Annotated in this window: 107 protein-coding genes, 2 tRNA genes, 3 pseudogenes and 1 riboswitch (2 of these 113 running past the window's edge); of the genes and pseudogenes, 56 read left to right on the top strand and 56 right to left on the bottom strand. The window is 62.0% G+C overall.

From position 1 onward, the window contains the following. Positions 1-716, bottom strand: partial view of a DMT family transporter gene (locus QOV41_RS15905; RefSeq protein WP_284577778.1) — the 5' portion only. 172 nt of this gene lie to the left of the window's left edge; the window shows 716 of its 888 coding nt (coding positions 1-716); the start codon lies at positions 714-716; its stop codon lies beyond the left edge, outside the window. A 152-nt stretch (positions 717-868) separates the two neighbouring features. Here QOV41_RS15905 and QOV41_RS15910 point away from each other — a divergent pair, with 152 nt between their 5' ends. After that, the gene (locus tag QOV41_RS15910) at positions 869-1,297 is read left to right on the top strand and encodes a DUF7282 domain-containing protein (protein WP_284577779.1); all 429 of its coding nucleotides are present in this window, start codon (positions 869-871) and stop codon (positions 1,295-1,297) included. A 53-nt stretch (positions 1,298-1,350) separates the two neighbouring features. Here the strand turns inward: QOV41_RS15910 and QOV41_RS15915 are convergent, their stop codons facing one another. Continuing rightward, positions 1,351-4,548 (bottom strand): alpha-mannosidase, encoded by a 3,198-nt coding sequence (locus QOV41_RS15915; RefSeq protein WP_284577780.1) that lies wholly within the window; start codon positions 4,546-4,548, stop codon positions 1,351-1,353. 130 nt (positions 4,549-4,678) lie between these two features. Next, complete coding sequence (locus QOV41_RS15920) at positions 4,679-4,912, bottom strand: hypothetical protein (protein ID WP_284577781.1); 234 nt, start codon at positions 4,910-4,912, stop codon at positions 4,679-4,681. A gap of 258 nt (positions 4,913-5,170) precedes the next feature. Here QOV41_RS15920 and QOV41_RS15925 point away from each other — a divergent pair, with 258 nt between their 5' ends. Beyond that, on the top strand, positions 5,171-5,476 hold the full coding sequence (locus QOV41_RS15925) for a hypothetical protein (RefSeq protein ID WP_284577782.1): 306 nt from the start codon (positions 5,171-5,173) through the stop codon (positions 5,474-5,476). 317 nt (positions 5,477-5,793) lie between these two features. Here the strand turns inward: QOV41_RS15925 and QOV41_RS15930 are convergent, their stop codons facing one another. Beyond that, positions 5,794-6,498: a class I SAM-dependent methyltransferase gene (locus tag QOV41_RS15930; protein WP_284577783.1), complete on the bottom strand. Its 705-nt coding sequence runs from the start codon at positions 6,496-6,498 to the stop codon at positions 5,794-5,796. Positions 6,499-6,540: 42 nt separating this feature from the next. Beyond that, positions 6,541-7,404, bottom strand: a complete 864-nt coding sequence (locus QOV41_RS15935; RefSeq protein WP_284577784.1) for a phosphatase PAP2 family protein — start codon at positions 7,402-7,404, stop codon at positions 6,541-6,543. 239 nt (positions 7,405-7,643) lie between these two features. On the opposite strand from QOV41_RS15935, the gene QOV41_RS15940 reads away from it, so the two are divergent. Then, entirely contained in the window at positions 7,644-9,638 is a 1,995-nt protein-coding gene (locus tag QOV41_RS15940) for a BCCT family transporter (RefSeq protein ID WP_284577785.1), read from the top strand. 3 nt (positions 9,639-9,641) lie between these two features. Here the strand turns inward: QOV41_RS15940 and QOV41_RS15945 are convergent, their stop codons facing one another. The 4 genes from QOV41_RS15945 to QOV41_RS15960 all read right to left on the bottom strand — a co-directional run bounded on the left by QOV41_RS15945 (position 9,642) and on the right by QOV41_RS15960 (position 12,690). Then, entirely contained in the window at positions 9,642-10,388 is a 747-nt protein-coding gene (locus QOV41_RS15945; RefSeq protein WP_284577786.1) for an SDR family oxidoreductase, read from the bottom strand. Further along, positions 10,385-11,374, bottom strand: a complete 990-nt coding sequence (gene denD, locus QOV41_RS15950) for a D-erythronate dehydrogenase (protein WP_284577787.1) — start codon at positions 11,372-11,374, stop codon at positions 10,385-10,387. Before denD ends, QOV41_RS15945 begins: the two co-directional genes overlap by 4 nt. Positions 11,375-11,478: 104 nt before the next feature. Further along, complete coding sequence (gene rpsU / locus QOV41_RS15955) at positions 11,479-11,745, bottom strand: 30S ribosomal protein S21 (RefSeq protein WP_284577788.1); 267 nt, start codon at positions 11,743-11,745, stop codon at positions 11,479-11,481. 315 nt (positions 11,746-12,060) lie between these two features. Then, positions 12,061-12,690 (bottom strand): HAD-IA family hydrolase, encoded by a 630-nt coding sequence (locus QOV41_RS15960; RefSeq protein WP_284577789.1) that lies wholly within the window; start codon positions 12,688-12,690, stop codon positions 12,061-12,063. Positions 12,691-13,093: 403 nt separating this feature from the next. Here QOV41_RS15960 and QOV41_RS15965 point away from each other — a divergent pair, with 403 nt between their 5' ends. The 6 genes from QOV41_RS15965 to QOV41_RS15990 all read left to right on the top strand — a co-directional run bounded on the left by QOV41_RS15965 (position 13,094) and on the right by QOV41_RS15990 (position 21,604). Next, a complete protein-coding gene (locus QOV41_RS15965; RefSeq protein ID WP_284577790.1) occupies positions 13,094-15,355 on the top strand; it encodes a putative bifunctional diguanylate cyclase/phosphodiesterase in 2,262 nt (753 codons plus the stop codon). Between the two features lie 94 nt (positions 15,356-15,449). Then, on the top strand, positions 15,450-16,241 hold the full coding sequence (locus QOV41_RS15970; protein WP_284577791.1) for an N-acyl amino acid synthase FeeM domain-containing protein: 792 nt from the start codon (positions 15,450-15,452) through the stop codon (positions 16,239-16,241). A 200-nt stretch (positions 16,242-16,441) separates the two neighbouring features. Continuing rightward, complete coding sequence (locus tag QOV41_RS15975) at positions 16,442-16,723, top strand: hypothetical protein (RefSeq protein ID WP_284577792.1); 282 nt, start codon at positions 16,442-16,444, stop codon at positions 16,721-16,723. Positions 16,724-16,821: 98 nt separating this feature from the next. Then, on the top strand, positions 16,822-17,115 hold the full coding sequence (locus QOV41_RS15980; protein ID WP_284577793.1) for a hypothetical protein: 294 nt from the start codon (positions 16,822-16,824) through the stop codon (positions 17,113-17,115). A 185-nt stretch (positions 17,116-17,300) separates the two neighbouring features. Next, complete coding sequence (locus tag QOV41_RS15985) at positions 17,301-18,479, top strand: efflux RND transporter periplasmic adaptor subunit (protein ID WP_284577794.1); 1,179 nt, start codon at positions 17,301-17,303, stop codon at positions 18,477-18,479. Between the two features lie 11 nt (positions 18,480-18,490). Beyond that, positions 18,491-21,604, top strand: a complete 3,114-nt coding sequence (locus QOV41_RS15990; protein WP_284577795.1) for an efflux RND transporter permease subunit — start codon at positions 18,491-18,493, stop codon at positions 21,602-21,604. 115 nt (positions 21,605-21,719) lie between these two features. Here QOV41_RS15990 and QOV41_RS15995 read toward each other — a convergent pair whose 3' ends face one another. Beyond that, positions 21,720-23,774 carry a methyl-accepting chemotaxis protein gene (locus QOV41_RS15995; RefSeq protein ID WP_284577796.1) on the bottom strand — a complete coding sequence of 685 codons (2,055 nt, stop codon included), beginning with the start codon at positions 23,772-23,774 and terminating at the stop codon, positions 21,720-21,722. Positions 23,775-24,075: 301 nt separating this feature from the next. Here QOV41_RS15995 and QOV41_RS16000 point away from each other — a divergent pair, with 301 nt between their 5' ends. Next, complete coding sequence (locus QOV41_RS16000) at positions 24,076-24,906, top strand: universal stress protein (protein ID WP_284577797.1); 831 nt, start codon at positions 24,076-24,078, stop codon at positions 24,904-24,906. 50 nt (positions 24,907-24,956) lie between these two features. Here the strand turns inward: QOV41_RS16000 and QOV41_RS16005 are convergent, their stop codons facing one another. The 6 genes from QOV41_RS16005 to QOV41_RS16030 form a co-directional block, all read right to left on the bottom strand. Beyond that, positions 24,957-25,154: a hypothetical protein gene (locus QOV41_RS16005; protein WP_284577798.1), complete on the bottom strand. Its 198-nt coding sequence runs from the start codon at positions 25,152-25,154 to the stop codon at positions 24,957-24,959. 76 nt (positions 25,155-25,230) lie between these two features. Further along, entirely contained in the window at positions 25,231-26,208 is a 978-nt protein-coding gene (locus tag QOV41_RS16010) for a Gfo/Idh/MocA family protein (protein WP_284577799.1), read from the bottom strand. A gap of 13 nt (positions 26,209-26,221) precedes the next feature. Continuing rightward, entirely contained in the window at positions 26,222-28,303 is a 2,082-nt protein-coding gene (locus QOV41_RS16015; RefSeq protein ID WP_284577800.1) for a dipeptide ABC transporter ATP-binding protein, read from the bottom strand. Positions 28,304-28,308: 5 nt separating this feature from the next. Beyond that, positions 28,309-29,463, bottom strand: a complete 1,155-nt coding sequence (locus tag QOV41_RS16020; RefSeq protein WP_284577801.1) for an ABC transporter permease — start codon at positions 29,461-29,463, stop codon at positions 28,309-28,311. Between the two features lie 120 nt (positions 29,464-29,583). After that, entirely contained in the window at positions 29,584-30,576 is a 993-nt protein-coding gene (locus tag QOV41_RS16025) for an ABC transporter permease (protein ID WP_284577802.1), read from the bottom strand. A 156-nt stretch (positions 30,577-30,732) separates the two neighbouring features. Then, positions 30,733-32,730, bottom strand: a complete 1,998-nt coding sequence (locus QOV41_RS16030; protein ID WP_284577803.1) for an ABC transporter substrate-binding protein — start codon at positions 32,728-32,730, stop codon at positions 30,733-30,735. Between the two features lie 236 nt (positions 32,731-32,966). Between QOV41_RS16030 and QOV41_RS16035 the strand changes: the two genes are divergently transcribed. Both QOV41_RS16035 and QOV41_RS16040 read left to right on the top strand, forming a co-directional pair. Next, positions 32,967-33,995, top strand: coding sequence for a LacI family DNA-binding transcriptional regulator (locus tag QOV41_RS16035; protein WP_284577804.1), 1,029 nt, complete (start codon positions 32,967-32,969; stop codon positions 33,993-33,995). 138 nt (positions 33,996-34,133) lie between these two features. After that, positions 34,134-35,369 (top strand): HAD family hydrolase, encoded by a 1,236-nt coding sequence (locus tag QOV41_RS16040; RefSeq protein ID WP_284577805.1) that lies wholly within the window; start codon positions 34,134-34,136, stop codon positions 35,367-35,369. 41 nt (positions 35,370-35,410) lie between these two features. Here QOV41_RS16040 and QOV41_RS19875 read toward each other — a convergent pair whose 3' ends face one another. Beyond that, positions 35,411-35,593 carry a hypothetical protein gene (locus QOV41_RS19875; protein ID WP_415926776.1) on the bottom strand — a complete coding sequence of 61 codons (183 nt, stop codon included), beginning with the start codon at positions 35,591-35,593 and terminating at the stop codon, positions 35,411-35,413. 82 nt (positions 35,594-35,675) lie between these two features. Here QOV41_RS19875 and QOV41_RS16045 point away from each other — a divergent pair, with 82 nt between their 5' ends. The 6 genes from QOV41_RS16045 to QOV41_RS16070 all read left to right on the top strand — a co-directional run bounded on the left by QOV41_RS16045 (position 35,676) and on the right by QOV41_RS16070 (position 39,955). Next, positions 35,676-36,032 (top strand): ArsR/SmtB family transcription factor, encoded by a 357-nt coding sequence (locus tag QOV41_RS16045; RefSeq protein WP_284577806.1) that lies wholly within the window; start codon positions 35,676-35,678, stop codon positions 36,030-36,032. Then, positions 36,025-36,552: an arsenate reductase ArsC gene (locus QOV41_RS16050; protein ID WP_284577807.1), complete on the top strand. Its 528-nt coding sequence runs from the start codon at positions 36,025-36,027 to the stop codon at positions 36,550-36,552. The genes QOV41_RS16045 and QOV41_RS16050 overlap by 8 nt, the downstream gene beginning before the upstream one ends. Beyond that, positions 36,552-37,610, top strand: a complete 1,059-nt coding sequence (gene arsB, locus QOV41_RS16055) for an ACR3 family arsenite efflux transporter (protein WP_284581353.1) — start codon at positions 36,552-36,554, stop codon at positions 37,608-37,610. Before QOV41_RS16050 ends, arsB begins: the two co-directional genes overlap by 1 nt. Next, positions 37,607-38,029 (top strand): arsenate reductase (glutaredoxin), encoded by a 423-nt coding sequence (arsC, locus tag QOV41_RS16060; protein WP_284577808.1) that lies wholly within the window; start codon positions 37,607-37,609, stop codon positions 38,027-38,029. Before arsB ends, arsC begins: the two co-directional genes overlap by 4 nt. Further along, positions 38,022-38,720 (top strand): arsenical resistance protein ArsH, encoded by a 699-nt coding sequence (arsH, locus tag QOV41_RS16065; protein ID WP_415926725.1) that lies wholly within the window; start codon positions 38,022-38,024, stop codon positions 38,718-38,720. The genes arsC and arsH overlap by 8 nt, the downstream gene beginning before the upstream one ends. A gap of 335 nt (positions 38,721-39,055) precedes the next feature. Further along, entirely contained in the window at positions 39,056-39,955 is a 900-nt protein-coding gene (locus tag QOV41_RS16070; RefSeq protein ID WP_284577809.1) for an NAD-dependent epimerase/dehydratase family protein, read from the top strand. A 55-nt stretch (positions 39,956-40,010) separates the two neighbouring features. On the opposite strand, the gene QOV41_RS16075 is transcribed toward QOV41_RS16070, so the two are convergent. The 4 genes from QOV41_RS16075 to QOV41_RS16090 all read right to left on the bottom strand — a co-directional run bounded on the left by QOV41_RS16075 (position 40,011) and on the right by QOV41_RS16090 (position 43,988). Continuing rightward, complete coding sequence (locus QOV41_RS16075; RefSeq protein WP_284577810.1) at positions 40,011-40,883, bottom strand: sugar phosphate isomerase/epimerase family protein; 873 nt, start codon at positions 40,881-40,883, stop codon at positions 40,011-40,013. Further along, complete coding sequence (locus tag QOV41_RS16080) at positions 40,880-41,968, bottom strand: zinc-dependent alcohol dehydrogenase (RefSeq protein ID WP_415926726.1); 1,089 nt, start codon at positions 41,966-41,968, stop codon at positions 40,880-40,882. Before QOV41_RS16080 ends, QOV41_RS16075 begins: the two co-directional genes overlap by 4 nt. A gap of 154 nt (positions 41,969-42,122) precedes the next feature. After that, a complete protein-coding gene (locus QOV41_RS16085; protein ID WP_284577812.1) occupies positions 42,123-43,253 on the bottom strand; it encodes an iron-containing alcohol dehydrogenase in 1,131 nt (376 codons plus the stop codon). 180 nt (positions 43,254-43,433) lie between these two features. Further along, positions 43,434-43,988 (bottom strand): hypothetical protein, encoded by a 555-nt coding sequence (locus tag QOV41_RS16090; protein WP_284577813.1) that lies wholly within the window; start codon positions 43,986-43,988, stop codon positions 43,434-43,436. A 29-nt stretch (positions 43,989-44,017) separates the two neighbouring features. On the opposite strand from QOV41_RS16090, the gene QOV41_RS16095 reads away from it, so the two are divergent. Further along, positions 44,018-44,140 (top strand): hypothetical protein, encoded by a 123-nt coding sequence (locus QOV41_RS16095; RefSeq protein ID WP_284577814.1) that lies wholly within the window; start codon positions 44,018-44,020, stop codon positions 44,138-44,140. Between the two features lie 311 nt (positions 44,141-44,451). On the opposite strand, the pseudogene istB reads toward QOV41_RS16095, so the two are convergent. From istB to QOV41_RS16110, 4 genes and pseudogenes are all read right to left on the bottom strand, one after another. Continuing rightward, a pseudogene (gene istB / locus QOV41_RS16100) lies at positions 44,452-45,179 on the bottom strand (IS21-like element helper ATPase IstB). Further along, positions 45,179-45,652: pseudogene (locus tag QOV41_RS16105) on the bottom strand (IS21 family transposase); the annotation flags it as partial. The pseudogenes QOV41_RS16105 and istB, both read right to left, overlap by 1 nt. 397 nt (positions 45,653-46,049) lie before the next feature. Continuing rightward, positions 46,050-46,625: pseudogene (locus QOV41_RS19805) on the bottom strand (DNA cytosine methyltransferase); the annotation flags it as partial. A gap of 163 nt (positions 46,626-46,788) precedes the next feature. Beyond that, positions 46,789-46,863: transfer RNA gene (locus tag QOV41_RS16110), tRNA-Gln, on the bottom strand. Positions 46,864-47,029: 166 nt separating this feature from the next. On the opposite strand from QOV41_RS16110, the gene QOV41_RS16115 reads away from it, so the two are divergent. After that, positions 47,030-47,106 (top strand) — tRNA-Pro (locus QOV41_RS16115). Between the two features lie 215 nt (positions 47,107-47,321). Beyond that, positions 47,322-47,543, top strand: coding sequence for a hypothetical protein (locus tag QOV41_RS16120; RefSeq protein WP_284577815.1), 222 nt, complete (start codon positions 47,322-47,324; stop codon positions 47,541-47,543). Between the two features lie 13 nt (positions 47,544-47,556). Here the strand turns inward: QOV41_RS16120 and QOV41_RS16125 are convergent, their stop codons facing one another. The 3 genes from QOV41_RS16125 to QOV41_RS16135 all read right to left on the bottom strand — a co-directional run bounded on the left by QOV41_RS16125 (position 47,557) and on the right by QOV41_RS16135 (position 50,647). Continuing rightward, positions 47,557-49,254, bottom strand: coding sequence for an alpha/beta hydrolase (locus QOV41_RS16125; protein ID WP_284577816.1), 1,698 nt, complete (start codon positions 49,252-49,254; stop codon positions 47,557-47,559). Positions 49,255-49,313: 59 nt separating this feature from the next. Then, positions 49,314-49,964: an exopolysaccharide biosynthesis protein gene (locus QOV41_RS16130; protein WP_284577817.1), complete on the bottom strand. Its 651-nt coding sequence runs from the start codon at positions 49,962-49,964 to the stop codon at positions 49,314-49,316. Positions 49,965-50,035: 71 nt separating this feature from the next. Beyond that, on the bottom strand, positions 50,036-50,647 hold the full coding sequence (locus tag QOV41_RS16135) for a biotin transporter BioY (RefSeq protein ID WP_284577818.1): 612 nt from the start codon (positions 50,645-50,647) through the stop codon (positions 50,036-50,038). Positions 50,648-50,742: 95 nt separating this feature from the next. Here QOV41_RS16135 and QOV41_RS16140 point away from each other — a divergent pair, with 95 nt between their 5' ends. Next, positions 50,743-51,651, top strand: coding sequence for an MBL fold metallo-hydrolase (locus QOV41_RS16140; RefSeq protein WP_284577819.1), 909 nt, complete (start codon positions 50,743-50,745; stop codon positions 51,649-51,651). Here QOV41_RS16140 and QOV41_RS16145 read toward each other — a convergent pair. After that, entirely contained in the window at positions 51,648-52,439 is a 792-nt protein-coding gene (locus QOV41_RS16145; RefSeq protein ID WP_284577820.1) for a DUF1499 domain-containing protein, read from the bottom strand. The two genes, QOV41_RS16140 and QOV41_RS16145, sit on opposite strands and share 4 nt — an antisense overlap. 113 nt (positions 52,440-52,552) lie before the next feature. Further along, complete coding sequence (pdxH, locus tag QOV41_RS16150) at positions 52,553-53,176, bottom strand: pyridoxamine 5'-phosphate oxidase (RefSeq protein WP_284577821.1); 624 nt, start codon at positions 53,174-53,176, stop codon at positions 52,553-52,555. 123 nt (positions 53,177-53,299) lie between these two features. Here pdxH and QOV41_RS16155 point away from each other — a divergent pair, with 123 nt between their 5' ends. After that, entirely contained in the window at positions 53,300-54,253 is a 954-nt protein-coding gene (locus QOV41_RS16155) for a DnaJ C-terminal domain-containing protein (protein WP_284577822.1), read from the top strand. 18 nt (positions 54,254-54,271) lie between these two features. Here the strand turns inward: QOV41_RS16155 and QOV41_RS16160 are convergent, their stop codons facing one another. Next, entirely contained in the window at positions 54,272-55,222 is a 951-nt protein-coding gene (locus tag QOV41_RS16160; protein ID WP_284577823.1) for an L-threonylcarbamoyladenylate synthase, read from the bottom strand. A gap of 78 nt (positions 55,223-55,300) precedes the next feature. Between QOV41_RS16160 and QOV41_RS16165 the strand changes: the two genes are divergently transcribed. Genes QOV41_RS16165 through QOV41_RS16180 form a run of 4 tightly spaced genes read left to right on the top strand, consistent with a single transcriptional unit; the run spans position 55,301 to position 57,840 of the window. Beyond that, positions 55,301-56,248 carry a histone deacetylase family protein gene (locus QOV41_RS16165; RefSeq protein WP_284577824.1) on the top strand — a complete coding sequence of 316 codons (948 nt, stop codon included), beginning with the start codon at positions 55,301-55,303 and terminating at the stop codon, positions 56,246-56,248. Between the two features lie 10 nt (positions 56,249-56,258). Continuing rightward, a complete protein-coding gene (locus QOV41_RS16170; RefSeq protein ID WP_284577825.1) occupies positions 56,259-56,501 on the top strand; it encodes an exodeoxyribonuclease VII small subunit in 243 nt (80 codons plus the stop codon). 5 nt (positions 56,502-56,506) lie between these two features. Next, the gene (locus tag QOV41_RS16175; RefSeq protein WP_284577826.1) at positions 56,507-57,103 is read left to right on the top strand and encodes an SCO family protein; all 597 of its coding nucleotides are present in this window, start codon (positions 56,507-56,509) and stop codon (positions 57,101-57,103) included. Then, positions 57,100-57,840 carry a TlyA family RNA methyltransferase gene (locus tag QOV41_RS16180; protein ID WP_284577827.1) on the top strand — a complete coding sequence of 247 codons (741 nt, stop codon included), beginning with the start codon at positions 57,100-57,102 and terminating at the stop codon, positions 57,838-57,840. Before QOV41_RS16175 ends, QOV41_RS16180 begins: the two co-directional genes overlap by 4 nt. A 133-nt stretch (positions 57,841-57,973) precedes the next feature. On the opposite strand, the gene aroC is transcribed toward QOV41_RS16180, so the two are convergent. Genes aroC through fabI form a run of 3 tightly spaced genes read right to left on the bottom strand, consistent with a single transcriptional unit; the run spans position 57,974 to position 60,608 of the window. Then, positions 57,974-59,089: a chorismate synthase gene (aroC, locus tag QOV41_RS16185; protein WP_284577828.1), complete on the bottom strand. Its 1,116-nt coding sequence runs from the start codon at positions 59,087-59,089 to the stop codon at positions 57,974-57,976. 52 nt (positions 59,090-59,141) lie between these two features. Next, positions 59,142-59,774 carry a histidine phosphatase family protein gene (locus tag QOV41_RS16190; protein ID WP_284577829.1) on the bottom strand — a complete coding sequence of 211 codons (633 nt, stop codon included), beginning with the start codon at positions 59,772-59,774 and terminating at the stop codon, positions 59,142-59,144. Positions 59,775-59,798: 24 nt separating this feature from the next. Further along, entirely contained in the window at positions 59,799-60,608 is an 810-nt protein-coding gene (gene fabI / locus QOV41_RS16195) for an enoyl-ACP reductase FabI (RefSeq protein WP_284577830.1), read from the bottom strand. Positions 60,609-60,712: 104 nt separating this feature from the next. Between fabI and QOV41_RS16200 the strand changes: the two genes are divergently transcribed. Together QOV41_RS16200 and QOV41_RS16205 are read left to right on the top strand one after the other, a co-directional pair. Beyond that, positions 60,713-62,128 (top strand): FAD-binding oxidoreductase, encoded by a 1,416-nt coding sequence (locus tag QOV41_RS16200; protein WP_284577831.1) that lies wholly within the window; start codon positions 60,713-60,715, stop codon positions 62,126-62,128. Further along, positions 62,125-62,748 carry a hemerythrin domain-containing protein gene (locus tag QOV41_RS16205; RefSeq protein WP_284577832.1) on the top strand — a complete coding sequence of 208 codons (624 nt, stop codon included), beginning with the start codon at positions 62,125-62,127 and terminating at the stop codon, positions 62,746-62,748. The genes QOV41_RS16200 and QOV41_RS16205 overlap by 4 nt, the downstream gene beginning before the upstream one ends. A 58-nt stretch (positions 62,749-62,806) precedes the next feature. Here the strand turns inward: QOV41_RS16205 and QOV41_RS16210 are convergent, their stop codons facing one another. Beyond that, a complete protein-coding gene (locus tag QOV41_RS16210; protein ID WP_284577833.1) occupies positions 62,807-63,544 on the bottom strand; it encodes an SOS response-associated peptidase in 738 nt (245 codons plus the stop codon). A gap of 66 nt (positions 63,545-63,610) precedes the next feature. On the opposite strand from QOV41_RS16210, the gene QOV41_RS16215 reads away from it, so the two are divergent. The 3 genes from QOV41_RS16215 to QOV41_RS16225 all read left to right on the top strand — a co-directional run bounded on the left by QOV41_RS16215 (position 63,611) and on the right by QOV41_RS16225 (position 64,782). Next, positions 63,611-64,009 carry an NUDIX hydrolase gene (locus QOV41_RS16215; RefSeq protein ID WP_284577834.1) on the top strand — a complete coding sequence of 133 codons (399 nt, stop codon included), beginning with the start codon at positions 63,611-63,613 and terminating at the stop codon, positions 64,007-64,009. Between the two features lie 35 nt (positions 64,010-64,044). Next, on the top strand, positions 64,045-64,413 hold the full coding sequence (locus tag QOV41_RS16220; protein WP_284577835.1) for a TIGR02301 family protein: 369 nt from the start codon (positions 64,045-64,047) through the stop codon (positions 64,411-64,413). A 90-nt stretch (positions 64,414-64,503) separates the two neighbouring features. Then, a complete protein-coding gene (locus QOV41_RS16225; protein ID WP_284577836.1) occupies positions 64,504-64,782 on the top strand; it encodes a hypothetical protein in 279 nt (92 codons plus the stop codon). A gap of 60 nt (positions 64,783-64,842) precedes the next feature. Here the strand turns inward: QOV41_RS16225 and QOV41_RS16230 are convergent, their stop codons facing one another. Beyond that, positions 64,843-66,195 carry a dihydroorotase gene (locus tag QOV41_RS16230; protein WP_284577837.1) on the bottom strand — a complete coding sequence of 451 codons (1,353 nt, stop codon included), beginning with the start codon at positions 66,193-66,195 and terminating at the stop codon, positions 64,843-64,845. A gap of 93 nt (positions 66,196-66,288) precedes the next feature. Between QOV41_RS16230 and ygfZ the strand changes: the two genes are divergently transcribed. From ygfZ to QOV41_RS16245, 3 genes are all read left to right on the top strand, one after another. Next, entirely contained in the window at positions 66,289-67,119 is an 831-nt protein-coding gene (ygfZ, locus tag QOV41_RS16235) for a CAF17-like 4Fe-4S cluster assembly/insertion protein YgfZ (RefSeq protein WP_284577838.1), read from the top strand. Positions 67,120-67,159: 40 nt separating this feature from the next. Continuing rightward, positions 67,160-67,762 carry an HD family hydrolase gene (locus tag QOV41_RS16240; RefSeq protein ID WP_284577839.1) on the top strand — a complete coding sequence of 201 codons (603 nt, stop codon included), beginning with the start codon at positions 67,160-67,162 and terminating at the stop codon, positions 67,760-67,762. A 109-nt stretch (positions 67,763-67,871) separates the two neighbouring features. Continuing rightward, the gene (locus QOV41_RS16245; RefSeq protein ID WP_284577840.1) at positions 67,872-68,381 is read left to right on the top strand and encodes a hypothetical protein; all 510 of its coding nucleotides are present in this window, start codon (positions 67,872-67,874) and stop codon (positions 68,379-68,381) included. On the opposite strand, the gene QOV41_RS16250 is transcribed toward QOV41_RS16245, so the two are convergent. The 3 genes from QOV41_RS16250 to QOV41_RS16260 form a co-directional block, all read right to left on the bottom strand. Continuing rightward, complete coding sequence (locus QOV41_RS16250; protein WP_284577841.1) at positions 68,382-69,434, bottom strand: cell wall hydrolase; 1,053 nt, start codon at positions 69,432-69,434, stop codon at positions 68,382-68,384. Between the two features lie 182 nt (positions 69,435-69,616). Further along, positions 69,617-70,174: a hypothetical protein gene (locus tag QOV41_RS16255; RefSeq protein WP_284577842.1), complete on the bottom strand. Its 558-nt coding sequence runs from the start codon at positions 70,172-70,174 to the stop codon at positions 69,617-69,619. A 71-nt stretch (positions 70,175-70,245) separates the two neighbouring features. Then, positions 70,246-72,531, bottom strand: coding sequence for a putative PEP-binding protein (locus QOV41_RS16260; RefSeq protein ID WP_284577843.1), 2,286 nt, complete (start codon positions 72,529-72,531; stop codon positions 70,246-70,248). A gap of 100 nt (positions 72,532-72,631) precedes the next feature. Between QOV41_RS16260 and ispH the strand changes: the two genes are divergently transcribed. Genes ispH through rnhA form a run of 3 tightly spaced genes read left to right on the top strand, consistent with a single transcriptional unit; the run spans position 72,632 to position 74,588 of the window. Further along, positions 72,632-73,603, top strand: a complete 972-nt coding sequence (gene ispH / locus QOV41_RS16265; protein WP_284577844.1) for a 4-hydroxy-3-methylbut-2-enyl diphosphate reductase — start codon at positions 72,632-72,634, stop codon at positions 73,601-73,603. Then, a complete protein-coding gene (locus tag QOV41_RS16270; RefSeq protein ID WP_284577845.1) occupies positions 73,600-74,124 on the top strand; it encodes a GNAT family N-acetyltransferase in 525 nt (174 codons plus the stop codon). The genes ispH and QOV41_RS16270 overlap by 4 nt, the downstream gene beginning before the upstream one ends. Continuing rightward, positions 74,121-74,588 (top strand): ribonuclease HI, encoded by a 468-nt coding sequence (gene rnhA, locus QOV41_RS16275; RefSeq protein ID WP_284577846.1) that lies wholly within the window; start codon positions 74,121-74,123, stop codon positions 74,586-74,588. The genes QOV41_RS16270 and rnhA overlap by 4 nt, the downstream gene beginning before the upstream one ends. On the opposite strand, the gene QOV41_RS16280 is transcribed toward rnhA, so the two are convergent. From QOV41_RS16280 to QOV41_RS16320, 9 genes are all read right to left on the bottom strand, one after another. Beyond that, entirely contained in the window at positions 74,585-75,886 is a 1,302-nt protein-coding gene (locus QOV41_RS16280) for a DNA recombination protein RmuC (RefSeq protein WP_284577847.1), read from the bottom strand. The genes rnhA and QOV41_RS16280 overlap by 4 nt on opposite strands. Before the next feature lie 204 nt (positions 75,887-76,090). Beyond that, positions 76,091-77,083, bottom strand: a complete 993-nt coding sequence (locus tag QOV41_RS16285) for a DUF808 domain-containing protein (RefSeq protein ID WP_284577848.1) — start codon at positions 77,081-77,083, stop codon at positions 76,091-76,093. A 72-nt stretch (positions 77,084-77,155) separates the two neighbouring features. Further along, a complete protein-coding gene (gene glyS / locus QOV41_RS16290) occupies positions 77,156-79,180 on the bottom strand; it encodes a glycine--tRNA ligase subunit beta (protein WP_284577849.1) in 2,025 nt (674 codons plus the stop codon). Between the two features lie 68 nt (positions 79,181-79,248). Next, positions 79,249-81,162 carry a DUF2207 domain-containing protein gene (locus tag QOV41_RS16295; protein ID WP_284577850.1) on the bottom strand — a complete coding sequence of 638 codons (1,914 nt, stop codon included), beginning with the start codon at positions 81,160-81,162 and terminating at the stop codon, positions 79,249-79,251. Between the two features lie 5 nt (positions 81,163-81,167). Next, a complete protein-coding gene (locus tag QOV41_RS16300; protein WP_284577851.1) occupies positions 81,168-81,728 on the bottom strand; it encodes a LemA family protein in 561 nt (186 codons plus the stop codon). Between the two features lie 80 nt (positions 81,729-81,808). Then, a complete protein-coding gene (locus QOV41_RS16305; RefSeq protein ID WP_415926727.1) occupies positions 81,809-82,732 on the bottom strand; it encodes a glycine--tRNA ligase subunit alpha in 924 nt (307 codons plus the stop codon). A 52-nt stretch (positions 82,733-82,784) separates the two neighbouring features. Beyond that, a complete protein-coding gene (locus QOV41_RS16310; RefSeq protein WP_284577852.1) occupies positions 82,785-83,018 on the bottom strand; it encodes a hypothetical protein in 234 nt (77 codons plus the stop codon). Continuing rightward, positions 83,015-83,839 (bottom strand): S49 family peptidase, encoded by an 825-nt coding sequence (locus tag QOV41_RS16315; protein ID WP_284577853.1) that lies wholly within the window; start codon positions 83,837-83,839, stop codon positions 83,015-83,017. The genes QOV41_RS16310 and QOV41_RS16315 overlap by 4 nt, the downstream gene beginning before the upstream one ends. A gap of 50 nt (positions 83,840-83,889) precedes the next feature. Further along, positions 83,890-84,672, bottom strand: coding sequence for a tRNA1(Val) (adenine(37)-N6)-methyltransferase (locus QOV41_RS16320; protein WP_284577854.1), 783 nt, complete (start codon positions 84,670-84,672; stop codon positions 83,890-83,892). Positions 84,673-84,764: 92 nt separating this feature from the next. On the opposite strand from QOV41_RS16320, the gene QOV41_RS16325 reads away from it, so the two are divergent. Further along, positions 84,765-85,778, top strand: a complete 1,014-nt coding sequence (locus tag QOV41_RS16325; protein WP_284577855.1) for a polyprenyl synthetase family protein — start codon at positions 84,765-84,767, stop codon at positions 85,776-85,778. Here QOV41_RS16325 and QOV41_RS16330 read toward each other — a convergent pair. The 3 genes from QOV41_RS16330 to QOV41_RS16340 all read right to left on the bottom strand — a co-directional run bounded on the left by QOV41_RS16330 (position 85,775) and on the right by QOV41_RS16340 (position 90,174). After that, positions 85,775-86,659, bottom strand: a complete 885-nt coding sequence (locus tag QOV41_RS16330; protein WP_284577856.1) for a 4-(cytidine 5'-diphospho)-2-C-methyl-D-erythritol kinase — start codon at positions 86,657-86,659, stop codon at positions 85,775-85,777. The two genes, QOV41_RS16325 and QOV41_RS16330, sit on opposite strands and share 4 nt — an antisense overlap. A gap of 8 nt (positions 86,660-86,667) precedes the next feature. Then, positions 86,668-88,422 (bottom strand): tetratricopeptide repeat protein, encoded by a 1,755-nt coding sequence (locus tag QOV41_RS16335; RefSeq protein ID WP_284577857.1) that lies wholly within the window; start codon positions 88,420-88,422, stop codon positions 86,668-86,670. A 105-nt stretch (positions 88,423-88,527) separates the two neighbouring features. Continuing rightward, a complete protein-coding gene (locus QOV41_RS16340; RefSeq protein WP_284577858.1) occupies positions 88,528-90,174 on the bottom strand; it encodes an electron transfer flavoprotein-ubiquinone oxidoreductase in 1,647 nt (548 codons plus the stop codon). A gap of 67 nt (positions 90,175-90,241) precedes the next feature. Between QOV41_RS16340 and QOV41_RS16345 the strand changes: the two genes are divergently transcribed. The 3 genes from QOV41_RS16345 to moaB all read left to right on the top strand — a co-directional run bounded on the left by QOV41_RS16345 (position 90,242) and on the right by moaB (position 92,993). Beyond that, a complete protein-coding gene (locus QOV41_RS16345; RefSeq protein ID WP_284577859.1) occupies positions 90,242-91,042 on the top strand; it encodes a uracil-DNA glycosylase in 801 nt (266 codons plus the stop codon). Positions 91,043-91,153: 111 nt separating this feature from the next. Next, on the top strand, positions 91,154-92,479 hold the full coding sequence (locus tag QOV41_RS16350) for an MFS transporter (protein WP_284577860.1): 1,326 nt from the start codon (positions 91,154-91,156) through the stop codon (positions 92,477-92,479). Further along, positions 92,466-92,993 (top strand): molybdenum cofactor biosynthesis protein B, encoded by a 528-nt coding sequence (gene moaB, locus QOV41_RS16355; RefSeq protein ID WP_284581358.1) that lies wholly within the window; start codon positions 92,466-92,468, stop codon positions 92,991-92,993. The genes QOV41_RS16350 and moaB overlap by 14 nt, the downstream gene beginning before the upstream one ends. Before the next feature lie 59 nt (positions 92,994-93,052). Here moaB and QOV41_RS16360 read toward each other — a convergent pair whose 3' ends face one another. Then, positions 93,053-94,543, bottom strand: a complete 1,491-nt coding sequence (locus QOV41_RS16360) for an MDR family MFS transporter (protein ID WP_284577861.1) — start codon at positions 94,541-94,543, stop codon at positions 93,053-93,055. A gap of 383 nt (positions 94,544-94,926) precedes the next feature. On the opposite strand from QOV41_RS16360, the gene QOV41_RS16365 reads away from it, so the two are divergent. Then, positions 94,927-96,075 (top strand): PA0069 family radical SAM protein, encoded by a 1,149-nt coding sequence (locus tag QOV41_RS16365; RefSeq protein WP_284577862.1) that lies wholly within the window; start codon positions 94,927-94,929, stop codon positions 96,073-96,075. Positions 96,076-96,077: 2 nt separating this feature from the next. Here QOV41_RS16365 and QOV41_RS16370 read toward each other — a convergent pair whose 3' ends face one another. Beyond that, positions 96,078-96,752 carry an HAD-IA family hydrolase gene (locus QOV41_RS16370; RefSeq protein WP_284577863.1) on the bottom strand — a complete coding sequence of 225 codons (675 nt, stop codon included), beginning with the start codon at positions 96,750-96,752 and terminating at the stop codon, positions 96,078-96,080. Positions 96,753-96,768: 16 nt separating this feature from the next. Beyond that, positions 96,769-97,356, bottom strand: a complete 588-nt coding sequence (locus tag QOV41_RS16375) for a hypothetical protein (protein ID WP_284577864.1) — start codon at positions 97,354-97,356, stop codon at positions 96,769-96,771. A gap of 176 nt (positions 97,357-97,532) precedes the next feature. Here QOV41_RS16375 and QOV41_RS16380 point away from each other — a divergent pair, with 176 nt between their 5' ends. After that, positions 97,533-98,228 carry a ribonuclease HII gene (locus QOV41_RS16380; RefSeq protein WP_284577865.1) on the top strand — a complete coding sequence of 232 codons (696 nt, stop codon included), beginning with the start codon at positions 97,533-97,535 and terminating at the stop codon, positions 98,226-98,228. A gap of 101 nt (positions 98,229-98,329) precedes the next feature. Further along, positions 98,330-99,463: a site-specific DNA-methyltransferase gene (locus QOV41_RS16385; protein WP_284577866.1), complete on the top strand. Its 1,134-nt coding sequence runs from the start codon at positions 98,330-98,332 to the stop codon at positions 99,461-99,463. Between the two features lie 72 nt (positions 99,464-99,535). On the opposite strand, the gene QOV41_RS16390 is transcribed toward QOV41_RS16385, so the two are convergent. Together QOV41_RS16390 and QOV41_RS16395 are read right to left on the bottom strand one after the other, a co-directional pair. Continuing rightward, positions 99,536-101,386, bottom strand: coding sequence for an ABC transporter ATP-binding protein (locus QOV41_RS16390; protein ID WP_284577867.1), 1,851 nt, complete (start codon positions 101,384-101,386; stop codon positions 99,536-99,538). 125 nt (positions 101,387-101,511) lie between these two features. Continuing rightward, positions 101,512-102,561, bottom strand: a complete 1,050-nt coding sequence (locus QOV41_RS16395; RefSeq protein WP_284577868.1) for an A/G-specific adenine glycosylase — start codon at positions 102,559-102,561, stop codon at positions 101,512-101,514. Between the two features lie 60 nt (positions 102,562-102,621). On the opposite strand from QOV41_RS16395, the gene QOV41_RS16400 reads away from it, so the two are divergent. The 11 genes from QOV41_RS16400 to gcvH form a co-directional block, all read left to right on the top strand. Then, complete coding sequence (locus QOV41_RS16400) at positions 102,622-103,131, top strand: DUF721 domain-containing protein (protein WP_284577869.1); 510 nt, start codon at positions 102,622-102,624, stop codon at positions 103,129-103,131. A gap of 87 nt (positions 103,132-103,218) precedes the next feature. Then, positions 103,219-104,043: a thioredoxin domain-containing protein gene (locus QOV41_RS16405; RefSeq protein WP_284577870.1), complete on the top strand. Its 825-nt coding sequence runs from the start codon at positions 103,219-103,221 to the stop codon at positions 104,041-104,043. Between the two features lie 36 nt (positions 104,044-104,079). Beyond that, positions 104,080-107,535: a chromosome segregation protein SMC gene (smc, locus tag QOV41_RS16410; protein WP_284577871.1), complete on the top strand. Its 3,456-nt coding sequence runs from the start codon at positions 104,080-104,082 to the stop codon at positions 107,533-107,535. Positions 107,536-107,669: 134 nt separating this feature from the next. Beyond that, positions 107,670-107,873 (top strand): hypothetical protein, encoded by a 204-nt coding sequence (locus tag QOV41_RS16415; RefSeq protein ID WP_284577872.1) that lies wholly within the window; start codon positions 107,670-107,672, stop codon positions 107,871-107,873. 657 nt (positions 107,874-108,530) lie between these two features. Then, entirely contained in the window at positions 108,531-108,929 is a 399-nt protein-coding gene (locus QOV41_RS16420) for an AtpZ/AtpI family protein (protein WP_284577873.1), read from the top strand. Positions 108,930-108,950: 21 nt separating this feature from the next. Then, on the top strand, positions 108,951-109,727 hold the full coding sequence (locus QOV41_RS16425) for a F0F1 ATP synthase subunit A (protein WP_284577874.1): 777 nt from the start codon (positions 108,951-108,953) through the stop codon (positions 109,725-109,727). 65 nt (positions 109,728-109,792) lie between these two features. Then, on the top strand, positions 109,793-110,020 hold the full coding sequence (locus QOV41_RS16430; protein WP_284577875.1) for a F0F1 ATP synthase subunit C: 228 nt from the start codon (positions 109,793-109,795) through the stop codon (positions 110,018-110,020). 96 nt (positions 110,021-110,116) lie between these two features. Beyond that, positions 110,117-110,746: a F0F1 ATP synthase subunit B family protein gene (locus tag QOV41_RS16435; RefSeq protein WP_284577876.1), complete on the top strand. Its 630-nt coding sequence runs from the start codon at positions 110,117-110,119 to the stop codon at positions 110,744-110,746. A 3-nt stretch (positions 110,747-110,749) separates the two neighbouring features. Next, a complete protein-coding gene (locus QOV41_RS16440; protein WP_284577877.1) occupies positions 110,750-111,238 on the top strand; it encodes a F0F1 ATP synthase subunit B family protein in 489 nt (162 codons plus the stop codon). Between the two features lie 92 nt (positions 111,239-111,330). Then, positions 111,331-111,419: riboswitch (glycine riboswitch) on the top strand. Positions 111,420-111,570: 151 nt separating this feature from the next. Next, complete coding sequence (gene gcvT, locus QOV41_RS16445; protein ID WP_284577878.1) at positions 111,571-112,734, top strand: glycine cleavage system aminomethyltransferase GcvT; 1,164 nt, start codon at positions 111,571-111,573, stop codon at positions 112,732-112,734. An 11-nt stretch (positions 112,735-112,745) separates the two neighbouring features. Next, on the top strand, positions 112,746-112,863 hold the 5' end (the start) of the coding sequence (gene gcvH / locus QOV41_RS16450; protein WP_284577879.1) for a glycine cleavage system protein GcvH. It continues 248 nt past the right edge of the window; only the first 118 of its 366 coding nucleotides appear in the window; it begins with the start codon at positions 112,746-112,748; its stop codon lies off the right edge, out of view.

A 112,863-nucleotide genomic window follows, 5' to 3' on the forward strand; every position in this document is an offset into this window, starting at 1 on the left:
GCGGGCACTCGCCTCAATCCAGAAATGAGTAGCAGAAATCCCCCTGCGCCGAGGAATCCCACCAGCACCAACTGCCACCAGACGCCTGGGTCAGGCAAGCTGAACCCTGGCAATGCCAAGGGGATAAAGATGATGGCAGCAATCACCGATTGCGCAAAGGTCATCGCCGCCGCGCCGTCGCTGGCTGAGTGATGTTTGAGCAGGACAATCGCCGCTGCATAGCTGATCGGCGCCAGAATGGCTGCACCCCAAGCGAGCAGGTCAGAGCTTCCGGTGACCCGCACCGGATCTCCGGCGAAAACGATTATCAGCGACCCGGCCACACCCAAGGTCACAGCCAGTAGCAGCATGGGCGAGAACGGCTCCTTGAGCAGGAAAATGCCGAAAAGGGAGATGTAGAGCGGTGCGCTCATCGCCAAAGCGGTGGCAACCGCCAGCGGCAGGTGGACGACACCGTAGAAGAAGAACACTGCGGTCAGCGCAACCAGAGCCCCGCGCAACAAATGGCGCGGCATGTTCTTGCGGGACGGCCACGCCCGCCCCGTCAGGAGGATAAATGGCACCAACCAGAGCGCGGCACTGAGATTTCGGACAAAGCCAACCTGAAAGGTGTTCAAGCTAGCGCCCAAGGCTTTGGCCGTCGCATCCATGGCGCAGAGCATGGCCACACCGCCAGCGCCAAGCAGAATGCCTGTTACCCCGTTCTCGAGCTTCATTTCACTTGGGACCGCATGAGATTATGGATGGCAAACCGCAACAGCAGAGCGCTGTATCGGGGCATCCGACTAGAGGGCCGCCGCAGCGGCGAAACTTTTTCGGCGTAGACGCCGTACCTGCACTGGTCCCTACCATACAATGGAGAGAACCGATGATGAAACGTGCTGGACTTGCTGTGGGCCTTGTTGCCATCACCTTGGCTGGAACAACGCCTTCCTTTGCCGACCACCTGAACATCGACGTGGATGGTGCCATGATTGAAGATGGTGCCTTCGTGTTTCCCGCGGTGAAGATCGACCAGGACGGCTATGTCGTTATCCATGCGGTGGAAGACGGCCAGCCAGTGCTGCCCACATCCATCGGTCACACCGCAGTGCCCGCCGGCGACAGCGAGAATGTGGTGGTCGAGGTCGAGGGTGGCGCCATGGAAGGCACTGAATACGTTGCCATGATTCACTACGAGACAAACGACAATGACACCTATGATTTCGGTGAGGGGAACACCGATGTCGATACGCCCGGAATGCGCCCGGACAACACGGCCTATGCACTGCCCTTCTCGGTAGCAGGCGGCATGTAAGAAGTCCTGAGGGAGGGCAAATGTGCCCTCCTTCGTCTTTCAAAAAGGTCTTGTCAGAGCTCAATCAGCAAAGTTGCTATTTCGAACGGATGCAAGGACAGTTCGATACTGTTGTTGCGTAGCTCGAATAATCTGCCCTCGCCTTCCTCCATCAAATTGACCGCGCGCACGGACTTCACGGGCACCCCGAAGTATAGCGTTGCGTTGGCGCGGATATTGGCGTTTTCAAAGATGCGCAGAACCACGGCATCGGACCTCTCCGCTTTCTTGACGGTTTCGATGGTGACGTTGGCCTGGTCGACCTGAACAAAACTGAAGTTTGCTTCCTGAGATGAAGTCCCGGGCGATGGTTCAGTTGAGCCGATCACCGCAATAGGGTTGTTGAAGCGCTCGGCGGCGCGATGCACCTCCGCCAGATCGGCCAATCCTTCATGGACGAACAGGGCGTAGCGCAGGCGATGCTCGCCCAAATCCGCGTCGGCACTGGGGAAATTCGAACCGCGGACGAGGGTCAGGCGGATCGTTTGGTCGTGGGCATCATAGGCGTATTTGCAATCGTTGAGGAGCGCGACGCCGAAATCGGCTTCGCTCATGTCGACCCAGCGATGCATCGAGGCCTCGAAGCGAGCCCGGTCCCAGGTGGTATTGCGGTGGGTCGGGCGGGTGACGTGACCAAACTGAATCTCGGAGCGAACTTCGGTTGCGTTGAGATCGAAGGGGAACAGGGTCTTGATGACAATCGAGCGCTCCTGCCAGTCGATGAAGGTGTCGAACTCGATCTGGCGCTGACCTGCAGCAAGTGAAATTACCTGCACGAGCGAGGAATTCTGGTACTTTCGGGCGATGCGAATGGCGGCGCGATGGGGGCCGGTTTCGACCACTGAAATCTCGGCCTGCTCGTCGGCGAGGGGCCAGAACTGCTCCTCGAAATAGCGATCGATGTCCCAGGCATCCCACTCCATTGGTTTGTCTTCGTAGGCGATGAGGCGGTTGGCCTTCTCGCCCGCTGCAAGCGTCTCGCGCTGGCTGGTCTTGTCGAAGATCGAGGTGATTTCGACTGCGGAATCAAAGGTGATCCGAAGCAGTTCATTCTCGAGATGGGTCTCGGAGACCGAGAGTGAAGCGGCAGGAAGGGCAGCTGCGCCGGCGACGACTTGCCCGGCTGTCCAACCCAGCGGCACAACCGAGACCGGGGCCATTTGTTCGCTGCTGCCGTCGGCGCGCGTGATTGTCTGGAGCGGCAGAACCGTGCCTCCGCAGGCGAGCGAAACGCCTTCCTGAACTGATTCAGCGCGAAAATGGACGAAGTCTGAACGGCTTTGCGAGGTGAAATTGAGCAGCCGCAACTGGTCTTTGCCCGGCTGGGCGAAGGCTTGTGCGGCGGCATGCCAGGGTCCGTTGGCGGAACTCAATGTCGAGAAGATGCGGCCATAGTCTACGTCGCTGTCGACATAGACCTCGGGGATCGAGGTGCCGGGCAAGATATCATGGAACTGGTTGATAAGGACAAGTTCCCAGAACTCGGCCAGCGTCTCACTCGGATAGGAGGCGCCTGCTTGCGTCATCGCCATGATGCCCAGGAACTCAAGCTCCCGCAGCAGGCGCTCGGAACGGCGATTATTCGCCTTGTTCTTGGCGACCGAGGTGAGCGTGCCGCGGTGATATTGCAGATAGAGCTCACCATTCCAGGTCGGGAACTTGCCGGGCACCGCATCCATCTTCTTGCCCAAGCGGTCGAGGAAGGGAACAATGCCTTCAAGCTTCACTTTGGGCGCGCCGGGTATGCCGCGTTCGAGGCGCGTGCCGCGCTCGATCATGGCTCGGGTGGGGCCGCCACCACCATCGCCATAACCATAGGACATGACGACCTCGTTGTGCGCGGCCTTCGGCTCGTAGCGCTTCCAGGCGCCCATGGTTTCGCTGACCGAGAGATCACCATTGTAGGTGGTGTAGATCGCTTCGTTTTCAAAGCGCTGGGCGGTAATGAGCTGAGCCTTGGTGACCGTGCCGTCGATGCCGCGCCAGAAGAAGGTGTCATAGGGGTGCCGGTCGGTATCGTTCCAGCTCAGCTTGCTGGTGACGAAGTATTGGAGCCCGGACTTTTCCATGATCTGCGGCAGGTTGGCCGAATAGCCGAATGTATCGGGGAGCCAGACCGTCTTGGGATCAACCCCGAAATGATCCAGATGGAAACGCCGCCCGCGCATGATCTGGCGGACCAGGCTCTCACCCGAGACGATGTTTACGTCGGGTTCAACCCACATCGCCCCCTCGATCTCGAACTGGCCCGATTTCACCCGAGCGAGCATGCGCTCCCAGAGCTCGGGATAGTCCTGCTTGAGAAAATCGAACAGGACCGATTGATTGTACATGAAGATAAACTGGGGGTACTCCTCCATGAGGTTGAGCACGGTGGCAAAGGAGCGGGCGGTCTTGTCGCGCGTATGCAGCACCCGCCACAGCCAGCCCACGTCCAGATGGGTCGAGCCGACTGCCGTGATCTGCGGCTGTACTTCGGTATCGACGAGCTCATAGATTTCACGGGCGATCTGCTCAGCCCCGCCCAGGCTCGCTTCAAAGGCTTCGGTGTAGGCGCCACGCCGGTCCAGGGCACGGAGCGCCCGGTCCACGATATTGAGAATGGCGTGCCGGCGCGGATCGGATTGGTGGAGCCGGATTGCGACTTCGAGGGGCGTTTGCAGGTCGTAGTAGAGTTTCTCAGCGCGCTCGTTGCGCACGAACGCCTCGACGCCGAAGCCAACCAGCGGCCGGTCGAAGAAGGTGAAGGCGTTGACCAGCAGAGTGTGCCGGTTGCCCGGCTTGGCATCGCGCTCAATCACCAATTCGGTGTGATTGCCATCGAGCGCCTGGACGATGTGCCCGTCCAGATATGCCAGGCACTGAGGATCAGTGGAGCCGGGGCGATCCTGCCACTGGCTGGTAAAGCGGAGGAGGAAAGTCTTGCCCCGTGCCCCCTCTGGAATTTCGACTTCGGCAGCAAACCAGGTGTGCCCCTGCTTCTTGGCCCAGACTGAGTGGGAGCCGAACGCTTCCCACTGGTGCCAGACGGCGGCGAGCGCATCGGCTGCCGACATGTCAGCGCGCTGTACGTGCCATTGCCAGGGAAACTTGTCGATTGGTGTCAGGATCTTCTGCTGCAGGTCGGCGCAGAGCCGGAGGAGCTTGCCCTCCATCTTGAGATCATCGTCCAGAAGGCCGAGCTTGGATGAGAGGGGGTTGGAATAGGTCATCTGCGACTCCGGCGCCTACTGGTTAGTTCGGGTCGCATCCGTGGGTACGACACCGCGGCAGAAGAGCACGGGTTGTGCAACGTTGCAATGACAGCCAACTCAGCAACGGAGGCTGTTGAGACAGTTCCTTCTACCAGTTGGTTTCCAAGGCGGCGGTTATCTCCTCGTCCGTCCAGTGCTCCGGGGCCCACACGCCAGTGCGGCGGCCTTCCTGTTCCACATAAGAGTGCCGCAGGCGCATGCCCCCGGCCGCTTCTTGAGGGGAAGAGCCATGGTGGTACTCTGGGGCTGAGTGGCTGAAATCGCGGCCGCGCTGTTCCCCTTCGTGCAACCAGATGCCGGAATAAGTGTCGTTCTCGCTCATGGTGGGCCTCGCTCCTTGTCTCTGCTCAACGCTCAACCAGAAGCCAGGCTCCATGATATGGGCAACAAGGCACCTAGAGTGACGAAACCTGCTTTGACCAAGTAAATTGCAGTTGATGAAAATTGCACTTGTTCGTTAACTCTGTTTGTTAGGGTAAATGAATGGTTGTGGTTGGATTCATTACAGCTTTCAGACTTCATGCACAGCGTCGATCAACTCATGCCGGTTGGGGCGCCGGAAGCAACCATGGAGACGTGAATGGCTGTACGCGCTAAGACCACCCTCAAGGTGGTGGACAATACTCATGAAGAAGCCGAAGCGGCGTTTGCCGAAGCGGCCAAGCAGACTGCACCAATGGTCGAGCGGTTTTCGGCTCATCGCGAACGCATCGGCCTTGCAGTAAAGGAACTCGAGGGTGAACGATTTGAGCTCGTCTCGCGTCGCGACCTGCTGCGCCGTCAGGCCGAAGCGATCGAAGCAGGCTTTGCATCGCATCTTGCCGACATCGAAGCGACCCTCAAGCTCTACGAGGCGGGGCTGAACTCGACCGAGATGGTTGATTAAAAACCGGCTCTGCTTTTTTCCCGGCAGCCTGGACCTGTGTCCAGGTGCCGGGCATGCAGCATCTAAGACAATCTGCGTAGGGCAAAGACCCTCGTGATTTCGCCGAATTGATCTCGGCATTCCCTTGCCCGCATTGTTGTTGCTGACCCGGTGGACACACGGTTCCTCCGATGGAGGAGGCAATGCAGGACAAAGCGCATTTGCATCACAGCTTGGTTCGTCACGCTGGCGCAAGGGTGCCGCGCGGTGTTGTGCTGATCGCACTCACACTTGCCGCTTGGGGCATTGTGTTGCTGGTGGGCTGGGGAGCGTTCGCCCTACTCGCTCCGAGGACCTGACTGACCCACATAAGCGATCCAGCCCCTGAAGCCGAGGGCGGCATAAAACAGGCTAACCTCCGAAAAGCCCGCCTCCTGCATCATGGCTTCCTCCTCCTCCGGTGCCAGAATTGTCAGTCTGGTGGCGAGTGCATGGCGCGCCTGTTCCACTTTCGAAGGGTCGGTTTGCGCATAGGCCACGTGCCGCGCGATCCAGGTCGATCTTGTTTGCTCCGGCATGCTGATATGGGCGAGCACCAATGGCGCCCCCGAATTGAGCCGCCGCCGCAGGTGCAGCAATGTCGGGAGACGCTGCGCACGGGCAATGAAGTGGAAGGTGAAGAGGCACACTGCGGCGTCGAACGGCCCTTCGGGCGCTGTTTCCACATAACCCTGATGAAGCCGAATGCGATCCAAATGCCGGCCGGCGGTATGCTTGGCCGCGTCGAGCATGTCACCCGAAGGATCCACCCCATCGAAGGTCCAGCCGGGGTGGTCGCCGGCGAGGGTGTTAAGCTCAAGACCGCCGCCGGCGCCAAGCACCAGGACCTCCCCGCGCGTTGGCACCGTTTCGGCCAACAGCATCGACATCATCCGCTGGAGGCCATCAAAGCCCGGGACCAGGCGTGGCGGTCCCGCGGCATAGGTCTGTGCGTGCGCTTGGTTGAAGGGAGTATCGGCGCGGGACATTGAATGCTCGGTCATGCAACTATCATTGTTACATGAATGTCGACTGTCAAGCTGCCGCTAACGCGGGTCTGTCGTCCCCACTACGCTCGCCATATCGGCGGTTCTGGCGGATCGGCCAGAGGACCGCGCCAGCCTGGTGGTGAAAGCGAGCGGATTGAACCGGCTGCGCCTTGGGGTGAGGCGGCCGAAAGCGTCGTAGGTGAACATCAGCCCGCGCCGGGCAAAGACGTGCGCCATCCAGAAAGTAAACGCAGCACCGACGGCCCAGCCCATCAAGGTGTCGCTCATCCAGTGCATGCCGACAAACTGGCGTGACGCACAGATGAGTACACCTGCTGCCAGAAATAGGGCCCGCAAGCGCGGGAATACCAGCGCCAGTGATACCGCCATTGCACCGGCTGTTGCCGAGTGACCGGAGGGGAAGGCCGAAAAATCGGAATGCATGGCAAAAGGCTGGAAGTGCAGATTGCCGTGAGTATCAAGTAAGGAAGGCCGGGCTCGACCAATGGCGTATTTCAACGTCAGGGCGGCAAGCCCGCCTCCCGCAACGGACAGGAAGACAAAGGCTGCCCCGGCGTTGAGGGCGCTGACGCCAATCGCGACCCGTCGGCGCCAGAGCGCAACCGGCGCAAACAGACCGAACAGGAGCAGTGCCCCACTGCCTACGAGCACCTGCACCCCTTCCCCCAGATCAGTGACAACATGGGCGAAGGGTTGCAGTTCCTCGGGAAACTGCTGCATCCAGCGCCCGACGGGGTAGTCGCTCCCCATCATGAGCGGCCAAGAAAGGACTAGAAAAAGCAGCAGAATGATCGCGGGGCTCTCGAGCGGCGCTGGCCGAAGCTGCAGATGGTAGCGCGGAGCCGAACGCAGGCGAGACCACCCCGCACCGAAACGCTGACGAACACCCCCACCCAGCATTGAATCGCACCACCTTTGCTTTCTTGGATCCCAGTACCACGGCCAAAGTGGCCCTATCGAGTGTTATTGGCGTAAAGAGGGCTGGGCTCAGAACATTGGGCGGGTAGACGCCGAGATGGCAAGCGCGTGCGTTTCGCTTCAGACGATCTCATGGAACGCTTTGGGGCTGTCGGCCTTGGAGTCGGATGGGGTGGCGTCGGCTAACTAGACGCCAAGTGGCAGGACGAGAAGGAGGCAGCGTGTTTCAGCGCTTCATCATCAACCCACCAGTTTTCTACGGCGCCATTCTGGTGATCGGGCTCTTTCTCGTTGTGGGGGTGCTATTCCCCAGCAGCGCTGCCGAATTTTTTGGCACGCTGCAGAGCAGTATCCTCAACAGTTTCGGCTGGCTCTACCTGCTGGCCGTGGGCATTTTCGTCGTTTCCGTGCTGCTGCTGTCGTTTGGCCGCTATGGCCGTCTTCGGCTCGGCCCGGACGAGTCGACGCCCGACTTCAAGTTCATCTCGTGGATTGCCATGCTGTTCGCGGCCGGCATGGGCATCGGGCTCATGTTCTATGCGGTGGGCGAGCCGATGACCCATTACATGGCGCCACCCACGGCCGACCCGCGCTCAGTTCAGGCGGTGCGCGAAGCCATGTCCGTGACGTTCTTTCACTGGGGCATCCACGCCTGGGCCATCTATGCGGTGGTGGGCCTGTCGCTGGCCTATTTCGGCTATCGTTATAACCTTCCGCTGACCATTAGATCGGGTCTCTATCCGCTGCTCAAGGAGCGGATCAACGGGCCGATCGGGCATGCAGTGGACATCTTCGCCATTGTCGGCACGATGTTCGGCATCGCGACCTCCCTGGGCCTCGGCGTTTCGCAGATAAATGCCGGACTGAGTTACCTCCTGGGCTTTCCGATCGGGCTGGAAGTGCAACTGCCGCTAATCGTCGGGATTACGGCGCTGGCAACCGTGTCGGTGGTGACGGGGCTCGACAAGGGCGTGCGCATTCTTTCGGAGGCAAACCTCGTTGTTGCAGTCTTGCTGATGGTATTCGTGCTGGTGATGGGGCCAACGGCCCAGCTCTTCCGCGACTTCGTCCAGAATATCGGGCTGTATCTCGACACCCTGGTGCTGCGCACCTTCAACATCTACGCCTATGAGCCGACGCCCTGGGTCGATGCATGGACGCTGTTTTACTGGGCCTGGTGGATTTCCTGGTCGCCCTTTGTGGGGATGTTCATCGCGCGCATCTCGCGCGGCCGCACGGTTCGTGAATTCGTCGCGGCCGTGCTTTTCATCCCGGCCGGCTTCACCTTCTTTTGGATGACGGTGTTCGGCAACACGGCCATCTTCATCGACAAGGGGGTCGCGGCTGGCGCATTGGGGGATGCCATCGCCGCCGACATCTCGGTGGGTCTCTTCCAGTTTTTCGAATATCTACCCCTCTCGGGCCTCACTTCGACTTTCGCGGTGCTGCTGGTGGCGATCTTCTTCGTCACCTCCTCGGACTCGGGATCGCTGGTGGTGGACTCCATCGCCGCAGGGGGCGAAACGCAGACCACCACCGGGCAGCGGGTGTTCTGGTGCGTGATGGAGGGCGTGGTGGCCGCAAGCCTCTTGCTCGCGGGCGGCCTTGGAGCGCTCCAGTCGGCGACCATTGCCAGCGCCCTGCCCTTCACTTTTGTGATGCTTGGGCTGGTCTGGTCGTTATTCGTGGGCATGCGGACCGATCTCGCGCAACAACAGGCGCATAGCGCGACCCCACAAGCTCCTGCGGCCCAGCCTGCAGCCGGGCTCACCTGGCAGCGACGTTTGGCGCTGATCCTGCATGCGCCGAGCAAGGCGGAAGTGGAGCGCTTTATCGCCCGCGAGGTGCGCCCGGCCCTGGACCAAGTCGCCAAGGAACTGAGTTCGCGCGGTCGCACCAGTCATGTGGTGGAAGAGGACGGTGCGGCGATTGCGCTGCGCTCGCCGGCCGAGGGTGTGCGCGACTTCGTTTATGGTGTCAGCATCAGCGCGCAACCCACCGCCTCGTTCTCGCCCATGGCGGTGAGCGGACCAGAATATCGCTACGAGGCCCGCACCTATTTCTCGAGCGGAGATCGCGGCTATGACATCATGGGCATGCACACCGATCAATTGATCGCCGACGTGCTCGGGCAGTTCGAACGCTATCTGCTGCTGGTCAATTCACCCGAGTTCAGGCTGGTGCAAGGTGCGCCGGAACACGAGCGCGACAGCTAGTGACTATCCGCGTCCAACAAAAGGCATCTGCGTGGCCATGACGGTCATGGTGAACGTGTTGGCTTCAAGCGGCAGGCTGGCCATGTAGCTCACCGCTCTGGCGATGTGGTCGACCTCGATGGTAGGCTCGACGGCCATCGACCCATCGGCCTGGAGCACGCCCTTGGCCATACCGGCAGTCATCTCGGTACCGGCATTGCCGATGTCGATCTGACCCACGGCAATGTTGAAGGGGCGTCCGTCCAGCGCGGCCGCCTTGGTGAGACCGGTGATTGCGTGCTTGGTCGCGGCATAGGGCGAAGACTGCGGCCGCGGCGTCGTGGCTGAAATCGAGCCATTGTTGATGATCCGGCCGCCCATGGGCTGCTGCGCCTTGAACTGGCGGAACGCAAACTGGGTGCAGAAGAAAGCACCCGATAGATTGGCACCGACGACCTGATCCCACTGCTCTGCCGTGATGTCCTCTAGCGGCACCGAGGGCGCGCCCACCCCGGCATTGTTGACCAGCAGGTCCAGCCGTCCCCAACGCTCGATCACGGCAGCGAAAGCGTTCTCGACTGCGGAGCGCTTGCCAATGTCGACGGGCACCGCGAGCGTCCGTTCGCCATCTGGATCGATGGACCGGGCTGCGTCGTGCAATACCGTCTCCCGACGCCCGAACAGTGCGACGGAAAAGCCGTCAACGAGAAGCGTACGCGTGACAGCCTTGCCGATACCGGAGCCGCCGCCCGTGACAATTGCAACTTTCATTGGGGCAAGTCTCCGCCTAGCTCGTCTTCAATGTGGATTTGGATGATCTCGTCGAACGATGTCTCCGCGGCAAAGCCGAGCGCCTCGGCCCGTGAGGCATCGAAGTTCTTGGGCCAGCCTTCGACCATGTCGATGATCATCGGGTCCGGCTCGCGCCGGATCAGTGCCACGGCGCGCTCACCCGCCACGCGGCGCAGTGCTTCGATCTGCTCGCCAACGGTTGCCGATAGCCCCGGCATGTTGAGATTGCGACGATTGCCGAGCACGGCCGTATCCATCTCGGCGGCGTGCAGCAGGAAACTGACTGCAGCCCGCGGGCTCGCATGCCAATGCCGCGCGCTTTCCTCGACTGGAAGCACCGCTTCCTTGCCGACCAGCGGCTCGCGTAAAATGGAGGAGAAAAAGCCCGAAGCCGCCTTGTTGGGCCGCCCGGGCCGAATGCAGATGGTGGGCAGGCGAATACCCACGCCATCAAGAAAGCCGCGGCGCGAATAGTCCGCCAGCAGCAGTTCGCAAATGGCTTTCTGTGTTCCGTAGCTCGTCCGTGGCGTTTCGAAAAACTCGTCACTGATTTTGTCGGGAAAGGGAGCACCAAACACCGCGATGGAGGAGGTGAACACCAGGCGCGGGCAGTAGGCTCCCCCGCTGCTGGCCTGCCGGATAGCCTCGTACAGGTAGCGCGTGCCATCGAGGTTGATGGCGTAGCCCTTCTCGAAGTCGAGTTCGGCCTCACCTGAGACAATGGCTGCCAAGTGGAAAACGACGTCGGGCCGGGTCACGATCAGCTCTTGGGCCGCTTCGGGCCGGGAGATGTCGGCAGCAAGAGCAGCGACGGGGATCGAACTCCCCTCGAGCACGTCCGGTGCCACGATGTCCACCAGCGTCATGCTGGTGATGGCTTCACCGCGCATGGTGCCACGCTGCAGCAGAGCTGCGGTGAGCTTGCGGCCGACCATTCCGGCGGCACCGATTATCAGGATGTTCATGTGTCCCCTCCTCGCCCCGGGCTTATCCTCCAATAAGCCCTTCTTGTCGTCCAGCGTTTCGGCGTTTCGGCGGCCCGCCAGTTCGGCGAGCCGACCGAATCAGCTTAGCCGCCGCGGACCAAGGATGGCGCGCGAACGGGCGCGCTGCGCTTGGATTTGGGCGCCTCGATCAGGCCCTCGCGAATGGCCTGCTTGCGGGCTGCCTTTCTGTTCCGACGCACGGCTTCGGCATGCTCGCGCACGCGCCGCTCTGATGGCTTCTCATGATACTTCCGGAGCCGCATTTCCCGGAACACGCCTTCCCGCTGAAGGCGCTTTTTCAATACCCGTAGGGCTTGTTCGACGTTGTTGTCGCGAACCGATACCTGCAAAAATTGTCCTGACTTGGTTTGGGTGTCGCCGTTAACGGCGTGATGGGGGGCTGGTAAGCCGCCGCCGGCGTTCTATCAGTAAATGCTACCAGCGCCTAATTGGTGCCATGAGCGGCACCAATCTCCCCCAAGAGCCTTGCAACCCGGCGGTCACCGAAGCGTTGGCTGTGGACAACCGAGGAGGCAAATCATGGGTCGAATTCTCAAGACGGTGGTGCTGGGCTGGCTGATGAAGCGGCTGTTTCGCCGGGGTCGGCGATAACCGACTGAGAGCAGGTGCCTAGTTTAGCGCCCACTCGATACTGTTGGCAGGAACTATATTACGACAAACTCGGCCAGTTCGCCTACTGTTCGCGCAAGGAAGTTTGGCGAAGCTCCAAGCAGGGCCTGCTCTGTCGCAAAGCCCCAGGTGACCGCGGCTGAAGCAAAACCTGCAGTCTGCGCTGCTTCGACGTCACGGATCTCATCACCGATGGCGAGGATTTCCCCCGGTGGAAGTTGCAGGTGTCGGCGTAAGCTTTTGAACTTGGCAGCTTTGCCGAACAGCGAGACACCGGCGCCGTAGTAGTCGATCAGATCGGCGGAAGCGCCGAGAACGTGGCGGATTGTTTCCTCTCCATTTGAACTCACGATGGACAACTGCATCCCCGCTGCTTTCCAGCGCGCGAGCAGTTCCGGCATGCCTTCAAACAACCCGATTTGGTTCGCATCCTCGGCACTGCGGCGCCGGACGTCTCGAGCGATGATCGGCAGCTGCCAGGTCTTCACCCCAAGGTAGCGAATGATCTCACGGTTGGAACGGCCCCGCAGCATCTCGATCTCATCGCCTTCTACCTTGCGAAAGCCATGCACATCGGCGACCTCGTTGATGATGCCCAAGAACCACGGTCCACTGTCGGCAAGCGTTCCGTCGAAATCGAAGATAGCAGCGCCATATTTAGTCATAGGAGCCTCTCGATGCGTGCCGCGCTAGCGCGACCGCGTCCTGGTGCAAGGTCAGCTTCGGCATCGCGTAGTAGCAGATCCATCCGGCAGAAACGTTCCTTCGCCCTTAACCTGGTGTTCACCCTACCTGGACATTTAGCGGTTCGATCAGCGCCGGAGAGGCCCCGGTTTAAGGACAAAGACGTTAGCTGGAAAGGCAACCGAGGAGAGTCCGTGCTTACCTCCCCAAGCTCAACTATGACGAGCATCTATCCCAACGATTGGCTGGCACTTTGTGTGCCGCGCCAATCATTGGCACGCGGAGTATCTATTCCAGGCACGGGCTCTGGAGGGAGCAAGCATGAGGGGTAGCTCAGTTATTCAACCAGCCCACCGCACACTCCCACCGGCAGACTACGTGTCGATGATCCGTTCGCTCTATGCTGACGGATGGTCCATGTTGTTTGGCGCCTTCGGCTCTGCCCTTGCCGCCGCGGTGGCGGGCGTCGAGTCTCAGTCGATGATCCTGGGCGTAATAGCGGTCCTGTTCGTTGTCATCGGTACGATCCGCGCCATCGACATGCGCTACTTCGATACCGTCGAACTAGCGGACACCGATGTCCAAACGGCGACACATTGGGAGCTGCGGGCGACGATCGGTGCTGCGGCCATCGCCCTGCTCTATGGCGTATGGTGTTTGGTGAGCTTCTGGGTGGTTGATGACCCATTCGCCGAGCTTACTGCGGCATCGGTTTCCGTTTCGGTTTTGGTCGGCGTTGCGCAGCGCAATTTCGCGATTGATCGCCTGATGACAATTCAGGTGCTGTTTATAGCGGTGCCGCTGAGCATCGGGCTGTTGCTGGTTGGCGACGTCTACTACGCTCTGCTGAGCCTGCTCCTATTGCCGTTTTTCCTAAGTTTGCGGCGGATTTCGGGAAATGCTCGCAGCGTCTTCCTGCGAGCGATCCATGGTCGGATTGCAGCATCGGCTCTCGCGACCCAGCTCGACACCGCTTTGGCTACGCTCGAGCATGGCCTGCTCATGCTGGACAAGGCTGGCCGTATCGAAGTCGCCAATGCACGCGCAATCTTTGCCTTCCGGCTAGCGGAAGCAAAGGCCTGGGTGGGGCACCCGGTCGAGGAACTGCTGGATGCAGCGCTGGAGAATGGGCAGGTTCCGCAGAGTGCCCACGATCATCTTCTGGGCCTTATCCAGATGCGTGGCAGCGGCAAGGTGGTGCTGCCACTGCAAGATGGAAAGCACTACGAGATTTCAGTGTCCTCTCGCCGTGACAAGACGGTCCTCCTGCTCGAGGATGTGTCAGAGCGCGTGCTGGCCCAGGAGCGCATGACTTATTTGGCCCGGCACGATGCGCTGACAGGCTTGCCCAACCGCGCCTACTTTGCTGAGCAGGTACAGCGGGCTCTCCGAGCCCGGCAGGTGTCTGGTGCGCCTGATTGCGCGGCTCTGTGGATCTTTGATCTGGACGACTTCAAGCACATCAACGACACCATGGGTCATCTGGTGGGCGACAAGGTGCTTGCTGAGGTTGGGCAGCGGCTGCGGCAGGCCTTGGGCCCCGATGCGCTCGTCGCGCGTCTCGGCGGGGATGAGTTCGTTGCCTTTCAGTGCGATGGCGCGTCGCGAGAATTCCTCGAGGGCCTGGCCGATGAAGTGCTGCGGGTGATGCGGGAAGACCTCTTCATCCCAGACCTGCAGCTTGCCGTCGCCGTCAGCGTTGGTGCAGTCGTCTCCGATGATACGGCCGATGAACTTGACGCGTTGATGATCAAGGCGGATCTTGCAATTTATGCTGCCAAAGCGGTGGGCAAGGGACAAACGGTCCAGTTCCACGACCGCATGGACCAGGAGTACCATCAACGGCAGCAGTTGAAGGCCGATCTGCGAGACGCCATCAAGGCTGGGCAACTCACACTGGCCTACCAGACCATCTTTGATCCTCGAGAGAACAGGATCTTGGGTTGCGAGGCGCTCGCCCGGTGGGTTCATCCGCAGCTCGGACCAGTGTCCCCAGCGGTATTCATCCCGATTGCCGAGGAAGCTGGCCTCATCACCGACTTGACGCGCCAAGTACTGTGCATGGCGACGCGTGAGTGCCAGTCTTGGCCGGACAGCTTTACCGTCGCCGTCAACATCTCGGCACGCGACTTTCGCGCTGGGGATGTCGAAAGCATGGTGGTGTGCGCGCTGGAGCATTCCGGTTTGAAGCCCGACCGGCTCGAGATCGAAGTCACCGAGACTGCCCTTATTGAGGAGCGCGAAGCGGCCAAGGCTGCGCTCGCCGCCCTGCGCGCCCGAGGTGTGGGCGTAGCCCTGGACGATTTCGGCACCGGATACTCCTCCCTCAGCTACCTGCGGGAGTTGCCCCTCACCAAGCTCAAGATCGACCGGAGCTTCCTGGCCAATGTCGAAACCGATTCGCAGGCGCTACGGCTGCTGGCAAACGTCGTGCAGTTGGGCAAGGATCTCGACCTCACCGTAACCATGGAAGGGGTGGAGACGGACGCTGAACTGCAACTGCTCATGGCCGAAACGAGTGTCGACCAGGTTCAAGGCTTTGTTTATGGACCGCCCCTGAGCGCTGAAGGAATGACCAAGCTGTTGCAGGCCCGCTGCCCCACCATGTCCAGGACACAAGGCACAGAAAACCGTCGCATCAGGTGAACCGCCGCCGTTAACCTCGTCGCCAAGCGCAGTTTGACTAAAGTTAACGAGCCGTTAACATCCCGCCATTCTTCAATTTCTGGTGGGGCGGACCATGTTAGTTGACTCGGATAGCGCAGCTGCAGCGGATGCAGGGCCACCCTCTCGCTTTGCTGGAGCGTTGCTGGATGTCCTCGATCGCGTGAGCTACGCCCAGGTGGAGCCGGGGGTAGTGGAAGACCCGATCTACAAGTTGCGCTATCGCGCCTATACGCGTGAAGGCTTCATGGATCACAACCCAGAAGAGATCTGCGTCGACGATCTTGACGCTGAACCCAACGGGATGAGTTTCGGCGTCTTCATCGATAATGAGCTGGTGAGCTCGATCCGATTGCATCACCTGACGGAAAAGACTCGGCGCTCCCCTAGCATGAAGGTATGCCCCGACATCCTGGAGCCAATGCTCGACCAAGGCATGAGCTTCATCGATCCCAGCCGTTTCACCGCAGACCACGAAGCTTCCCTGGCCTACCCGGCACTCCCATTCCTAACCCTGCGCATGGCCGCGATGGCTTCGGTCCACTTCAATGCGAGCCAATGCTTGGCCTTGGTTCGGCCCGAGCACGGGGCGTTCTACAAGCGCGTATTCGGGTCCGAACCCCTGTGTAGTGCCCGTACCTATCCGGGCCTGCATTTCCCGGTATGCCTGTTTGGCGCGAGCGTGGACATGATCCGCTCCCGCGTGGCGCAGCGCTTCCCCTTCTTTCTCTCGACGGCAGAAGAGCGGAACGCACTGTTCAGCAAGCCGCTGGTCACCGGAGCGCAGCGGCGCATTGCAGCCAGTGCTAGACGGGCGCTCGACGCTGCCCGAGTTGCCCGGGATAAACAGATTGAGGCAGCCGTCTAGCTCTCCCGGCTTTTGATGACCGTGAGACCTGCCGCATCTACATGCGGCAGGTCTCTGTCTGTTTGGGCGTCTCCCGCGCCGGAGGTGCGGCTGACCTCCCCGACCGCAGTTCTGCGCTGCCGCTGATTCACCTAGCTTGTTCAAGGAACAAGCGGGCGGCTTAGCCGTTTACCGGTGTACGCTGCAATTGGGAGTGCCGCGTGGAGCCGCTCGTTGAAGAACTAACGACCGAATTATCGGCGCGCTATGTGCAATATGTGGAGACTCTCCTGATCGATCTGAACACGGAGGAGAACGCCGCCGAGTTCAAGGTCGGCTTCTCGCTACGCTCCGACCACGAACTACGTCAGGTCACCATAAAGGCCACCTCGGACCTCGACGACGAGGAACTTGGGCAGGAAGCCATGGTGCGGGCGGTGTTCGAGGAAATCGAGACATTCATCGATCAAGCGGTCGCAACCGAAAAGCACAAGACCAACTAAGCACAACTACCATCAGGGTTCGGAAAGCACGCAAAACGCGGACATTGTCAGCTTTGCGTCAGCCGCTCCGGCATAATGTTCCGCAGAAGGAGAAATCAATGGACAAGGAACGATTCAGGGAGTGTCTGCAGACGCTACACTGGCCAAGTGCAACGCTCGCAGAAGTGCTGAACACGCCTCTCTCCACCTGCATGGACTGGCTGCTGGGCCGCGCGGAGGTTCCGCCACAGGTCGCGCTCTGGCTCGAAACGCTGACCCGCGCCCACATGGAAGCCCCGCTCCCGTCGGTCGAAGCTGCCCCTGCTGAAGACGACACGAGCGAAAGCGAGCAGGTCTCCATCGACGAGGAAAATGACTCCAGCGAAGAAGTAGTGCCAGCCGACGCCCACTAGGCGGCAGGCGAACCATCGTCTGAAACCGCATCCCCAGCCCACTCTAGACGGCAGCAGCCCACCCCTACCAAGTTACGTGATTGTAATGTCTGACGCGCGCGACCGCTGATATGGTGGCGGCATTGCGCCGGCCTGCATTCGTGCACCCGGCACCCGGGCATTATTGAACGTCTTTGGTGGATAGATTGCTGCGTCAGCTGACTGCGTGTCTTGTCGTTCTTGTGGCAGCCGGCTTGGCCTGGGTCTGGTTTGTGCCAGGCTCCACCAGCACACTTGCCAATATGGGGATCACCCTGCCCTTCGCGGTCGCCTCGGCCGATGGCGGAGCCGCACAAGGCACCGCCTCGAGCCGCGGCGGACGTCCAGGCGGGCGCGGCCCCGGCATGCGGCAAGCCAATGTGGTGACCTCCGCGGTTACCCTCGCAACCATCAATGACCGGCTCAGCGCCATCGGCGAAGCCAGCGCCGAGCGGTCGGCGACTGTGGTCTCACCGGCTGGCGGTACGCTGGCGGAAGTGATGGTGCGGCCCGGCCAGATTGTCTTTCCCGGGGATACCATCGCCCGGTTGGACGCCGATGCCGAGCAGATCGCCTTTGACCGGGCGCAGCTCGCCGCAGCGGACGCCGATGCAGCGCTGGAACGAACCCGCGGACTGGCTCAGTCCAATGTGGTGGCCAACACGGCACTGACCGCCGCGCAACTGGCCGCCGATACTGCGCAGCTGGAGCTGCGGAGCGCGGAAATGGCACTGGCCCGTCGGACAATTTTGAGCCCAATCGAGGGGCGTGTCGGCCTTATCCAGGTGACGCCAGGCAATTACGTGCCAGCCCAGACCACCGTCACCACGGTCGATGACACCACCTCCATTCTCGTCGATTTCTGGGTTCCCGAGCGCTATGTCGGAGCGGTCACCCAGGGCATGCCGATCGCTGTTTCACCCACAGCTTTGCCGGGTCAGGTATTTCGCGGCGAGGTGAGCGCCATCGACAACCGGGTAGATCCCAGCAGCCGCACCCTGCGCGTGCAGGGCGAAATCCCAAACGACGCGGGGGAGTTGCGCGCTGGCATGTCGCTCGCTGTTAGTTTGGATTTTCCTGGCGACCAGTACCCGGCGGTGAACCCGCTGGCGATCCTCTGGTCGGCTGAGGGCTCCTATGTTTGGAAGTACAACGCCGGCAAGGCGGAGCGTGTGATGGCCGAGATCGTACAACGCAATAGCGATGGGGTTCTTGTACGGGCCGATCTCGAAACGGGCGATGCCGTCATCACCGAGGGGCTGCTGCAACTAAGCGAGGGGGCAGAGGTCAACCTCTTGGATGGTCCGGACGGGAGCGGCGAGCCAGCCGCGCAAGTGGCAAGCTAGGGGGCAACGGCATGTCGATTGCGCGAAAGAACGAGCGTGGCGGCGACATAGCGGGCCTCTTCGTCCGCCGCCCCATTTTTGCTCTGGTGGTCAACGCCCTCATCGTGGTGGCAGGGCTGGCGGCGCTACTCGGCGCCGAAGTGCGGGAGCTACCGCGCGTGGAGCAGCCGGTGCTCTCCATTTCCACCAGCTTTCCAGGCGCGGCCGCGCAGACTGTCGATCGCGAGGTGACAGCCCTGATCGAGGGCGCCGTTGCGCGCGTTCAGGGCGTAACCGGCATCTCCTCGAGTTCCTCCACCGGCAGCAGCCGCGTCACGCTGGAGTTTTCCGACAGCACCAATCTCGACGTCGCCACCTCCGATGTCCGCGACGCCTTGAGCCGGAGCGTGCGAGGCCTCCCCCAGGGCGCCGAAGAGCCCACCATCTTCAAGGCCGATAGCGATGCACAAGCGGTCATTCAGCTGGCGGTTACGGCCAGCGACCTAACGCTGGGTGAACTCAGCGAATTGGTCGAGGACGTCATCACCGAGAGGCTGGCGGCGGTCAACGGGGTGGCTGAGGTGCAAGTTTACGGCACCAGCAGCACCTCGTTCGAAGTGGACGTCGATCCCGCCAAGCTCGCCAGTCTCGGTTTGACCGTCGCCGATGTCCGCACTGCGCTCTCGACCATAGCCCTTGATGCGCCGGCCGGGTCCATCAACGGCCCCAACCAGAATATTTCGGTACGGGCGATCTCTGAAGTCACACAGCCCGAGGATTTCGAACGCCTGGTCCTGCGCGACAATGTCGTTTTGAGCGACGTGGCCACCGTCGTCTTCGACGCCGCCTCCGGCACCTCCGCCCTGCGCTCGGACGGGCAGCCCGGCATCGGCCTGGGCATCGTGCGGCAGGCCCAATCCAACACCATCGAGATTTCCAACGGCATCCACGACGCCGTTGCGGCCCTGAACGAAAGCCTCCCGCCCTCGGTCACAATCAAGGTGTCGAGCGACGACGCGGTGTTCATCGAAGGGGCGCTGCACGAGGTGCAGATCGCGCTTCTCGCCTCATTGATCATCGTAGTGCTGGTGGTGTTCCTGTTCCTGCTCGACTGGCGCGCCACCCTGGTGCCAGCCATTGCCATGCCCGTCGCCCTGCTGGGCGCTGTTGCCGGCATCTATCTTGCGGGCTTCTCACTCAACATCATCACCCTGCTGGCGCTTGTGTTGGCCACGGGGTTGGTGGTGGATGATGCCATCGTGGTGCTCGAGAACATCGTGCGCCGCAAGCATATGGGCGCCGGGCCCCGCGCTGCGGCCATGCTAGGCACCCAGGAAGTGTTCTTTGCCGTCATCGCCACGACGCTGACGCTCGCGGCGGTCTTTGTGCCGCTATCTTTTCTAGAGGGGCAAACCGGCCGGCTGTTTCGGGAGTTCGGGTTCACGCTTGCCATTGCGGTGCTGCTCTCATCGGTGGTCGCCCTTTCGATGGGGCCAATGATTGCCTCCCGATTGCTGCGGGAGGGGGGCGGAGACAGCCGCGGCGGCCCCATTGGAGCGGTCGGCCGTGCCTTTGCCGGCTTTTACCGCTGGACCTTGCGGCTGGCGCTCAATAGCCCCCTCGTCGTGATCCTGATCTCCGTGCTCTTTGCCGCCTCGGCCTACTACGTCTACGGCAACCTACGGCAGGAGATTACGCCGGCAGAAGACCGCTCGCAGCTGATGCTGCGCGTTTCGGCACCCAACACGGCTAGCCTCGACTATGTGCGCACGCAGATGACGCGGGTGGAGGGGCTGCTGCAGCCCTTCGTCGAGAGCGGTGAGGTGGAGTCCATTTTTGTGATCTCGGGCTGGGGGGCAGGCGGCATGCTGACCCTGAGCCTGGCCCCGTGGGGCGAGCGTGAACGCACGCAGCAGGAAATTGCAGCCGACATCAACCAGCTGCTGACACAGGTTCCCGCCGTTCGCGCCTTTGTCGCCCAGGGCAATAGTCTGGGCATTCGCGGCGGCGGCTCGGGCCTGCAGTTCGCCGTAGTCGGTTCCAACTATGATGTCCTGGCCGAAACCGCCCAAACGATTGCCGATCGCCTGGAAGAGGATGGCCGCTTCGGGCGCACCTCGGTCAGCTATGACACGACCCAACCGCAGCTAACCCTGACCGTCGACCGTGGCCGCGCTGACGCGCTGGGGATCGACATCAACGGCCTTGCCACGACCATGCAGGCGATGATCGACGGCGCTGATGTCGGTAATGTCTTCATCAATGACACCAGCTACACCGTCCGCATGGTCTCGACGGCGAACCCGGTCAAAGATCCGCGTGATCTCGAAGCGCTGTTTGTGCGGACCGGCGATGGGCGCTACGTCCCCATGTCCACCATCGCAACCATCACCGAATCCGCCGTACCGCCCTCCCTCCGGCGCGAAGAGCAGCGGCGGGCTGTCCCGGTTTCGGCGAGCCTGGAGAGCGGCCTTGCACTGGGGGATGCCTATACCGAGTTGCTGGAAATCGCGCGCCCGATCCTGCCCGAGGGCACGTCCATCATCCCCATGGCCGAAGCCAAGACCCTGGGCGACGCCACCAATGGTCTCTTCATCACCTTCGGCTTTGCCCTGGTGATTATCCTGCTGGTGCTTGCCGCTCAATTCGAGAGCATCTGGAGCGCCATCATCGTCATGACCACGGTCCCGTTCGGCGTGGCTGCGGCGCTCTATGCGTTGTTGCTGACGGGCGCCAGTCTCAACATCTACAGCCAGATCGGGTTGGTGCTGGTAGTCGGCATCATGGCCAAGAACGGCATTCTGATCGTTGAATTCGCCAACCAGTTGCGGGATCGCGGGCTCTCGGTGCGTGAGGCGGTTGAGCAAGCCTCCAATATCCGCCTCCGCCCCGTGATGATGACCATGATCGCCACCATCCTGGGCGGCTTGCCGCTGGTGCTTGCGCAAGGGGCTGGGGCCGAGGCGCGATCGGCACTGGGCTCTGTCATGGTGGGTGGACTGAGCTTTGCCGCTACCTCCACCCTCTATCTCACGCCGGTTGCCTACCTCCTCCTCGCCCGTTTCAGCAAGCCTAAGGCCGAAGAGGAAGCGCGGCTCGAACGGGAGTTGGAGGCGGCTGACGGAGCCGCAGCGCCGGCGGAGTAGCTATGGCAATGGTCATCAAGTCAGCAGCCCGTCTGAGATAGCTGACCCGACATCCACCGTGTCATCTGCCTACCGATGGAAGAGTTCGGGCCACCATCTGGCAGCCCCGAAATTGTTAGAACTGTGTCCAGTCGTCGATCTTGGCCGCAGCATTGCCGTGCGAGGAGAAGGACGTTGCCGCCGTCCTCACCTTTCTCTGCAGTGCCTGGACCGGATTGCCGCGATCACCTCTGGTCGCAGCTGAGGACGATCCCAAGCGCTGTTGTCCTGCCGCGCCGATCCTGAAGATGTCCACGATGCGGTCGAGTTCGACTGCCTGCGCCTCCGTCTTCTCGATAGCCGCGTTGGTTTGCTCAACCAGTGCGGCGTTGTGCTGGGTCATCTCGTCCATTTGCCGAACAGCCAAGCTGACTTCATCGATCGAGTTCGATTGCTCCTGGCTGTCAGTTGCAATCTGGCTCATCAGGCCGGTCATGGTGCGGACTGACGAGACGATGCCTTCAAGGCCTTTGGCCGCCTCGGCCACGAGCTTGGTTCCGGATCGCACTTCGGTGCCCGACTGCTCGATCAGCGCCTTGACATCAGTGGATGCCTGAGCTGCGCTCTGAGCCAGACGACGAACTTCGATCGCGACGACAGCGAATCCCTTCCCAGCCTCTCCCGCTCGCGCGGCTTCCACTGAAGCATTCAGAGCGAGGAGATTGGTCTGGAACGCGATGTCATCGATCATGCCGATGATATTGGAGATCTTTGCGGAAGAACTCGCAATGCGCTCCATCGCCTGGGTGGCATGCTGCATCACTGCGCCACCATCCTCAGCAGCTCTTGCCACCTGACCCGCAGTACTGCTCGCTTCCTGCGCCCGCGTCGCATTTTGTGACACGGTGACTGCAAGTTGCTGGGCTGCGGCGGACGTCTCCTCCACCGTTGCCGCCTGTTTGGTCGTGCGTTCGCTGAGATCGTCGGCACCTGACAGGATCTCGCCAGTCGCAACCTTGAGAGACCCCGACGTGTCCCGCAACTGCCCAACAATTTCGGTCAGCTTCTCGGCCACGGCATTGGTGTCCTGCTTGAGCTGAAGGAAAGCACCTTTGTAGTCGCCAGTGACTCTTAGCGTTAGATCAGCTTGCGCCATTGCTCCAAGGACGTGTCCGGTCTCGGTCAGACCCTTGTTCACCGTTTGAACGAGGCTATTCACCGAGCGAGCCAGTTCGTTGAGCTCGGCATCGGGAAATTGCGCCGAGACTTCCTTGCTGAAGTCGCCGGCAGTAGCCGCGTCCACAACATCTCCGAATGCCAGTTGCAATTCCTGCATCATAGCTGCCCGCTCAGCGGCGCGCCGTGCCATGGCAGCTTTTTCCTCCTCGGTAAGGTCCCTGACCCTGATGCCGTTCTGGCGGAAGACCTCGACAGCACGGGCCATCGCTCCAATCTCATCTTTGCGATCGGCAGAGGGCACTTGCTGCTCGAGATCTCCCTGCGCAATGAGCGTCATGGTGTCAGTCATGCGGGAGATTGGCTGTGACACGCTCCGGTGGAGGAACCAGACGATGAGCAAGCCGGCCAGAACCGCCGCACTAACAGCAATGCCGACTTGCATCATTGCGGATTGGTGCTCGGCGGCGCTGTTCTCCATCCTCTGGCTCGCCCGCTCTACGGAATAATCCATCAGGCCGTTGGCCGCTTCGCGCGCTTCCCGGAATATGTCTGCACCGGCGTCACGCGCCGACGCTTCGGCCGCTGCGTAGTCGCCTGCGGCGATCGGAGCATAAACGTCGCGATCGATCAGACCAATATATGCAAGGGCGTCTCGCTCTAGTATGGCAAGCAGTTCGGCCTCTGTTTGCGACAGACGAGTGGCCCCGATCTCTGCCAGACGCGCCAACAGGCGGTCGTATTGTTGGCTGATCTCCTCGCGTAGGCGGGTGTGGCTCTCTGGGCGCTCCGCCAGTACATACTCCAACGAGTCGCCGCGAATGCGGTAAAGCGATGACTTGGCATCATCGATCGCCTCCAGAAGCACCAGCTCCTGCTCGTACATGTCCACGAGCCTGCGGTTGCTTTCATTAAGTGCGCCGATGCCAACGACGCCGACAATCAGCAGAGCACACAGCAAGGCGCCCACGCCAAGGAGCACCTTGGCCGAAATCTTGAGGTTGAAGATAAACATGGTGGTTCCGGGACAGAATACTCCGCACCAGAATTGATGCCATGATGGTAGTTAATGAACATGCAAGTGCGAGGGCTGATCCCGGCGGCTCCGGCTTCTATTCTGAAGTTTCACTGCGCTGGCAGGCGCATGGTTGAGCAAGTCGGGGAGCGCAAGAGTAAGCCGAGCCTGAGCGGGCAATGCAGGTCGGAGCTGCGGAGCCGGCGGAGTAGGATCAGCTTTAGGCGCGGTTTTTGATTGGGATCAAGGCGAGCACGTTCAAGCTCAGCTAGGTCTTCCCTATCAATGGAGGATCCTTGCTGTGCTCACCGATGTGCTTGTCCCTGTCATCACCTACCCTGAAGACGCTGCCACGGCGTCCCTGACGAAGCTGACGAACCTCCTGGGCTCTTTCGCTGACCATGTGACCTATTGTGCACTCGAGATCGATGTTCCCGCCCTCAATGATCACTGGGGTTCCGGCTTGCTCGGGCTGGGCCAAATGGCGGTCGAGATAGAAGAGCGGAGCCGAAATCGCGCCGCCGATCTGCTGGCGGCTCTCCAGGCGGAGTCTAGAAAGCTCAGGAGTGAAACGGTGTCCTTGCGCGCCGCGCCTGGAACCTTCGGCCTAGGCGTTGCGCGGCAGGCACGCCATCATGATCTGACGGCTATCTCAATGCGGGAAGGCAGCGCCGACCAGCAAGCGATTGCCGAGGACATCCTCTTCGGCTCGGGGCGTCCACTGCTCCTGGCTCCAGAGGCACTAGAATACGATGCCGCACTGAATCGGCTCGCTATCGCTTGGGATGGCGGACAAACTGCGGCTCGTGCCGTCTACGACGCCATGCCTCTCATCGTGAAGGCCAACGAAGTCGTCGTTCTGACAGCCAATGCCGACAAGCCCATCCAGCAGGTGTCAGTCGCGGCCTTGATGCGATACCTAGAGCGCCATGGCGCGAGTGCTCGGCTTGTGGAAGCCAATTCGAGCGGCAGTGGCATCGGCGCTGATCTTCAAAGCGCTGCCAAGGCAGAACAGGCGAGCCTCTTGGTCATGGGAGCTTATGGCCATAGCCGACTTCGGGAGTTCGTCCTCGGCGGCGCTACGGCAGGCGTCTTACGAGGGCCCACCCTGCCCGTGTTCATGTCCCGCTAAAGGGCGGGCGGCATGAGGGTTGGTCCGACGGTGCAGCACTGCGGTCGGACCTATTGGGCGGGCTCGATACTCTCGACACCGCGCTCCATAAGCGCCAGCTCAGTGTTGCTGGTCGAGTAGCCGGTGGCGCGGCGCTGAACCACCACAAAGCCCTCATGGGCCAGTTGGGTGGCGAGGGCAGTCAAGCTGCGATGGTCCTCAACCGTCAGGATCTGCCCAGATCGAAGTGTGACTTTGAACGTGTTCATTTCTCGCCTCTATGGTCGATGCGGGCATATCATGCTCTGCAAAGAGCGCAAGGGGAGGACAAAAGGGGGCGGCGCACTAGACCGCGACGGCATTCCCGTTTTCCGCCGCCGAAAGCTTGATCGCATCCCACAGTTTGGCGAAGCGCAGGCCATCGGCGACCGTGGAGGGGTTGGGGTGCCTGCCCTCGCGCACGGCCATGAACGTCTGGATGGGTGTATCGCGGGTTTCGCCCTCTTCACGGGCTCCGGCGATCTCCCGCCATTTGCCCCAGGCGTCGATCCTTACGATGACCTTGGAGTAAAAGAAGGTGATGGCAGAGGCGCAACCTTGCGGTCCATCGCCGGCGGCATTGAAGGTGACGAGCGCCCCATTGCTGAGCTGCGCTGCAACGACGGTCACCAGGTCCACCATTCGCCCGCGATTGTTGGCAAAGGCTGCGACCCGCACAAAATCACTGTCAGCCAACATACAGACCGTGTTCATCATGTGCGCGCCCGTGTCGAACATGAATCCGCCACCCGAAATGGCGGGATCCTGCTTCCATTGCCCGGCATAGCTGTGCGCCCAGCCCTCCCAGATCGCGGCATTGACGCTGACGAGGTCCCCGAATTCGCCACGGCGGGCTCGCTCGCGGGTATCGTGGACGAGCGGCGAGAGCCCCCCTTGGAACGCAACCACAATCGTCCGATCCGTGCGGCGCTCCGCATCCTGGAGAGCCAGCGCCTCCGCTTGCGTGGTGACCATGGGCTTTTCCAGCAGCAGATCATACCCAGCCTCCACCACCGCCACGGCATTGGCACCGTGCAACACGTGCGGCGTCGAGACGTAGACAGCGTCCATCTGCCCTCGCATGGCAGCCAGCATGGCGTCGGCATCACCAAAGGGGCGTGGTGGCGATGCGCCGGCGTTTTCGCAGACTTTGCCGAAGCGATCGAGCGCTGCCGGATTGACCTCCGCCGCCGCCACTATCTTCACCTCCGGCATGGCCGCCCAGCCCTGCGCGTAGTCGGCAGCTTTCAAGCCGGCGCCGATGACGCCAAGACGTAACAACATAGTGGGCTCCTGTTCACGCGGGGACGAGCGCCGCTTCGGGCGCAACCGGCCGCAATCGCAGTTCTTCGGACCGAATGCAGGCGTCCAGATGCTCCGGCGGGCCCTCTAGCTCCGGGCGCACCGCCCGGCAAGCGCTGATTGCATAGGGACAGCGATCGGCGAAGGCGCATCCCTTGATCGGCTCTGCGGCATCGGGCACGTGCCCGCCCAGGCGGATGCGCGCCCCCTCGGCGCGAGGACGGCGACCGGGAATGGCTGCCAGCAGGGCTTCGGTGTAAGGGTGGCGCGGATCGCGGAAGATGGCCTCGGTCGGTGCCAGTTCCACGATGCGCCCGGCATACATCACCGCGACGCGGTCGCTGATATTGGCAATCACCCCCAGATCGTGGCTGACGAAGAGGTAGGTGAGGCCCATTTCTGCCTGCAATTGCTTCATCATGTTGATGATCTGCGTTTGGACCGAAACATCGAGGGCGGACACCGCTTCGTCCGCAATCACCAAACGTGGGTCCGAAGCCAGCGCCCGGGCAATGGCGATGCGCTGTCGTTGACCGCCGGAAAAGGCATGCGGGTAGCGCTCGGCATAGTCAGGACTGAGGCCGACACGGGCCAATAGCGCCTGCACCTTGGCTTCGATCTCGGCCTCGCGCAACCGGCCACTGACCTGCAAGACCTCGCCGATGATGTTGCGCACCCGCATCCGGGGATTAAGGGAGCCCGTGGGGTCCTGGAAAACCATGCGAATATCGGTGCGCATCTGGCTGGCCACTGCGCCTCGGGCGCCAAGTACGTCCACTGGCGGCCGCGCACCGTCGGCGAAAGCAATGCTGCCAGCGTCGGCCTGGTGCAGGCCGACGATGGTCTGGCCGAGGGTGGACTTGCCGCATCCGCTTTCGCCCACAAGCCCTAGGGTCTCACCGGGGTAGATATCGAGCGAGACACCGTCCACGGCCCGCACTGCCCCCACCCGGCGCTGGAAAAAACCGGCCCGAACGGGAAACTGCTTGTGAAGGTCGCGGATACTGAGCAGCGGCGGCCCTTCGCGGCCTCGTCGCGGCTCAGTAGCCAGCGCCACAGCGACCGGCGGGTCGGTCCGCTCGAACTTGAGCGCTTGAGGACCATAGGCGTGGCAGGCGACCGTGTGCTGGTGGCCCAAATCGGTTTCCCGCAGGTCCACCAGTGGGCAAAGATCAGCCCGAGCCCAGTCGCAGCGCGGATGAAAGGAACAACCGGAGGGCCGCAAGGCTGGCGGTGGCACCATGCCGCGGATGGCGCGTAACGGTGCCTTGAAGTCGCCCTCGAGCCGCGGCATCGAAGCCAAAAGCCCGCGGGTATAGGGGTGCTTGGGGTGCTCCAGCACCTCGCCTACCGGGCCCCGCTCGACAATCCTGCCCAGATACATCACTGCCACTTCGTCGGCGATCTCGGCCACCACCCCAAGGGCATGAGTGATAAACAGGATTGCCATACCCGTTTCGCGCTGCAGCTGCGCCAAGAGGTCGAGGATGTTGGCCTGAGTGGTTACGTCCAGCGCGGTGGTCGGCTCATCTGCGATCAACAGCCGCGGCTTGTTGATCAACGCCATGGCGATCATTGCCCGCTGCCGCTGTCCACCCGAAAGCTGGAACGTGTAGCTGTCGTAGCGCCGTTCAGGGTCGGGCATGCCGACCTGGTGGAGCATGCGAATGGCCTCTTCGCGCGCTTGCTTCGCGCCAATCTTGCGGTGGAGCGTCAGCGCTTCGCTGATCTGGTTGCCGATCGTACAGAGCGGCGACAAGAAGCTCATCGGCTCCTGGTGGATCATGGCTATATCGGCGCCGCGCACCTGCCGCATGACCGAGCTGGTTGGCTTGAGGCTCGCGATGTCGAGGGCGGCGCCATCGGGCTGGCGCAGGGTGATCGATCCACCCGATACACGTCCAGGATGATCGATAACCTGCAGGATCGATTTGGCGGTCACCGACTTGCCGCAACCCGACTCGCCGACGAGGCACAGTGTCTTGCCGCCGGATACGTCGAGGTCGAGCCCGTTCACCACCTCGACCGAAGGGGCGAAGGAGATGCGCAGATCGCGGATTGCAACCAGACTGTCCATGGGCCTTAATCCGAATAGGGGTCGGCCGCGTCGCGCAGGCCGTCGCCGAGAAAGTTGAGCGCGAGGACGGCGATCACCACCGCGACCCCAGGCATCAGGAGCCAGGGAGCAGAGGCAATGGTTCGCACGTTCTGGGCCTCCTGCAGCAGCACGCCCCAGGAGACTATCGGGGTGCGCAGGCCGATACCGAGATAGCTTAGCGCCGTTTCCGCCAGGATCATGCCAGGAATGGCCAAGGACACGGTGGCGATGATGTGGCTCAAGAAGCTGGGCAGCATGTGCCTGAAGATGATCCGCACCGGTCCGCAGCCATCCAGACGCGCCGCCTTGACGAAGTCTTCATTACGCATGGCGAGGAAGCGCCCGCGGACGACGCGCGCCAGACTGGTCCAACCCAGCACCGACAGTATGATGGTGATCAGGAAATAGACTTGCAGCGGTGGCACGGTTGTGGGGATGGCTGCCGCAAGGCCGATCCACAGCGGAATGGAGGGAACCGACTGGATGAACTCGATAAGGCGCTGGATGAGGTTGTCCACCACCCCGCCAAAGAGCCCTGAAATGCCGCCGATCAGAACACCGAATACGAGGCTCAGCGCAACCCCGATCAGACCGATTGTCATTGAGATGCGGGTCCCGTAGATGGTTCGGCTAAGAATGTCGCGCCCTAGCCGGTCGGCGCCGGCTAGAAAGACCGGTTGCCCTTCAACAACCGGTCCGAACAGGTGCCAGTCGGTGGAAAAGAGCCCCCAAAGGCGATAGCTCTCGCCTTGCACAAAGAGGCCGATCTCGATTGGCTGGGTGGGGTCTTCGACAAAGGTACGGCGCCCCGAGTTATAGTCGATTTCGGATTTGTAGGCGTTGACGTGAGGCGCAAAACGCCAGCCCTCGCCGTCGTCGCGTCCCCAATGGATCGGCTGTGGCGGCGCGTAGCTATAGGCCGGGTTGTAGGCCTCCAGTGTTACCGGCGCCAGGAATTCGGGGATCAGCGCCACAAGGTAGGCAAGAATAACGACGATGCCGCCGGCGACGCCCAGCCGATGGCGGAGAAATTTCTGCCACACCAGCCCCCAGTGCCCATCATAGCCACGGCCGCGGCGACGCTGGTGCTCCGCTGAACTGGAAGCGAGCTGGGTTGCCGTTGCCTCGACGGTGCTCATCGAGAAGTCTCCGGTAGGCTCGGGCAATCACCCGTTCTTGTTCCCGTCGTGCCGAGCCCAGGGCGAAGCGCCCGAAAGGACAGAGTTGCGGTGTGCAATGCTGAGGACCGCATCATTTCACTAGCCCTGCTGATGCCGAATGCGGGGATCGAGCCAGGCGAGCAGCAGGTCACTGAGCAGCGTGCCGACCACCACAAGCACGCTCAGCATCAGAATGAAGCTTGCCGCCATATACATGTCCTGGTTCCGCAAGGCATTGAGCAGCAGCGGACCGGTGGTTTGCAGACCCATGACGATAGCCACGATGGTGCCGCCCGAGACGATGTCGACGAAGATGTCGTTCTGCCCTGAAACAAAGGGATTGAGTGCGTGACGCACGGGATACTTCATCAGCAGCGCGAACTCGCCCTTGCCCTTCGCCCGCGCCGCCATGACGTAGGGCTTGTGCAACTCGTCCATCAAGTTGGCGCGGATCACCCGAATGACGCTGGCAGTTCCGGCGGTGCCGAGCACGATCATGGGCAGCCAGAGGTGGTTCAGCAAGTCGAGCACGCGCGGCCAACTCCACGGCGCCTCCACGAATTCGGGCGAGAACAGGCCACCCACATTGATGCCGAACCAGGCGAAAGCGATGTACATGGCCGCTAGCGCGAGGAGAAAATTGGGAATGGCCAGGCCGAGAAAGCCGAGAAAAGTGGCCACGTAGTCGCCGGCCGAGTAGCGGCGTACGGCCGAGTAGATGCCGATAGGGATGGCGATGACCCAGATGAAAAGAAGGCTCGCAACTGAGAGGACGACCGTCAGCCCCAGGCGCGGCCAAATGACATCTTTCACCGGCAGGTTGAACGAGAAGGAGTAGCCGAAGTCGCCGCGCAGCACGACGCCGGTGATCCAGTTCCAGTATTGCACCATGATAGGCTGATCGAGACCATAGGCGCGCCGCATGGCTTCCTGTTCGGCCAAGGGCATGATGTCGCCTTGCGCGGCGGCGAGTTCGGCCGTGCGGGTGACGAAATCACCTGGCGGCACTGCGATGACGAGAAAGGAGATCAGCGACACCGCGATCAGGGCGGGGATCACGTAAAGGATCCGGCGGAGCATGAACGATCCCATCTGGTCTCCTTTATCGCAGAAGCCCCGCCCTGCTCTGAAGTTTGCTCGGGCCGGCAGGACTTGGCACTGGTGAAGAAAAAGGGCCGGCTCGGGAGGGAATAGACCGAGCCGGCCAGTTGGATGGCTCCTCGGGAGGGGCCATTCTGCGCAGGGAGCCTATTGTTTGAAGAAGAAGGTGGCGAAGTTGGCAGGAGCGGGGCCCGGATAGAGCCAGCCTTCGATCAGCTCGGAGGGCACGTTGCGCAGGTCGTTCTTGACCGAGCGGTAGTAGCCCGCCGGGTTGGCGATGCCGATGGTCAGGAACTCCTCGGCCAGCAAGTCGGTGAACTCAGCCATCAGCTCTGCCTGCTTCTCGCCGACTGTTGTCGGGATGGTCTGGCGCAGTTCATATAGACGCTGCACATTGGCTGGCGGCTCGACCGGGGTCACGCCTTCAGCAAGTTCTGCCTCAGGATTGATGCGGCGCGCGTCCCATGCTGCCCACCCCGACCAATTTCCGAGCGACCAGTAGCCATAGTCGTTCAGGAAGCGGCTGAGATTGAGCAGCGGGAGCTGCCCACAGCCATTCTCACCCACCCACACCGCAGCGTCGGCGTCTGGCTTTGCCCGGGCGTTCCCGAACAGCTCGTCGGAGTGATAGTTCACGGTGACATTGAGTCCGGCCTGCTCCCAGGTCCGCTCGATCAGCTGAAAGGCATCGACGGTGTCGGGCTTGAAGTCGGCGTTGATTTCGACGGTGAATGCGAACGGCTGGCCGTCCGGCCCGACGCGCACGCCGTTGGCGCCCTTGGGGATGATCTTATCGAGGTGTTCTTCGGCCTTGGCCAGATCGAACTCGGTGAATTCCTTGGCCAAGGTCTCATTGTAGAAGGGCGAATTCGGCAGCGGTGCCGGCTGGAAGGGCTCACCCTGACCGAGATAGATGGTGTCGATGATTTCCTGCCGGTTGATCGCATGCGATACGCCGGCGCGGAAGTCCTTCGAGCCGAAGACCTCGGCCTTAACGGGATCAGGATGGTTGACCGAGAAGCCGAGCACGGCCGTATTGTAGTCGCAGCTGGTCGCTGGAACGAGACGATAATCCCCTGCTTCCTGGTTGTCGAAGAACACGGCACGGTTCTGCGGCGTGGAGATGTTGCGCGGCGACATGGTGATCTGGCCCTGGATAGCCTGGAGCAGCGTGACTTCGGGATCGGTCGCAACGGCCCAGACGCGTTCACCGATATAAGGGAGTTGCTGGCAAGCGGGATCAACGGCGAAGTAGTAGGGGTTGCGGACGAACGTCACCCGCTCCCTGCCCAGAATGCTGTCCGTGCCGATCCAGGCGTGGATGGAGGGGCGCTTGGGATCGTTGAACTGAGCTTCGTCGCCATAGGAGCCGACGCTACCCTTCCACCAGGCGGCGTAGTCGGTGGCCGCGGCGGCTTCCATCATCTCGGCGACCCCTTCGGGGTTGGCGTCGATGTCGAACTGTTCCATGTAGTGCGCCGGGAACTGCACGACGCGCTGTCCATAGGGACCAGCCATGTTCTGCAGGAACAGCCCGTTGGGCTCTTCGTAGGTGAAGGTGACGGCATAGTCATCGACCTTGGTGACGGTCGGCTTCTTGCCATTGTTCATAACTTCGGCGCGCGGGCCGCCAGTCATGATTTTAGGATTGTTCTCGACCCTTTCCCACCAATAGACAATGTCGTCGGCGGTGAATGGCTCGCCATCGGACCACTTCATGCCTTCGCGCAGGTGGAAGGTGTAGGTGGTGGCATCCTCGCTGATGTCCCAGCTCTTGGCGATGCCCGGCACGACTTCGGAGCCATCGACACTCCAGCGTACCAGCGGCTCGTAGCCGAAGTGACGGAAGTCGGCGACGTTGCGGCAGCCCCAGCTGTCAATGAACTGACCACCATAGGTGCCGATCTCCTCGGCCGGCTGGATCACCAGCGGCTCAGTTGGCAGGCGCTCGGCCACGGGCGGCAGGCTGCCGGCGTCAACCATCTCTTTGAGTTGAGGAGCCTCCACGTAGCCGCTGGCGCAGGCATTGGCAGCGGCGTCTTGCGCCCCTGCGGGCAGGATCAGGGTACCCGGCATTGCCGTGGCGCCAAGCAGCACTGACGTCGTCGCCAGCAGCCGGGTGATACCGAAACGATTGATCTGCATAAGCTCTACCTCCCACGAAATGAACTTTCGCATCCTCCGAGGTGCCGGCTGGTGGGTTTGAGCCGGAAGCCTCATCCATCCGAGGATGCCTTCCGCCCTCCTCAATAGTACTCACGCTTATCGGTTTGGTGACGCCGTTCTTGTAAACGTTTTCAAAGATGGTTAGGATTTGGACGTGGCGGCGCGCTGTCATAACTGACGTATCCGCCTTTGTGGGCACAGCAAATGTTAGCAATGTGACAACAATAAAGGACGTTGCGCGGCACGCGGGCGTATCGATTGCGACTGTTTCTCGCGTGGTGAATGGCTACGCACATGTCCGGCCCAATGTGCGCGATGCAGTCAACAAAGCCATCGAGGAATTGGGCTATCGCCGCAACGAACTCGCCAGTTCGTTTCGAACACAGCAGAGCAATATCGTTGGCGTCCTGCTCCGGCAGCAGCGCACCCCGTTCAGCAGCGCTCTGGCCTATGCCATCGAAACCACCATGTTCGACCAGGGTTATCGGGTGCTCCTTTGCTCCACCAATGGCGAGGCGCAGCGTGAGGAGGCGTACCTCGAGACCATGCTGGACATGCGCGCACAAGGAGTCATCATCCGTCCCTCAGGTAGCAGTGCCCGCACACTCAAGCTGGTGGACAGCCTGCGTACCCGCGGCATTGCGGTCGCTTTTGTCGATATGAAGCCCAGGCTGGCCGCCGTCAGTTCGGTGGTTTGCGACAACTTTTCCGGCGGGTATCAAGGCATGCGCCACCTTCTTGGGCTGGGCCACCGCAAGATCGGCATCGTCGCCGGGAAAGTCGCGCAAAAGGGTGGCAGTTCCGACGTCGGTAGCGAACGGGTGCGCGGCATCCGTCAGGCTGCGCAAGACCTCGCGGTCGATGTGGACATCGTCTGGTCCCCTCCCTTCGAAGTTGCCAGTTTTGAAGTCGGCCGCGAAATGGGAGAGAGCATGATCGCGGCCAATCCCGGGATCACTGCGGTTTTCGCCACTACCGACATGCTGGCCATCGGCGTCATGCACGCAGCGCACGCCCTCGGCCTCACCCTGCCGCGCGATCTCTCGATTCTGGGCTATGACGGGGTCCTCGAGTCGGCCGTCACCTTTCCTACGCTCTCCACGATTGCCCAGCCAATCCACGAAATGGGCCAGATCGCCGCCAGCACGCTCATTGACCACATGAGCGGCGCCAGCACCTCGCCGCGCCAGGTGGTGCTGGAAAACACGCTGGTGCACCGCGCCTCCACCATCCCCCTCGCCTAACCTTCTGGCCCGTCCGCGCAACTAGGAGCTCCGCCGGCATGAATCGCCGCCGGAAGACCCAACAATTTCTCCCCTGGACTGCTTGCAGAGGCGGTTTGAAAACGATTACAAGATCCCTGAATGTGGAGGGGGATAGATATGCTGCCAGATCAAAACGCGCTCGCTTTGGCGCGCCGCCTAGCGCCGATGCTGCGCTTTGCGGACAATGAGCCGTTCCTGCCCACGCGCGTCGGCGTTACTCTCCTGCAGCAGCCGGGCCGCTCCCCTTCGGCGCCGCTTCATATCGACTTTGCACCCGGAGCTACCCGGGTGATCGAATATGCAATCTGGTGGGACTGGGACATCCAGCACCTCTACGAACTCGAGCATATCTGGCTCCACATCGATGCCGACGAGGCCGTGGTCCGGGTGGAGGCGAGCGCCCATGGCGGCAAGTTCCCGATGATCGACGCGAATGGTGACCTACCAATATTTGGCGGCCGGATAAGTCTCGTCTCCGCTCCTGGGAAACATGCCTTCACTGCCACCGTCGCCGACCAGGTGCCCCATTCGGAAGGCTTCCGGCTCGCCTGTCAGGAGCTTGCCGGCCGCAGCGGCATCCTGGTTAGCGACATGTTCACGGAGGCGCTGGAGGGACTGACGGCCGAGGATCATCGAGCCGTCAAACGCCATCTGCAGTTGCGCGCTTTTCTGCCCGCTTCGGACTTCAACCAGCACCTGGACCTTGCCGCACTGGATTTTTGCCCCTGGTCCGATCTGGCCGATTGGATTCCCGGACGGGTCCGCGCAGTCGTCGCGGACGTTCGAGAGAAGCAGCCGCTTCTTAAAGCGGTATTGCTCGACAGCGGCGACACTCTGGTCAACGAAGCAAGCGAGATATTTGACGCTGAAGGCTATGTGGTCGAGGCCGGGTTAATCCCGGGCGCGCTTGAAATGGTCCAGTCGCTGGCTCGCGAAGGTTATCGCATAGTTTTGGTCGCAGACGGGCGCGTCCGCAGCTTCGCTACTGTGCTGGGTAGCCATGGCATTGCCCCTCACTTCCACGCCCAGGTAATTTCGGAAACTGAGGGATGCGAGAAGCCTGACCGCCGCATGTTCCAAAAGGCGATGGCCTCGCTTGGCCTCAGCGACGGGGATGCGCAATCCACTGTGATGGTCGGCAATCACCTTGAACGCGATATCGGCGGCGCCAACCAACTCGGGATCATCAGCATATGGCAAAGCTGGTCCACCAAGCGCAGTCATATTCCGGCCAACAGTCACGAAGTTCCGCGCTACACCATACGCACCCCTGGCGAGTTGCCGGCGCTGCTCCAGGAAATCGAGCAGCAGATGGGGCGGTTCAGCCAGAACCCCTCTATAGCCTCGGGCTGACCTCTTGCAGTCGCCATAGCGTTGCGAGGTTCGAGACGGGTTTATGTGGCTTGCCGGTGGTCTGAGGCGAAACACCTCCGCACGAGCCTTCCTGCGCCTGTTGTAACCCGCCCGCCGGGATTGTCGACTTCCTCAACACAATAGACCAGCAAACCGCGCTTAAGCGCCACTCGGCCGGCATTGCTGATAACGCCCGGGCGCGCGTAGAGGCGCTGCGGCGGCATGGGCAAGGGATGAACTGACCGGAAATCGAGCAGAACAGCTGGTCGCTTGCCAAACACACTATATATCTATATTCCCAGATATATGGACAAAAACGAAGCCATTGACGTATTCAGCGCGCTCTCTCAGGCAACTCGGCTCGACACATTTCGGCTGCTCATGCAGCACGAGCCGGAAGGTTTGGCCGCGGGGGAGATCGCACGTCAGTTGGGCGTGCCACAAAACACCATGTCATCGCACCTGGCGATTCTCACTCGTGCCAGGCTGATCGAGCCTGAACGCCAAAGCCGAACGATCATCTATCGAGTGGTCGTCGATCGCATTCGACAGATCACGAGCTTTCTTGTTCAGGATTGCTGCGGTGGCCGCTCAGATTTATGCGACCCCCTCGTGGCCGAATTTACCCCCTGCTGCACCTCCAAGGACCCGAGCCATGCCTGACCGCGTCTACAATGTCCTGTTCCTTTGCACCGGCAACTCTGCCCGTTCCATCTTGGGCGAAGCCCTGATGAACCAAGTTGGTCACGAACGTTTCCGCGCATTCTCGGCAGGCTCCACGCCCAAAGGGGCGGTCCACCCGCTCACGTTGCAGACGCTGAGCAAGGCAGGCATACCGATTGACGGGCTTCGATCCAAAGCTTGGGACGAGTTCGCTGCGCCCGATGCGCCCAAAATGGACTTTGTGTTCACCGTTTGCGATAATGCGGCAGGCGAGGCTTGCCCTGTGTGGCCCGGTCAACCCATGACCGCGCATTGGGGCATTGAGGACCCCGCTGCGGTAGATGGCTCCGATTTCAAGAAGCAGGCCGCCTTCGAGGACGCATTGCGCTACCTTCGAAACCGGATCACAGCCTTTATGAGCCTGCCTTTGACCAGCATCGACCGCATGGCGCTGACTTCCAAGCTCCAGGACATCGGCGCCATGGATGGCGCTACCGGTCCGAACAAGGGCGCCGAATGATGTCAGTTTTTGAACGATATCTATCCGTCTGGGTGGGCTTGGCAATTGTTGCAGGCATTGCCTTGGGTCAGTTGCTGCCAGGCGTTTTCTCGGGGCTCGCCGCGCTAGAAATCGCACAGGTGAACTTGCCTGTGGCGTTGCTGATCTGGGCCATGGTTTACCCAATGATGATCGCGGTGGATTTCGGCAGCCTCCATCGCATCGCAGAACAGCCCAAGGGCCTAATTGTTACCCTGGTGGTCAACTGGCTTATCAAGCCCTTCACCATGGCACTGCTCGGGGTGGTGTTCTTCAAAGGGCTCTTTGCCGCCTGGATCCCTCCGGCAGACGCCGAAGGCTATATCGCCGGGCTGATCTTGCTGGGCGCAGCCCCATGTACGGCAATGGTGTTCGTCTGGTCTCAGCTGACTCGCGGCGACGCCAACTACACACTGGTGCAGGTTAGTGTAAACGACGTGGTGATGGTGTTTGCCTATGCACCTATCGTGGCCCTGTTGCTGGGCGTCACCGACATTCCGGTGCCGTGGACGACTCTGATCCTTTCGGTGCTGCTTTACGTCGTGGTTCCACTCGCCGCCGGTATTGTGACCCGCCGCCTGCTGCTCGAAGCAGACGGTGGCACCGCGCGGCTCGACGCGTTCACCACTAAGCTCAAGCCCGCTTCCATGGCAGGCCTCCTAGCCACGGTGGTGCTGCTGTTCGGGTTTCAAGGGAACGTCATTCTGGCGCAACCACTAGTGATCTTGCTGATCGCGGTGCCCCTGCTGATCCAGTCCTATGGCATCTTCGCCATTACTTATGCCGCCGCCTGGACGTTGCACATCCCGCACCGCATAGCGGCGCCGTGCGCCATGATCGGCACTTCCAACTTCTTCGAGCTGGCGGTGGCTGTGGCTATCAGCCTTTATGGTCTGTCCTCGCCGGCGGCCTTGGCGACAGTGGTTGGGGTGCTGGTCGAAGTACCGGTGATGCTCTCGCTTGTGGCGCTCGCCAACAGAACCCGCGAGGCCTTCGACGCCAACGCAAACGAGCAGCCCCAGGAGCGGCCAGCCCAATGACGACAATCATCTACCACAATCCTGAATGCGGCACTTCGCGCAACACGCTCGACATGATCCGGCAGAGCGGGGTGGAACCCGAAGTGGTGCTTTACCTTGAGAGGCCGCCCCATCGTGACAAGATCAGGGAGTTGGTCGCTGCGGCTGGTCTCACCTTGCGCCAAGCGATCAGGGAAAAAGGCACGCCTTTTGCCGAGCTGGGCCTCGAAGATCCCTCACTGGACGACGAGGCGCTGCTGAACGCCATTGAGGCGCACCCTATCCTGCTGAATCGGCCTTTCGTGGTGACGTCCAAAGGCACTCGGCTGTGCCGCCCTTCGGAGGTGGTGCTCGACATCCTGGAGAACCCCGACATCGGTCCTTTCACCAAGGAGGATGGCGAGGTGATCATCGACGCTGAAGGGAAGCGGGTTGCCTGATCTGCCCAACATTGTTCCGGCCGCTCTACAAGTTCCAGACCCATCCCGCCTCTTTGTCCCTCCTCCCCAGCACAGGCCGCGCATTCTCATGCTCTATGGCTCCCTGCGCGAGCGCTCCTATAGCCGGTTCCTGACTTTCGAAGGGCAGCGGCTGCTCGAAGCATTCGGGGCAGAGGTCCGCGTGTTCCATGCCAACGGCCTGCCACTGCCGAACGATGTTCCGGATGATCATCCCAAGGTGCAGGAGCTTCGGGAGGCGATGCTCTGGTCGGAGGGGCAGGTCTGGACTAGCCCGGAACGCCATGGCGCCATGTCGGCGGTGCTGAAATCTCAGATCGACTGGATACCCTTGCCTGGCGGTGCTATCCGGCCCACGCAAGGCCGCACATTGGCTCTGATGCAAGTGTCGGGCGGTTCGCAGTCATTTAACGCCCTCAACCAGATGCGCATACTCGGCCGCTGGATGCGGATGGTGACCATCCCAAACCAGAGCTCCGTCGCCAAGGCCTGGCAAGAGTTCGATGAGGCTGGACGGATGAAGCCTTCCAGCTTCTACGACCGGGTGGTCGACGTCATGGAGGAACTGGTCAAGTTCACGCTGGTGAACCGCGGCATAGCTCCGTACCTCACCTCCCGCTACAGCGAGCGAAAGCAAGCGGCGGCGAAGTTGGAGGCAGGAGCCTCCAGCTAGTACCCAAACATCCAAACGCCGCCCGACTGACCGAGTCTAACCCCGTTGCGATGGGACTGTAATGCGCCGCTGAGGCAGCACTACAACCAGATCTGACGTCGACGTGACACGCCGTCCCGCGAGCAGGAGCCTCGGACTGTTCTCTGTGCTCGTTATGCTGGTGGAGGCGTTGCTCAAGCGGCCTAGTCAGCACTATGACCATCCGGTAGGGAGGCGCTATTCGCAAGCCATTCCTTGCAGACACTGTTGGTACAGCCAACACTCGCAGTGCCTCCCCCTCAGCGTCACATGCGTTCATCGGAGTAGACCGACCAAAGGAAGGTATCTTTAGCATCATGAGCAAGCGCATCGTCTTCACCGGCGGCAGCGGCAAGGCTGGCCGGTACGTAGTTCCGTATCTGCTCGATAAGGGGCACCAGGTGCTCAATCTGGACCTCATGCCGCTCGAACATCCCGGGGTGACCACCCTGAACGTAGATCTCCGCGACAGCGGTCAGGTGTTCAACGCCCTTTCCATGCACTTCGACTTTGAGGGGTTGGAAAGCGGAACTGGTCCTGCCCCGGTGGACGCCGTGGTGCACTTTGCGGCCGTGCCCCGAATCCTGCTGCAGCCGGACAACGTCACCTTTCAGGCCAATGTCGTCTCCACCTACAATGTCATCGAAGCGGCGGTGAAGCTCGGCATACGCAAGATCATCATCGCTTCCAGTGAGACGACCTACGGCGTCTGCTTTGCCGAAGGTGACAAGGACTACCATAGCTTCCCGCTGGACGAGGACTATGACGTCGATCCCATGGACAGCTATGGGCTTTCCAAGGTCGTCAACGAGAAGACCGCCCGAGCCTTCGCAATGCGGTCAGGTGCGGACATCTATGCGCTACGCATCGGCAACGTCGTCGAGCCGCACGAATATGATCGTTTCCCGGACTTCATCGCGCACCCGCCATCACGAAAACGCAACGCGTGGAGCTATATCGATGCGCGGGACCTCGGGCAGATGGTGGACCTTTGCGTTGCGCGCGACGGTTTGGGTTTTCAGGTCTTCAATGCGGTGAACGACGAGATCACAGCCGACCAACCCACTGCGGAGTTTCTCGCCAAATGGGCACCCGGTACCCCGATTACGCGTCCGATCTCGGGGCAGGAAGCTCCCATCTCGAACCGCAAGATCAGGGAAGTGCTGGGTTTCCGGGAAGAGCACAAATGGCGCCGCTATGTAGATCTGGGGCACTGAGGCACATGGCGCCACAGGGGAAGAGTATCACGCCCCTCCCCTGCCCGGCTTTGCCTCAAGCAATCCCCTCCGCCTGCGCCACCGACTTGATGTGGGCAAGCCCGCGCCGATAGGCAGGCACGTCGAAGTGCTCCAGCATCAGCGGCACCTCGCGCCCGAGCCGTGCGATCTCGGTGACATAGGCGACATAGTCGAGATTGCCTTCGCCCGGCGGCACCTCATCGAAATGGAACGAGATCGTTCCTGGCCCGCCCTGCATGACGATATCTTTGGCATGGCACGAAACCACCCACGGCCCCAAGAGCTCGAAGGCCTCGCGGATCATGCGCCCGGATTTGAAATAGAGCCGCGGCGTGATCACCATGTTTACCGCATCGATATGGGTACCGAATTGCGGCCGATCGATCGCCCTGAGGAGCTTGAGGTAGTTCTCGGGCGTGTCGGTCACGAGCCACGGAACCATTTCGAGCGAGAACTTGGCTCGTTTTGGCTTCACCGCATCAATCACGTAGCGGGCAGTTTCAACAGCCCGCTCAAAGCCGGCTTCCGTCTGGTTGTCCGGATGGGGACCATAGTCGTAGTTGTCGCTGAGCTGCCAGGGATCTCCTGCATGGCCGACTGTGCCGTGGAACGCAACACAGGCCCGTGCACCCATCTCATCAGCTAGAGCGAGCTGATGAACGGCATAGTCCAGGTTGGCCTTTCGCACCGTCTCATCATGAGCGATCAGGTTGCGCCAGGCGCCACCCTCGGCGATGACCACGTCCGCATCGGCCATCGCCCTGACGATGGCAGCGATCTCGGCACGGCTCTCGATGCTGATACTGGGCATGTAAGCGGCATTGTAGCCGAACTCTACATGCGCTCTCGCATAAGCCTCTGGGTCACCGGTGTAGTCGATGCCATATCCACCGAGCCTGAACGTCATAGGGCAGGCTCCACTTCGGCCGTGTGCTTCGCGGGCATCTGGTCGGGCACCCCTGCTGGATAAAGGAGCACCTTGCCGCATCTGCCTGTCTCCTGAAGAGCAAAGGCGTCCGCAACATCAGCAAGGGCAAATCGGTGGGTGGTCAGTTGGTCTAGCAGCGGGCGAGCATCCCGCACCCGCTCCATCATGCGGTCACCAAACTGCTCGTGGTTCCAGTGCCAGCTGCCGTAGATCTCAACGCCCTTGCCGGTGATGCGCTTGACCGGGAGTTCGCCCGACCAGGTAACGAATGCCAACCGTCCTCGCGCCCGCAGCAGTTCGAGGACCACCGGCGGGGCTGCCGGATTGTTGCTGGTTTCGATCGCGGCATCGGCGCCATAGCCGCCCGTGAGTGCCCTCACCTGCTCGATGAGGTCGGGTGCCCGCTGATCGAGAACATGTTCGGCACCAAGAGCGCGGGCGAGTTCGGTGCGATAAGGATGGAGCTCCAGAGCAACCACCCGAGCGCCGATGATGCGGGCATTGATGATGGCTCCAAGCCCAACTGCACCGCATCCCGATACGAGGACCGTGTCGGACGGGGTCACCTGCATGCGCTCCATCGCCGTGAAACTCGGCCCCAGAGCGCACACCGCCATGGCAGCGTGATCGGTCTCGACGTCGTCAGGCACTGGATGGAGCAGATAGTCGGGCTTGAGCAGGTATTCTGCATAGCAACCGATCCCGCTGGAGGATCCAGTCTCAGCCAAAAGGTCCCGTTGCTCCGTGCAGTGGATGTGCTCGCCCGCAAGACATGCTGGGCAAGTGCCACAGCCGGCATGCGGCATCACCACAACCCGATCACCGTTCTTGAGGCGCTTGGACTGGGCAGCATCGACCACCGCTCCGACAGCCTCATGCCCAAGTTCGCAGGAGTGCTTACCCTCTCGCCAGGACTGCCACTCCGTGCACATCGGCGCAACCAAGACCCTAACCTTGACGATGTCTCCTGCTGCCCGTGGTTCTGAATGGTCAGAAACTATGGCGTCACGCCCACCCTTGATCTCTACGCTGCGAATGGCTTCCTCCTCACCACAACATCTCACTCTCCCGGTGAGTCACTAAAAGGTAGCGCGCTGAGGTACGTAACACAATCAGGGGCGCGAATTCGGTAGATGCTAATATTGCGGGCATTAGGGTTTAGCGAATATGCGCGACGGGAGACTTGAGCTGCGCCGCCGGCTACGATGAGTTGCTCTCCTACAGACTGTCCTCAAGAATTTGGCGGAAGTCATGTGCGCTGACGGGCCGCGGATTGGAAGCGGTCGAGTGGTCTTGGACAGCATGTTGGGCGATCTGGTCGAAGCAGTCGGCGGTTACCCCCATCTGACCGAGCGTCGCCGGTAGGCCTAGCCGTTGCGAGAACTTGGCCATCTCCGCGGATATGTCCGCAAGCTCTGACAGACCCATTGCTGCACGGATGCGCGCATACTTCTCTTCGCTGCCCACCGCATTGTAGCGCAGCACCGCTGGCAGCAGCACGGCGTTGAGTGTCCCATGGTGAAGCTTGACCGACTTCAGTCCCCCGAGCGGATGAGACAGCGAGTGTACGGCACCAAGTCCCTTCTGGAAGGTAAGGCCGCCTTGCAGGGCAGCCATCATCATCTCACGCCGCGCCGTAGCATCAGAGCCGTTGCTTGTGGCGATCTCAAGCCACCTCATGGCCCGGGCGAGACCATCGAGTGCAATGGCATCGGCCACCGGGTTGAACCGCGGGCTGAGGAAGGTCTCGATACAATGGGTGATGGCATCCATGCCGGTGGCCGCCGTCAGATACGGTGGAAGGCCAAGCGTCAGCTCTGGATCACAGATTGCAGCGCTCGGGATCATGTGAGGGGAAATGAACCCCAGCTTGCGTCCGTCCTCAAGGGTCAGCAGGGCCGCGCGTCCGACCTCGCTGCCGGTGCCTGCGGTGGTCGGCACCGCAACGACTGGTGGCTTATTCGCACCAATCCGGTCCACCCCGCCCAGAATGGCAGCATAGCGTTCCAGCGGTCCGGAGTGCGTTGTTAGCAGCGAAACCGCCTTGCCCAGATCAATAGCCGAGCCGCCGCCAACCGCCACGATGCTGTCGCAGCCGGCCGTCCTGAACAGTTCAACCGCTTGATGGGCGGCGGCTTCAGTCGGGTTCTCCGGCGTATCGTCAAACACGGCCGTATCTGGCTGAAGGCCGGATTTGGCCAGCACGGTTGCGAGCAGACCCGCAGCAACAATCCCCTTGTCCGTGACCACCAGGGGTCGCGACACACCCAGAAGCCTCAGTTCATCCGAAAGTAAGGAGACGGCTCCCGCTTCGAACTGAATACGCGTGAGGTATTGGATCAAGGCCATAGGGTTTCTCCTGTTGTCGCTGAAGGTTTAGACCCTCGGCAAACGCTGCGGAACCCGGCTCAGCAGCGATCCGCGACAAACGTCGTAGCAGGTGGTTGTGCGCCATGTGTCGGGTCAAACAAGGGCAGCAGCCACGCGGTGGATAGGCCCCGCATGCAGAATGGATGCGGGGCAGTACGATTATAGCGACTTTATCGGGTTAAGGCCGTTCTTAGAGGGCACCAGGGAGATGGCGTTGCTTAGCGGACGACCAAATTCGGGGATGCTGATCTCGAAGACGTCGCCAACCTGGGTCTTGATGCCGTCACCGAACGAGGCAACCGAAGTGCCCATGAATTGCACATGCACATCGCCGGGGCGCAGGAACTGATCGTATTTGAAGTGGTGATATTCAAGGTTTGCGAGGGAGTGGCACATATTGTCCTCGCCTGTGGGGAATGACTTTTCCCAGAGGGTTTCGCCGTCACGCAGAATACGCACGTTGCCGACCAGGTTTGAAGGCAAGTCGCCGATGAACAGCTCTGGGCCATAGGCGCAGAAGCGCAGCTTGGCGTGAGCGAGATAGAGGTAATTCTTCTTTTCGGTAACGTGGTCGGTAGTCTCGTTGCCAACCGCAAAGCCGACGCGCCAGGGCGTACCGTCCGGGGCAATGACGTACAGGCCAACAACTTCGGGCTCTTCGCCAGAGCCTTCGGCAAAGTCGGGCATGGGCAGCTGCCATTCGCGTGCTGCCATTAACCCTGCGAACCCGCTCCGAGCCCTACATGCTGGTGACGCGCCTGGACCGCACGGAGTCGCCGGTCATGCGCATGATCATCGAGGAACTTGTCGGCGTCGGCGCCACTCCCCAGCTGCAGTTGGGCATGTCTGAACCGATACTGGCATGATGCCATAGGCGGGAATCGGCGCAGGCTTTGACTGAGTTTGAAGATCACCTTGCACCTTATCCATAAGGCGCTAGCTACCTAGTGGTATGGCAAGATATTCGCTATGACTTACCCCGGCGCGTAAGGCTGCCGTGTCCCGGTGCCCAGCTGCCTTAGCCGTGTACTGGGTCTGGAGCCGACAACTGTCAATCGGCCCGGAACATTGACCCCTTGTCGGCGTCCAATGTTGACCCCTGATAGCGGTGATGAGCTGATCCGGCGCGGCGAAGCTGGTCAGGTTTGCGGCGCCGTGCCGGATCGGCGGGTGGGAGTCAGACGCGGTTCTTGAAGCGCCAGCTCTCGTTACCAGTCTCGACGATGTCGCAGTGGTGGGTGAGCCGATCGAGCAGCGCGGTGGTCATCTTGGCGTCGCCGAAGACCGATGGCCATTCTCCAAAGGCTAGGCTGGTAGTGACGATCAACGAGGTCTGCTAGTAGAGGCGACTGACCAGGTGGAACAGCAACTGGCCTCCGGATTGCGCGAAGGGCAGATAGCCCAGTTCATCGAGTACGACGAAGTCGAGCCGGCTCATATAATCAGCCATTCGCCCCTGCTTGCCATTGCGGGTCTCGCCTCGAGCTTGTTGACCAGATCGACGACGTTGAAGAACCGTCCGCGAGCTCCATTGCGGATGCAGGCCCGGGCAATGGCGATGGCCAGATGGGTCTTGCCGGTTCCGGTGCCGCCGATCAGCACGACGTTGCGCTCGTGCGCCAGGAAGTTGCCATCGGCCAGATCGTGCACCAGCGTCTCATTGATGCCGGTCTCGGCGAAGCTGAAGTCGTCGATGTCCTTGGCCAACGGCAGCTTCGCGATGGTCATCTGGTACTTGATTGAACGGGCCTGCTTCTCAGTGATCTCGGAGGTAAGCAGGTCGGCGACGACGCGTTGGGGGTCGTGCTGGCGCTTGATCGCCGTGGCGATGATCTCGTCATAGGCGCTCTTCATACCATAGAGCTTGAGCGCACTCATGGTGGTCAGGATCTCGGAGCGTTCCATTATATAGCCCTCCTCAGGCTGTCATAGCGGGCACAATCGACCAGCGGCTCCTGGCGCAGGCGCAGGTTCTGCGGCGTGGTCATGATGGTCAGCGGCGCCGTGGGCTCGCGCTGCCGGGACAGGATGTTGATGATGACGTCGGCCGAGCAGACGCCCTCGCGCATCGCTTGGCTGCAGGCCGCCTCCACGGCGGGCAGTCCATCATGCAGCACAGCGCCCAGGATGCTCACCATCTGCCGGTCGCCGTCCTTGACGCCCGCAAGCTTGCGCCTGACGCGGGCGATGCCGGCGGGCAATACCCAGTCCTTGAAGGGAGCGCCATTGCGCAGTGCACCGGGCTTGCGGGCCAGCACCGGCACGTAATGCCAAGGGTCGTACACGGTCTGGTCCCGGCCGAAGTTGCGTAGATGCTCGCTGACCATCCTGCCGTCCTGGCGCAGCTCGATCCGAATGGCGGCGGTAGAAACTTCTATTCTGGCGGATGAAGTCAATTTTCCACTTTGGAAAAGTCTCGCCATGACTCCGCGCATAGGCCGGAAGGGCACCCCTGACTTCCTCCTCGGACAGTCCAGAGAGGGAGCAACCGAGGGCGCCAGAGAAACCATGTAGGTTCCTCCACCCGATAGAGTACGGCGTCGCGGTGTCGTACGGGTAAGTCGCCCCGAACCCCATTGCCCAGATAGGAAATGAGGGCAGCTGTTCATCCACGGGAAGCCTGTCTAGCAGCAACTGCCAAACTTCGAGATACTGGAGCGCCATCGCAGACAGCGGACGAGCGTCTGCGGGCGCTTCGTCTAGTACATCCCTGATAGATATCTCGTCCGCTGTGTGTGTGGGAACAGGCCAGGAGAAGCCGTCAAGACCTAAGCGATCTTCAACGATGATCGCCCGCTCTCTGGATTGTGGCACACCGAACATGTGCGGCGAAAGCTTGTTGAAGTCGATTGTGTATCCGCAAGCACGCAGCCTTTCGCACACGGCCTTCCACGTCTCTCCTCCTGCGTGGCGGAGCAAATTTGGCACGTTCTCAATCATTAGAATTCGAGGCTTCCGCCTCTCGATTATCTTTACGAGGTAATCGAACAGATCCCCCCACTGGGGACAGTCGAAGCCCAATTGCTACCCAGCTTTAGAGAAGGGCTGACACGGAAACCCCGCACATAGGATGTCGTGCTCAGGGACGATCTCCCAGGACTCGCGGATGTCACCGGCAGGCCGTAATCCAAAGTTCTGCTGATAGAGATCTGCGAGTTCTGAGTTAATCTCGGAAGCAAAAACACACTCATGCCCGAGCTTGCTCAGTGCCTGATGGAACCCACCCAGCCCCGCAAATAGATCTACAAATCGCATACAGTGACGCTCAACAGTATTATCTAAAGGAGCCGATGAGGAATCACGTCGACTCAAGCACTTGAGCCATTTACGCACAACGGATGAGTCTGTCATCACTGTGAGACTTCCGTGCCAATCAGCAAAGCTGACCGTGTTGAGCCCAGGTATGTATGAATCTCGAACTTCGGAGGAGGGAAGCGAACGTGTACCACCAGCGTGTACTACCGGATGAGCCGCTCACTCCGTAAGCCTCTGTAATATAAGAGGTCTGTGAAACTGGCTGGGGCGCCAGGATTCGAACCTGGGAATGGCGGTACCAAAAACCGCTGCCTTACCACTTGGCGACGCCCCAACTTGGCGCGGTTCCTACACGCTTTGTAGGCGCTTCGCAACACGCCCTGAATGCCATCAAAACGCAGTGCGAAAAGCTTGAACGGCAGCACGGTCGCGGCTATAACCCGGCCCATCGCGACTGGCTGGCCTTGTGCCCGCCACCATTCCCGTGTCGCACCCGGTGACGGAGTATAGCGCAGCCTGGTAGCGCACCTGCTTCGGGAGCAGGGGGTCGAGTGTTCGAATCACTCTACTCCGACCAATCAAGCCCGGTCTCTTCGGAGGCCGGGCTTTTGTTTTCCCTTGCGGGATGTCCCTAGCGATTGCTCCGGATGGCCGATGCACTCGCTCTGGTCTAACCTGCTCTTGCAGTAGACTTGCAGAATTTAACTGTCTATAAAACTTGAATAAAATGCCATTGGAACAATCAACCGCTTGAACGGCTTACCCAGAAGCTGAACCGTGGGAGAAACGATCATGTTCGACCCCGCCCAATCCGACCCGCTGCTATTGTGGACGATCGACAAGCTCGAGCAATCCAAGGTGGTGCTCCGCGCCGAGTGCGATGAAGAGGCGCAGGTCCTCGGCAAGATTGAGGAGGCCATCGCTGCTGGCCACCAGTTGCTGCGATCACGCTCGCAGCCGCACCCCAGTGTCGCCAACGTCATTCCACTTCATCCGGTCCGCCGCGCCGGCTAGCCGCGACGCTTCTCTATGGGATCGAGCGGAACCAACCGCCGCTCAGGCTGGTGAGATCGCCGTGGCGCGTAAGGCGCGTCCGCAGCATGTCGAGTTCGCTCTCGGTCCAGCCCGCCGGCGCGGTCACCGCAACCCAGCTATCGAGGTAATCCTGCGGCGCGTAGACATGGCCGAAGCCCACGGGCGAGGTTTGCGCCAGCACCATGTCGAGCAGCACCTGCATGAAGGTAACGACGGGGTACCACGACAGAAGCGGTGAAACGTCCCGGGCTCTGGGACCCTCGAGCCAGGCAGGCGGGCGATAGAGAATGCTCGGCTCGAAGAACACGACCGGGTCGCTGGCATATTGCAGATAGACGAGCCGCACCGGTCCCCAGCCCTGGTCGTAGTCTTCCAGCCCGCGATGCTGGTTGACGAAGCGAATGGCCGAACGGTCCTCGAACTGGGGGAGCCATTCGGGCGTGCCGGGCTCGCGGCTGCTGGTCGCCCAGCGCCAAACGTCGCTTTCAAAGGGCGGGCCGACCCAGAGCGCCCCCTGAAAGGGATCGGAGAGGATGGCGTAAGGGGAGACCGAGGCCTGCGAGGCGTAGGCGCCCAAGCTCAAGCCATGGAGGTAAAGCCTGGGGCGGCCGTCGCGGGGCAATTCGGTCCAGTGGCGATAGACCGTGCTGAACAGGGCTCGGGCGGTGTCGGTGCCGACCTCGGGTTCCGAGACCAGGGAGAGCCAGCTGGTGAGATAGGAATATTGCACCGCTACGCTGGCGACGTCTCCACCATGCAGCATTTCGAGCGTGTCGATGGCGGGCGGGTCAACCCAGCCGGTACCCACCGGCATGATCAGCACCAAAATCGATCGGTCGAACGCGCCGATCCGCTGCATTTCGGCCAATGCGAGCTGGGCACGCTCGTCAACGGTGTCGGCCGAACGCAACCCGACATAAACCCGCAACGGCATTACGGCAGGCTTGCCGGTGATCGCAGCGATCTCCTCGGCGCTGGGTCCCGACTCCACATAAGCCCGCGCTTCCTGGCCGATCGTGTCCCAGTCGATCAGGGAGGCGGCACTGCCCGATTGCAGCGGATGGAGCGGCGGGTCCTCGTACTGACCTGCCAGGGCATCCACCTCCGCGTAGAAGCGGTCGGCGGCGCTCAGCACGGAGCGGGCAAGCACGCCATTGATGAGGATGTTGGTGAGCACCCCCACAATGATGAGGCTTCCCACCAGAGCCACGCGCGGCGGGATGGCTTGTGCCAAGAACCGGGACACCGCCCGCACGCCAGCGGTGATGATCGTTCCCAAGATGATCAGGATAGCCGCCGGCCCAAGCGCAATTATGGTGACCCACACCGGCTGGTTGGACTCCACGGGGGGCAGCCCCATGATCTCGCGGACGGCGTTCTGCCAGCCGGTGGATTGCCAGAGAAAGACCAGCGCCACCAATGCCGCGGCCGCCAGACCGCCGATCAGCACGGCGCGCGACAGCCGCTTGTTGGGAAAGCCGAGGCCCATGAAACCCCAGAGCCACTCGATGAAAGCGCCGATGCCATAACCAGCCGCGAAGGCGACACCGCAGAGGATACCCTGCAAGACGAAATTGCGCGGGATCAGCGAGGGTGTCAGGGCGAGGGAGAAGAAGATTAGCCCCAGAAACACCCCGCCCATAGGTACGAGTTGGCGCAGACGCTCGAGGGTCGTGGGGTTAGGGCTCAAGGCAGGTATTCGCATTCCATTGCCGACCATCATGGCCAGAACGACAGCGCAGGCAAGGGCTAGAAGAAGCTGCCGGCGTTCATCGCCAGGGTCACAAGGGTAATGATGACAGCCAGGTCGATGATCACGCCAATCACGCCCACCACAAATCCCGCCCCCATCAGCGCTCCATCATGGTTGAGGCGCGACAGGCACATAATGGTCAGGCCCACATTGGGAATGGCATTCATAAATGGGATCGGCACCACCATGGGCAAGCACATCAGCATGATGATGATGCCAAGCGGCTTGGTGGATGCCTCGGCGGCGGCAAATTCTAGTCGGGGGCGGGAGACGCGCCCGAACTGACGCGAGAAATTTTTCAGGCGCTTGAGCGTGCGTTGCAACATTCGGCGCGGCACCCGTCGCTCGCCGATAAAGCGGGGCAACCGGATGGGCTGGCCCAGCACCATGGTCAGCGCCAGGACGAAGATGGTGATGGCGATAGTGCCGCCAAATCCGGGAGGCCCGGGCAACATGTTGAGCGCGCAGAAAAATAGGATCACCACCATGTGCGATTGGGTGCCCAGTTCCTCGATTAATTCCGCAAAGGTGAGACGTGGCTCGTCACCGGCGAGGTTTCGCGCCAGCACGTTGGAAATGCGGAAGAGGTGCCGGTCGAGCGGCGTGCGATTCATCGACCCAGCTATTCTGCCCTTGGACAGTGTCATTCCCTCCGTTCGGGCGCTCTAACGCAAAAGGCCGGTCAGTACGACCGGCCTTTTCGTTCTTCTGTCGCCGGTTAGCGGCGGGCGAAAAGGTTCCAGGCTCCGGTGACGGTCAGCGCCGCCAGGGCCATTTTAAGAAGATCCCAGACGATGAAGGGCTGCACGGCGCCGGCAAAGGCGGAGGCGACCACATTGTTCTGGTCAACCCAGCCGGCCTGTCCCGAAAGGGCCAGGAGCCAGGCAAAGCCGAAGCCATAGAGCACCACGCTACCCGCAAACATCACCGCAAACAGCATCGGCAGGCGGGCGGTGGCACCGCGGTCCGCAGCCCAGCCGATGATAGCGGCCATGGCGAGGAAGCCGAGCAGGAAGCCGCCCGTTGGGCCAGCAAGATAAAGCAGGCTGCCGCCGGTGGCGAAGACGGGTAGCCCGAGAGCACCCTGGGTCAGGTAAAGCGCAACGGTGGCAAGGCCAATCCGCAGGCCAAAGGCTGCTGCCAGCCCGGCAATGGCAAAGCTCTGCAGGGTCACCGGCACCGGCCAGACCGGCACGTTGATCTTTGCCGCAATCGTGATCAGCAGTGAGCCGAGCACCACCGTAGCAAGGCTCGCGCCCAGTTTGGCTGCATCACTCTTGGGCTGAACAAGGCCAAGGAGCGTGTTGGGCGTGGTCAAAGTCACAGCCATTTCATACCTTCCATACTTGCATCGACCCAAAGACGGCTTACGGCTGGCTCAAGGTCCGTTGCTTCGACTTCTAGTCTCTCGCCAAAGTGAGCGCAATGGCATCGCCCGCCCCTGCCCCCGTATTCGACACCGACTTTTATCCCCAGACGGGCACCGCAGTTGCGGTGCAGCCGGGACTGGTCCGCATCACCGCCCCCAATGCCAGCGCCTACACCTTCACGGGCACCAACAGCTTTCTTGTCGGGCACGAGAAGGTTGCCATCATCGACCCCGGCCCCGAGGACGCCAGCCATCTTGAGGCCCTTCGGCGAGCCATCGGCGGTCGGGAAGTCGCCAGCATCATTCTCACCCACACCCATCGCGATCACAGCGCCCTGGCCCGAACGGCCGCCGCCGCGTTCGATGCTCCGCTCTGGTTTGGTGGACCGCACAGGCTAGCGCGCCCACTGCAGCGATGGGAACGCAATCCGATCCATCGGTCAGGCGATTGGGGTCTCCGGCCGGACCGGACTCTTCACGATGGCGAGGCGATCATTGCCGGGGACATGGAGATCACTGTTCATGCAACGCCAGGACACTGCGCCAACCACCTGGCATTTGGCTGGGACGACATGCTGCTCAGCGGCGATCACGTGATGGGCTGGAACTCCACCCTGGTCTCGGTGCCCGATGGGTCCATGGCGGACTATTTCGCTTCGCTCGACAAAGTCATCGCCCTCCCCAACCGGCGCTATCATCCAGCCCATGGCGGACCAATCGGCGACGGACCCGCTCACGCCCGTGCTCTCAAGGCCCACCGGGAACGTCGCAATGCGCAGATCCTCCAAGCAGTCGAGCACGGCGCCCGCAGCATCGGCGCCGTGGTGAAGTCGATCTACCCTGCCCAATCCCTGCCCGTGCGCATGGCGGCCCGCATGACGATCGCGGCACATCTCGAATATCTGGGGGCGCTGGGGCTGTTACGTTTACGCCGTAGCCCCTTCGGGATGCGCATCGGCCGCTAGTCGGGTTCCGGCTCAGGCGGCAGGTCTGATTCAGGTGTGTCGCGCAGCAAGGTGGTGACCTGATCGTCGAGCGCCACCAAAAACTCTTCGATGCGCGTACCATTGCTCCCGAAATCATGTACCGCGTGCAGCGACACCGAGCGCATGTCCACCGTCGACTCGGTTGCGCTGCCTTCGACCCGCAGCACGGCCTCCTCACGCCAGCCCAGCATGGTCATGATCTGCGCGTTGATGCGTGCTGCATCCGGCTCCCCGGAAGGGCTGACCAGGCGTACGTCCCAACCGCGCTCGGCAATCATCTGCTCCACCAGAGCATAGGTCTGGGCCACACCCAGGGGATAGCGACGCGTTTCAACATTTGGGAAAACCTGCGCGCGCAAGGTTGCGGGCAGCACCTGTGGGGACGGCATGGCAACTGTGCCAGGCTCAAACACCAAAGGCATGATCCGGCGCTCTGCCGTGGCGATATCGGTCACGGGCGGATAGCGCATGGCCAGGCTGCCGAACCAGCCATAGGGCAATAGACATAAAAGGCCCAGAAACAGCCCACCAAGCGCCTTGCCCCACCCCAGATCACCCGAGCGCCAGATATGGACGAGGGCAATGAGGCCCCAAAGGACGGCGAGCGCCGCCACCGCTCCGGCAAGCAGGGCTGCTGGAATGAAGATGTCGCTGGTCATCAGACGCTGCCGGTGCAGCAAAACCGGGATGATCACCAACGGCACGGCCAGGCTGCCCAGCCGCTGCGCCCAAATGGCCCATTTCGAAGTCTTGATCAGAATGCGCAAACGGAGCCGTCGCCTGTTCTATTCGGGAGCCTTATCGGCCCGGAGGGAAGTGAGTAGTTGAGGTGACGTCAATAGGGGCAGAACGTTCCACTGGTATAGAACGGCTCCGCCGATCAAGGGTAGAGCCGGGTGCTCGTCCAGCCGTCACCCTCGCGGGTGAAGCGGACCCGGTCATGGAGGCGGAACTGGCCGTCCTTCCAGAACTCGATGCTGGTTGGCATCAACCGGAACCCCGACCAGTGCGGCGGGCGCAGGGCCTCGCCCTCCCTCACCGACTGGGTCAGCGCCTCCACTCGGTCCAGCAGCACCTGCTTGCTCTCGAGTGGCCGCGACTGCGCCGAAGCCGTTGACGCGATGCGGCTCCCGGGCGGGCGGCTGGAGAAATAGGCATCAGCCTCCTCGGGCCTCACCACTTCCACGGGCCCGCGCATGCGTACCTGCCGCCGCAGCGACTTCCAGTGCATCACCATCGCCGCTTTTGGGTGAGCCAGCAATTGGCGCCCTTTCTCGCTTTCGAAATTGGTGAAAAAGCAGAAGCCACGGGCATCGCGCGCATTGAGCAGCACCATGCGCACATCGGGCAGCCCCGCTTCGTCGACACTCGCCAGCGCCATGGCGTGAGGATCGTTCGGCTCGGCTTCTTTCGCCAGCGCAAACCATTCCTCGAACACGGCATAGGGGTCGAGGTCGGAACGATCTCCATCGTCGAACAGACGTTCGGTGAGGGTCTGCAGCATCGGGGATCACCCTTCCTTTGGTGGCTTTTGGTGCAAAACTGGACAAGGCGGGGGGGCGTCGCCATATAGGACGGGAAAACCGGGCGAAGCAACGCCCCTCACGATGAGAATCGATAGGACCAGATGCGCGATCCATATGCCGTGCTCGGGGTATCCCGTTCGGCCAGCGAAAAGGATATCAAGTCCGCCTACCGCAAGCTGGCTAAGAAGTATCACCCCGACCAGAACCCAGATGATCCCACCGCCCACGCGAAATTTGCGGAGGCGACCAATGCCTATGACCTGCTCAACGACAAGGCCAAGCGCGCCCAGTTTGATCGGGGCGAGATAGATGCCGACGGCAACCCCAAATTCGCCGGTTTTGGTGCTGGTGGGTTCGGTGGCGGTGCCGCCCATGGCGCCCGCTCGACGCAGGGCGGTTTTTCCGCCGAGGACATCCTCAAGGAGTTCATGAGCGGCTTTGGCGGGCAGCCGCGCGGCGGCGGTGGCCCCGGCCGAGGGCCGACCGGTGGGGGCCAATGGGACCCCTTCGCCGGGACTGCTACCGGAACGGGTGGACGCGGGAGCATGAAAGGCGACGACATCGTCGTCAACGCCACCATTTCGCTCGAAGACGCGCACAAGCGCGCTTCGATTCCCGTGCGCATGCCCTCGGGCAAGGTGCTCTCGGTCAAGCTCCCCGACAAGGTCGAGGAGGGCCAGCAGATCCGCCTCAAGGGCCAGGGATCGCCCAGCCCCTTTGGGGAAGATGGCGATGCCCTCGTCACCATTCGCTTCGAAAAGAACAAGCAGTTCCGCCGCGACGGTGCCGATCTGCGCACCGATGTGTCGATTACCCTCTATGAAGCGGTGCTCGGGGCCAAGGTACGCGTGCCGACGCTGGATGGTTCGGTGGAGCTCAACCTGCCGCCGGGCGTCGATACCAGCAAGGCGCTCCGCCTCAAGGGCAAGGGCCTTTATGGCAACGGTGATCTCTACGTAAACCTGCGCGTGGTGCTGCCCGCGGGCGGCGATCCGGACCTCGAGGCATTGGCCCGCTTCATGCGGGATCAAAAGCCCTACAGCGTCCGCGACTAGCTCATAGCGCCCCGCCTGTCAGGGCCGGGGCGCCGCTGCCCGCTCCAGCCGGTCGTTGATCGCCTCGCCCAACCCTTCTGCCGGAATGGGAGCGACGGCAATCGTCCGGGCCCCGTCGGCATCGAGTTCGTGCAGCATGGCAAAGAGGTTCTGCGCGGCCTCGCGCAGATCCGCGCTGGGCGAGAGATTGCGCATCGGCCCAGGGAATTTCGGCGTGGGCCCGAAGGCCAGATAAGCGTCGCCCGGCCCCGGCTCGGTCACGTTAAGCCGCACCAGCGCGGCGGGAGCGTAGTGGCTTACCAACATCCCTGGCGCCACGATTTCCCCATCCTTTTCGACCTGCTCGACCCGTACGCCGAGCGCCAGCTCCATGTCCTCGCGTGAAATTGCCCCGGCCCGCAACTGCACCAGCCGATCGCCCTCCACGCGGATGATGGTCGATTCCACCCCCGCCCGGCATGCCCCGCCATCGAGCACCGGCACGCGCCCACCAAAGCCCAGCCGCACCTGGTAGGCGGTGGTCGGCGAAAGCCGGCCGGACGGGTTGGCGGAGGGAGCGGCCAGTGGCTTGCCAACAGCCTCGATCAGCTCCAGCGCCAGCTTATGGTCAGGGATACGGAGCGCCACGGTGTCGAGGCCCGCCGTCGCCACATCGGGCAAGCCATTGTCGGGCCTAGCCGGGAGCACCAGTGTTAGTGGTCCGGGCCAAAGCTCGGCGACTTTTCGGGCCAGCGGCGAAAACACCGCCAGTCGCTCTGCCATCTCTACGCTGGCGCAGTGGATGATCAGTGGATTGAACCGCGGTCGCCCCTTGATCTCGTAGATCGCCAGAACCGCATCGGCATTGGTGGCATCGGCACCCAGCCCATAGACAGTCTCGGTGGGGAAGGCGCAAAGCCGCCCCGAGGCAATGATCTGGGCTGCTGCTGCAACTGTTTTCGGTTCATCTGGCGTTTGGGAAGCGTTCATGTTCATGGCAGTTGTTTGACAATGCCTGTTTGCGGCGTCAAGACGAAGCCAGCGACAGCCCGGAGATCAAGGTACACCGTGACCACGCTTCTCGTCAGCCAGCCGAACTTCGCCGATCACCACACGCCACCCGGCCATCCTGAACGACCCGAGCGGATCGAGGCCGTCGAGGAAGCGCTGGCGCGCCCGCGCTTTGACCGTCTGGTCCGCCGCAGCGCTCCTTCGGGAGACCTGATGCTGGCCGAACTGGTGCACGATTCCAGCTATTTGCAGAGGCTTCGCAATGCTCGGCCCGCCGAAGGCATGGGTCAGATCGACGGCGATACTTTCATTTGCCCCAAATCGCTGGACGTCGTGACGGCCGGCCTCGGGGGCGCGCTCGACGCCCTTGATGCGGTTCTCCTTGGCCAGGTCGACAACGCCTTTTGCGCCATTCGTCCGCCCGGTCACCATGCCGAACGCGCGGCGCCGATGGGCTTTTGCCTCATCAACACGATTGCCATCACCGCCCGCGAGGCGCAGCGCAAATATGGTGCGGAGCGCATCGCCATCATCGATTTCGACGTGCATCACGGCAATGGCACGCAGGATATCTTTGCGGACGATCCCACCGTCTTCTATGCCTCTACCCACCAGATGCCGCTTTTCCCCGGTACCGGCCATCCGCGCGAGACTGGCGCGGGCAACATCGTCAACGTCGCGCTCGAAAGCGGTACCGGCGGTGCCGAGATGCGGGATGCCTATCTCACCCGCATCATTCCGGCGACCATCGATTTCTCGCCAGACCTGATCCTGCTCTCGGCCGGCTTCGATGCCCACGAACGCGACCCTCTGGCGCAGCTCAATTGGCAGGCTGCCGACTATTCCTGGCTCACAGGGAAGTTGATAGATGTCGCTGACCGTTGCTGCGGCAACCGCATTGTCTCGCTGCTGGAAGGTGGGTATGACCTCAAGGGCTTGGCTGGCGGAGTTTCCCATCACGTCGCCATGCTGATGGATGGCGCAGTGGGGCGCCTCGACGAATAGGAATTCTGCAATGGCCGACAATGATGACGTCAAGACCTTGACCTTCGAAGCTGCACTGCAGCAACTCGAGGAAATCGTCGGCAAGCTGGAATCGGGTCGCGCACCGCTGGCTGAGTCGATCGCCATCTATGAGCGCGGCGAAGCGCTAAAGGCTCATTGCGAAACGCTGCTGCGGACTGCCGAGGCGCGGATCGAGAAGATCACGCTGTCGCGCGACGGCCGTGCCACCGGCACCGAACCGCTGGACGCCTGAGCTCCATGGCCGCCAAATCGCTGCGCACTTTCCGCATCGTGCTGTGGAGCCTGGTGGTGGTCGTGGCCGTTGCCGCCACCGCGTTGTACCTGTTTCGCCCGCCCGCGCGGCCCCTTGGTCTCACCGGGCAGGAATTTGCGCTTGCCTCGACGCAAGGCGGCACCTTCACGCAGGAAGATCTGCGTGGCGCGCCGAGCCTTGTCTTTTTCGGCTACACCTTCTGCCCCGACGTCTGCCCGACCACACTAGCCGAGACCACGGCCATCCGGCAGGAACTGGGCCTGACACCGGAGCAGTTGCGCATCATTTTTGTGACTGTCGATCCTGAGCGCGACACCCTCGATGTGGTCAAGAGCTATGTCGAAGGGTACGATCCTTCAGTCATTGGCCTCGTCGGTGATGCCGACCAGACCGAAGACGTCAAGGCCGCCTTCGGCGCCTTCTCGGAAAAGGCGGGCGAGCCGAATGACCCCTATTATCTGGTCAACCATACCGCTTCGACCTTCCTCATCGACGCCGACGGTTCCTTCGAGGGCACGATCGCCTATGAAGAAGCCCGCGACACGGCCGTTGCCAAGGTTCGTCGGTTGGTGGAGCGGTGAGCGACCGCATCCGACTCGATCTGGCGCTTGAGCAGCGTGGCCTTGTTCCCAGCCGAGCCCGGGCCCGTGACGCCATCCAGCGCGGCACGGTCACCATTAATGGTGCCCCTGCGATCAAGCCCAACCAGATGGTGGGCCACGCCGATAAAGTCGCGCTCAGCGACCCCGCTGCCAACTATGTATCGCGTGCAGCACTCAAGCTGATCGCGGGCCTGGACGCTCGCAATATTGAGGTTTCCGGCAAGATTTGTCTCGATGTCGGCGCCTCGACCGGCGGTTTTACGCAGGTCCTGATGGAGCGTGGCGCCCGCCGCATCTATGCGGTTGATGTCGGCCACGATCAATTGCACCAGCGGTTGCGCGGCAGTGATCGCATCGTCAGCATGGAAGGCGTCAACGCGCGGGATCTTACGGCAGAGGACATTCCCGAGCCGATCGACCTGGTGGTTTCCGACGTGAGCTTCGTCTCGGTGACCAAGGTGCTCGCCGCACCACTAGCTCTCTGCAGTTCTGCCGCCGAAGCAGTAATCCTGTTCAAGCCGCAATTCGAGGTCGGCCGCGAAAACGTGGGTAAGGGTGGTATCGTCACCGACCAAGCCGCGGTCGAGCGCGCCTTGGCCGAGGTCATCGCCTTTGTGGAGATACACGGATTTCAAAAACTTCTGTCCATCCCCTCCCCCATCAGCGGCGGTGACGGCAATCAGGAAACCGTCCTGGTGTTCGGGCGCGGCACCTAGCTACACTGCCAGTACCCCCACCTAACCTCCCCCTATCAGGGGGAGGGGGCGATCGGCGAGTTGGGTTTAGATGTCACCCCACCCAACACACGAGTCCTCCCCACTCAGGGGAAGGCCAGGAGGGAGGGTTCCCTCAGTTTCGCTCGAACCCCACGGCGCCCTCGCGCCCCGTCTGTCCGCGATGCCTGAGATAATGGTCTGCCAGTACGCACGCCATCATTGCCTCGCCAACCGGCACCGCGCGGATACCGACGCAGGGGTCATGCCGACCTTTGGTCACAATATCAGCATCCTCGTTCTGCGTGGTCACCGTCTGTCGCGAGGTGAGGATCGAGGAGGTCGGCTTGACCGCAAAGCGGCAGACAATCGGATCACCATTGGAGATGCCGCCGAGAATGCCGCCCGCCTGGTTGGATAGGAAGTAGGGCTTCCCTTCGCCTGCGCGCATCTGGTCGGCGTTTTCGCTGCCGGTTAGGCTTGCCGCTTCGAAGCCGGCTCCGATCTCCACGGCCTTAACCGCATTAATGCTCATCATCGCCGAGGCCAGATCAGCGCTCAGCTTGCTATAGATCGGAGCACCCCACCCGGCGGGCACGCCTTCCGCCACCACCTCGATCACCGCGCCAACGGAATTGCCGTCCTTGCGGATGCCGTCGAGATAGTCGGCCCACATCTCGGCGGCCGTGGGGTCCGCACAGAAGAAGGGGTTTTGGCCCACCTGGTCCCAATCAAAATTATCGTAGTCGATCTTGTGCGGGCCAATTTGCACAAGGCTAGCGCGCACCGTTACGCCCCCCAACACCTGCCGCGCCACAGCGCCCGCTGCGACACGCGCTGCCGTCTCGCGGGCGGAAGTCCGACCACCGCCGCGATAATCCCGGACGCCGTACTTCTGGTCGTAGGTATAATCAGCGTGGCCCGGACGGTACTTGTCACGAATGTCAGCATAGTCTTTGGAGCGCTGGTCGGTGTTCTCGATCAGTAGCGAGATCGGCGTTCCAGTTGTGCGGGGCCCATCGGTACGTTCATCCTCGAAGACGCCGGAGAGGATGATTACCTGATCTTCCTCGCGCCGCTGCGTGGTGAACTTGGACTGGCCCGGCTTGCGCCGATCCAGATCGCGCTGGATCATTTCGGGCGTCAGCAGCAGGCCTGGGGGGCAACCGTCCACCACGACGCCCAATGCGGGGCCGTGGCTCTCGCCCCAGGTGGTGAAGCGGAAGAGATGTCCGAAGGTATTGAACGACATGGTGCGGCCCCAATTACGCGGGTTTTCTAGGGGCCGCAGCCGGGCGGGTCAATCAGTCGATCTCTTCCCAGATGTTCTCTGCGGCATGCAGGGTCATGCCGCCGCCCATGAACCGCACCACCACGCCCTGCGGCGGTGGCCAGTTCAGCACCTCGGCGCGGGGCGTTCCCTCGATCAGGTGCCGCAGCACACGCAGCACCCCGCCATGAGCGACCACTACGGAATGATGCGTCAGCTCGCGGGCGAAATCGAGCAGACGCGCCGCCACGTCGTCATAGTTCTCTCCACCCTCGGGCCGAAAGCCCCAATAGCTCTCGTCCCGCTCGCCGGGTGCCCGCGCGTGCTCGCGATCGATCTCCGAATGGAGCCGACCTTCAAGCGTGCCGAAGGAGATTTCAATCAGCCGCCTATCCTTGATCACCGGCGGCAGTTCGACGTCGAAGGCCGCGCGCATCCGGTCCATGGTCTCGGAGGCCCGGCTGAGCGGCGAAGCGAACCAGTTGAGCGTGGTGGGATTGACGCCATCCTGCTCTAGCAACTGCCGCAGCAGGATGCCATTGGCATCCGCCTGCAACTGGCCGGTACGGTTGAGCGGAATATCGCGGCTGCCCTGATAGCGCTGCTCGCGATTCCAGTCGGTCTCGCCATGGCGGGCGAAGTAGAAGTCCGGCCAAGTCGTGGTCATATCTGGTCCGTTCGCTGTGCCCGCCTATTGGCCGGCTTGTGGTGCCGCATCGTCGAGCAGCTTCATGCCGACGACGTTGAAACCGGCATCAACGTAGTGGATTTCGCCGGTGACGCCACCCGCCAGATCGGACAGCAGGTATGTGGCCGCGCCACCCACATCGTCGATCGAGACGTTCTTGCGCAGCGCCGAATTGGCTTCCTGCCAATGGAGCATATCGCGCAGCCCGGCAATGCCCGAAGCCGCCAGCGTCTTGATCGCGCCCGCCGAAATGGCGTTGACGCGAATCCCCTGCTTGCCCAGATCCACCGCGAGGTAGCGCACCGATGCTTCCAGCGCTGCCTTGGCTACGCCCATCACATTGTAGTTCGGCACATATTTCGCCGCGCCGTAGTAAGTCAGCGTCAGCAGCGAACCACCTTCGCTCATCAGCTTTTCGGCGCGCTTGGCGACGGCGGTGAAGGAATAGACCGAGATGTTCATGGTCAGCGCGAAATTGTCGGCGCTGGTCTCGATATAGCGGCCTTCGAGCTCGTCCTTGTTGGAAAAGCCGATGGCGTGGACGAGGAAGTCGAGCTTGCCCCACTTCTCCTCGATCTGCCGGAAGGTTTCGTCCATGGCCGCATCGTTGGTGACGTCGCACTCGACCAGGAAATCGGACCCGACCTCGGCGGCCAGCGGCTCGACCCGGCGCTTGAGCGCTTCGCCCTGATAGGAGAACGCCATTTCGGCGCCTTGGGCGTGCAGCTGCTTGGCGATGCCCCAGGCGATGGAGCGATTGTTGGCGAGCCCCATGATCAGGCCGCGCTTGCCTGCCATCAATCCAGTGGTCATTCTTGTTATCCCTTGCTGGCAACGTTGGGCCGGTTGTGGCACATCCCACCAGTAACGGGCAAGTTCAGCGCCCGTTTCCTGCCTTCTTGAGGAGCGGTTTTCCCATGCCCCTTTTACCCGCCGATATCATCGCCCAGCTCACCAGTCTCCTCGGCGCCAATGCGGTGATCGGCGAGGGCGCGCAGATGGGCACCTATCTCAACGAGCCGCGCCGCCGCTTCCATACGCCCGCCGCGGCCATCGCCCTCCCAGGCTCGGTTGCCCAAGTGCAGGCGATCGCCCGCTGGGCCAATGAAAGCGGCGTCGGCCTCATTCCCCAGGGCGGCAATACGGGGCTGGTCGGCGCGCAGGTCCCGCTGCGGGGTGACGAGGTCATCGTCAGTCTCGCGCGGCTCGATGCCATCCGTAGCATCGACATCGCTGCGGGCACCATGACGGCCGAGGCCGGCGTGATCCTCGAAAACGCCCACCGTGCCGCCGAAGCGCAAGGCGCAATGTTCCCGCTGTGGCTGGCGTCGCAAGGCTCGGCCCGCGTGGGGGGCGTGCTCTCCTCCAATGCCGGCGGCGTCAACGTCTTGGCCTATGGCAATGCCCGCGAACTCACCATTGGCGTTGAAGCCGTGCTCGCCGACGGCCGGCTCTACCAGGGGCTCAATTCGCTCAAGAAGGACAATACTGGATACGATCTCAAGGATCTCTTGGTTGGCGCCGAAGGCACGCTGGGCATCATTACAGCGGCTACGCTCAAGATCTTCCCCAGGCCCGAGGATTACGAGACCACTCTGGTCAATATCGCGGGCCCGGAAGCCGCGCTCGAGCTCTTCCAGCTCCTGCGCGAGCGCCTTGGCGGCCGCCTCAACGCCTTCGAGATCATTCCGGACATCGGGCTCGAACTCCAGCTGCGCCACGGCATGCTCGATCGCGATCCCACCGCCGGCTCCTCGCCCTGGTACGCCCTAATCGAGATCACCCGGATGGCCGGCACCGCGCCGGGCGCCCTGCAAGCTGCGGTCGAAACCGGCTTCGAGCGCGAGCTGATCGCCAATGCCGTCTTTGCCGAATCGCTGGCCGATCGCACCCGCATGTGGTCCTTCCGCGAGCAGATGAGCGAGGTGCAGTCCAAGGAAGGCGCGTCCATCAAGCACGACGTATCCGTGCCCATCGCCGCCATTCCCCAGCTCATCGCCGAAGGCAGCGCCGCCGTCGAACGGCTTGTTCCCGGCATTCGGCCCGTCCCCTTCGGCCACATGGGCGATGGCAATATCCACTTCAACTTCAGCCAGCCGGTGGGTGCTGACGGCAAGACCTTCATGGCCGAGTGGGACGAGAAAGTGCACGAGGCAATCTATGAGGTCGTCCTGCGCCTGGGCGGCTCGGTATCGGCCGAACATGGGATCGGCCAGCTCAAGGTCGCCCTGCTGCGCCAGGTCAAGGACCCCGTTGCCCTCGAGATGATGGGGTCCATAAAGCGTGCACTCGACCCACGCGGCATCCTCAATCCGGGTAAGATGCTGGGTTGAGCCCAGTCACCTTTTTGTGCCGTCTTGATGCTGGCGGCACACTGGCCCATTTAGGCGCCATGCTTGACGATATCCAGTTTCTCGACGACGCCACCCGTCCGCAGCCGCCTCAACTTGAGGGCTTGACCGAAGCGCAGCGCGCGCCGGGACAGCACCTCAAGATGATCCACGATCATCTGCGCAGCAATATGGCCTCCTTAGGCAAGCTGATCGAGCGCGCCTCGGCCGGCACGGTCTCACCCGAAGAGATCTCCGCCGAAACTGGTGACCTCGCCATGGTCACCAATTACCGCCGCTTCGGCAATCTGTGCGGCCAGCACTGCATGATCGTGAACACCCACCATTCCATCGAGGATTATGCAATCTTCCCGGCCCTGGCCGAACAGGGCGAAGCCTTCAAGGCCATTGCCGACCGGCTGCGCGCCGAACATGTGGTGGTGCATGAATTGCTCGAGCGGCTCGTTGCCGCTCTCAACACCCTCGCCGCCGACCCGACCCGCGCCCATTTCGAAGACGCCAAGGGCGTCTATGAGGCGCTTGAGCGCGTGCTCCTCTCCCATCTCGGCTACGAGGAAGACGCCATGGGTGATGCGCTCGGCTATTTCGGCATCGGGGTGTAGCGGCTGCCGCTTCTGCTGCAGTTTCATCCGCTCCCACAGTCTCATCGGAGGTAAGTCTCTAAAACAAATCCATCTGCGCGCCGCCGCCCGCCACCTTCTTTCTCGGCTGCGGCGGCTCCGGCTTCTCCAGGGCCACCGGCTCGACCAAACCCGGATCATCATCTCGGGCTGAATTGACCCGCGTCGAGACCGGGTGGAACTTGAGCGCTCCATCTTCGAGCGGCAGGGCCAACTGGTTGGCGTGCCTGGCGCTGACGCTGCGCACATCGAGCCACTGCTCGATGGCATCGCCCTCCAGGATTGCCGGCATGCGGTCATGCACCTCCGAAAGCTGCTGGTTGGCCGGTACGGTGATTGTGGCGATGCTGTCGATCTCTTCGCCCTCAGGCCCCACCCAGGTGGCATAGAGGCCCGCCAGCGCCATGGGCCGGCCATCGGCATGGGTGATGTAATAGGGCTGTTTTTTCTTGTCGGGCCCGGTGTGCCATTCATAATAGCCACTCGCCGGGATGATGCAGCGACCATGCTTGAGCGCGTCGCGAAAGGCCGGCTTTTCGGCCATGGTCTCGACCCTTGCATTGACGAGCAAGGGGAACTCCCGCGGGTCCTTCACCCAACGTGGCACCAGCCCCCAGCGGGCGAAGTGCGCCTCCCGCCGAGCCGCTTCCTCCCAGATGGCGACGACCGGCTGAGTGGGCGCGATATTGTAGCGCGGCACCATCTCAAGCTGGTTGAGCAGCTTGAACAGTTCGGCCATCTGCTCGGGCGGAAGCGTGGACGCATAGCGGCCGCACATGGGCGTCTCCTTCGTTCTGGGCTAGAGGTAATGTGCCGCCAGCCGAATCGCAAACGGACCTTCCTCGTGACCGACATACCCAACGCTGCGAGCGTCGCGCTCATCCGCAATGACAAGGTGCTCCTGATTAAGCGCGCCTATGCGCCTTACCAGCATCTGTGGACTTTGCCCGGCGGCCGGGCTGAGCCCGGCGAAACCATTGAGGACTGCGCCGCGCGCGAGGTGGCCGAGGAGTTGAGCATTCAGGTGCGCAATTTGCGTCCCGTTCTGGTGCAGTCGCTGGGTCGCGATGCCGAATACCGGCTGGCCGTATTCGCCAGCTTTGACTTCTCGGGAACCATTCGGCCCTCTCACGAGATATCTGACCACAAATGGATGTCGCGCGATGCCCTTCCGGCGCTGCGCACCACCAGCCGCCTCGATGACGTCCTTGCGAAGGCCTTCGCAGTGCTGGGGCAAAGCTGATAGAGAGCCCTGGGGCACCGAAGCGGAAGAATAGTTTGCGACAGCTAAAGACCATCGCCATTGCCCTGGCCTTCTTGTGCAGCACGAGTGCAGCCTGGGCCATTGACCCGCCCTATCAGCGGCAAATGGAGCGTTTGGCCGAGATCATGGGCAGCCTGTATTTCCTCCAGCCCTTGTGTGAGAGCGCGGGACAGGACTGGCGGACCCAGATGGCCGAGTTGATCGACCTCGACGAACCCGATGACGATCGCCGACAGCGCCTCGCGGGCGCCTTCAACACCGGCTACACCGCCTATGCGCGGTTCCACCGCGCCTGCACCCCGTCGGCGCGTGAGGCCCTGACCCGCCTTTTGGCCGAGGCAGCGCAGACGGCGCGGGACATTCACACACGCTTTGCGGAATAACAGCCAGTCCGTTCAAAATGTCTATCGACTGTTAACCTTTGGGTCATTTCCCATGCCCCTCCAGTGTGTGGCCGTGTTACCCCATCGGTCATGTCTGCTACAAAAACCACGTTCCGGCCCTCCGCAGGGGCTACCTCCTTCGACCGCGATCATGGCGAGCGCCAGCTCGCGCTTGAATATCTCGCCGATGCCTGGAACGACGCGGAGGAAGACGGCGTCCAGACGGCAGCCCTGGCTCACGCCTCGCTCTTTGCCGCCCTTGCCACCTTTGTGAAAATGCATGGCGATGAAGCCACCGCCGAGCTCATGTCCATGCTGCCCGACCGCATCCGCTCGGGCGAATACAATCTCGACCGCGTACTGCAGTAAGCCGCCTAGACCTTCCTGCACCACCGGTGTCATTCCCGCGAAAGCGGGAACCCCTGTTCCCTACCGCGCCGGCAGCGCTTCGAGGAACCGCATCGGCTGCCCAACGGATGGGGTCACCAGTTCCCCCTGCCACATCACCGTCCGCCCGCGGACGATCGTGCCCACTGGCCAGCCCGTTACCGTCACCCCATCATAGGGCGTCCAGCCGGCACGGCTCTTGACCCAGTCATTGGTAATCGTCTCGCGTCGCTTGAGATCGACTATCGTGAAATCCGCATCGTACCCGACAGCAACCCGTCCCTTGCGCGCGATTCCGAACAGCCGGTTGGGGCCAGCACTGGTCATATCGACAAAGCGCTGCAGGCTCAGCCGACCTGCATTCACATGATCCAGCATGATCGGCACCAGCGTCTGAACGCCAGTCATCCCCGAATGCGAGGCCGGATAGGGATGGTCCTTTTCCTCGCGGGTATGCGGGGCATGGTCAGAGCCCAAGATGTCGGCGACGCCGCTGGCCACCCCGCCCCAGATTGCTTCGCGATGCGCCTTGTCACGGACCGGCGGGTTCATCTGGGCATAGGTGCCCAGCCGCTCATAGGCCGTTTCATCCAGCGTCAAATGATGCGGCGTCACCTCGACGCTCGCCACGTCCTTGTGGTCGGCGAGATAGGCGATCTCCTCACCTGTGGAGATATGAAGCACATGGATGCGCTTACCGGTCTTGCGGGCAAGCCCGACAAGGCGTTCGGTGCAGCTCAGTGCCACTTCCGGCGAGCGCCAGACCGGGTGGCTGGACGGGTCGCCCGGCACCCGCAAATCCTTTCGCTCCTCCAGCATGTATTCGTCTTCCGAATGAAAGGCGGCACGCCGGGAAATGGCGCGTAGGATGGCTTCCACGCCATTGTCATCCGCCACCAGCAGCGAGCCGGTGGATGAGCCCATGAAGACCTTGATCCCCGCGCAACCAGGCAGCCTCTCGAGTTCCGCCAACTCGCCGACATTCTCATGCGTACCGCCGATATAGAAGGCGAAGTCGCAATGCATGCGATTGGTGCCGGCCGCAATCTTGGCTTCGAAGGTCTCGCGGCTCGTCGTCAGCGGATTGGTGTTGGGCATCTCGAAGACCCCGGTCACACCGCCCATCACAGCCGACAATGAGCCCGACTCAAGGTCTTCCTTGTGCGTCAGGCCTGGCTCGCGGAAGTGCACCTGCGTATCGATGACCCCGGGCAGGATGTGGAGCCCCTTGCAGTCCACCACTTCAGCAGCGGCCGCTCCCACCGACCCAATGGCAGCGATCCGGCCATCGCGCACCGCGATATCAGCCAATCCCTCGCCGTCCTGGTTGACCACCGTGGCGTTCTTGAAAATCGTGTCGTACTGCGCCATGTTTCGGGTCCCGGCTCGGTTCACTGCGCCCGGTTCTAAAAGCTACTGGGCTTGCCTGTCCATCCCACCCTCCGGGTGATCCCCGCGACCGCGGGAACCTCTGTTTTGGAGTGCCTGATGGCCACCGTCCTGCGCGCTGACCGTGCTCTCTTCCGCTTTTCCGGTCCCGAAGCCCACCGACTCCTCAACGACGTGGTGACGGGCCATATTCCTGCGCGGGCGGATGAGATGGCTGTCTGGTGGGCCCTGCTGTCCCCGCAAGGCAAGATACTTGCAGAAGGGCTTGCTGGTTGGGCGGATGACGCCCTGTGGCTCGATGTGCATCAGTCGGTGGCCGATGATTTCTTCAAACGCATGAAGATGTATCGGTTGCGGGCCAAGGTCGACATCGCTGATTTGCGGGAGAGCCACTGTGTCGGCTTCTCACCCGATGCCGCGCCCGGCACGATTGCTCACAAGGATCGCCTGGGCCCGGTGCAACTGGGCTGGCGCGTTGTCGCGCCGGCTGAAGCCAGTGCAGGTTGGGTGCAGGACGACACCGCCTATCAGACAACACGCATCGCGGCTGGCATTGCCCACCAGGGCAATGACTTTCCCGCTAACGATACTTTCGCCCACGACATCGGCATGGATCTGGCTGACGGCATCGACTTCTCCAAAGGCTGCTATGTCGGCCAGGAGGTGGTCAGCCGCATGAAACATCGCGGCACCGCTCGCCGTCGGCCGGTGATCGTCTCAGGCGTCCAGGCGCCGAGCGGCACCGCACTTATCAGCGGTGGTCGGGAAGCTGGTACAATCGGCCAGGTCGTCGAGGGCCAGGCAATTGCCATCCTCCGTCTCGACCGCATCACCGATCCTGCTGCTGTTACCGTGTCCGATCAAGCTGTTACGCTCACGCTTCCTGCTTGGGCAACATACAAATTTGGCGAATCGGTAGCCGAAGAGTAGCGTCGCCGTACATCAGTCCGGGAACAGTTTTGGGGCACATATGGCGCGGCTCAGTGCACGTGCTTGGCAGCGCATGCTGTCTGGCCGTCGTCTCGATATTCTCGATCCCTCGCCCATGGACGTCGAGTTGTCCGACATTGCCCACGGGCTCGCGCGCGTGGCGCGCTGGAACGGCCAGACCCAGGGAGACTACCCCTTCTCGGTCGCCCAACACTCGGTTCTCGTGCTCGAACTCTTCCGGGCCCACCAGCCCGACAGCGACCCCATCTCGCAGCTTCAAGCGCTGCTCCACGACGCCCCGGAATACGTCATGGGCGACATCATCTCGCCGTTCAAGGCCGCCATGGGCGGCAACTACAAGGACGTCGAAAACCGTCTACTATCAGCTATTTACCTGAGGTTCTCCCTCCCAGCGGCACCCAGCGCCACCCTGTCTCGGCAGATCAAAAAGGCCGACCGGGAAGCGGCGTATTTCGAAGCCCTTCATCTGGCCGGCTTCGCCGAATCCGAAGCCCGCAAGTTCTTCGGCGAACCCAGCGTCCCAGCTTTTGACGTCGAGCAATTCGACCGTCTGATCCGCCCCTGGCCCACGCGTGAGGCTCATGACCGGTTCATCGCGAGCTTCGAAGCCATCGCAATTTGACAAGTTCCGTTAACCTTTAGAAGAAGTTAACTTTGCCCGTCCGGGCTCCCTATGGTTTCTGATGCGTTAACCCGCCAGACGGCACCGCTTCAAAACGGGACAAGAAACCATGAACCTGCCAGATCGCCACATGCTCCTTGGGATGACCATTGGTGCAATCTGCGCCACCGCCCTGGCCGCAACCGGGCCGGGCATGGTGCTGCCGGCGCTGGGCGACGACACCGAAATGGCCGCACCAGCCTTCGACCCCGCCAACCTGGTCCGCTTCCAAGGCGAGGATTACCACGTCGAGCACGAGGACTGGGTGGCGACCGACCCGCTCTCAACCACACGGGTCAAGAAGGTTGAGGCTGGCCGCGTCAGCTACGTGACCATCACGACGACCGCCACAGGGACCTATTCCACCGACGCCATGTTCTCCGACCATGTCCAATATGCGGGCATCTCGGTCGAACCGCAGCCGGTTGCCAACCAATTCGCCCTGTTGAGCAACGGCAGCTGGCAGGCGTTTAGCGGTAGCGCTGCCAGGCAATTCCTCCGTTTCCGCTCCGGCGAAAATGCGGTCACGCGTTGGGGCAACCAGACCTGCGTTTCCGGACGCGGCTACAATGTATGCTGACTAGCCAAAGAGCCAGCCACGCTTGAACTTATAGAAGACGTGCAGCCCGACTTGGGTGAGCTTCTCCATGCGGGGGGCCCATGCCGGGCTGACATAGGTGGCATGGTAGTGCGTCGCGTCGGCCACTTCGGTTAGATAGAGCTGACCATCAACAAAGCGCTCCGCGATGTCCTCCGCTTGAGCCCAGGACTTGCGGTCGGCGATCGTCTCCGGAATGCCATCGCAGGCAAAGGAGAACTGGCAAGCGTTGCGCTTGTTCTGGTTCTGGAAAACGACGCCGCAGATGGTGTTTGGATAGCGGTGGTCCTTGACGCGGTTGAGCACAACCTGCGCCACTGCAACCTGCCCGCGATAAACCTCGCCACGTGCTTCGAAATAAATCGCCGTCGCCAGGCACCAAAGCTCCTTGTCGGACACCTTGAGCGGCTTGATCTCCGAGTAAGCGCCGGTTTGCGGCGCATTGGCGCGTGCATAGGCCAATTGCTCGGAAGCCAGCGCCGGGATGGGATTCTCGTTAAGCGGGTTTGTCGGCGCGATGCCGGCAATAGCGTCGAGGGCTGCCGCTGCCGTCGGATTGATGCTGGCAACCGACATCCGCGGCCCATCCTCGTTGGCGGCGGGTCCCTCAATGGCAACATCGGCGATGCGAGACTGCCCCAGTTCCGGTGCGTCTGCAGGTCCAGCGCGCAATGCGGCGAGTTGCACTCGCGCTTCGTCGAAGCTGCGGGAAAGTGCCAAGACGTCTACCTGCGGGCGGATGCGATCTGTCTTCTCGGCCCGGTTCGGACCGGTGAATCCAGCTGCCTTGAACAGATGATCAACGGACCCCGTAATCACGGGATCAGGGCCCGCAAAGGAGAGCTTAGCTTCGACCACCTCAGCCTGGGCGGTCAGCACAGCGGCCTGTTCGGAAGCGGGATCGAGCACCCCGCTGGTCAGGGCCGCATAGCTCAGGGCAGTGAATAGCCCCGCGGCCAGCACTCTGGCGAAGGGAAATCCTGGTCGAACCGCTCTAGCCGGGCGCACGGACGCCGGCCGGTGGGAATGGGCCATAAACACTACTCAACTCAACTCAACGCAACACAACAACTGACCGGCAAAAGTGACGCTAAAATGCCGACAGTCGAAATGATGTCTGATTAGGGTTAGCAGCGAGTAAACAGCAAATCTGGCAGCGCCATGAACGAAAAAAGGCGCAGAGCAGGCAGAAACGTGATGCGGCAAATATGCCGCACCTAGGCCCCGCAGGCGGTCCGCACTGGGGCAACGCGATCGAGGAAGTCGTTGAGGCGGAAGCGAACCGTCAGCGAGCGCGAATTGATGGGTGTCACCCGCGCAGTGAGATTGGTTGTTCCCACAAGGCCGCTCAGAAATTCAAGCGTCTCTGGGGTGCCATTAATGACCAAGGCTGTATTGGTATCGTTGACCGGCAATGTCCGACTGCGGCTGCGCTGAAGATCGTACTGCAGGGAAATACCGGCATCGCGCCCTGAAGCAGAGAGCTCATTCCCGGCGAATGCGAACTCCACATTGAGCGTGCCAGCTTCGCAGGCAACGGTCAGGGTCGCCGGCGCGCGTCCGCTCGGACGTGCCGGGATCAATTGCTCGGAGGGAAGGACGACGCCGTCAGATATTGGTATCTCGCCGCCAGGACGGAAAATCTCGTCATAACAGGCAAGTCGCTGCGCATCGGCTTCGATTGTGGCGCACGCCACTCCGTTGGGCTGGGCAAGAACAGTTGGTACTGGCACGAAAAACAAGGGCAGGAGCGCCAGACCGGTCAGATATCTCACTGTCTATTCGTCTCCTCATCCGGTCCAGCAACCGAACCCTGTTTCTCTAGATAGGAACTGTTGCGGACCAATTAAGCGGCCATCTGGGCCAGGGTCAGCCTTGCCACCGGCACACGATACGGGGAGCAACTGACATAGTCGACGCCCAATCCCGCAAAGAACCGAAGTGACGCAGGGTCGCCGGCGTGCTCGCCGCAGATACCAATCTTAAGGTTAGGCTTGGTGGCCCTGCCCCGCTCAATGGCGATGGCGATCATCTCGCCCACACCTTTCTCGTCAATGGTAACGAACGGATCACGCTCATAGATGTTTTTGCGCTGATAGGCGGCCAGGAACGTGGGCGCATCGTCTCGCGAAATACCAAAGGTCGTTTGGGTTAAATCATTAGTGCCGAAGGAGAAAAAATCCACCAGATTAGCTATTTCCCCGGCGCGCAGGCACGCGCGCGGCAGCTCGATCATGGTGCCGAAGGAGAAGTTGACGCGTCCCGAGCGCGTCAAACCCGAATTTTCAACGACCGCATCCACCCGGTTGCGAACCCAGGCCACTTCGCTGGCCGTGGAAACGAAGGGGACCATGACTTCCACTTCTACCGGGGTCGTCAGACCCTCGCTGGCAGCGCGTGCCCCAGCCATCACCGCCTGCATCTGCATCTGCAGAATTTCTGGATAGGTGATTGCCAGCCGTACGCCGCGATGTCCAAGCATCGGGTTGATCTCGGCAATCCGCTCCAGTCGCAGGCGTAGCGCACGTACCGCAAGGCCCAGAGAGGCTGCGGTCTCCTCAATTTCCTCGTCTGTCCGAGGCAGAAACTCGTGTAACGGCGGGTCGAACAACCGCACTGTAACCGGCAAACCCTTCATGGTCGAAAAGAGCGCAGCGTAATCGCCGGTTTGGTAATCAACCAAGCCATTGATAGCGCGGCTGCGGTCCTCCTCGTCTTCGCTGAGGATGACCCGGCGCAGCGCCACCATGCGCTCGGGCGAGAAAAACATGTGTTCGGAGCGCGCCAGACCGATACCCTCGGCACCAAAACTGAGGGCCGTCTGCGCGGACTCGACCGTCTCCACATTGGTGCGGACGTCGACACTTCGGCTCGCATCCGACCAGCCCAAGAGGGTTCCGATTGCGCCCCCGATATGCGGCTGCGCCAGGGGCAAGGCGTCGGCATAAACCGAACCATCGCTGCCATCTATGGTCAGCCGGTCACCCATGCGAAACTCACGATCACCAATGCGGCAGACCATTTCTCCCGCGTTGACTGAGAGCGTCCGCACCCCTGCAACGCAAGGCTTGCCCGTAATCCTGGCGATAACCCCCGCATGGCTCGACATGCCGCCGCGAGCGGTAAGAATGCCTGTGGCCGCCTTCATGCCGTCAATGTCGGCAGGCCCTGTCTCATTGACCACCAAGATACAGTGCTTGCCCCGGGCGCGCTGCCGCGCCGCATCTTCGGGCGTGAAGACAACAATGCCGCTTGCCGCGCCAGGCGACACCCCCAGGCCGACAGCAATGGGCGCGGCAGCGCCCACTTCGCTAAGCCGCGGATGAAGCAACTGCGCGAGGCGCGCGGGGTCGACTCGCGAAACCGCGTTCTGCGCCGTCCAGACAGTGCGTCGCACCCGATCCACGGCGGCTTCGAGTTCGGCGGCGGGAGAGACCTGAGCAGGGCGGGCGGAAACAAACTGCGCCTCCCCTTTGCTGATCGCAACTGTACAGCACATGTGCCGACCGGCCTTGGCATCAAGAAGAGCCACGAGGGCACCCGCCGTCTCCGGCAGCCCTGGGAGCGGAGCACCGTCGACCGGCGCTGGCCCCAACGCTCCGGTATGCGCGCTGCGCGTCATGAACTGCTCGATCTCGCCTTCGGCCATTACCTGCACCAGCACGATCTGCTTGGCGCGATCTTCATCCTGGCGCGCGCCACCCCAGGTGCTTCCAAAGCCGTAGCTCTCGAACGCGTTCTTGATGGCCTTGGCCAATGGTCGCGAGGGGTCGACGGAGTCCTCCGAATTTGCCGGTGCCGGGATGCCGAGTTTGGCCGGCATCAAGCCGCCATTGTGATTGCCAGCGGAGGTTCGCACCACGAGCAGAGGCGCCTTGGCGCTTTTCCCGACGAGTTTATAGAGGCAAGCGATCCAGTGGCTGCGGAGCTTGGCATCCTTGCGACTGCGCTCCGCCTGCAAACCCTCCCATGCGGCTCGGGTCAGCGCGATGGTCGCAATGGTGGGGAAACCCGCCTCGCCCACTCGGAATATCCACCTGGCCTTGCCCGCCAAAAGCTTGAGCTGGCTGGCTGATAGGTTCGCCTTCCCCACCGCCGGGGCAATCGCGAACATTTCTTGCGCCAAACTCACCGCTAAGTCCTTGCCATAATTGTGAGCGCATAATGCCTACGCGCCCGACGGGCTGCAACAAGACTTGACTTGCTCCTGCCCCGAAAGCATCTGATCTCATATGGAAAAGCGGCCACATCTAGACATTCTGCTATGCGCCCCGCGCGGATTCTGCGCTGGCGTCGATCGAGCGATCCAGATCGTCGAGCTTGCACTCGAGAAATACGGCGCGCCGGTCTATGTGCGGCACGCCATCGTTCACAACAAATATGTGGTGGATGGGCTCCGGGACAAAGGCGCTATTTTTGTCGAGGAGCTGAGCGAAATCCCCGAAACGGATGCTCCCGTGGTCTTCTCGGCGCACGGCGTACCCAAGTCCGTGCCGGCGGACGCGCGCAGTCGCAACATGTTTTTTCTCGACGCCACCTGTCCACTGGTCAGCAAGGTGCATGTGGAAGCGCAGCGTCATCATGCCGAAGGGCATGAGATCGTGCTGATCGGCCACAAGGGCCACCCCGAGGTGGTAGGTACAATGGGGCAATTGCCCCCCGATGCTATCACCTTGATCGAGACTGTCGCGGACGCGCAGTCTTTTACGCCCCGCGACCCGAACACCTTGGCGTTTGTGACCCAGACGACGCTCTCGGTCGATGACACCCGGGAAATCGTCGCCGCACTCAAGGCGCGCTTTCCCGCAATCAATGGGCCACACAAGGAAGACATCTGCTACGCGACCACGAACCGACAGGAGGCCATCAAGGCCGTGGCGCCAGAGGTCGATGCGATGATCGTGGTGGGCTCTCCGAACTCCTCCAACTCGCTGCGCTTGGTCGAAGTGGCGGAACGCTCTGGCTGCAAGGTGTCGATGCTGGTCGATCGCGCAGCCGAAATCGACTGGACGCGCCTAGAGGGTATTCGCTCGCTCGGCGTGTCGGCCGGCGCCTCCGCTCCGGAGCAATTGGTTGACGAGGTCATCGAAGCTTTCGCGCAGCGCTACGACATCAAGGTCGAGGCACGCGTCACCGCCAAGGAAAATATTGCCTTCAACATACCGCGTGAGTTGCGGACCATTGAAGCCGCCATTGCACGATGAGCGAGTTGACGCTGCTCGAGACGGATCGGCTGACGCTATCGGGTTGGCGCATGGACCAGGTAGATGATCTGGTGCGACTGCATGGTGATGAGCGCGTCTCGCGCTACCTAGATGGCAACGGCGCGCCGTGGAGCATGGAGAAGGCGGCAGAGCGCGTGGCGCTTTGGATCGACAATTTTGCCAAGTACCGAATGGGAAAATTGCGGGTGACGCGCAAAAGCGACGGCGCAATGATCGGGCGCGCGGGCTTCGGTCTTCACGGTCCGGGAGGCGAGCCCGAGATCGGCTATGCTATGTTTCCAGCGCACCACGGCAATGGCTATGCCACGGAGGCGGCGAGCGCCCTTCGCGACTGGATTTTCCGAGAGACGGACTGGATGTACTTCCTCGGCTTCGCTGATATACGCAATGCTCCTTCTCTCCGAGTGCTGGAGAAGATCGGCATGGTGCGTACGCATGTGGCGGAACTCCATCGCCAGCCATGCCAGTTTCACATCTTGCACAAGGGCATGATGCTTTGAGCGAACCCGTTGTCATCCACACCGATGGCGCCTGTTCGGGCAATCCCGGTCCGGGCGGTTGGGGCGCCATCCTCCAGTTCGGCGAGCACCGCAAGGAGTTGAGCGGCGGCGAGGCGCTGACCACCAACAACAAGATGGAACTGACAGCTGCCATCGAAGCGCTCAACGCGTTGAAGCGCCCATGCAGGGTCGAGATCCACACCGACAGCCAGTATGTGAAGAACGGCGTGCAGAGCTGGATGCATGGTTGGAAACGAAACGGCTGGAAGACAGCCGACAAGAAGCCAGTCAAAAATCTCGAGTTGTGGCAGGCGCTCGACGAAGCCACCAAGCGCCACGAAATTTCCTGGCATTGGGTGAAGGGCCACAACGGGCATGATCTCAATGAGCGTGCTGACCAGCTCGCCAATGAGGGGATGGCGCCGTTCAAGCCGAAGCGCGAGAAGCTGGCGCCGCCGGTTTAGCTGCCTCGGCCAGCCCGATGGAGGAAGGTCGACGGGATGACGGTGCTTTCATTCGCGGCATCATCCCCGCCTAAGCCCAAGTCCTCTTCCAAAGCATCAACCAGGGTGGGCGTTTCGGCGCCGGGCAGCGCCTCCACGTCGCGCAGCCTGCGATCAATCGCGCGGCTGCGCACCTCCGCCTTTTCAATGTGGTTCGATGCTTCTTGCAGCTTCTTCTTGACGCTGCCGAGCACATCCCCAAACTTGCCGAACTCCGCCTTGACGGCACCCAGTACCTGCCAGACTTCGCTGGAGCGCTGCTGGATGGCGAGCGTCCGAAACCCCATCTGCAGGCTTGAAAGAATGGCGGTCAGCGTCGTCGGGCCCGCAATAATGATCCGGTGGGTGCGTTGCAGCTCGTCAGCTAGGCCCGGCCGCCTGATCGCCTCGGCGTAGAGCCCCTCGGTGGGCAGGAACATGATGGCGAAGTCAGTCGTGCGCGGCGGATGGACATACTTCGTGGCAATGTCTTTGGCTGACCCCTTGAGCCGCAGTTCGAGAGCGCGCGACGCCGCCTCAACAGCTTCGACGTCGCCGGCGTCGGAGGCGTGCTGGAGGCGTTCGTAGTCTTCGATGGGAAATTTGGCGTCGATGGGCAGGTAGACGGGCTGGTCGTCCCCGGGGAGCACGATGGCGAACTCGACACGCTCGGCGCCGGTCTCAGCCATGACGGCATTGGTAACATATTGCGATGGCGTGAGAATTTGCTCGAGCAAGGTCCCGAGTTGGACTTCACCCCAGGAGCCGCGGGCCTTCACATTGGTCAAAACCCGCTTCAAATCGCCCACGCCGGTGGCGAGATTTTGCATCTCGCCGAGGCCTTTATGAACGGCATCTAAACGCTCACTCACCAGCTTGAAGCTCTCGCCCAGGCGCTGTTCGAGCGTACCCTGCAGCTTCTCGTCAACGGTCATGCGCATGGCCTCGAGCTTGGCGCCGTTTTCTTCCCTTAGGGTCTTAAGCTGGCCATCCATGGTGGTCCGCAGCGTCTCGCTGGCGGTGCGATGCGCCTCGGTCAAAGCCTGCACGCGCTGCTCGAAGCTGGCATGCTGTTCCTTTTGAATGTCGAAGAGCTGCCGAGATTGCTGGTGGGAGCGTTCGCCGAAACTATTGAGCGAGAGGTTCATAGTCTCGGAGAGCGAGCGGATGGAGGCGTTGACCTCTTCGCGCAGATGCCGTGCGGATTCGGTATTTTCCCCACGCGCTCGCACCATGGCGTCGTTTACCGACCGCTCGAACCGCTCCTGATTGGCGACCATACCATCGAGCACCTGACGCAGAAGATCATCCTGCCTGCCGCCGCGCCCGCGAAAGGCCGCTACGGCCGAGAGGAGAACCGCAAGAAGGCTCAGCGCAATAGCGATGAGCAGGAGCTGGTTGCTTGGGAGCGTATCGAGCTGCGCGAGAGAGGTGATGGGCCAATCCTCCGTCCGAATCGGCCCAACTGGAACATAGTGAGAACTTTAGGACAAGGTCTTGGTCGGCTTGCCCCACAGGGACTTGATGGCGCGCCATGCTGGCGCGATTGCGTAAGCCGCGACGGGGATCAGCAGGGCGCCGATAAACAATCCCCCGATTCCGTCGATTAGGGCGGTCATTGCCCAACTTGCAAAGCCACCAACGGAGGGCGCAGCGTGGGCCGCCCACTCTGCCGCGTGCTCGATGAAGTGTTCGGGGCCGGCAATGCCCAGTTCATAAAAACCGTGAGCCAGGATACCGCCTCCCACCCAGATCATTGCGGCCGTGCCGACCACGCTGAGTACCTGCATGAAGGCCGGCATGGCTTTGACGATGCCAAGTCCGAAGCCACGTCCGGCACCGGTCCTCCCGTTCTTGGCCATCCATACGCCGAAATCGTCGGCTTTGACGATCAGCGCGACGCCGCCATAGACGGCGACTGTAATACCCACCGCCACCACGGCGAGGATCAGCGCCCGCATCCAGATGCTGTCAGCTTCAATGGCCGCCAGCGCGATGGTCATGATCTCCGCAGACAGAATGAAATCTGTCTTGATGGCACCGGCCACCTTGGCATCTTCCAGCGTAGTGGGATCCACCGCCACTGGCTCGAGGGCGGCCTCGTGGGCATGCGCCTTGTGCGGAAACAGCAGCTCGTAGACCTTTTCGGCGCCTTCGTAGCAAAGATAGGCGCCACCAATCATCAAGAGCGGGGTGATCAGCCACGGCAGGAAGGTGCTCAGGATCAGCGCGGCTGGCAACAGAAAGATCATTTTGTTCTTGATCGATCCAAGTGCAATGCGGCCAACTATGGGGAGCTCGCGCTCAGCGGAAAAGCCGTGCACATATTTGGGCGTTACCGCCGCATCATCGATAACAGCCCCGGCAGCTTTCACGCCCGCCTTGGCCGCCTGCCCGGCAACGTCGTCGATAGAGGCAGCTGCAACTTTGATGAGACCTGCCACATCGTCGAGCAGAGCGAGTAGACCGACACTCATAATGTTCACCTGGTGCGATTGTGCCGCTCAGGCAATGCACGAGCGGCAGGAAAGTGTCACGCCCGGTTCCGATTAACCGGCGACCCTGGAGAAATCTGCCACAAGACGCATGGTATCGCGCAGCCGCGCCAACAGGTTCAGCCGGTTGGCCCGGATCGCCGCATCGGCATCATTGACCAGCACGGCTTCAAAGAACGCGTCGACCGGCGCTCGCAGCGTGGCGAGTTCGCTCATGGCGCCCTTGTAATCGTTCTCGCCCGTGTGCTTAACCACCGCAGCATGCACGGCGTCGACCGCGAAGGCCAATGCGCTTTCTTCGGGGAGCAGCAACAAATCCTGATCCACAGGGCCAACATAGGCCTTGCCGTCCTTCTTCTCCTCGGCCGCCAGAATGTTGGCGGCGCGACGATAGCCCGCGAGCAGGTTCTGCCCGTCGGGCGAGGACAAAAGTGCGGAGAGCGCATCCGCGCGCTGGGTAATCTGGAGAATGTCGTTGCTCTCGGCCGAGAGCACCGCGTCCACAAGATCGTGGCGGGCACCGGCATCGCGCAGCGAGACCTTCAGCCGGTCGTGGAAGAAGGCGAGCAGATCTGGGTCGACCTGCAGCGGCAGCTTCAGCCCGTTTTCCGCGATGATGCGGATGACGCCCAGTGCCGCCCGGCGCAAGGCGAATGGATCGCGCGAGCCGGTCGGCTTCTCGTCTATGGCCCAGAAGCCGGTGAGGAGATCGAGTTTGTCGGCCAATGCCACGGCAATGGCTACCGGATCGGTCGGCACCCGGTCGGTCGGACCGAGCGGACGGTAGTGCTGCTCGATGGCATTGGCGATGTCGTCCGGCTCACCTTGTGCGGTGGCATAATAGCGCCCCATCAGCCCCTGTAGCTCAGGGAACTCGCCCACCATGCCAGTCACGAGATCTGCCTTGGCAAGCATCGCAGCGCGGCGGGCACGCTCGGGATCGGCGCCAACTTGCGGGGCGATTTCGCCCGCAAGCTTCACGAGCCGCTCAACCCGGGCGAACTGGGTGCCAAGCTTGGCATGGAAGATTGTGTCCTCGAGCTTGGGCAGGCCATGCTCGAGCGGCAGGGCCAGATCATTGTTGTAGAAGAACACTGCGTCGCTGAGCCGGGCGCGAATAACGCGCTCATTGCCCGCGACGATCACTGCACCACCATCCAGCGCCACATTGTTGGAGGTGATGATGAAGTTAGGCGCCAGCTTGCCGGCGGCATCACGCAGGCAGAAACACTTCTGGTTGGCGCGGATAGTGGCGATGATGACTTCCTCGGGGAGCTTGAGGAAATCGGGATCGAAAGATCCCATCATCACCACGGGCCATTCAACGAGCCCTGCCACTTCTTCCAATAGTCCCTCGTCCGCGATGATCGAGAGGCCCTGGGCAAAGGCGAGATGCTCGGCATCGGAACGGATAATGTCCTTGCGGCGGTCGAGATCGAGCACCACCTTGGCGCGCTCAAGCGCCGTCACGTAGTCATCGAACCGTTTCACAGTGATTGGCTCGGGCGCCAGGAAACGGTGGCCGAATGTGGTCTGCCCCGACTTCAGTTCGTTGGAGTCAAAGGGGACAACAACCGGCTCCTCGTTCTCGCTGCCGAACGTGGCCGTAATGGCGCGGAGCGGCCGAACCCAGTTGAAGCTGCCGCTGCCCCAACGCATCGACTTGGCCCAGGGAAAGTCGGTCAGGACCTTGGGAAGAATGCCAGAAAGCAGGGCAATGGCATCGGCGCCCGGCTTGTCGATGTTGGCGACGTAGAAGTCGCCCTTCTTGGGATCACTGTCGACCTTGGCCTGATCGATCGAGGTCAGCCCCGCTGAGCGGAGAAAGCCATCGATTGCCGCCTGCGGGGCGCCGACCTTGGGACCCTTCTTCTGCTCGCGCGTGTCCGGTGAACGCACCGGCAGACCGCTGACGGTCAGCGCCAGGCGACGCGGCGTGGCGAAGGCCTTGGCGCCTTCATAGACCAGACCCGCATCGACCAGCGCATTGGTGACAGCTTTCTTGAGGTCCTCGGCGGCGCGGCGCTGAAAGCGGGCCGGAATTTCCTCGGAAAAAAGTTCGAGCAGCAGTTCGGGCATTGGGCGAGACCTGGTTTGAGGCGCGGCTTGCTTAGCGTGAGGTGACGGTGATGTCCATGCGGAAGGGTCTACCAGCCGCCCCCGCCACCGCCACCACCGCCCCCGCCGGAGAAGCCGCCACCTCCACCGCCTCCGCCGCTGCTGAAGCCGGACGAACTGGCCTGCACGGGCTGGGCGGCAATCATGGCCGCAGACATGCCTGCGGCAGCGGCCGATATGGCGGCAGGCAAGCGGGCCGACGAGAAGGAGCCGGAGCCCGAATACCAGCGCGGCCGATAGCTGGGCGCCTGCTGGTCGTCGTTGGCATTGCGCGATAATTCGGCTTCGAAGTGCTCGCTCCAGGGCTTTTCGACCCCCAGAGCAATGGCGTAGGGCAGGATGGCTTCGAAACGCTCGACCGTCAGCGGCGGCTCGTCGATGATGTTGAGGCGCTCCTTCTCAGCCGTTTCGAGATAAAGCTTGAACCCCTCAATCTCGTCCATGACCTTGCGGCCCTGAATGGTTGGCGCACGCATCAACACCGCAAAGCCCACAGTGATGAGAACAATGGAGGTCGCGGCGATAGCGGCCGTGTTGATCTGGACGCTGGTGAAGAGCTCGAGGCCACCACCCAGGAAGTTGAAACCCAGCACCGAGACCCAGATCGCCGTAAACACCTTCTGGAAGGCATTTCCGCGCCAGAAACTGCCCAATGCAGTGCCAAACAGCGCCAGCAAGATGCCGATAACCACGGCGACGATTAGCCAGACGGGGTCTAGCACGTCGAAAGCCACCATGGCGAAGAGGATGAGGATGGCAAGCAGGAAGCCCAAGACGGCAAAGCCGGTGTTCTTGCGGAACCAGGTCTTGCGGTTTTCCCCCTCGATGGCGGCGACGAACTCACCGCGCTTCCTGTTGAGCTCAGTACCGGTCGCCTTGTTCACATCCACACGGCCCTGCGCAGTGACATAATCGAACAATATGCGCTCCCCTACCGGCAGCGGGTCATCTGGCTGCTTGCCGGTTGCGGCGACCGACAGCGCCTCACCCGGATTGTCGATCGTCACCAGCCCCTTGGTGCCGAGCGAAAACAGGGCCGCGGTGAAGGCTGTCCAGCCAGACTTCTCGAACCCCCATTTGTGCACATAGTGCGTCAGAGCCGGGGAGAACCCTTGTGGGGGATAGAATAGTGGAATGATGGTGCCTTTGGCCGGATCGCGGCCTACGGCATGCCAGGCAGAGAGATTGTAGGCGAGCACCAGCGCCACGCCGAGGATCGGCAGGAAGATGTCACGAGCGTCGGACAGCCAGATCAGGAAGGCTGCAAAGCCGCTCGGCGGGACGAGTAAGTCCTTCTGGAAGGCAACGGCAAAGCTCATCCCCTCCCCTGCGGCGAGCGCCCGTTCCGTACGGAAGGTCGCCTGGTTGTCGGCAGTGCGGGTGATGGTTACGGCCTGCTCTGTCGATCCGACCTCGCCGGTATAGGCTACTAGATCTTCGATGACGGCGCCTTGGGGCAGAGTGACCCGCGCGACCGAGCGGACAATTGGGAAGATCCAGTAATTGCCGGTGGCATTCCAATAGAGTTCGTCATGGTTGTCGAAGAAGCGGCCCATGCGGCTCATGGTGTAGGTGACCACGTAGCGGTGCTCGCCTCGGCTGAGGAGCCGGTCAGGGTCGCCAATCCAGATGCGCTGGAAATTGCCCATGCGCTCGACGCGGTAGGTCTCCGGCTCACCCTCGCGCGTTACCGAAAGGACATCCAGGCCCGCGCGGATCTTGCCGCCGTCGGGCGCAGCCATGACAGTAGGGATATCGCGATAAATGCCTCGGCGGATATCGACGCCTTCGGCATTGACGTCGATGGTTTCGATCACCTCGACCGACCCATCGGTGCGCAGGGCCACGTCGCTGCCAAAGGCGCGGATTTCCTCACGCGCCAGTGTTGGCAGGGCGAGTAGAAGAACGGCAACGAGGGCCGCGAGCAGGCGCAAGAGGCGCATGCGTTTTACGAGAACTTGACGGTGGGCACCGCCCGTTCGGCTTCGTTCTCAAGCTCGAAATACTGCGCTTTGTGGAAGCCAAAGCCATTGGCCACGAGGTTGGACGGGAAGCTCTCCACCTGCACGTTGAGATTGCGCACGGCACCATTGTAGTAGCGGCGCGACATCTGGATCTCGTCCTCGACGGTTTGCAGCGCTTCCTGGAATTCGAGGAAGGTCGTGTTGGCCTTGAGGTCAGGATAGGATTCGGCCGTCGCGATAAGGCGTCCCAGGGCGGAGGAGAGCTGGCCCTCGGCGGCGGCCCGCTGCTCGGGCGTGCCATTGGCCGCGGCCGTGGCATTGGCGCGCGCATTGGTGACGGCCTCGAGGGTCTCGCGCTCATGGCTCATATAGCCTATGACCGTCTCGAGCAGGTTGGGAATGAGATCGGTGCGGCGCTTGAGCTGCACGTCGATGCCGGACCACCCCTCCTCGACCATCTGCCGCTTCTTGACCAAGCCATTGTAGATGGCAATGGCGTAGAGCGCAGCGACGACCACGACGCCCAGAATGATCCAGCCGATCATAAGTGGAAACTCCCTCAAGCCCACGAGTGAACGGGGGACAGTTACACTGCCCCGCGCGCAAAGCAATGATGATGCTGCGCCTATTCGGCGCCGCCACCCGCCGTCTGCAACCAGGCTTCGCCGCAGGCTTTGGCCAGCTCGCGAATACGCAAGATATAGCTCTGCCGCTCGGTGACCGAAATCACGCCGCGCGCATCGAGCAGGTTGAAATTGTGCGAGGCCTTGATGACCTGCTCGTAGGCGGGAATGGCCATGGACTGGCGATTGCCCTCGGCGCCCTTTTCCAAGATGGCGCGGCATTCCTTTTCCGCATCGGCGAAGTGGCGGAAGAGGATTTCGGTATCGGCGACTTCGAAATTGTATTTCGAGGATTCCTGCTCGTTCTGCAGGAAGACATCGCCATAACTGACCTTGTCGCCGCCCTGGCCGCCGTTGAAATTGAGGTCATAGACGTTTTCGACGCCCTGCACATACATGGCGAGGCGCTCGAGACCATAGGTGATCTCCCCGGGCACCGGCGCGCATTCAAAGCCGGCGACCTGCTGGAAATAGGTGAACTGGCTGACCTCCATGCCGTCGCACCAGCATTCCCAGCCCAGCCCCCAGGCACCCAGCGTGGGACTTTCCCAATCGTCCTCCACGAAGCGGATATCGTGGAGCTTGGAGTCGAGGCCGATTTCGGCCAGCGACTGGAGGTACAACTCCTGAATGTTGGCGGGGGATGGCTTTAGGATCACCTGGAACTGGTAATAATGCTGCAGTCGGTTGGGATTTTCGCCATAGCGGCCGTCGGTCGGACGGCGCGAGGGCTGCACATAGGCGGCTTTCCAGGGCTTGGGCCCGAGTGCCCGCAAGGTGGTGGCGGTGTGGAAGGTACCGGCTCCCATCTGCATGTCATAGGGCTGCAGGATGACGCAGCCCTGCGCCGCCCAGAAATTCTGCAGCGTCAGGATCAGGCCCTGGAACGAGTTCCGTGGGTCCAAGTGAGACGGGCGATCGGTCATCTGAAGTCCCCAAAAGTGCGGGACAATGCTCTAGTTTGACCCACCGCCAGGGTCAACGCCGATTGTCGTCATCGCCAGGGCGGAAGGTGCCGTCTTCGTCGCGCTTGAGGTCGATGACGTCCGGCCGCTGGCGTTCCCGCAGGTCGCGCTCGCGCTCGAGGCGCCGCTTCTCCTCGTCTTCCGCCTTGAACTGACCCTGCCAGTCACGCCAGATCTTGCGTACGCTGAGCCCAATGAACAGCGCCAGTGCCGCGAAAATTAGGACCCGCAGGAGCATCGCGCTCATAGGCCGAATCTCCCCCAGACAGCGCGGTCTTCGACTGTAGCCGCGGCTTCCCCGGTGAAGCCGAGGCGCGGAATGCCGAACCAGGATCGCTTGGGTTCAATGACCTTCAACTGAATATCATTGCCATAGCGGGCGCGTAGCGTCTCGTGAATATCTCCGATGGCATCGACCAGCCCGAGGTCGACGCCGCGGATGCCGGGCCACCACTCACCGGTGAAGAGCACATCGTCGCTGGCCTTGAGCCGGCTGCCGCGGCGGGCTTTGACGTGATCGATGAACACCTGGTGGATGTCGAGTTCGAACTGCTTGATGCGTTCGATATCGCTCGCCTTTTCCGGCAGGAACGGATCGAGCGTGGACTTGTTCTTGCCCGCCGTATGGACGCGCCGTTCGATGCCGAGTTTTTCCAGAGTACCGACAAAGCCGAACCCAGCCATGATGACGCCAATCGAGCCCACGATTGAGGACGGGTCTGCGATGATCTCATCGCCAGCAACGGCGATGAAATAGCCGCCTGAGGCCGCAGCATCCTCGACGAACACGAGAACTGGCTTGTCGTGCTCATCGGCAAGGTCGCGAATGCGCTTGGAAATAAGCCGGCTCTGCACTGGCGATCCACCAGGCGAGTTGACGATGATGGCCACGGCGGGGGCTGACTTGATGGCGAAGGCGCGCCGCAACAGCGGCGCGACGGTCGCGATGTTGAGCCGTCCCTGCCGCTGCTCAGCTGCGATCACGCCATGCAGGCGCACGACGGGAATGACCGTGCCGCGCCTCATGATACGGGAAAGCCAGCTGCGGCGTTTGATGTCGACGGCCATTCACAATCCTTGTTCTAGATCGTCCGAGATTTAGGCTGCGCCAGCAACAATTACCAGTCGAGCCGAGCCCCCCCCCGAAAGATCGCATCGAACTCTGGCCGGAAGGCACGACCTTCTGCGTCGTGCAGGGCGCGAGAGGCAAGCAGGGTCAGCGGCGCCCGCGAGCCCTTTCGTCCGCGGATCAAAACTCGGGTGGCAGGCCCCCCAGGCCGGGAGCACAACGGCAGGATGGTGACCGACCCAAAACGTTGCACAAAGCCACTCAGCAGCGGCGCGAGCCCCTCGCTGGGGAAAATGAAGATGATCACTCCCCCAGCAGTGGCGCTGGTGGTCGCCGCCTTGATCCAGAGATCAAGTTCTGCCGCATCCATGTGGCGCGCACCGGCGCGGCTCTGATCACCAGCCAATGTACCCTTGCCCTCGATAAAGTAGGGCGGGTTGGCAATGACAGTGTCATAGGCATTTTCGGCCAGTCCTGCAGCTCGGCGCTGGGCTCCCTTGGCTGCAACATCGGCAGAAATGGTCTGGGTACGGCCGGCGAGGCGGTTATCCGCAGCGTTGCTCGAAGCCAACTGCAGCGCCTCTCCGTCGCTGTCGACGAGGGTGGCCTCCATCCCGCTATGGTGCACAAGCGCAACAAAGGCTGCTGTTCCCACGCCGCAGCCGAGATCCAGCAGACGGCGCCCTCCGCCCACAGCTGCGCCCAGCAACACGCTGTCGAGCCCGGCCCGGAACCCCTTGGACGGCTGCGACAGAGTAAGCTTGCCACCTAAAAAGGCGTCGCGCGTTACCGAATGGTGTTTTACAAAGGCATTTGGCTGGTCTAGGGACATCGCACCCGCAAGGCCTGTTCGCCGTGAGCTTATATGCGCCGGTGCAACGGGCTCAACCAGATTTGCCCAAGAAGGCAATGAGGAAGAAAACGGTGTCAGTTCTGACGCAGACCAAAGACGTGCCTGCCCTTAGCCCAATCGAACGGCTGCTTGAGGCAACCCAAGACGACATGGGCAAGGTCAACGCCCTGATCTTGTCGCGCGCCGATTCGCACGTGGAGATGGTGCCTGAGCTGGCCCGCTACCTCATCGACAGCGGCGGCAAGCGCCTGCGCCCCATGCTGACCGTGGCTGCCGCCGCACTGTTCGGCAAAGGCAATGGTTCGGCTGTCAATTTCGCCGCTGCCGTGGAATTCATGCACAATGCGACGCTTCTCCACGACGACGTGGTGGACGAGAGCGACATGCGCCGAGGCAAGAAGGCGGCGCGCATGGTTTGGGGCAACAAGGCTTCGATCCTGGTCGGGGACTTCCTGCTGGGGCAAGCCTTCATGATGATGGTGGAGACCGGCGAGATCGCTGCACTTGGTGTACTTTCTGCCGCCTCGGCCGTGATGGCAGAGGGGGAAGTGTTCCAGCTCGCCAAGACAGGTGATCTTACAACGACGCCGGACGACTATGCGGAGGTCATCCGCGCCAAGACTGCCGTGCTGTTCGAGGCCGCCTGTGAAGTGGGCGCCATGTCCGGCGGGGCCGATGAGGAAGGTCGCCGCGCCCTTGCCCGATACGGGCTGGCTCTCGGCAACGCCTTCCAGTTGGTCGACGACGTGCTCGATTATGGTGGCCAGGCCGGTACGCTGGGGAAGAACACCGGTGACGACCTGCGCGAAGGCAAAATGACCCTCCCCGTGATCCTTGCCCTTGCCGAGGGCTCCGAGGACGAGCGGAGCACCATCTCCACAGCTCTGGGCGATGCCGACGCCACTGCCGAACAGGTTTCCGCAGTCGTCGCGATCATGGAGCGTCACCAGACACTCTCGCGCACGCTCGATCAGGCCCACGGCCATGCGCGCGCCGCCCAGGCAGCGCTGGACGTGCTGCCATCCTCAGAGATGCGGCAGCTTTTGAGCGACGTTGTCGAATTCAGCGTATTGCGCGCATACTAGCTGATATGAGGCTGGAGTAGCGGAGCGGCCGCCACCCAGTGGCCGGGATTGGCCTGCCGCATGTCCTGTGCTGCTTGGTGCGCCTGCGCTTCGGATCCAAAAAGGCCGTAGACGGTTGCGCCCGAGCCAGACATCCGCGCCAGAATGCACCCTTGAGTTTCGGCAAGATGCGCAACTATGTCGCCGATTTCGGGCACGAGCTTGACTGCCGGGGGCTGCAGGTCGTTCCGCGTTTCAGCCAACCAGATACCAAGCTGAGCCGGACGGGTCATAGGTGCAGGCAGTTCGGGCAGCGGATAGTTGTCATGGGCCCGCAAGCGGCGGAACACGTCAGCTGTCGCAAGCGGCACCAAAGGGTTGACCAGTACCACATGGCAGGCCGGGAAGTCGGGCAGCGGCGACAAAACCTCCCCAACGCCGCGAGCAATCAACGGCGTTGAGAGGAGGCACGCCGGGACGTCGGCACCAAGGCCGGCCGCGAGATCTGCCAGTTGCGCCACCGGAATTGGTTCTGCTGAAAGGCCTGCCATCAACCGCAGGGCGGCCGCGGCGTCCGCCGAACCGCCACCAATGCCGGCGGCTACCGGCAGGTTCTTGATAAGGTGGAGCGCCAAGGGGTGCTCAACGGCCTGCGGCCAGCGGGCACGAAAGGCCGCCACCGCCCGGCACACGAGATTCCCCTCCCCAGCGTTCAGCCCCGCCGCAAAGGGCCCACTGATGGTGAGCGCATCGGCATCGGAGGGTCGCGCCTCCACTTCATCGGCCAGATCTGCGAAGACCACCAAGCTCTCGAGGTCATGGTAGCCGTCCTCGCGCCGCCGCGTCACATGCAACGCAAGGTTGATCTTGGCTGGCGCCAGCTGAACAATCGGCTCTCCCATGCCAAGGACTACTGACTTGCCGCCTCTCTCACATTGACGTCTTCATCGGGGAGGCCGTTGGCCAGCTTGGGCGTGACCCGCTCCCTCACATTGCCGACCTCGTCCACCGAAGCTGCCACGTTCCACTGGAAGCGGGCCTCGAGCTTGCGCCCGGCCCTCCAATAGGCGTCGCCCAGGTGGTCGTTGATCTCAGGGTCGTTCGGCATGAGCAACACGGCGCGCTCCAATGTGGCCACCGCATCGTCGATGCGCCCGAGCTTGTAGAAAGCCCAGCCAAGCGAATCGACGATATAGCCGTCTTGCGGCTGCGCCTCGACTGCCTTCTCGATCATTTCGAGTCCGCGCTCAAGATGCATATCCATGTCGACCCAGCTATATCCTAGATAGTTCAATACCTGCGGCTGATCTGGGTTGAGCTCGAGCGCCTTGAGGAAATCGGCTTCCGCCTGCGGCCACTGCTTGGCGCGTTCATGGGCGATACCGCGAACATAGTAGAAGCGCCAATCCGAAGGGTTCTCACCGCCCGTGAGATCAAGCGCTTTGGTATAGGCGTCGGCGGCTTCGGTGTATTGCTCGTCGTAGCGCAGGAGATCACCTAAAACCGAAACGGCCTCCAGGTCCTCGGGACGGGTGGCCACGATATTGCTCAACCGGCGCAGCGCCTCCTCACGGTCTCCCGTCGCATCGAGATTGGTTGCGATGCGCACAATCGCAGTCGGCTTCATGGTCGAGGTGGCGGGCACCGCCTCATAGATCCGGTTGGCGGCTTCGTGCTGCCCAGCACTGTCGAAAATCTGGCCAAGTGCCAGCGCGATCACATCGGCCGAAGGATCGAGATACAGACCAAGGCGCAGGAAGACCACGGCCAGATCCATGCTGCCGTCACGCGCTAGCGCCACACCGATGCCGTGGAACATCTCAGCGGCCCCGACCTGCACACTGGTGGCGAACACGCCGGGTCGTTGCTCGGCCTCCACCTGCTCGCGCACGACATTGACAACCGGATGATTGAGTCCGCGATTTTCAAACTCGGCTAATACGTCTTTGGCCTCCTCGAAGCGCCCGGAGTTGGCGAGAATGCGCGCATAGACTTCAACGATGCGAGCGACGAAAGGCTCGGCATCGAAAGCGCGTCCAGCCAACTCGATGGCTTGGTCAGTCTCGCCCGCAGCTTCAGCCATTAACGCGCGATGGAACACGAGGAAATCCTCCAGTCCCGTGGCGCCAAGCTGGTCCAGCAGGGCATCAGCCTCTTCCTTGCGATTGTCGCCAACCAAAGCCCAGGCACGCAGGAGCCCCCCAGTGATGCCGGTGAAGCTATCCAGGCCGATTTGACCAAGCAGTTCCTCGGCGGCATCGTAGCGGCGCTCCTTGAGCGCTTCGGTTGCGATCAACAGTTCGGCAAGCTGGTTGTTGGGATCGAGTTCCAGCAGATGCTTGGCGGTAGCGGCGGCCTGCCCGATCTGACCGTCCGCTGCGTAGGCGATGAACGCCCGCTCGACCAGCACCGGATTGTCCCAGTCAGCTCGTGCCGCTTGACTGAAGTAGCGCGCCGCCTCATCGGTCCGGAGTTCACTCAGCGCCAGCTGACCTGCGAGATAGGAGCCCGTTTCGCTGACCCGTGACAAGGAAAGAAAATCGAGCGCATCAGGCAGCTGGATCATGGGGGTCTGAGCAGTCTGTGTCGACTGACCCAACACCGGCGCCACGAGCAGCATTGAAAGAACAGCGGGGCGCACCAGGCGAGTGATTAGCGATGTCACGAGGCTCAATTCTCCCTTGGCCAGCGAGGCCCTTTGTGGCGGCGAAGATTGTCTGTTTTGCGACTTGGCCGCAAGACCACGCCACACAGCGTGATCGAGCAAGCTCTACATGCCTGAATAGTTCGGCCCGCTGCCACCCTCTGGCGGCACCCAGGTGATGTTTTGTGCCGGATCCTTGATGTCGCAAGTCTTGCAATGCACGCAGTTGGCAGCATGAATCCGGAACCCCGGTGCCCCACCCTCTTCGGCCACTTCGTAGACGCCGGCGGGGCAGTAGAGCGGCGCCGGCTCCCCATAGGTGGGTAGGTTCTCCCGAATCGGGATAGTGGGATCGGCAAGGCGCAGATGCACCGGCTGATCCTCATCATGGGCGATATTGGCGAGGTAGACCGAAGCGGCGCGATCAAAGGTGAGCTTGCCATCTGGCCGATCGTAGCTGCGTCCCTTCACCGCATCGCGTCGCTTGAGCCGCTCGAAATCCGCGGTTTTGTGGTGCAGCGTTCCCAGGACCGAGCGGCCCAGAATGGCCGAACTCCACATCTCGGCTCCCGACGCCAGCACACCCGCAATGGTCCCCAGTCTGCTCCAGAGTGGCTTGACGTTGCGGACGCCGCGCAGTTCGGCGCCGATGCCAGTCTCCAGCACCCGCTCCTGCAAATCTTCGACAACGTCGTGCTGCCGGCCATGGGCAATGGCATCGCCCACCGCGTCGGCAGCACCGATACCCGAGAGAATGGCGTTGTGAATGGCCTTGAGGCGCGGCGCGTTCATGAAGCCGGCGGCGCAGCCGATCAACCCGCCACCGGGGAAAGCCAGCGTCGGGATGGATTGCCAGCCGCCCGCGGTGACGGCGCGAGCACCATAGCTGAGGCGCATTCCGCCCTCGAGCAGCGGTGCAACTGCGGGATGCTGCTTAAAGCGATTGAACTCATCAAAAGGCGACAGGGCGGGATCGGCATAATCGAGATAGGTAACCAGTCCCACATAAAGCTTGCGATCCTCAGCATGGTAGACAAAGCCGCCGCCCGAGGTTTCATTGTCGAGCGGATAGCCGAGATAATGGTCGACCCGTCCGACCTCGTGCTTGGCCGCATCGATCTCCCAGACTTCCTTGATGCCCAGGCCATATTTCTGCGGGTCTGCCGCAAGCCCGTGATCGCCGATCAGGGCCTTGGCCAGCGACCCGCGAGCGCCTTCGGCAACAAGAGCATATTTGGCCTCAAGCGCGATACCTTCTGCAAAGCCGGGCTTGGGATTGCCGTCACGGTCGCGGCCGAGATCGCCGGTGATGATGCCTCGGACCGGCTCGCCCGCGCCGCCCAGCACATCCACGGCGGCAGTCATGGGAAAGATGTCCACGCCCAGTTCGGCTGCCTGTTCGCCCAGCCAGCGCACGAGATGTCCGAGGCTAATGATCACGGCACCGGGCGTCCTGAGCTGGGGCGGCATCAGCCTGTGAGGCACTGAAAAACTGCCCTTCGCCGTCAGGTAGTGGTAGGTGTCGCGGGTCACGTCGGGACCCACCGGAGCGCCCTTGAGGCGCCAGTCGGGCATCAAGGCATCGAGACCGCGCGGGTCCATGACCGCACCCGAGAGAATGTGTCCGCCCAGTTCGGCGGCTTTCTCGACCACCGTGACGCTCAGTTCAGGATGGCGCTGCTTGAGCCGGATGGCAGCCGACAGGCCCGATGGCCCTGCTCCGACGATGACAACGTCGGTCGAAAGGGTTTCGCGGCTACCGGCCTCTGCCATATAGGACTGCTCTCATCGAGGAACGCGCGGCTGGCCGCGCCAAACGGGCTGTGACATAACAGAGAACATGTCCGAAGATCGACCGCTAAATCACGCCGAAATGCTCTCGGTGCTCGACTGGTATCGGGCAGCCGGCGTCGATCTTGCCGTGGGCGAGGAGCCGGTCGACCGTTTCGCGCAAAGGCCGCCGTCCCCGCGAGCTGTACCCAAGGCGGCGGCACAAGTGGCGGAGCGCCCGCCCGATGCATTGCCGCTGGGTGGGGATCCCACCGAGGCCCGGAGCCTTGCCAGTTCGGCACAGAGCCTCGACGCGCTGCGCGATCTGCTGGGGGCCTATGACGGCTGCGGCCTCAAGCATCGGGCGACGCAGCTGGTTTTTGCTGATGGCAACCCAGGGGCCAAGATCATGCTGATCGGGGAAGCGCCGGGAGCCGAAGAGGACAGGCAGGGCAAACCGTTCGTCGGCAAATCGGGCCAGTTGCTGGACCGCATGCTGGCAGCGATCGGGCTTGATCGCACCAAGGTTTACATTGCCAATACCGTGCCCTGGCGACCGCCGGGCAACCGCGCCCCAACGCCGGAAGAGCTGGCGCTTTGCCTGCCGTTTCTTCAGCGGCAGGTGGAGCTTGTGGGGCCGCGCATTGTGGTGACGCTGGGCGGACCGGCCATGCAGACGGTTTTTTCCACCACCAATGGCATCATCAAGATGCGGGGCAAGTGGAGCAATGTGAGCATCGGCTCGCACGGCGCCGAGGCCATGCCGACGCTGCATCCCGCCTATCTCCTGCGCAACCCGGCCGCCAAGCAGCAGGCTTGGAAGGACATGCTGAGCCTGCGGCTCAAGATGCACGCTTTCGGACTGGATTGACCCCGCCAAGCGGCGAGATGTCAAAAAACCGCCACGCGAAGCGGCGAACAGAACATTTGTTTCACCTTCGCGTGATTTGTTCGTCACCGACACTCCCATCCTGATTGCACCATGGCCTCAGTCGTAAAAATCTACGCCCTGTTCTTGGGCTCCGCCTTTCTCATGTTCGGCGGAGGGCTGCAGGGACTACTGCTTTCGGTGCGGGGAGCACAGGAGGGCTTCTCGCTGGTGTCGCTCGGCCTGATCGGAACAGGCTGGTCCATCGGCTTTGTCGCCGGCTCGATTGCAGTCCCCATTATCGTGCGCAATGTGGGCCACATCCGAGCCTTCTCGGTGATGGCGGCGATCGGCACCATCACCATTCTCCTCAATCTTCTGTGGGTGGAGGATATCGGCTGGATCCTACTGCGCGCCCTATCGGGCTTCTGCTTCGCCGGGGCCGCGATGATCGTCGAAAGCTGGCTGAACGAGGTCTCGGATAACAAGAGCCGCGGCACGATCTTTTCGATCTATACTACCATCAACATGGCCTTCTCCACCCTGGGTCAATTGGCCATGTCGCTCACCGGCACGGCCGGTTACGTGCCATTCGTGCTTGGCGCCATCAGCTTCATCTGCGCGGTGCTGCCCACCGCGCTGACTTCCAGCCCGCAGCCGCGTCCGCTTGCCACTGCCAAGGTGGACGTTAGGCTGCTTTATCGCACCTCTCCGGTTGCCGCCGTCGCGGCGTTTGCCTGTGGCATGGCCAATGGCGCCTTCGGCACGCTGGCACCGGTCTATGGCTATGCGCAGGGGCTCGATGCCAGCGGCATTGCCCTGCTCTTTGCCTCGGCGGCGATCCTTGGCGCCCTGGCGCAGATACCGGCAGGACGCCTCTCCGACCGAATCGATCGCCGCCTCGTTCTTGTGGGATTGGGCAGCTTCGCGGCGGTGATAGGCTTGCTCCTGATCATCATCAATCCGTCGTCGGGTTGGTTGATGTTCGTCCTCTTCGCCGCTTACGGCTTTGCTGCCAACCCGCTCTACGCCATAGCGGTTGCCCATGCGAACGATTTCGCCAAAGAAGGCGAGTTCGCGCGTATTGCCGGTGGCATGCTGCTTATTCTGGGCGTGGGCCTCGCCATCGGACCGGCGGTCGCGTCCCTGCTGATGGGCGTGCTTGGCCCGGTTGCCCTGTTCGTCGTCACCGTAATATTTCACGCGGTCATCGCTGCCTTTGCCTATTTGCGTATGCAGGTGCGCACTGCACCCGACGCGGGCGATCGTGCGCCGTTCCAGCCGATGCCGGGCAACACCACAACAACGCCGGAGGCCGTTGCGCTCGACCCGCGGACTGATACAGAAGACTTTGTGCCTCCGCCCGATGAGCCTGAGGTGCCCGAAGAGCTGCTCGAAACCGCAGAGGAGAAGCGCCATGTTCAAAATGGACCGGTTTGAGAATCGCGCCTTTCAGCCCCTCTCGATTGCAGTCATTGCGGTTTCCGACACGCGCACGCTCGAAACCGATACCGGGGGAGCCCTGCTCAAGAGCCTCCTTGAAGCCGACGGGCATCGCTGCGCCGACCGCGTAGTCGTCCGCGACGATGTGCAACTGATCCGACGCGCCGTGCAATCCTTTGTTGCCGATCCGGATGTCGATGTGGTGCTGACCACTGGCGGTACGGGCTTTTCAGGCCGCGACGTCACGCCCGAATCCGTCGAGCCCCTCTTCGACAAGCGGATGGACGGCTTTTCGGTGCTCTTCCACCAGTATTCGGCTACTACGGTGGGCACCAGTTCCCTGCAGTCGCGTGCAACCGCCGGCCTCATTGGCACGACTTTTGTCTTCTGCCTACCCGGATCGCGCGGGGCCTGCCGGGATGCTTGGGAAGGCATACTCACCCATCAGTTGGACTATCGCCACAAGCCGTGCAATTTCGTCGAGTTGATGCCGCGCCTCAGTGAGCGCTGAACCAGGTTCGATCTGATCGCCCATACAAAAAGGGCGCCTCGCGGCGCCCTTTCTCGTTTCTAGTGACCATGACCCATCTCTGGTCCGCCGCCTTCCGGACGACGGATGAAGAAGGCGGCAAGGATCGCGAACAGCGAGATCACCGCTCCGACCGTGAACGCGAGGCGGATGCCACCGGCGAGAGCCTCCACCTGGTCGAGACCTGCAGCCGCAAGCAAAGCGGTTCGGATGGTCATCACCGCCACAAAGAGCGCGATGCCCGCAGCGCCTGCCAGTTGCTGCACCGAACCCAGGATCGCACTGGCATGGGAGTAGAGCTCCTTGCGCACCGACCCCATGGACGAGGTAAACACCGGCGTAAAGATCAGCGCCAGCCCGATGCTGAGCACCACGTGCCCCGCCAGAAGGGCCCAGATGGGCGTGTCTTGGCCCACCAGGGTCATGCCCCAGAGCACGGCCGAAACCAGCACTGTTCCGGGCACAACAAGCACGGTCGGCCCAACGCGATCGAACAGACGCCCAACGACGGGCCCGAGCAGGCCCATGACGAGCCCGCCCGGCAGCAGCATTAGCCCGCTTTGCAGGGTGTCCAGGCCGACGACGTTCTGCAGATAGATCGGCAGCAGGATGATGGTGCCGAAAAGCGCCATCATGGCAACGAGCATCAAGCCCACCGAAACCCGGTAGTTGGGCGACAGGAACGTTCTGAGGTCGAGCAGCGCCTTATCCTCGTTCTGTAGGCGCAATTGCCGCCAGACAAAGAGCGCCATCGCTACGCCACCAATCACGAGCGGCAGCCACAGTGGCACGGTTGGAGCCTCGCCGGCATGGGCCATGCCTTCGCCAAAGCTGGCGAGCCCATAGATCAGCCCACCAAAGGCAAGTGCCGACAGCACCACCGAGACAATGTCGAGTGGCGCGTAGCGGGGGGTGGAAACGTTCTGGATTTTGCGGGCACCCAGCGCCAGTGCGCCGATCGAGATCGGCAGCACCAGGATGAACATCCAGCGCCAATCGAGATTGGCGAGGATGAAGCCGCCAATGGTCGGACCGATGGCGGGCGCGACAGATATGACGATCGAGATATTGCCCATGGTCTTGCCGCGTGCTTCCGGTGGCACCAGCGACATCACCGTGGTCATCAGCAACGGCATCATGATTGCAGTACCGACAGCCTGCACGACGCGACCGAGCACGAGCAGCTCGAGCCCTGGCGCAACCGCGCAGATCAGGGTGCCCGCAGTGAAGGTCGACATGGCCACCATGAAGATGGGCCGCGTGTCCATCCGCTGCAGCAGGAAACCGGTGATCGGAATCACCACTGCCATGGTCAAAAGGAAACCAGTGGTCAGCCATTGGGCGGCACTTGCGGTGACGCCCAGATCGACCATCAGGTGCGGAATGGCCACGCTCATGATGGTTTCATTGAGGAACACGACAAAAGTTGAAACCAGCAGCAGAGCAATGACCAGCTTGTTCCTGGCGGCATGATCCTGGGCGAACGCCGGTGCTGCAGGGGCCGTGTCGAATGGTGTGGCGTCGGTACTCATGATGCTCCCTCGCGATGAGTATGTGTGGTCTGCCGGGACGACGATTGGGCCCAGTCTGTTTCGACAGGACCTTGGCGGACCGATGTGACAGTGGTTGTCAGCAGGTGACGTTCAGGCCTGGGGCTCTGCACCTCCGTCCGACCCGACGGGAGTGGGGAAGCCCTGATCCAACCATGCACGCCGTAGCAGCAGGGTTGGCCGGTTTATGCCTCATGCGTTCGCTCGTCCAGCCATTTTGTCGCAGTTCTGCTTTGCACCTGCTGCTCAGCAGCATTCGACCCGATGGTATTCCTACCGCTAAGTTCTTGTTTTGTTCTAGCCTGATTGCTACATCTGTGCCGTGAGGTTTCCTCCCGATTCGAGGATCCATCAGGAGAACGAACATGGCCCTTTATCAGGCCCCTTCCTTTGAGGCCCTTGAACGACTGAGCCGCAGTCGCGACGCGGATCTGGCGCGGCGGGAGCTGCTGGATCCCGATCGTGTTCGTGGGCGGGGCGCGCAGTCGAACCGGACAGGGCGCTTTGAAAAGCATGTGCGTGAGAACATTGATGATGGCTGGTCCACCGTCGAGCCGCTACCGATCTTCGAAACGGTGGAACACACCGAGCGCGCCAAGACCATCATCACCAGCAATGACAGCCCGGACATCGGGTTCGAGCGCTCGCTCAATGCCTACCGCGGCTGTGAGCATGGCTGTTCCTACTGCTATGCCCGGCCCAGCCATGCTTTTCTCGGGCACTCGGCGGGGATTGAGTTCGAGCGAGACATCTACGTTAAGGTCAACGCTGTGGAGGCGCTGCGGGCGGAATTGGGCGCCAAGAGCTATCGGGTGAAGCCGATTGCCATGGGTACCAATACGGACCCCTACCAGCCCGCCGAGCGCAAGCACAAGCTGACGCGCGGTATTCTAGAAGTCATGCTGGAGACGCGCCATCCGGTGATGATCACCACGAAATCGGCGCTGATCATTCGCGACCTTGATTTGCTGACCGAATTGGCCAAGCTCGGGCTGGTGAAGGTGGCCATTTCGATGACTTCGATGGACCACAAGCTGTCCCGCAAGATGGAGCCACGGGCCTCCTCGCCTGCCCGCCGGCTCGAAGCAATGCGGCTCCTCAGCGAAGCCGGTGTGCCCACCGCCGTCTTTGCTTCCCCCATGATTCCGGCGATCAACGACATGGAGCTCGAGCGCATCCTCGATGCCTCCGCAGCGCAGGGCGCCAAGAGTTCCGCTATGATCCTGCTGCGCCTGCCCGGCGAAGTACGCGACGTTTTCCGCGAATGGCTGCTGCGCCATTTCCCCGACCGGGTGCGGCATGTCCTCTCGCTGGTCCGCGACACCCGTGGCGGCAAGGATTACGACTCCCGCTGGGGCACTCGGATGACCGGCGAGGGCCCATACGCGACCCTCCTCCGCCAGCGCTTCGACAAGGCGCGCGAGCGCTATGGCCTGGATGGCAAACTGCCAGTGCTGCGCAGCGACCTCTTTGTCGCGCCGCGGCTCGAAGACCGGCAGATGAGCCTCTTTTAGGCCTACTCCAACGTGGTTCGAGCGACGAGTTCGAGCACGCGCGGGTCGGCGAAGTCGTGTACGGACAGGCTGACACCCGCCTCCTCCATCTGCTGCTCGTCAAGGCCCGTCATGATGCCGACGGTGGCAATGCCGGCCGCCTTGGCCGCGGCCATGCCGGCGCGGGAATCCTCGAATGCCACAGCATGCTCGGCTCTGCCGCCGACGAGCCGCAACCCCTTAAGATAAGGCAGCGGATGCGGCTTGCCATGGGCCAGCTCGGCCCCGATCACCACATGAGCAAAACGGCTGACAAGGCTCAGCGCTTCAAGCAGCATTTCAGCATTTGCCCGCGGTGCATTGGTGACCGCGACCACTGCGACACCGTGGTCGTTGGCCCAGTCGAGCAGGGCCAAAAGGCCTGGCACCGGGTCAACGCCGTCTTTGGCAATCTCGCGAAAGCGCTTTTCCTTGCTGGCCATCACGGCCATGGCGTCGTCATGGGCCAGGTCCGGCAGAAAATCGTCCGCGATCGCCTCGTTCGCACGGCCCTGCAGTTCGGCGACGAAGCGTGACTTGTCGAAGCTATGGCCATACGGCGCGAAAGCCTCGTTGAAGGCTACGAGGTGCAGCGGATCGCTGTCCACCAGCGTTCCGTCGATGTCAAAGAGCAGCGAGGCTCCTGGCTTGGCAGGCATCTGGATGGTTCTCTATTCAGTACTGCGCAACGCGGCGCGCATAGGCTTCCATGAAATCGAGCGAAGCCAGCACGCCTTGCAGCGATATCCAGACCTGCCGAACTTTCCGCTCCCCTTTAACCGGGATCCCCATCGTCACGGAAGTGCGCTCTTTCATCTTCGCCAATACGCTCTCTAGTTGTGCGGGATCGGCGAGGAAGTACTGGTTGATCGTGTTATGGCGGGTTTCCAGCGCCTCCCCGACCAGCAGTTCAACTGCTGGCTCGCCGCTAAACTCGAGAGCCAGGGGACGGCTTTCGTCAACTTCCACACCATCGGCAGCGACGGTGATGGTGACGTCAAGCGTGCCGGTCAGCCGGTTGCGGATCACCGAGAGCTTGTAGGCCGGCAACCCGGCCGAATTGAGCTCCTGGCTACCCGCGCTGGCAAAGCACGAAAACTCATAATAGCTCGCCCCATCCTCATCGATCTCGTCCGGACAGGCCGCCAGCCAATCGCGGTTATATTCCCGCCACTCCCCAAACGGGTGGTGGAACGGCTCCGCGGACACGGCCAGGGACGAGGCAGCGAGCAGCGACAAGGCTAGGCCGGTTCGGATGTTCATGGTTCACTTTCGATGAACTGCGGGTCAGCACTTTTCCTGATACCCCAGCAGCGCGGCGGGCAGAAGGCAAAGGAGAGATCGTGGTGAAGGACTCGACCTAAAGGCCCTGATCCCATCGGAATTGAATACTGCTCAACCGCCTCTTCTGACGATGCTGGCGCGGCTGTGATCGTCTGGTGATTGACTGGAACACCCCAGCAGCCATGCTGGCGGCAATGTTGATCGATTCGCCCGTCCAGACCGAGCCCGACTATAGCCATGAGCTTGCGCTCAATGCGCGTGGCGCGCGCGTGGTCGCCGGCGTCGATGAAGCTGGTCGCGGCCCTTTGGCCGGTCCCGTCGTGGTCTCGGCGGTGGTGCTCGACCCCGAGCGCATCCCACCGGGGCTCAACGATTCCAAGAAGCTGAGTGAAGACGAGCGAGAGTCCCTCTTCGAGCAGATCGTTGCCACTGCCGTGGTCTCGGTTGTTGTGGCGCCACCCTCGATCATCCTGTCGCGCAATATTCGCGGCGCGACGCTGTGGGCCATGGCCCGCGCGGCCTGCTCGCTCTCGCTGCGCCCCGATCGCGTGCTGATCGATGGCCGCGACGTGCCCATGGGCCTGCCCTGCGACGGGTTGGCGCTGATCGGCGGCGACGCCCGGTCTGTCTCGATCGCCGCTGCGTCCATCGTGGCCAAGGTCACGCGCGACCGCATGTGCAGGATCATGGACTGTGACGCGCCCCATTTCGGCTTTTCCAGCCACAAGGGCTATTCCACGCCCCAGCATATGCGCGCCCTCACCGAGCACGGCCCCTGCCGCCATCACCGCGAGGAATTTGCTCCCGTGGCAGAGGCTCGCTTGCGGCTTACCCTGGCGCTCTCCGCCTGACTGGGCACACCCCTCTTAACCCCCTGCTAACCCCTTAAGAACGCTCCATTAACCCCCGCCCGCTATAACGGGCTTGTTAGTACTGCGTTAGGGTTAAGTGTATGTTGCGTACCGCGCGTACGGCCGTTTCGGCCGCTGCGGAGGAGGCACAGCGTCTCCCGATCGATACCATTCTTGTGGGTGATTGCATCGACCACATGAATGCCTTGCCGGCCGGCTCGGTTGATCTAATTTTTGCTGATCCCCCCTACAACCTGCAGTTGGACCAGGGGCTAACCCGCCCCGACCAGAGCCGGGTCGATGCGGTGGATGACGACTGGGACAAGTTCGAGAGCTTTGCCCATTACGACGCCTTTACGCGTGCCTGGCTGCAGGCGGCCCGGCGCGTGCTCAAGCCCGATGGCGCCCTTTGGGTGATCGGCTCATACCACAACATTTTCCGCGTCGGCACGGCGCTTCAGGATCTCGACTTCTGGATGCTCAACGACATTGTCTGGCGCAAGGCCAATCCGATGCCGAACTTTCGCGGCACCCGCTTCACCAATGCCCACGAAACGCTGATCTGGGCCGCACGCAGCCAGAAAAGCCGCGTTACGTTCAACTACGAGGCGATGAAGCTCGCCAATGACGACACGCAGATGCGGAGCGACTGGCTCTTTCCCATTTGCACCGGTACCGAACGCCTCAAGGACGAGAACGAGGACAAGGTTCACCCCACGCAAAAGCCCGAAGCCCTCTTGTTCCGCATTCTCAACGCCACCACCAAGCCGGGCGATGTCGTCCTCGATCCGTTCTTCGGCACCGGCACCACTGGTGCTGTCGCGCGCAAGTTGGGGCGGCACTTCATCGGAATCGAGCGCGAAGGAACCTATGTGAACGCAGCACTGAAAAGGATCGCTACAATCCGGCCGGGCGTCTTCGAAGCGCTGCAGTCGGTCACGCCCAAACGTAAGGAGGCGCGGATCCCGTTCGGTTCTCTGGTGGAGCAAGGTTTGATTGAGCCGGGAGCGCAACTCTTTGACTCCGGTCGCCGTTACTCCGCCATGGTTCGTGCAGACGGCTCACTCGTCTCGGGCACTCACCAGGGCTCCATCCACAAGGTGGGCGCGCTGGTTCAGGGCGCCGAGGCATGCAACGGGTGGACCTTCTGGCACCACGAACAGGGCGACCGCATCGCTCCCATTGACGAACTGCGCACGGGCATCCGTGCAAAACTTGATTTGCTTTCTGCCTGATACTGACCTCCAATCGCCATCGGGCTCTACTTTATGGCCACCGGTTTACCCCGGTGGCCTTTTTCTGTGGCCTCAGATCCGCGCCTGCGTGCGTTGCATGCTGGCATAGATGCCATCGGCCGCGAGAAGCGCCTCATGGCTTCCCTGCTCCGCGATGCCTTGGGGCGTCAGCACCACAATGCGGTTGGCGTGACGCACGGTTGAGAGGCGGTGCGCGATCACGATGGTGGTCCGCCCTTCGGCCAACGCCATCAAACCACGCTGCACGGCGAGCTCGCTTTCGCTATCGAGTGCGCTGGTCGCCTCATCGAAGATCAGCACGGACGGGTCCTTGAGAAAGGCCCGGGCAATTGTCAGCCGCTGCTTCTGCCCTCCTGACAATCGCACGCCACGCTGGCCAATATCAGTATCGTAGCCAAGCGGTAGGGCCGAGATGAACTCATCGGCATGAGCTGCGCGGGCGGCGGCAACCACTTCCTCCATGCTAGCGTCCGGTCGACCGTAACGCAGATTGTCGGCCACCGTCCCGCTGAAGAGGTAGACATCCTGCTGCACCACGCCGATGCTGCGGCGGAGCGAAGTTAGCGTCACATCCCGAACGTCCATTCCGTCGATCTCGACGGCCCCTTCGCTCACCTCGTAAAAGCGGGGAATCAGCGCGCAGAGCGTCGTCTTTCCAACTCCCGAGGGCCCGACCAGGGCGACAAATTCGCCCGGTGCAATGCTAAGTGAAATACCCGCGAGCACGGGCTGTCCATTCTCCTGGTAGCGGAAAGTCACGTTGCGAAAACCAACCGCACCGCGCGGCTTGGTCACTTCCACCGCCTCTGGTCGGTCCTCGATTTCAGGTGCGATATCCAACAGCGCCATTGCCCTGACGAAGCCCGTATATCCCTCCTGCCAAAGGCGTACAAAATTGGCGATCCGCTGAACCGGGTCGACCAGCACTGCGACGCATAGGAGAATGGTCAGGATGTCGGCGACCGTCAGCTCTGCCGCGAGGATACGCAGCGCCCCGATGATGACCACCGCAATAGTGATCAACTGAGCAAAAGTGTCAGCCCCAACCGAGAACCATGCTTCGCTCCGATAACCATCGCGGCGGCTCTCGAGAAACAAATCGTTCTCGCGTTCGAACCGGCTGGCTTCCAGCCGCTCATTGGCGAATGACTGCACCACTCGAATCCCTGCAAGAGCGTCCTCCACCCGCTCATTGACGCTGGCAATCTGCTCCTTGCTGCGCTGAAGCGCGACGTTCATGCGGCCATTGAAATGAAGAGCATAGACGAGCGCAAAGGGCGTCAGTAGCGCAATGACCCCGGCCAGGACGGGATCGATAAAGAACAGCACAGCCATGGCCCCGGCAAATTTGAGGGCTGCAATGGCCAGGTCCTCAGGAGCGTGATGGAATAGTTCGCCTAGCCAGAGCGAGTCATTGGTGATCCGGCTCATCAACTGCCCGACCTTCTGGCGATCGTAGAAGCTGAAGGAGAGCTTCTGGCAGTGCTCGAATAACTCTCGCCGCAGGGTCGCTTCGATGCGGGCGCCCATCATATGGCCCTGGTAGTCCACAAAGAAGGTGGCTCCGACCTGGACAGTCAGGAGCCCGATCATCAAGCCGCCAACGGCGAAAATCTGCCCGACGACATCCGGCGCCTCAGGGAGCTCGAGCAGCCGCGTGGTGACGTAATTTGCACAAAGCGGCAGTGCGATCGCTACGGCGGCGACCAACGCCGCGCATAGGAGGTCCGCCACCAGCAATGGCAGGTGCGGCCGATAGTAGGAGAAGAAGCGCCGCGTCCAACGCTGGCGGCGTGCAGCATCGGCGCGCTCGGTAGCGGATCTCGTTCGACGGAACTGGGAGAGAAGGTTTTTAGATCGCGGGCGGCCAGGCGTCCTCGCGTGGGGCAGTTGAGTGTCCATGAAGCGTCATGTCCTGATTGAAAAGATCTCCTTTCGATTGGGACAGGGTCGCTTTCATCTCATTCTCCCCAGGCATTCGGCCAAGATGAGCCGACTATGGCCGAGCGAGCGCTGGACGGCAACCGTCAAAAGTCAGCGGCTGCCAGTACTTTGCGATAGAGTGTCGGCAAGGCCTCACCCGCAAGGGCATCTGGCGCCGACCACCAGCCGCCGTCCAGATCACGGGCATCCACCTGCGCTGACCAAACTTCCAGCTCCAGCCGGAAATGGGTGAAGACATGCACCACCTGCCCGCGATGACGCCAGGTGCCCTGTGCCGGATAGTCCGGCGTCGGCAGGGTGGCAGCCCAGTCGGACCCCGGCACTTCGGTCATCTTGGCAAGCAGCCCCTTGTCCGGCCGGCTCTGGAGGTACACGTCGCCCCCCGGGTCGCTCATCACATAGGCATGGCCCCGCCGCACCGGCTTCTCGACTTTCTGCGGCTTCACCGGATAAATCGTCGGATCGGGCAATCGAGTGGCTCGACATCCCGGCTGCAGTGGACACAGCATGCATAGCACCGAGCGAGGCGCGCAGATGGTCGCGCCCAAATCCATCATCGCCTGGGCGAAGTCTCCCGCCCGTTCCGGAACCGACAGCTGCAGGGTTGCACGCAACTCCTCCTTGGCGTCCCGCACCGGCACCTCGAGGGCATAGTATCGCGCCAGCACCCGGTCGAGATTGCCATCGAGCACCGCCACGGGCTCATCAAAGCAAATGGCAGCGATTGCGGCACTGGTATAAGCGCCTATGCCGGGCAATTGCTGGAGTCCTGCGGCAGTGTCGGGGAATACGCCGCCATGATCCCGCACCACCCCCGTGGCACAGGCATGCAGATTACGGGCACGGGCATAATAACCCAGCCCCGCCCACTCGCGCAGCACAGCGTCGAGAGGCGCAGCGGCCAGTGCCTCCACGGTGGGCCAGAGCGAGGTGAACCGCATAAAATAGCTGCGTACCGCCGCGACGGTTGTTTGCTGCAACATCACTTCGCTCAGCCAGACCCGGTAGGGATCTGGTGCTAGCCCGAGCGCTCGATCACCCGGCGACACCCGCCAAGGCAGGTCACGCGCGTGCCGGTCATACCAGGCGAGCACGGCTTGGGCGTCGATGGGCTGCGGATTGGGGAGGTGCATGAGGCGCAGATTTGGGGTAGTCGAGGTTTTCGCGCAAGCCCTTCACCACAGGCCGAACCCATGTCCAAGGATCCGCCAGAGCCAAAGCGCCGCAATCGCTCCATCAGCGTCGCCGACGCGATCTCCGGCGCACTCGATCCGGTGCTGAAAAAGCGCGGCTTCGCCAGCCGGGACATCATCAACCATTGGCCGGTCATGGCGCCACCACCTTATGGCGAGGTCGCTATTCCAGATCGCTTGGCATGGCCGCGCGGCGAACGCAGCGCGGAAGGGGCAACGCTATACCTGCGCTGCGTGCCGGGACATGCCCTAGCCATCGCCCATGAGGGCCCTGCCATCGCCGCTGCAGTGAACCGCTATTTCGGCTTCCTCCTTGTGGGGCAGGTCAAGCTCTCCCCCGAGCCGTTCGCGCCCGGTTCAGGCAAGAAAACCGAGAAAAAGCCGCCCACTGAGCGGATCGTCCGTGAGGTCGGCGCAGCGGTGGAGAAGGTCGAAGATGAGCAGGTTCGTGAAGCCTTACGAAATCTTGGACTTGCCCTGGCCAGCCGATCGGAGCCAAAACGCGGATAGTCCGTTCACCGACCAGTGACACCTCTGCCCACTTGCCGACGTTTTCGGCCCGTGTAGTCTCCCCCAGCAAAAAAAGGAGCGTTAGCCGTGAAATTCAACCGTCGTGACACCCTCATCCTTGGCGCTGCCGCGTCCGCGCTGACCCTGTGTGGTGTCGGCTCCGCCCAAGCTGCCGCCGGGGACACCGTCGATCAAGCCGCTCTTATGGCTCCCGCCGGTGGCTACACCGACCATTTCGAAGGCAGCGAGACTGCGCCTGTGACGGTCATCGAATATGTTTCGCCCACTTGCCCGCATTGCGCCCAGTTCGCCACCGACGTGAAGCCGACTTTCGTCGAGCAATATGTCGATACCGGCAAGGTTCGGCTTATCACCCGCCCCTTCGTGCGCAATGTGCTCGACGCCGCCATCTTTATGCTGGCCGAAGCCGCAGGCCCCGAGAACTACGCCAATGTGGTGGACACCTATTTCGCCACGATGAACACCTGGGCGACCTCGGAAACCCCACGCGACGCGATTTTCGACATTGCCGTGCAATTGGGCTTTACCCAGGAATCTTTCGACGCTGCATTGACGAATCAGGAGCTGTTCGCGGCCATGGAAGCCGTGCGCGATCAGGCGCTCAATGATTTCGGGCTCTCAGGCACGCCGACCTTCTATGTCAATGGCAAGACGCTCACCGGAGGCCAGACACTCGAGCAGCTCGCTGCCGAGATCGACCCGCTTGTGCCCGCTGATTTCGTCCCGACCGAGCCGGCCAGCAGCACCGCCATTGACACCAACGCCATGGCTCCGGCTGCTCCTGCCGAAAGCAACACCATGGCTCCGGCAACTCCGGCCGACACCAACACCATGGCGCCCGCAACCGACGCATCGCCGGCGAGCGAACCGGGTGTCACGCCCGTCAACTAAGCTCTCTAGTGGCAGCGTCACTCCGGTGGCGCTGCCATGAAGTTTTCCCGCCTCAAGCTGCATGGCTTCAAATCTTTCTCGGATGAAACCGTGCTCGTCATGGAGCCGGGCCTGACCGGTATTGTAGGTCCCAATGGCTGCGGCAAGTCCAATCTCGTCGAAGCCATGCGCTGGGTCATGGGCGAAAGCTCCTACAAGGCCATGCGCGCATCGGGTATGGACGACGTCATCTTTTCCGGCTCCGGCAATCGTCCCGCCCGCAACACCGCGGAAGTCACCCTCGTCCTCGACAATGCGGACCGCACCGCCCCCGCAGCGCTCAACACGGCCGATGTCCTAGAAGTCACCCGCCGCATAGAGCGCGAGGCCGGCTCGGTCTATCGCGTCAACGGCAAGGAAGTGCGGGCCCGCGACGTGCAGCTGCTCTTTGCCGATGCCTCGACCGGTGCTCACTCGCCCGCCATGGTGCGCCAAGGGCAAATTGGCGAGCTCATCGCGGCCAAGCCGACTGCCCGCAGGGCGCTTCTTGAAGAAGCCGCAGGCATTTCGGGTCTCCATTCCCGCCGCCATGAAGCAGAATTGCGCCTGCGCGCCGCCGAGCAAAATCTGGACCGCGTCGACGACATCATCGAGCAGATCGAGGCACAGCTCGAAACGCTCAAGCGCCAGGCCCGGCTCGCCACCCGCTACCGCTCGTTGAGCGGCGACATCCGCCGTGCTGAGGCGACGCTCTATCATATTCGCTGGGTGGCGGCGCGCTTTGCAGAGAAGGAGGCCGAGGCGCAGCAGGCGGTGCTGATTCGCGGCCTCGCCGATGCCACCCATCTCGAGCTGCAGGCCCAAAAGCAACTTGCCGCCGCCGACGCTGCCCTCCAGCCGCTGCGCGAGCGCGAGGCGGTAACCGGCGCCGTGCTGCAGCGCTACACCATTCTTTCCGAACAGCTTGCCGACGAAGCGCGCCGCATGAGCCAGCGCCGGGCCGAACTCGAAGACCGGGTGCGCCAGCTCGCCGCTGATGGAGAGCGCGAGCGCCACCTCGTCGCCGAAGCCGAGACCACACTTGCCGCCTATGCCGAGGAACTGGTCCGGTTGAAAACTGAAGGATCGGCTGCCCAGCTCGACTACACTGCCGCGCGCACCGACGCCGAAACGGCTCGCGCCGCTGTTGCCCAGGCGGAAACCGAGGCTCGCGCTGCGATCGATGCGCTAGCGCAGGTGCGGGCGCGCCGCGCCCAGGCCCAGCGCAATGCGCAGGAGGCGAGTGCCCGGCTCAATCGCCTCTCCCAGCAGATCGCCGAAGTGGAACGGGAGGCCGCGCTCATTGCCGCTAAACTTGCGGCGGACGAGACTTTGACGGTCAAGCGCGCAGCGCTCGAGACGGCGCAGACGCAGACCGCCAAGGCCGAGCAGCAGGCGCTTGTCGCCGAAGAGGCGGCTCTCGCAGCGCAAGGCCAGCTCGATGCAGCCCGACCGCGCCTGGCTGAACTCGAAGCGGCGCTCAATCGGCTGGAGGCAGAGGCCTCGACGCTGGGCAAGCTGCTCAACGTGGGCGCCAGCCTCTGGCCTGCGATCGTCGACGAACTCAAGGTTACGCCGGGGTATGAAACCGCGCTTGGCGCCGCCTTGGGGGATGATCTAGATGCGAGTTCCGATGCTGGCGCTCCGATGCATTGGTCGGTCGTGGTCGATCACACCGACGATCCCGCTTTGCCGCAAGCCGCCGAGCCCCTTAGCCGTTATGTTACGGGCTCACCGCTGCTCAAGCGGCGTCTGGACCAGATCGGCCTTATCGGCGAGGCCGATGGCCCCGCACTTATGCATGCGCTCAAACCCGGGCAGCGCCTGGTCACTCTCGAAGGTGCCCTCTGGCGTTGGGACGGGTTCGTCGCTGCTGCCGATGCGCCCAGCCCTGCTGCCCAGCGCTTGGCGCAGCGCAATCGCCTTGCCGAGCTCGATGAGGATATCACCCGCGCCAAAGGCGAGCGCAACGCCTGGAAGCGGGACGTCGAGGCCCTCGCAGCAGCACTCGATGCTGCGCGCCAGGAGGAACGCCTTCGGCGTGAGGCCTGGCGGACTGCCCAGCGCGCCATTGGCGCCGCGCAGTCCGAAGTCGACAAGGCCCAGCGCGCCAGGGGTGATCTCGCCAGCCGCCAATCGGCGCTTGCCGAGGCAAGAATGCGCCTCGACAGTAGCCGCGCTGAAGTCGAAGCTTCCCAACGTGAGGCCGATCGCGCACTGGCCGAGGTGGCAGCCCAGGAAAACGCCAATTCTGTCGCTGAGGAAAAGCAGACTATACTGGCTAACCTACGGGAGCGTGCCGATCAGGCGCGGCTCAAGCTGGGCAATTTCGAGACGGCGGCCCGCCTTCGCGAAAGCCGCATCGCTCAATTGCAACGCGACACGCAGAGCTGGGAGCGGCGACGCCAAGGCGCGCTGGCCCAGTTGGCTACGCTGGATGCCCGCACCGCCGAGGTCCAATCGCAGCTGAGCGGCGCAACCGAAACGCCGGATGACTTTGCCGCCCGCCGCGCCAAGCTCGACAGCCAGATCCAGCAGGCCAAGATCGAGCACAAGGCTGCGGGCGACAGCTTCAACCTCGCACAGAGCCGGTATCGCGAGGCCCACCGGGCGCTCAAGACCGCCAACGATGCCCTGGCCAATGCCAGGATTGAGCTCACCCGTATCGAGGAACGCCTCAAGAGCTTTATCGCTCAGCGCCAGCAGATCGAGCGGCAGACGGAAGAAATCCTAGATATTCCCGCGAGCAAAACTCTGGAGGTCTCGGGCATCAAGCCGGCCGACCCCCTGCCCGCGGAGTCCCCGACTGAACAGAAGCTCGAGCGTCTTAAGGCCGAGCGGGAGCGGCTGGGCGGGGTCAACCTTTCGGCTGAGCAGGAAGCACTCGAGGTTCAGGAAAAGCTGGACACCATGATCCGCGACCGCGACGATCTGATCGAGGCCATCGCAAAATTGCGCACCGGCATCGCCTCGCTTAATCGCGAAGGCCGCGCGCGCCTATCCGAAGCCTTCGGCAGGGTCAACGCGCACTTTCAGGAGCTCTTTACCACCCTGTTCGGCGGCGGCACGGCAGAGCTGACCTTTGTCGAGAGCGACGACCCACTCGAAGCGGGCCTTGAAATCATTGCTCGCCCGCCCGGCAAGAAGCCACAAACCATGACGCTGCTATCGGGTGGCGAGCAGGCACTTACCGCCATGAGCCTGATCTTTGCCGTCTTTCTCACCAATCCCGCACCCATTTGCGTACTGGATGAAGTCGACGCGCCGCTCGACGATGCCAATGTCGAGCGCTTTTGCAATCTGCTCGACTCCATGCGCCAGCGGACGGAAACCCGCTTTATGGTCATCACGCACAATCCCATTACCATGAGCCGGGTCGATCGGCTGTTCGGCGTGACCATGGCCGAGCGGGGCGTCAGTCAATTGGTGTCGGTCGATCTCACCACCGCCGAAAGCTTCCGCGAAGCGAGCTAGTGTGCAGCGCCGGCTAAGCTGCCCATTCGGCGACCTTTCTGGAGGGAACTCGCAGGGCTACAAACTGTTGGAAAACCCAAGGCCGCCGGCACGGGAAGCGCGTCGGCGGCAAGGTACTCAACAGGAGTTGCACCATGAGCAAGCATCCACAGACCAAGACACCCACGGACAAGGACCTGCGGGAGGATCCCGGCATCGGACGCACGCGGGGCACGAACAACGCAGATGGTTCGGTCGAAAACCTCGATGGTGAGAACACCTTCGAGGGCGACGTAAAGAACGACACCACGCCAGCAGGTGGCGTAGACCCCGATCAGCGCGGTCGTACCAATAAGTAGCAAGCGCGACCGCGCCTAGCGATCGGCGGGAAATAGTCCCTGCCTCCTAGTTGGAGGGGAGCTCGTTTCCCCTCCAAGACTGCTGCCTCAGCAATGGGTCTATAAAATACCGAACACGGCCAAGAGGATCAGCGTCGCGATCACGGAAATCGCAAGGGAGCCGAGGCAACCAAGTCGGTTGGAAAACAGAAAGAACATCGCGCGCCTACCTTTTTGTGCGGCGATCAATGGTAAGCTGGTACTCGGGTTCCCAGGTTTAACCGTCCCTTGAGCGCCTTGCCGAGCGGAACCCCGCTAGCGTCAGCGTCGCCCATCACTGGTGCAGCGTTCGGGACTCGGGGCGAGGACTGCCTCACCTTTTTACCTGCCGGACGACCGGCACGGACGTGAACTTCGCGCCATATCGCGCACCCGCGCAGCCAATCTGGCCAGGCTGGCGCTTCGGCACGTTTGGTAGAATCTCCCCGCCGCACCTCCATCTGCCACACGCGATCACGTGGACAGCATGCCGCACCCTCGCGCCGGTTCTATTACCTAAATCAAAACAACGAGTTAGACCGATCCTGCGCTTCTTGACACCTCCTGGAGCCACCACTATGTTGCGCGCGACTTAAAGGGCGCCCGGAAATCGGGGTAAACGGCCAGCCGGAGGAGCGGATGAATAAGCCGCAAGGCACCGAAGGCAGGGACGTGAATGCCCAAGGGGTGACGCGGGATCTCGCATCGCGCATCGCCTCAGCCAAGCGGGACCGTGAGATCGAGGACAACAGAGCCTCGGCCAACGGATCACGCGACAACCGAGGACTGGCACGCGGTCTGCGTCTGGGTTCCGAGTTTGCCGCAGCGATCCTTGTTGGAACGGGTATCGGCTATCTTGCCGATCTCGCCCTTGGCACCAGCCCCTGGGGTTTGCTCATCATGTTCATGGTGGGTTTTGCCGCAGGGATTATGAACGTCATCCGTGCGGTGGCGGAAATGAATGCAGAGGCAGCTGCCTCGTCCACTGCGGGGGCCGGCCCGCGTGGAGCCAATACCAAACCGGTAGATGAGTCATGACGACGAGCAAGGGGCTGCACTTTGGCCGGTACTGATCCGATCCACCAGTTTGTCATCTATGACATCTTGGAGCTGTTCACCCTCGGCGGCGACGGCACCGAAGGCAGCGGTGTTACCATCGCTTTCACCAATTCGGCCATGTTTATGGTCGCCACGGTCGTTGCGATCAGCGCCTTCATGCTCTTGGCGCCCGGCAAAGGTCAGCTGGTGCCGAACCGCATCCAGCTTGCCTCCGAAATGCTCTACGAATTTATCGCCAATATGTTGCGAAGCTCGGCGGGTACGGAAGGCATGAGGTTCTTCCCCTTCGTGTTCTCGCTCTTTGCCTTCGTGTTGGTCGCCAACCTGTACGGCATGGTGCCCTACTTCTTCACCGTCACCAGCCACATCGTGGTCACCTTTGCCTTGGCCATGCTGGTCATCGGCGTAGTCACCGTTTACGGCCTGGTGCGTCACGGCTTTGGCTTCTTCAAGCTCTTTGCTCCATCGGGCGTCCCGGCCTACGTGCTGCCGATTGTGATCCCGATCGAGATCGTCTCGTTTCTATCGCGGCCCATCAGCCTGTCCGTCCGTCTGTTCGGCAACATTCTTGCCGGTCACATTACGCTCAAGGTCTTCACCGGCTTTATCGTGACCATGGGAGCCGCCGGCGCCCTGGGCTGGCTCGGGGCGATCCTGCCGCTGATCATGGGCGTGGCCATCACGGCCCTCGAATTCCTCGTAGCTGCGGTGCAAGCCTATGTGTTTGCAGTGCTGACTTCGATGTATCTCAACGACGCGGTTCACCCTTCACACTGAGCGTTGAGTCCCTCATCGGCGGGTACCGCCGGCAACCAACGACCTACCCTCGAAAGGACTACAAAATGGAAGCTGAATGGGCAAAGTATATCGGCGCAGGCATTGCCACTCTGGGCATGGCCGGCGCTGCTCTGGGCGTGGCGAGCATCTTCTCGAACTTCCTGCAGGGTGCTCTGCGTAACCCCTCTGCTGCTCCCAGCCAGACCGGTAACCTGATTTTCGGCTTCGCCGTGACCGAAGCTCTGGGCATCTTCTCGTTCCTCGTTGCCCTGATCCTGCTGTTCGTCGCCTAATCGGCACGAAATGCGACCTGCCGTAGCCGGGTTTCTCCGGCTGCGGCCAAAACGTCCGGCCCAGCGCCGGACTCTTGAATTGAACGGGACCACAGAATGGTAGCGCAGGCCTTCGCCCAAGAGCCGTTAACGCCGATTGACGAGACCGTTGTGGTCGTCGATGAGCATGGTGTGTCGCAGACGCCCGTGCTGGAAACCTTTGCGGAAACCGAGCACCATTATGACGATGGGCATTCGGATGTTTTCCCGCCCTTTGATCCCGCTACTTTCCCATCCCAGCTGCTGTGGCTGGCCATCACCTTTGGTGCGCTCTATCTGGTTATGAGCCGGCTGGCCTTGCCGCGGATCGGGACCATTCTCGAGAACCGCAAGGCCCGGATCGACGCGGATCTCGCCGCCGCCGATGCCAGCCGGCAGAAGACCGATGCAGCCATTGCCGCCTATGAGGCTGCCCTTGCTGCCGCCAAGACCAAGGCGCAAGGCATTGCCGAGACCAACCGCACCGCGGTGCAGGCGGATATCGCCGCCAAACGCGCTGCGGTTGAAGCAGAGCTGGTTGAGCGTATCAGCGCGGCCGAAGCCCGCATTGCCCAGACCAAGGCGCAGGCCCTCACCCATGTCGATGAAATCGCCGCCGAAACTGCCCAGAGCGTCGTTGCGCATCTGAGCGGCGAGGTACCGCCCGACAGCGTTCGTGCTGCCGTTGCGAAGGTGAGCAAGGAGTAAGCCATGCCTGAATGGATGGATAATTCGTTTTGGGCCTTCGTCGCCCTCGTCATCTTCGTCCTGGGCGTCGGTTTCCTTGGCGTTTTCGGCACCATCAACAAGGTGCTCGACGGTCGCATCAAGCAGATCGCCGATGAGCTCGATGAAGCCCGGCGCCTGCGCGAGGAAGCTACCGCCCTGCTCGTTGAATATGAGCAGAAGCGTGCGGCTGCGGAAACCGAAGCCGCCGACATCGTTGCTGCCGCTCAGGAAGAAGCCGTCCGCATGACGGCCGACGCCCAGGCCTCTCTCAACGAGCTTGTTGTCCGCCGTACTAAGGCTGTGGAAGACAAGATTGCCCAGGCTGAGGCCCAGGCGATCGCCGATGTGCGCGCCCGCTCTGCCGATCTTGCCATTGAGGCGGCTCGCGTCGTGCTCACCGAGGAGATGAGCCACAAGGGCAATATCCTGGTCGACCAAGCCATCGCCGACGTCGGCAAGCGCCTCAACTAGGCCAACCAGAACGACGAGATTTCAGGCGGGCACTTGTGCCCGCCTTTTTGTTTGCGCCCAGATTGACGGCCACCAAAATCTCCACCATGGTGCCGATGACTGCGGGAGAGACTGGATCTTCTCCAGCGCCGAAGGAGCAACCGCCCCGGAAACTCTCAGGCAAAAGGACCGCAGGCACAGCTACAACTCTGGAAAGCGGGCCGGCACATTGCGCGACCCCACCGAAGGAGCAAGCGGCGCTCAGCCGCGGAATCTCTCAGGTGATGAGGACAGAGGGGGCACGGGTTCGCCAAGGCGGATTCGCGTCGCCCCTTCATGTTCAGGACGAGTTGATGGCCAGTTCCTCAGCCCAAGACCTCAAAACCGTGCCGCTCCATGAGCGCCACCTCGCCCTTGGCGGCCGCATGGTGCCGTTCGGCGGCTATTCTCTCCCCGTTCAGTATGCCACCGGTATAATGGCCGAACACAAGTGGACACGGGAGCATGCCGGGCTTTTTGATGTTTCCCATATGGGCCCGGCTTTTTTGCAGCTGACGACGCCCACTGGTGATGCCGAGGCCGACCATGCCACTGTCGCTTCTATCCTCGAGCCGCTCATCTGCGGCGATATCACAGGGTTGAAGCCGGGTCAGGTGCGCTACACGCTCCTTCTCAACGAGGGGGGCGGCATCATTGACGATCTGATGGTCGCACGATCACCGCTCTACCCTGGCTCGCTCTATATCGTGGTCAACGCCGCCACCAAGGAGAACGATTTCGCCCGCATCGCCCAGGCCGCCGGCAACCGCGCCAAGCTGACGCGCGCCGATGATGGTGCTCTGCTCGCGCTCCAAGGTCCCGAAGCGGTTGCCGTGCTTTCGTCCGTTCTTCCGGGCGTAGAAGAACTCGGCTTCATGGAATACGGCCCATTCCAATTGCAGGGCCAGACGGTGATTGCCTCCCGCTCAGGCTATACCGGGGAAGATGGCTTCGAGCTGCTCTGCCCCGCCGCGTTCGCTACCACGCTCCTCGAGGCGCTCCTGGCCGATGATCGCGTCAAACCGATCGGCCTTGGCGCGCGCGACTCCCTGCGCCTCGAAGCGGGCCTTCCGCTCTATGGGCATGACCTCGACGAGACCGTGTCTCCCATAGAAGCCGGGCTGGGATTTGCTGTCTCCAAGCGCCGCCGCGAGCTGGCCGACTTCCCAGGAGCCGGCCGTATCCTCAAGGAGCGCGATGGCGCTCTCTCCCGCGTTCGCGTGGGGCTGATCGTCGAAGGCGCCCCCGCCCGCGAGGGTGCCGAGATACTCGATGCGGAGGGTAACCCCGTCGGCGTGGTCACCAGCGGTGGCTTCGCGCCGTCGCTCGGCAAGGCCATTGCTCTGGGCTTTGTCCCGCCTCCCTATGCCGAGCCCGGCACCGGACTTCAGGTCAAAGTGCGCAATCGGGCCCAAGCGGCCGAGGTTGTAGCCACGCCTTTCGTCGCCCACCGCTATTTCCGCAAAGCCAAGTCCTGAGGACCGCCGCCATGACCACCAAGTTTACCCCTGACCATGAATATATCCGCGTCGAAGGTTCGACCGGCATCGTCGGCATTACGCCCTACGCTCAGGAGCAACTGGGCGACATCGTCTTTGTCGACCTGC

It is taken from the genome of Devosia sp. RR2S18 (genome assembly GCF_030177755.1).
GTDB classification, from domain to species: domain Bacteria; phylum Pseudomonadota; class Alphaproteobacteria; order Rhizobiales; family Devosiaceae; genus Devosia; species Devosia rhizosphaerae.

Excerpts from the sequence above, each read along its gene's own strand:
- QOV41_RS15910 (WP_284577779.1), top strand. The coding sequence starts at position 869 with ATGATGAAACGTGCTGGACTTGCTGTGGGCCTTGTTGCCATCACCTTG.
- QOV41_RS15915 (WP_284577780.1), bottom strand. The coding sequence starts at position 4,548 with ATGACCTATTCCAACCCCCTCTCATCCAAGCTCGGCCTTCTGGACGAT.
- QOV41_RS15920 (WP_284577781.1), bottom strand. The coding sequence starts at position 4,912 with ATGAGCGAGAACGACACTTATTCCGGCATCTGGTTGCACGAAGGGGAA.
- QOV41_RS15925 (WP_284577782.1), top strand. The coding sequence starts at position 5,171 with ATGGCTGTACGCGCTAAGACCACCCTCAAGGTGGTGGACAATACTCAT.
- QOV41_RS15930 (WP_284577783.1), bottom strand. The coding sequence starts at position 6,498 with ATGACCGAGCATTCAATGTCCCGCGCCGATACTCCCTTCAACCAAGCG.
- QOV41_RS15935 (WP_284577784.1), bottom strand. The coding sequence starts at position 7,404 with ATGCTGGGTGGGGGTGTTCGTCAGCGTTTCGGTGCGGGGTGGTCTCGC.
- QOV41_RS15945 (WP_284577786.1), bottom strand. The coding sequence starts at position 10,388 with ATGAAAGTTGCAATTGTCACGGGCGGCGGCTCCGGTATCGGCAAGGCT.
- denD (WP_284577787.1), bottom strand. The coding sequence starts at position 11,374 with ATGAACATCCTGATAATCGGTGCCGCCGGAATGGTCGGCCGCAAGCTC.
- QOV41_RS15960 (WP_284577789.1), bottom strand. The coding sequence starts at position 12,690 with ATGACTAAATATGGCGCTGCTATCTTCGATTTCGACGGAACGCTTGCC.
- QOV41_RS15965 (WP_284577790.1), top strand. The coding sequence starts at position 13,094 with ATGATCCGTTCGCTCTATGCTGACGGATGGTCCATGTTGTTTGGCGCC.
- QOV41_RS15970 (WP_284577791.1), top strand. The coding sequence starts at position 15,450 with ATGTTAGTTGACTCGGATAGCGCAGCTGCAGCGGATGCAGGGCCACCC.
- QOV41_RS15980 (WP_284577793.1), top strand. The coding sequence starts at position 16,822 with ATGGACAAGGAACGATTCAGGGAGTGTCTGCAGACGCTACACTGGCCA.
- QOV41_RS15990 (WP_284577795.1), top strand. The coding sequence starts at position 18,491 with ATGTCGATTGCGCGAAAGAACGAGCGTGGCGGCGACATAGCGGGCCTC.
- QOV41_RS15995 (WP_284577796.1), bottom strand. The coding sequence starts at position 23,774 with ATGTTTATCTTCAACCTCAAGATTTCGGCCAAGGTGCTCCTTGGCGTG.
- QOV41_RS16005 (WP_284577798.1), bottom strand. The coding sequence starts at position 25,154 with ATGAACACGTTCAAAGTCACACTTCGATCTGGGCAGATCCTGACGGTT.
- QOV41_RS16010 (WP_284577799.1), bottom strand. The coding sequence starts at position 26,208 with ATGTTGTTACGTCTTGGCGTCATCGGCGCCGGCTTGAAAGCTGCCGAC.
- QOV41_RS16015 (WP_284577800.1), bottom strand. The coding sequence starts at position 28,303 with ATGGACAGTCTGGTTGCAATCCGCGATCTGCGCATCTCCTTCGCCCCT.
- QOV41_RS16020 (WP_284577801.1), bottom strand. The coding sequence starts at position 29,463 with ATGAGCACCGTCGAGGCAACGGCAACCCAGCTCGCTTCCAGTTCAGCG.
- QOV41_RS16025 (WP_284577802.1), bottom strand. The coding sequence starts at position 30,576 with ATGGGATCGTTCATGCTCCGCCGGATCCTTTACGTGATCCCCGCCCTG.
- QOV41_RS16030 (WP_284577803.1), bottom strand. The coding sequence starts at position 32,730 with ATGCAGATCAATCGTTTCGGTATCACCCGGCTGCTGGCGACGACGTCA.
- QOV41_RS16040 (WP_284577805.1), top strand. The coding sequence starts at position 34,134 with ATGCTGCCAGATCAAAACGCGCTCGCTTTGGCGCGCCGCCTAGCGCCG.
- QOV41_RS19875 (WP_415926776.1), bottom strand. The coding sequence starts at position 35,593 with ATGCCGCCGCAGCGCCTCTACGCGCGCCCGGGCGTTATCAGCAATGCC.
- QOV41_RS16045 (WP_284577806.1), top strand. The coding sequence starts at position 35,676 with ATGGACAAAAACGAAGCCATTGACGTATTCAGCGCGCTCTCTCAGGCA.
- QOV41_RS16050 (WP_284577807.1), top strand. The coding sequence starts at position 36,025 with ATGCCTGACCGCGTCTACAATGTCCTGTTCCTTTGCACCGGCAACTCT.
- arsB (WP_284581353.1), top strand. The coding sequence starts at position 36,552 with ATGTCAGTTTTTGAACGATATCTATCCGTCTGGGTGGGCTTGGCAATT.
- arsC (WP_284577808.1), top strand. The coding sequence starts at position 37,607 with ATGACGACAATCATCTACCACAATCCTGAATGCGGCACTTCGCGCAAC.
- QOV41_RS16070 (WP_284577809.1), top strand. The coding sequence starts at position 39,056 with ATGAGCAAGCGCATCGTCTTCACCGGCGGCAGCGGCAAGGCTGGCCGG.
- QOV41_RS16075 (WP_284577810.1), bottom strand. The coding sequence starts at position 40,883 with ATGACGTTCAGGCTCGGTGGATATGGCATCGACTACACCGGTGACCCA.
- QOV41_RS16085 (WP_284577812.1), bottom strand. The coding sequence starts at position 43,253 with ATGGCCTTGATCCAATACCTCACGCGTATTCAGTTCGAAGCGGGAGCC.
- QOV41_RS16090 (WP_284577813.1), bottom strand. The coding sequence starts at position 43,988 with ATGGCAGCACGCGAATGGCAGCTGCCCATGCCCGACTTTGCCGAAGGC.
- QOV41_RS16095 (WP_284577814.1), top strand. The coding sequence starts at position 44,018 with ATGCTGGTGACGCGCCTGGACCGCACGGAGTCGCCGGTCATGCGCATG.
- QOV41_RS16120 (WP_284577815.1), top strand. The coding sequence starts at position 47,322 with ATGTTCGACCCCGCCCAATCCGACCCGCTGCTATTGTGGACGATCGAC.
- QOV41_RS16130 (WP_284577817.1), bottom strand. The coding sequence starts at position 49,964 with ATGACACTGTCCAAGGGCAGAATAGCTGGGTCGATGAATCGCACGCCG.
- QOV41_RS16135 (WP_284577818.1), bottom strand. The coding sequence starts at position 50,647 with ATGGCTGTGACTTTGACCACGCCCAACACGCTCCTTGGCCTTGTTCAG.
- QOV41_RS16140 (WP_284577819.1), top strand. The coding sequence starts at position 50,743 with ATGGCATCGCCCGCCCCTGCCCCCGTATTCGACACCGACTTTTATCCC.
- pdxH (WP_284577821.1), bottom strand. The coding sequence starts at position 53,176 with ATGCTGCAGACCCTCACCGAACGTCTGTTCGACGATGGAGATCGTTCC.
- QOV41_RS16155 (WP_284577822.1), top strand. The coding sequence starts at position 53,300 with ATGCGCGATCCATATGCCGTGCTCGGGGTATCCCGTTCGGCCAGCGAA.
- QOV41_RS16160 (WP_284577823.1), bottom strand. The coding sequence starts at position 55,222 with ATGAACGCTTCCCAAACGCCAGATGAACCGAAAACAGTTGCAGCAGCA.
- QOV41_RS16170 (WP_284577825.1), top strand. The coding sequence starts at position 56,259 with ATGGCCGACAATGATGACGTCAAGACCTTGACCTTCGAAGCTGCACTG.
- QOV41_RS16175 (WP_284577826.1), top strand. The coding sequence starts at position 56,507 with ATGGCCGCCAAATCGCTGCGCACTTTCCGCATCGTGCTGTGGAGCCTG.
- aroC (WP_284577828.1), bottom strand. The coding sequence starts at position 59,089 with ATGTCGTTCAATACCTTCGGACATCTCTTCCGCTTCACCACCTGGGGC.
- QOV41_RS16190 (WP_284577829.1), bottom strand. The coding sequence starts at position 59,774 with ATGACCACGACTTGGCCGGACTTCTACTTCGCCCGCCATGGCGAGACC.
- fabI (WP_284577830.1), bottom strand. The coding sequence starts at position 60,608 with ATGACCACTGGATTGATGGCAGGCAAGCGCGGCCTGATCATGGGGCTC.
- QOV41_RS16200 (WP_284577831.1), top strand. The coding sequence starts at position 60,713 with ATGCCCCTTTTACCCGCCGATATCATCGCCCAGCTCACCAGTCTCCTC.
- QOV41_RS16210 (WP_284577833.1), bottom strand. The coding sequence starts at position 63,544 with ATGTGCGGCCGCTATGCGTCCACGCTTCCGCCCGAGCAGATGGCCGAA.
- QOV41_RS16225 (WP_284577836.1), top strand. The coding sequence starts at position 64,504 with ATGTCTGCTACAAAAACCACGTTCCGGCCCTCCGCAGGGGCTACCTCC.
- ygfZ (WP_284577838.1), top strand. The coding sequence starts at position 66,289 with ATGGCCACCGTCCTGCGCGCTGACCGTGCTCTCTTCCGCTTTTCCGGT.
- QOV41_RS16240 (WP_284577839.1), top strand. The coding sequence starts at position 67,160 with ATGGCGCGGCTCAGTGCACGTGCTTGGCAGCGCATGCTGTCTGGCCGT.
- QOV41_RS16245 (WP_284577840.1), top strand. The coding sequence starts at position 67,872 with ATGAACCTGCCAGATCGCCACATGCTCCTTGGGATGACCATTGGTGCA.
- QOV41_RS16250 (WP_284577841.1), bottom strand. The coding sequence starts at position 69,434 with ATGGCCCATTCCCACCGGCCGGCGTCCGTGCGCCCGGCTAGAGCGGTT.
- ispH (WP_284577844.1), top strand. The coding sequence starts at position 72,632 with ATGGAAAAGCGGCCACATCTAGACATTCTGCTATGCGCCCCGCGCGGA.
- QOV41_RS16270 (WP_284577845.1), top strand. The coding sequence starts at position 73,600 with ATGAGCGAGTTGACGCTGCTCGAGACGGATCGGCTGACGCTATCGGGT.
- QOV41_RS16280 (WP_284577847.1), bottom strand. The coding sequence starts at position 75,886 with ATGGTCGCCAATCAGGAGCGGTTCGAGCGGTCGGTAAACGACGCCATG.
- QOV41_RS16285 (WP_284577848.1), bottom strand. The coding sequence starts at position 77,083 with ATGAGTGTCGGTCTACTCGCTCTGCTCGACGATGTGGCAGGTCTCATC.
- glyS (WP_284577849.1), bottom strand. The coding sequence starts at position 79,180 with ATGCCCGAACTGCTGCTCGAACTTTTTTCCGAGGAAATTCCGGCCCGC.
- QOV41_RS16295 (WP_284577850.1), bottom strand. The coding sequence starts at position 81,162 with ATGCGCCTCTTGCGCCTGCTCGCGGCCCTCGTTGCCGTTCTTCTACTC.
- QOV41_RS16300 (WP_284577851.1), bottom strand. The coding sequence starts at position 81,728 with ATGATCGGCTGGATCATTCTGGGCGTCGTGGTCGTCGCTGCGCTCTAC.
- QOV41_RS16305 (WP_415926727.1), bottom strand. The coding sequence starts at position 82,732 with ATGACCGATCGCCCGTCTCACTTGGACCCACGGAACTCGTTCCAGGGC.
- QOV41_RS16310 (WP_284577852.1), bottom strand. The coding sequence starts at position 83,018 with ATGAGCGCGATGCTCCTGCGGGTCCTAATTTTCGCGGCACTGGCGCTG.
- QOV41_RS16315 (WP_284577853.1), bottom strand. The coding sequence starts at position 83,839 with ATGGCCGTCGACATCAAACGCCGCAGCTGGCTTTCCCGTATCATGAGG.
- QOV41_RS16320 (WP_284577854.1), bottom strand. The coding sequence starts at position 84,672 with ATGTCCCTAGACCAGCCAAATGCCTTTGTAAAACACCATTCGGTAACG.
- QOV41_RS16330 (WP_284577856.1), bottom strand. The coding sequence starts at position 86,659 with ATGGGAGAGCCGATTGTTCAGCTGGCGCCAGCCAAGATCAACCTTGCG.
- QOV41_RS16340 (WP_284577858.1), bottom strand. The coding sequence starts at position 90,174 with ATGGCAGAGGCCGGTAGCCGCGAAACCCTTTCGACCGACGTTGTCATC.
- QOV41_RS16345 (WP_284577859.1), top strand. The coding sequence starts at position 90,242 with ATGTCCGAAGATCGACCGCTAAATCACGCCGAAATGCTCTCGGTGCTC.
- QOV41_RS16350 (WP_284577860.1), top strand. The coding sequence starts at position 91,154 with ATGGCCTCAGTCGTAAAAATCTACGCCCTGTTCTTGGGCTCCGCCTTT.
- moaB (WP_284581358.1), top strand. The coding sequence starts at position 92,466 with ATGGACCGGTTTGAGAATCGCGCCTTTCAGCCCCTCTCGATTGCAGTC.
- QOV41_RS16360 (WP_284577861.1), bottom strand. The coding sequence starts at position 94,543 with ATGAGTACCGACGCCACACCATTCGACACGGCCCCTGCAGCACCGGCG.
- QOV41_RS16365 (WP_284577862.1), top strand. The coding sequence starts at position 94,927 with ATGGCCCTTTATCAGGCCCCTTCCTTTGAGGCCCTTGAACGACTGAGC.
- QOV41_RS16370 (WP_284577863.1), bottom strand. The coding sequence starts at position 96,752 with ATGCCTGCCAAGCCAGGAGCCTCGCTGCTCTTTGACATCGACGGAACG.
- QOV41_RS16375 (WP_284577864.1), bottom strand. The coding sequence starts at position 97,356 with ATGAACATCCGAACCGGCCTAGCCTTGTCGCTGCTCGCTGCCTCGTCC.
- QOV41_RS16385 (WP_284577866.1), top strand. The coding sequence starts at position 98,330 with ATGTTGCGTACCGCGCGTACGGCCGTTTCGGCCGCTGCGGAGGAGGCA.
- QOV41_RS16390 (WP_284577867.1), bottom strand. The coding sequence starts at position 101,386 with ATGGACACTCAACTGCCCCACGCGAGGACGCCTGGCCGCCCGCGATCT.
- QOV41_RS16395 (WP_284577868.1), bottom strand. The coding sequence starts at position 102,561 with ATGCACCTCCCCAATCCGCAGCCCATCGACGCCCAAGCCGTGCTCGCC.
- QOV41_RS16400 (WP_284577869.1), top strand. The coding sequence starts at position 102,622 with ATGTCCAAGGATCCGCCAGAGCCAAAGCGCCGCAATCGCTCCATCAGC.
- smc (WP_284577871.1), top strand. The coding sequence starts at position 104,080 with ATGAAGTTTTCCCGCCTCAAGCTGCATGGCTTCAAATCTTTCTCGGAT.
- QOV41_RS16415 (WP_284577872.1), top strand. The coding sequence starts at position 107,670 with ATGAGCAAGCATCCACAGACCAAGACACCCACGGACAAGGACCTGCGG.
- QOV41_RS16420 (WP_284577873.1), top strand. The coding sequence starts at position 108,531 with ATGAATAAGCCGCAAGGCACCGAAGGCAGGGACGTGAATGCCCAAGGG.
- QOV41_RS16430 (WP_284577875.1), top strand. The coding sequence starts at position 109,793 with ATGGAAGCTGAATGGGCAAAGTATATCGGCGCAGGCATTGCCACTCTG.
- QOV41_RS16435 (WP_284577876.1), top strand. The coding sequence starts at position 110,117 with ATGGTAGCGCAGGCCTTCGCCCAAGAGCCGTTAACGCCGATTGACGAG.
- QOV41_RS16440 (WP_284577877.1), top strand. The coding sequence starts at position 110,750 with ATGCCTGAATGGATGGATAATTCGTTTTGGGCCTTCGTCGCCCTCGTC.
- gcvT (WP_284577878.1), top strand. The coding sequence starts at position 111,571 with ATGGCCAGTTCCTCAGCCCAAGACCTCAAAACCGTGCCGCTCCATGAG.